Annotated in this window: 100 protein-coding genes, 1 tRNA gene, 1 pseudogene and 1 riboswitch; of the genes and pseudogenes, 48 read left to right on the top strand and 54 right to left on the bottom strand. The window is 68.4% G+C overall.

The features are described 5' to 3' along the window. Both PMES_RS16715 and PMES_RS10900 read right to left on the bottom strand, forming a co-directional pair. Window positions 1-83 (bottom strand): GTP-binding protein (locus PMES_RS16715; RefSeq protein WP_236549664.1); only part of this gene is annotated, 83 nt, incomplete at its 3' end. A 166-nt stretch (window positions 84-249) separates the two neighbouring features. After that, window positions 250-1,191, bottom strand: a complete 942-nt coding sequence (locus PMES_RS10900) for a hypothetical protein (RefSeq protein WP_159965712.1) — start codon at window positions 1,189-1,191, stop codon at window positions 250-252. A 213-nt stretch (window positions 1,192-1,404) separates the two neighbouring features. Between PMES_RS10900 and PMES_RS10895 the strand changes: the two genes are divergently transcribed. Further along, window positions 1,405-2,274: a 4-helix bundle domain-containing protein gene (locus tag PMES_RS10895; RefSeq protein ID WP_159965711.1), complete on the top strand. Its 870-nt coding sequence runs from the start codon at window positions 1,405-1,407 to the stop codon at window positions 2,272-2,274. Between the two features lie 68 nt (window positions 2,275-2,342). Here the strand turns inward: PMES_RS10895 and PMES_RS10890 are convergent, their stop codons facing one another. Further along, on the bottom strand, window positions 2,343-4,667 hold the full coding sequence (locus PMES_RS10890) for a DNA topoisomerase IV subunit A (RefSeq protein WP_201288990.1): 2,325 nt from the start codon (window positions 4,665-4,667) through the stop codon (window positions 2,343-2,345). 123 nt (window positions 4,668-4,790) lie between these two features. Between PMES_RS10890 and PMES_RS10885 the strand changes: the two genes are divergently transcribed. The 6 genes from PMES_RS10885 (at window position 4,791) to PMES_RS10860 (ending at window position 8,864) form a co-directional block, all read left to right on the top strand. Next, window positions 4,791-5,279: an SH3 domain-containing protein gene (locus tag PMES_RS10885; protein ID WP_159965710.1), complete on the top strand. Its 489-nt coding sequence runs from the start codon at window positions 4,791-4,793 to the stop codon at window positions 5,277-5,279. A gap of 18 nt (window positions 5,280-5,297) precedes the next feature. After that, entirely contained in the window at window positions 5,298-6,128 is an 831-nt protein-coding gene (locus PMES_RS10880; RefSeq protein ID WP_159965709.1) for an SDR family NAD(P)-dependent oxidoreductase, read from the top strand. A gap of 143 nt (window positions 6,129-6,271) precedes the next feature. Continuing rightward, on the top strand, window positions 6,272-6,478 hold the full coding sequence (locus PMES_RS10875; RefSeq protein ID WP_159965708.1) for a twin transmembrane helix small protein: 207 nt from the start codon (window positions 6,272-6,274) through the stop codon (window positions 6,476-6,478). A 2-nt stretch (window positions 6,479-6,480) separates the two neighbouring features. After that, a complete protein-coding gene (locus PMES_RS10870) occupies window positions 6,481-7,053 on the top strand; it encodes a cob(I)yrinic acid a,c-diamide adenosyltransferase (protein WP_159965707.1) in 573 nt (190 codons plus the stop codon). Window positions 7,054-7,176: 123 nt separating this feature from the next. Then, window positions 7,177-7,938, top strand: a complete 762-nt coding sequence (locus PMES_RS10865) for an electron transfer flavoprotein subunit beta/FixA family protein (protein ID WP_159965706.1) — start codon at window positions 7,177-7,179, stop codon at window positions 7,936-7,938. Then, window positions 7,938-8,864 carry an electron transfer flavoprotein subunit alpha/FixB family protein gene (locus PMES_RS10860; protein ID WP_159965705.1) on the top strand — a complete coding sequence of 309 codons (927 nt, stop codon included), beginning with the start codon at window positions 7,938-7,940 and terminating at the stop codon, window positions 8,862-8,864. The genes PMES_RS10865 and PMES_RS10860 overlap by 1 nt, the downstream gene beginning before the upstream one ends. 57 nt (window positions 8,865-8,921) lie before the next feature. Here the strand turns inward: PMES_RS10860 and PMES_RS10855 are convergent, their stop codons facing one another. Beyond that, window positions 8,922-9,788, bottom strand: a complete 867-nt coding sequence (locus tag PMES_RS10855; RefSeq protein WP_159965704.1) for a DUF6473 family protein — start codon at window positions 9,786-9,788, stop codon at window positions 8,922-8,924. A gap of 154 nt (window positions 9,789-9,942) precedes the next feature. Between PMES_RS10855 and PMES_RS10850 the strand changes: the two genes are divergently transcribed. After that, window positions 9,943-10,818, top strand: a complete 876-nt coding sequence (locus tag PMES_RS10850; RefSeq protein WP_159965703.1) for a 3-hydroxybutyryl-CoA dehydrogenase — start codon at window positions 9,943-9,945, stop codon at window positions 10,816-10,818. A 42-nt stretch (window positions 10,819-10,860) separates the two neighbouring features. On the opposite strand, the gene PMES_RS10845 is transcribed toward PMES_RS10850, so the two are convergent. Genes PMES_RS10845 through PMES_RS10820 form a run of 6 tightly spaced genes read right to left on the bottom strand, consistent with a single transcriptional unit; the run spans window position 10,861 to window position 15,327 of the window. Beyond that, window positions 10,861-11,139 (bottom strand): HPr family phosphocarrier protein, encoded by a 279-nt coding sequence (locus tag PMES_RS10845; protein ID WP_159965702.1) that lies wholly within the window; start codon window positions 11,137-11,139, stop codon window positions 10,861-10,863. Next, window positions 11,132-11,542 carry a PTS sugar transporter subunit IIA gene (locus PMES_RS10840; protein ID WP_159965701.1) on the bottom strand — a complete coding sequence of 137 codons (411 nt, stop codon included), beginning with the start codon at window positions 11,540-11,542 and terminating at the stop codon, window positions 11,132-11,134. The genes PMES_RS10845 and PMES_RS10840 overlap by 8 nt, the downstream gene beginning before the upstream one ends. Further along, window positions 11,539-12,462, bottom strand: a complete 924-nt coding sequence (rapZ, locus tag PMES_RS10835; protein WP_159965700.1) for an RNase adapter RapZ — start codon at window positions 12,460-12,462, stop codon at window positions 11,539-11,541. The genes PMES_RS10840 and rapZ overlap by 4 nt, the downstream gene beginning before the upstream one ends. 8 nt (window positions 12,463-12,470) lie before the next feature. Next, window positions 12,471-12,911 carry an HPr kinase/phosphorylase gene (locus PMES_RS10830; protein ID WP_159965699.1) on the bottom strand — a complete coding sequence of 147 codons (441 nt, stop codon included), beginning with the start codon at window positions 12,909-12,911 and terminating at the stop codon, window positions 12,471-12,473. Beyond that, window positions 12,908-14,620 carry a sensor histidine kinase gene (locus PMES_RS10825; protein WP_159965698.1) on the bottom strand — a complete coding sequence of 571 codons (1,713 nt, stop codon included), beginning with the start codon at window positions 14,618-14,620 and terminating at the stop codon, window positions 12,908-12,910. Before PMES_RS10825 ends, PMES_RS10830 begins: the two co-directional genes overlap by 4 nt. A 5-nt stretch (window positions 14,621-14,625) precedes the next feature. After that, window positions 14,626-15,327, bottom strand: a complete 702-nt coding sequence (locus PMES_RS10820; protein WP_159965697.1) for a response regulator transcription factor — start codon at window positions 15,325-15,327, stop codon at window positions 14,626-14,628. Between the two features lie 428 nt (window positions 15,328-15,755). Between PMES_RS10820 and PMES_RS10815 the strand changes: the two genes are divergently transcribed. Continuing rightward, window positions 15,756-17,354, top strand: coding sequence for a phosphoenolpyruvate carboxykinase (locus tag PMES_RS10815; protein WP_159965696.1), 1,599 nt, complete (start codon window positions 15,756-15,758; stop codon window positions 17,352-17,354). Window positions 17,355-17,400: 46 nt separating this feature from the next. Here the strand turns inward: PMES_RS10815 and PMES_RS10810 are convergent, their stop codons facing one another. Then, on the bottom strand, window positions 17,401-18,153 hold the full coding sequence (locus tag PMES_RS10810; protein ID WP_159965695.1) for a sulfite exporter TauE/SafE family protein: 753 nt from the start codon (window positions 18,151-18,153) through the stop codon (window positions 17,401-17,403). Between the two features lie 148 nt (window positions 18,154-18,301). Between PMES_RS10810 and PMES_RS10805 the strand changes: the two genes are divergently transcribed. Continuing rightward, window positions 18,302-19,993 carry an acyl-CoA dehydrogenase family protein gene (locus PMES_RS10805; protein WP_159965694.1) on the top strand — a complete coding sequence of 564 codons (1,692 nt, stop codon included), beginning with the start codon at window positions 18,302-18,304 and terminating at the stop codon, window positions 19,991-19,993. 15 nt (window positions 19,994-20,008) lie between these two features. On the opposite strand, the gene recO is transcribed toward PMES_RS10805, so the two are convergent. The 13 genes from recO to folK form a co-directional block, all read right to left on the bottom strand. Continuing rightward, window positions 20,009-20,731 carry a DNA repair protein RecO gene (recO, locus tag PMES_RS10800; protein WP_159965721.1) on the bottom strand — a complete coding sequence of 241 codons (723 nt, stop codon included), beginning with the start codon at window positions 20,729-20,731 and terminating at the stop codon, window positions 20,009-20,011. 52 nt (window positions 20,732-20,783) lie between these two features. After that, complete coding sequence (locus PMES_RS10795) at window positions 20,784-21,116, bottom strand: DUF1491 family protein (protein WP_159965693.1); 333 nt, start codon at window positions 21,114-21,116, stop codon at window positions 20,784-20,786. A gap of 24 nt (window positions 21,117-21,140) precedes the next feature. Next, a complete protein-coding gene (gene era, locus PMES_RS10790) occupies window positions 21,141-22,049 on the bottom strand; it encodes a GTPase Era (protein WP_159965692.1) in 909 nt (302 codons plus the stop codon). Continuing rightward, window positions 22,046-22,729, bottom strand: a complete 684-nt coding sequence (rnc, locus tag PMES_RS10785; RefSeq protein ID WP_159965691.1) for a ribonuclease III — start codon at window positions 22,727-22,729, stop codon at window positions 22,046-22,048. Before rnc ends, era begins: the two co-directional genes overlap by 4 nt. Next, window positions 22,726-23,514, bottom strand: coding sequence for a signal peptidase I (gene lepB, locus PMES_RS10780; protein ID WP_159965690.1), 789 nt, complete (start codon window positions 23,512-23,514; stop codon window positions 22,726-22,728). The genes rnc and lepB overlap by 4 nt, the downstream gene beginning before the upstream one ends. A gap of 100 nt (window positions 23,515-23,614) precedes the next feature. Next, the gene (locus tag PMES_RS10775; protein ID WP_159965689.1) at window positions 23,615-24,079 is read right to left on the bottom strand and encodes a nucleoside deaminase; all 465 of its coding nucleotides are present in this window, start codon (window positions 24,077-24,079) and stop codon (window positions 23,615-23,617) included. A gap of 114 nt (window positions 24,080-24,193) precedes the next feature. After that, complete coding sequence (gene acpS, locus PMES_RS10770; protein ID WP_159965688.1) at window positions 24,194-24,592, bottom strand: holo-ACP synthase; 399 nt, start codon at window positions 24,590-24,592, stop codon at window positions 24,194-24,196. Window positions 24,593-24,706: 114 nt separating this feature from the next. Continuing rightward, window positions 24,707-25,147 (bottom strand): PA2169 family four-helix-bundle protein, encoded by a 441-nt coding sequence (locus tag PMES_RS10765; protein WP_159965687.1) that lies wholly within the window; start codon window positions 25,145-25,147, stop codon window positions 24,707-24,709. A 114-nt stretch (window positions 25,148-25,261) separates the two neighbouring features. Further along, window positions 25,262-26,038 carry a pyridoxine 5'-phosphate synthase gene (locus tag PMES_RS10760; RefSeq protein ID WP_159965686.1) on the bottom strand — a complete coding sequence of 259 codons (777 nt, stop codon included), beginning with the start codon at window positions 26,036-26,038 and terminating at the stop codon, window positions 25,262-25,264. Next, window positions 26,025-26,678: a DUF2062 domain-containing protein gene (locus tag PMES_RS10755; protein WP_159965685.1), complete on the bottom strand. Its 654-nt coding sequence runs from the start codon at window positions 26,676-26,678 to the stop codon at window positions 26,025-26,027. Before PMES_RS10755 ends, PMES_RS10760 begins: the two co-directional genes overlap by 14 nt. 56 nt (window positions 26,679-26,734) lie before the next feature. Continuing rightward, window positions 26,735-28,855, bottom strand: a complete 2,121-nt coding sequence (locus tag PMES_RS10750) for a RelA/SpoT family protein (RefSeq protein ID WP_159965684.1) — start codon at window positions 28,853-28,855, stop codon at window positions 26,735-26,737. 58 nt (window positions 28,856-28,913) lie between these two features. Next, on the bottom strand, window positions 28,914-29,267 hold the full coding sequence (rpoZ, locus tag PMES_RS10745) for a DNA-directed RNA polymerase subunit omega (RefSeq protein WP_159965683.1): 354 nt from the start codon (window positions 29,265-29,267) through the stop codon (window positions 28,914-28,916). An 87-nt stretch (window positions 29,268-29,354) separates the two neighbouring features. Then, entirely contained in the window at window positions 29,355-29,969 is a 615-nt protein-coding gene (gene folK, locus PMES_RS10740; protein ID WP_236549778.1) for a 2-amino-4-hydroxy-6-hydroxymethyldihydropteridine diphosphokinase, read from the bottom strand. Window positions 29,970-30,059: 90 nt separating this feature from the next. On the opposite strand from folK, the gene PMES_RS10735 reads away from it, so the two are divergent. From PMES_RS10735 to PMES_RS10715, 5 genes are all read left to right on the top strand, one after another. Continuing rightward, on the top strand, window positions 30,060-30,626 hold the full coding sequence (locus PMES_RS10735) for a LabA-like NYN domain-containing protein (RefSeq protein WP_159965681.1): 567 nt from the start codon (window positions 30,060-30,062) through the stop codon (window positions 30,624-30,626). Between the two features lie 173 nt (window positions 30,627-30,799). After that, window positions 30,800-31,750 carry a 4-hydroxy-3-methylbut-2-enyl diphosphate reductase gene (gene ispH / locus PMES_RS10730; protein WP_159965680.1) on the top strand — a complete coding sequence of 317 codons (951 nt, stop codon included), beginning with the start codon at window positions 30,800-30,802 and terminating at the stop codon, window positions 31,748-31,750. Between the two features lie 89 nt (window positions 31,751-31,839). Continuing rightward, window positions 31,840-32,283 (top strand): DUF3429 domain-containing protein, encoded by a 444-nt coding sequence (locus PMES_RS10725; RefSeq protein WP_159965679.1) that lies wholly within the window; start codon window positions 31,840-31,842, stop codon window positions 32,281-32,283. Between the two features lie 73 nt (window positions 32,284-32,356). Further along, window positions 32,357-32,842 carry a ribonuclease HI gene (gene rnhA, locus PMES_RS10720; RefSeq protein ID WP_159965678.1) on the top strand — a complete coding sequence of 162 codons (486 nt, stop codon included), beginning with the start codon at window positions 32,357-32,359 and terminating at the stop codon, window positions 32,840-32,842. Continuing rightward, the gene (locus PMES_RS10715) at window positions 32,839-33,462 is read left to right on the top strand and encodes a trimeric intracellular cation channel family protein (RefSeq protein WP_159965677.1); all 624 of its coding nucleotides are present in this window, start codon (window positions 32,839-32,841) and stop codon (window positions 33,460-33,462) included. The genes rnhA and PMES_RS10715 overlap by 4 nt, the downstream gene beginning before the upstream one ends. Before the next feature lie 92 nt (window positions 33,463-33,554). On the opposite strand, the gene fmt is transcribed toward PMES_RS10715, so the two are convergent. Genes fmt through def (PMES_RS10700) form a run of 3 tightly spaced genes read right to left on the bottom strand, consistent with a single transcriptional unit; the run spans window position 33,555 to window position 35,515 of the window. Beyond that, window positions 33,555-34,463, bottom strand: coding sequence for a methionyl-tRNA formyltransferase (gene fmt, locus PMES_RS10710; protein WP_159965676.1), 909 nt, complete (start codon window positions 34,461-34,463; stop codon window positions 33,555-33,557). Between the two features lie 36 nt (window positions 34,464-34,499). Beyond that, window positions 34,500-34,997, bottom strand: coding sequence for a peptide deformylase (gene def / locus PMES_RS10705; protein ID WP_159965675.1), 498 nt, complete (start codon window positions 34,995-34,997; stop codon window positions 34,500-34,502). Further along, window positions 34,994-35,515 (bottom strand): peptide deformylase, encoded by a 522-nt coding sequence (def, locus tag PMES_RS10700; protein WP_159965674.1) that lies wholly within the window; start codon window positions 35,513-35,515, stop codon window positions 34,994-34,996. Before def (PMES_RS10700) ends, def (PMES_RS10705) begins: the two co-directional genes overlap by 4 nt. A 125-nt stretch (window positions 35,516-35,640) precedes the next feature. Here def (PMES_RS10700) and PMES_RS10695 point away from each other — a divergent pair, with 125 nt between their 5' ends. Further along, window positions 35,641-36,813, top strand: coding sequence for a MalY/PatB family protein (locus tag PMES_RS10695; protein ID WP_159965673.1), 1,173 nt, complete (start codon window positions 35,641-35,643; stop codon window positions 36,811-36,813). 309 nt (window positions 36,814-37,122) lie between these two features. Continuing rightward, window positions 37,123-38,373 (top strand): DEAD/DEAH box helicase, encoded by a 1,251-nt coding sequence (locus PMES_RS10690; protein WP_159965672.1) that lies wholly within the window; start codon window positions 37,123-37,125, stop codon window positions 38,371-38,373. A 9-nt stretch (window positions 38,374-38,382) separates the two neighbouring features. Here the strand turns inward: PMES_RS10690 and cobM are convergent, their stop codons facing one another. The 7 genes from cobM to PMES_RS10655 all read right to left on the bottom strand — a co-directional run bounded on the left by cobM (window position 38,383) and on the right by PMES_RS10655 (window position 45,049). Then, window positions 38,383-39,189: a precorrin-4 C(11)-methyltransferase gene (cobM, locus tag PMES_RS10685; protein WP_159965671.1), complete on the bottom strand. Its 807-nt coding sequence runs from the start codon at window positions 39,187-39,189 to the stop codon at window positions 38,383-38,385. 52 nt (window positions 39,190-39,241) lie between these two features. Beyond that, window positions 39,242-41,053 carry a precorrin-3B C(17)-methyltransferase gene (gene cobJ / locus PMES_RS10680; protein WP_201288991.1) on the bottom strand — a complete coding sequence of 604 codons (1,812 nt, stop codon included), beginning with the start codon at window positions 41,051-41,053 and terminating at the stop codon, window positions 39,242-39,244. A gap of 11 nt (window positions 41,054-41,064) precedes the next feature. Beyond that, window positions 41,065-41,766: a precorrin-2 C(20)-methyltransferase gene (cobI, locus tag PMES_RS10675; protein WP_159965720.1), complete on the bottom strand. Its 702-nt coding sequence runs from the start codon at window positions 41,764-41,766 to the stop codon at window positions 41,065-41,067. Then, on the bottom strand, window positions 41,766-42,965 hold the full coding sequence (gene cbiE / locus PMES_RS10670; protein WP_159965669.1) for a precorrin-6y C5,15-methyltransferase (decarboxylating) subunit CbiE: 1,200 nt from the start codon (window positions 42,963-42,965) through the stop codon (window positions 41,766-41,768). Before cbiE ends, cobI begins: the two co-directional genes overlap by 1 nt. Beyond that, a complete protein-coding gene (locus PMES_RS10665; protein ID WP_159965719.1) occupies window positions 42,962-43,606 on the bottom strand; it encodes a precorrin-8X methylmutase in 645 nt (214 codons plus the stop codon). The genes cbiE and PMES_RS10665 overlap by 4 nt, the downstream gene beginning before the upstream one ends. A gap of 76 nt (window positions 43,607-43,682) precedes the next feature. Beyond that, window positions 43,683-44,804 (bottom strand): sirohydrochlorin chelatase, encoded by a 1,122-nt coding sequence (locus tag PMES_RS10660; protein WP_159965668.1) that lies wholly within the window; start codon window positions 44,802-44,804, stop codon window positions 43,683-43,685. Further along, the gene (locus PMES_RS10655) at window positions 44,801-45,049 is read right to left on the bottom strand and encodes a DUF6732 family protein (RefSeq protein WP_236549777.1); all 249 of its coding nucleotides are present in this window, start codon (window positions 45,047-45,049) and stop codon (window positions 44,801-44,803) included. The genes PMES_RS10660 and PMES_RS10655 overlap by 4 nt, the downstream gene beginning before the upstream one ends. Window positions 45,050-45,355: 306 nt before the next feature. Here PMES_RS10655 and PMES_RS10650 point away from each other — a divergent pair, with 306 nt between their 5' ends. Next, window positions 45,356-46,345, top strand: a complete 990-nt coding sequence (locus PMES_RS10650; RefSeq protein ID WP_159965666.1) for a glutathione S-transferase family protein — start codon at window positions 45,356-45,358, stop codon at window positions 46,343-46,345. A 28-nt stretch (window positions 46,346-46,373) separates the two neighbouring features. On the opposite strand, the gene PMES_RS10645 is transcribed toward PMES_RS10650, so the two are convergent. Then, complete coding sequence (locus PMES_RS10645) at window positions 46,374-46,736, bottom strand: DNA-binding transcriptional response regulator (protein WP_159965665.1); 363 nt, start codon at window positions 46,734-46,736, stop codon at window positions 46,374-46,376. Window positions 46,737-46,961: 225 nt separating this feature from the next. On the opposite strand from PMES_RS10645, the gene PMES_RS10640 reads away from it, so the two are divergent. The 5 genes from PMES_RS10640 (at window position 46,962) to PMES_RS10620 (ending at window position 51,499) form a co-directional block, all read left to right on the top strand. Next, window positions 46,962-47,387, top strand: coding sequence for a DUF1636 family protein (locus PMES_RS10640; protein WP_159965664.1), 426 nt, complete (start codon window positions 46,962-46,964; stop codon window positions 47,385-47,387). After that, window positions 47,384-48,361: a threonine-phosphate decarboxylase CobD gene (gene cobD / locus PMES_RS10635; protein WP_159965663.1), complete on the top strand. Its 978-nt coding sequence runs from the start codon at window positions 47,384-47,386 to the stop codon at window positions 48,359-48,361. The genes PMES_RS10640 and cobD overlap by 4 nt, the downstream gene beginning before the upstream one ends. Further along, window positions 48,358-49,266, top strand: a complete 909-nt coding sequence (gene cbiB / locus PMES_RS10630; protein ID WP_159965662.1) for an adenosylcobinamide-phosphate synthase CbiB — start codon at window positions 48,358-48,360, stop codon at window positions 49,264-49,266. The genes cobD and cbiB overlap by 4 nt, the downstream gene beginning before the upstream one ends. Before the next feature lie 49 nt (window positions 49,267-49,315). Continuing rightward, window positions 49,316-50,518: a lytic murein transglycosylase gene (locus PMES_RS10625; RefSeq protein ID WP_159965661.1), complete on the top strand. Its 1,203-nt coding sequence runs from the start codon at window positions 49,316-49,318 to the stop codon at window positions 50,516-50,518. A 231-nt stretch (window positions 50,519-50,749) separates the two neighbouring features. Further along, window positions 50,750-51,499: a PRC-barrel domain-containing protein gene (locus PMES_RS10620; protein WP_159965660.1), complete on the top strand. Its 750-nt coding sequence runs from the start codon at window positions 50,750-50,752 to the stop codon at window positions 51,497-51,499. 87 nt (window positions 51,500-51,586) lie between these two features. Here the strand turns inward: PMES_RS10620 and smc are convergent, their stop codons facing one another. Next, window positions 51,587-55,102, bottom strand: a complete 3,516-nt coding sequence (gene smc / locus PMES_RS10615) for a chromosome segregation protein SMC (RefSeq protein ID WP_159965659.1) — start codon at window positions 55,100-55,102, stop codon at window positions 51,587-51,589. A 245-nt stretch (window positions 55,103-55,347) separates the two neighbouring features. Further along, window positions 55,348-55,569, top strand: a riboswitch (cobalamin riboswitch). Window positions 55,570-55,602: 33 nt separating this feature from the next. On the opposite strand from smc, the gene PMES_RS10610 reads away from it, so the two are divergent. Beyond that, on the top strand, window positions 55,603-55,791 hold the full coding sequence (locus PMES_RS10610) for a CbtB domain-containing protein (protein ID WP_159965658.1): 189 nt from the start codon (window positions 55,603-55,605) through the stop codon (window positions 55,789-55,791). A gap of 4 nt (window positions 55,792-55,795) precedes the next feature. Beyond that, complete coding sequence (locus tag PMES_RS10605) at window positions 55,796-56,482, top strand: CbtA family protein (protein WP_159965657.1); 687 nt, start codon at window positions 55,796-55,798, stop codon at window positions 56,480-56,482. A 28-nt stretch (window positions 56,483-56,510) separates the two neighbouring features. On the opposite strand, the gene PMES_RS10600 is transcribed toward PMES_RS10605, so the two are convergent. Beyond that, entirely contained in the window at window positions 56,511-56,855 is a 345-nt protein-coding gene (locus PMES_RS10600; protein WP_159965656.1) for a DUF1636 family protein, read from the bottom strand. 50 nt (window positions 56,856-56,905) lie between these two features. Between PMES_RS10600 and cobW the strand changes: the two genes are divergently transcribed. From cobW to cobO, 4 genes are all read left to right on the top strand, one after another. After that, window positions 56,906-58,012, top strand: a complete 1,107-nt coding sequence (gene cobW, locus PMES_RS10595) for a cobalamin biosynthesis protein CobW (protein ID WP_159965655.1) — start codon at window positions 56,906-56,908, stop codon at window positions 58,010-58,012. Further along, window positions 58,009-58,503 (top strand): GNAT family N-acetyltransferase, encoded by a 495-nt coding sequence (locus PMES_RS10590; protein ID WP_159965654.1) that lies wholly within the window; start codon window positions 58,009-58,011, stop codon window positions 58,501-58,503. Before cobW ends, PMES_RS10590 begins: the two co-directional genes overlap by 4 nt. Before the next feature lie 46 nt (window positions 58,504-58,549). Further along, complete coding sequence (gene cobN / locus PMES_RS10585) at window positions 58,550-62,257, top strand: cobaltochelatase subunit CobN (RefSeq protein WP_159965653.1); 3,708 nt, start codon at window positions 58,550-58,552, stop codon at window positions 62,255-62,257. Between the two features lie 92 nt (window positions 62,258-62,349). Next, window positions 62,350-62,970 (top strand): cob(I)yrinic acid a,c-diamide adenosyltransferase, encoded by a 621-nt coding sequence (cobO, locus tag PMES_RS10580; RefSeq protein ID WP_159965652.1) that lies wholly within the window; start codon window positions 62,350-62,352, stop codon window positions 62,968-62,970. Window positions 62,971-62,983: 13 nt separating this feature from the next. On the opposite strand, the gene trhA is transcribed toward cobO, so the two are convergent. After that, window positions 62,984-63,628 carry a PAQR family membrane homeostasis protein TrhA gene (gene trhA / locus PMES_RS10575; RefSeq protein WP_159965651.1) on the bottom strand — a complete coding sequence of 215 codons (645 nt, stop codon included), beginning with the start codon at window positions 63,626-63,628 and terminating at the stop codon, window positions 62,984-62,986. Between the two features lie 244 nt (window positions 63,629-63,872). On the opposite strand from trhA, the gene PMES_RS10570 reads away from it, so the two are divergent. Then, entirely contained in the window at window positions 63,873-64,397 is a 525-nt protein-coding gene (locus tag PMES_RS10570) for an NADPH-dependent FMN reductase (RefSeq protein ID WP_159965650.1), read from the top strand. Further along, complete coding sequence (locus PMES_RS10565) at window positions 64,394-65,218, top strand: HTD2 family dehydratase (RefSeq protein WP_328809155.1); 825 nt, start codon at window positions 64,394-64,396, stop codon at window positions 65,216-65,218. The genes PMES_RS10570 and PMES_RS10565 overlap by 4 nt, the downstream gene beginning before the upstream one ends. On the opposite strand, the gene PMES_RS10560 is transcribed toward PMES_RS10565, so the two are convergent. Next, window positions 65,215-66,264: an NAD(P)/FAD-dependent oxidoreductase gene (locus PMES_RS10560; protein WP_159965649.1), complete on the bottom strand. Its 1,050-nt coding sequence runs from the start codon at window positions 66,262-66,264 to the stop codon at window positions 65,215-65,217. The genes PMES_RS10565 and PMES_RS10560 overlap by 4 nt on opposite strands. Before the next feature lie 125 nt (window positions 66,265-66,389). On the opposite strand from PMES_RS10560, the gene mnmC2 reads away from it, so the two are divergent. Both mnmC2 and PMES_RS10550 read left to right on the top strand, forming a co-directional pair. After that, window positions 66,390-67,058, top strand: a complete 669-nt coding sequence (gene mnmC2 / locus PMES_RS10555; RefSeq protein ID WP_159965717.1) for a tRNA (5-methylaminomethyl-2-thiouridine)(34)-methyltransferase MnmC2 — start codon at window positions 66,390-66,392, stop codon at window positions 67,056-67,058. Further along, on the top strand, window positions 67,055-67,930 hold the full coding sequence (locus PMES_RS10550) for a DMT family transporter (protein WP_159965648.1): 876 nt from the start codon (window positions 67,055-67,057) through the stop codon (window positions 67,928-67,930). The genes mnmC2 and PMES_RS10550 overlap by 4 nt, the downstream gene beginning before the upstream one ends. A 20-nt stretch (window positions 67,931-67,950) precedes the next feature. Here the strand turns inward: PMES_RS10550 and PMES_RS10545 are convergent, their stop codons facing one another. Next, window positions 67,951-68,994 carry a LacI family DNA-binding transcriptional regulator gene (locus PMES_RS10545; protein WP_236549776.1) on the bottom strand — a complete coding sequence of 348 codons (1,044 nt, stop codon included), beginning with the start codon at window positions 68,992-68,994 and terminating at the stop codon, window positions 67,951-67,953. A 70-nt stretch (window positions 68,995-69,064) separates the two neighbouring features. Beyond that, window positions 69,065-69,562, bottom strand: coding sequence for an NUDIX hydrolase (locus PMES_RS10540; RefSeq protein WP_159965646.1), 498 nt, complete (start codon window positions 69,560-69,562; stop codon window positions 69,065-69,067). 9 nt (window positions 69,563-69,571) lie between these two features. On the opposite strand from PMES_RS10540, the gene PMES_RS10535 reads away from it, so the two are divergent. Next, complete coding sequence (locus PMES_RS10535; RefSeq protein ID WP_159965645.1) at window positions 69,572-70,840, top strand: DNA polymerase IV; 1,269 nt, start codon at window positions 69,572-69,574, stop codon at window positions 70,838-70,840. A gap of 11 nt (window positions 70,841-70,851) precedes the next feature. Here PMES_RS10535 and PMES_RS10530 read toward each other — a convergent pair whose 3' ends face one another. After that, the gene (locus PMES_RS10530) at window positions 70,852-71,712 is read right to left on the bottom strand and encodes an N-formylglutamate amidohydrolase (RefSeq protein ID WP_159965644.1); all 861 of its coding nucleotides are present in this window, start codon (window positions 71,710-71,712) and stop codon (window positions 70,852-70,854) included. A gap of 164 nt (window positions 71,713-71,876) precedes the next feature. On the opposite strand from PMES_RS10530, the gene PMES_RS10525 reads away from it, so the two are divergent. After that, window positions 71,877-71,951 (top strand) — tRNA-Val (locus tag PMES_RS10525). An 80-nt stretch (window positions 71,952-72,031) separates the two neighbouring features. Beyond that, a complete protein-coding gene (gene ykgO, locus PMES_RS10520) occupies window positions 72,032-72,157 on the top strand; it encodes a type B 50S ribosomal protein L36 (RefSeq protein ID WP_005850168.1) in 126 nt (41 codons plus the stop codon). Between the two features lie 306 nt (window positions 72,158-72,463). On the opposite strand, the gene PMES_RS10515 is transcribed toward ykgO, so the two are convergent. Both PMES_RS10515 and PMES_RS10510 read right to left on the bottom strand, forming a co-directional pair. Next, window positions 72,464-73,192: a winged helix-turn-helix domain-containing protein gene (locus PMES_RS10515; RefSeq protein ID WP_159965643.1), complete on the bottom strand. Its 729-nt coding sequence runs from the start codon at window positions 73,190-73,192 to the stop codon at window positions 72,464-72,466. After that, window positions 73,140-73,433, bottom strand: coding sequence for a hypothetical protein (locus PMES_RS10510; protein WP_438943239.1), 294 nt, complete (start codon window positions 73,431-73,433; stop codon window positions 73,140-73,142). Before PMES_RS10510 ends, PMES_RS10515 begins: the two co-directional genes overlap by 53 nt. A gap of 384 nt (window positions 73,434-73,817) precedes the next feature. Here PMES_RS10510 and PMES_RS10505 point away from each other — a divergent pair, with 384 nt between their 5' ends. The 5 genes from PMES_RS10505 to PMES_RS10485 all read left to right on the top strand — a co-directional run bounded on the left by PMES_RS10505 (window position 73,818) and on the right by PMES_RS10485 (window position 78,900). Next, complete coding sequence (locus PMES_RS10505) at window positions 73,818-74,267, top strand: hypothetical protein (RefSeq protein ID WP_159965642.1); 450 nt, start codon at window positions 73,818-73,820, stop codon at window positions 74,265-74,267. 141 nt (window positions 74,268-74,408) lie between these two features. Further along, the gene (gene rnhB, locus PMES_RS10500; protein ID WP_159965641.1) at window positions 74,409-75,050 is read left to right on the top strand and encodes a ribonuclease HII; all 642 of its coding nucleotides are present in this window, start codon (window positions 74,409-74,411) and stop codon (window positions 75,048-75,050) included. 93 nt (window positions 75,051-75,143) lie between these two features. Then, on the top strand, window positions 75,144-76,241 hold the full coding sequence (locus tag PMES_RS10495) for a site-specific DNA-methyltransferase (RefSeq protein WP_159965715.1): 1,098 nt from the start codon (window positions 75,144-75,146) through the stop codon (window positions 76,239-76,241). Between the two features lie 282 nt (window positions 76,242-76,523). Beyond that, window positions 76,524-77,555, top strand: a complete 1,032-nt coding sequence (locus PMES_RS10490) for an NADP-dependent oxidoreductase (protein WP_159965640.1) — start codon at window positions 76,524-76,526, stop codon at window positions 77,553-77,555. Between the two features lie 64 nt (window positions 77,556-77,619). Then, entirely contained in the window at window positions 77,620-78,900 is a 1,281-nt protein-coding gene (locus tag PMES_RS10485) for an alpha/beta hydrolase family protein (protein WP_159965639.1), read from the top strand. A 1-nt stretch (window position 78,901) separates the two neighbouring features. Here the strand turns inward: PMES_RS10485 and PMES_RS10480 are convergent, their stop codons facing one another. Beyond that, the gene (locus tag PMES_RS10480; protein ID WP_236549775.1) at window positions 78,902-80,017 is read right to left on the bottom strand and encodes an alkane 1-monooxygenase; all 1,116 of its coding nucleotides are present in this window, start codon (window positions 80,015-80,017) and stop codon (window positions 78,902-78,904) included. Between the two features lie 37 nt (window positions 80,018-80,054). Then, window positions 80,055-81,170, bottom strand: a complete 1,116-nt coding sequence (locus PMES_RS10475; protein WP_159965637.1) for an A/G-specific adenine glycosylase — start codon at window positions 81,168-81,170, stop codon at window positions 80,055-80,057. A 167-nt stretch (window positions 81,171-81,337) separates the two neighbouring features. On the opposite strand from PMES_RS10475, the gene PMES_RS10470 reads away from it, so the two are divergent. The 3 genes from PMES_RS10470 to PMES_RS10460 are packed head-to-tail and all read left to right on the top strand — an operon-like array spanning window position 81,338 to window position 83,706. Beyond that, the gene (locus tag PMES_RS10470) at window positions 81,338-81,871 is read left to right on the top strand and encodes a DUF721 domain-containing protein (RefSeq protein ID WP_159965714.1); all 534 of its coding nucleotides are present in this window, start codon (window positions 81,338-81,340) and stop codon (window positions 81,869-81,871) included. Further along, window positions 81,872-82,543 carry a DsbA family protein gene (locus PMES_RS10465; protein ID WP_159965636.1) on the top strand — a complete coding sequence of 224 codons (672 nt, stop codon included), beginning with the start codon at window positions 81,872-81,874 and terminating at the stop codon, window positions 82,541-82,543. A gap of 5 nt (window positions 82,544-82,548) precedes the next feature. Further along, window positions 82,549-83,706, top strand: a complete 1,158-nt coding sequence (locus PMES_RS10460; protein ID WP_159965635.1) for a CaiB/BaiF CoA transferase family protein — start codon at window positions 82,549-82,551, stop codon at window positions 83,704-83,706. Between the two features lie 10 nt (window positions 83,707-83,716). Here PMES_RS10460 and lpxK read toward each other — a convergent pair whose 3' ends face one another. From lpxK to PMES_RS10430, 6 genes are all read right to left on the bottom strand, one after another. Continuing rightward, a complete protein-coding gene (gene lpxK, locus PMES_RS10455; protein WP_159965713.1) occupies window positions 83,717-84,718 on the bottom strand; it encodes a tetraacyldisaccharide 4'-kinase in 1,002 nt (333 codons plus the stop codon). 2 nt (window positions 84,719-84,720) lie between these two features. Further along, window positions 84,721-85,980: a 3-deoxy-D-manno-octulosonic acid transferase gene (locus PMES_RS10450; RefSeq protein WP_159965634.1), complete on the bottom strand. Its 1,260-nt coding sequence runs from the start codon at window positions 85,978-85,980 to the stop codon at window positions 84,721-84,723. A gap of 18 nt (window positions 85,981-85,998) precedes the next feature. Next, window positions 85,999-86,244, bottom strand: coding sequence for a DUF4170 domain-containing protein (locus PMES_RS10445; protein ID WP_159965633.1), 246 nt, complete (start codon window positions 86,242-86,244; stop codon window positions 85,999-86,001). Between the two features lie 139 nt (window positions 86,245-86,383). Then, complete coding sequence (locus PMES_RS10440; protein WP_159965632.1) at window positions 86,384-87,154, bottom strand: inositol monophosphatase family protein; 771 nt, start codon at window positions 87,152-87,154, stop codon at window positions 86,384-86,386. After that, window positions 87,141-88,487 (bottom strand): TldD/PmbA family protein, encoded by a 1,347-nt coding sequence (locus tag PMES_RS10435; protein ID WP_159965631.1) that lies wholly within the window; start codon window positions 88,485-88,487, stop codon window positions 87,141-87,143. Before PMES_RS10435 ends, PMES_RS10440 begins: the two co-directional genes overlap by 14 nt. Before the next feature lie 65 nt (window positions 88,488-88,552). Continuing rightward, entirely contained in the window at window positions 88,553-90,082 is a 1,530-nt protein-coding gene (locus tag PMES_RS10430; RefSeq protein WP_159965630.1) for a DUF2125 domain-containing protein, read from the bottom strand. A gap of 259 nt (window positions 90,083-90,341) precedes the next feature. Here PMES_RS10430 and PMES_RS10425 point away from each other — a divergent pair, with 259 nt between their 5' ends. Beyond that, window positions 90,342-91,100 (top strand): SDR family oxidoreductase, encoded by a 759-nt coding sequence (locus PMES_RS10425; protein ID WP_159965629.1) that lies wholly within the window; start codon window positions 90,342-90,344, stop codon window positions 91,098-91,100. Further along, the gene (locus PMES_RS10420; RefSeq protein WP_159965628.1) at window positions 91,097-91,720 is read left to right on the top strand and encodes an enoyl-CoA hydratase/isomerase family protein; all 624 of its coding nucleotides are present in this window, start codon (window positions 91,097-91,099) and stop codon (window positions 91,718-91,720) included. Before PMES_RS10425 ends, PMES_RS10420 begins: the two co-directional genes overlap by 4 nt. A gap of 2 nt (window positions 91,721-91,722) precedes the next feature. Here PMES_RS10420 and PMES_RS10415 read toward each other — a convergent pair. Beyond that, window positions 91,723-91,908: pseudogene (locus tag PMES_RS10415) on the bottom strand (HNH endonuclease); the annotation flags it as partial. A gap of 58 nt (window positions 91,909-91,966) precedes the next feature. Here PMES_RS10415 and PMES_RS10410 point away from each other — a divergent pair. Next, window positions 91,967-92,353, top strand: coding sequence for a helix-turn-helix transcriptional regulator (locus tag PMES_RS10410; protein WP_159965627.1), 387 nt, complete (start codon window positions 91,967-91,969; stop codon window positions 92,351-92,353). Between the two features lie 198 nt (window positions 92,354-92,551). Then, window positions 92,552-93,475 carry a BstA C-terminal domain-containing protein gene (locus tag PMES_RS10405; protein WP_159965626.1) on the top strand — a complete coding sequence of 308 codons (924 nt, stop codon included), beginning with the start codon at window positions 92,552-92,554 and terminating at the stop codon, window positions 93,473-93,475. Window positions 93,476-93,495: 20 nt separating this feature from the next. Here the strand turns inward: PMES_RS10405 and PMES_RS10400 are convergent, their stop codons facing one another. Continuing rightward, complete coding sequence (locus PMES_RS10400; RefSeq protein ID WP_159965625.1) at window positions 93,496-94,458, bottom strand: IS1595 family transposase; 963 nt, start codon at window positions 94,456-94,458, stop codon at window positions 93,496-93,498. Between the last annotated feature and the right edge of the window lie 110 nt (window positions 94,459-94,568).

The following is a 94,568-nucleotide window of genomic DNA, read 5'->3' as shown; positions in this document are numbered from 1 at the left end:
AGCGTCGTCTTGCCGTGGTCAACATGGCCGATCGTGCCAATGTTAACATGCGGTTTGTTGCGTTCGAATTTTGCCTTCGCCATGGCCGGTCACGCCTCGTTCTGTTCGGGGGCCCGCAGGCCCGTCACTTTCAACGGGCGCTCTCTACCCATGCGGGCGCGCGAAATCAAGAGGCTGCTGCGCTGTCGCGCGGGCCCGGATCGCATGCGCCGGGCCCGGCCCTTGCCGAAGCTCGTCTCGGGGCGCGGCCTATTGTGCGCTCTCCTGGATGATCGCCGGACCTTGCGGCGTGGCGGCGGTGTCGCCGCTCTCCTGCGTGTCCGCGGACGTGTCAGCGGATGCATCCGCGGGCGGGCTCAGCGGCGTCTGCTCGATCGGCGGCGTCGGTGTGGGGGCCGGTTCAGGAGCAGGCGCGGGGGCCGGTGCGGGCTGCGGCGCGGGCGCGGTTGGACGGGACGCGCTGCCGGGCGCGGCCATCATGGGCACCTCGGCGTTGCCGCTGACATTTGCCGGCACGGGCATGGCCACCGGATCGACGATGGGGCGGCTGCTGTGCGAGCGGCTCGACTGCTGACGCGGCGCTGCCGGTGCGGTCACGGGATTCGGCGCGGCCACCCTGCCCGCCGCGACCGCGGCGCGGTCGAAGGGCGTGCGCGGCGTATCGTCGGGAACGAACCAGTCGGGATTGCGCCGCAGCCATGTCTCGAGCGCCTTCGCTCCCTCCTCCGCGAGATTGGAGAGCTGCTCCTCCTTGCCGCGCACATTGCCCGAGCCCACGACCGGGGCGATGTTCTTGAGCCCCTCGAAGACAGTGAAGCGACGCGGCTCCGCGTTGAGCTTCTGTTGCGTGGCGTTGTCGTAGACAGTCACGTCGAAGATCAGGACGGATTTCGGCGTGTAGACCACCGGGAGACCGGGCTGCGCCAGCACGTAGCCGCCGATCGACACACCCAGGTGATAAAGCCCGTTCCCGTCATAGCGGTCCAGCCGGCGCTCGATCGCGGTCGACAGGGCCGCCGTCAACTCGGCCGCGCTCGCCTCGCGCGAGAAGGGCCCCTTCTGGACGCTCTTGGCCATGACCACGTTATGCCCGAGCCTGAAATCGCCCAAGGGGCTGCGCGCATCCTGATCGGCGGTACAGGCAGCGGCGAGAAGGATGGCGCCGAGCGCGGCGGAACGCATGAATGACATGTTTGGGAACCCTCGTGTTTCACCCTCCGCACTAGCTCAGGGCCGGGCGGAATTCAATCGCGCTTGCTTGCCGGACACCTGTCTGGCGACGCGGCAACTCTCATCGACCGTCGAGCGCCGGAATACCAAAGTGTTTTTGTAAGGAATCGGTTGACCGTGGTTTGGGGCCCCATTACCAACTGAAAAAGTAAGGTTTAATGAGGATATCTCCCGATGATTTCTGGCATATTCACCGCCGCGTGGCGCACAGGCCTGTGTGGCAATCCGGCGGCGGCGCTCACGGCGATCACGCTTGTCGCCGGGCTTGCGACCCCGGCGCATTCGGAAGTGACGGCGCCCGAGAAAAGCGTCTCCGCCGCACCGCGGGCGGCGAGCAGCGGCAGCGCGGAAAACACGGGCGCGGACATGGCCCGAGAGACAGCAGAAGCAGGGACGCCAACCGAGGCGGGTCCGATGGAGACAGACCGCTACCTTCGGGATCTCGGACTGATCGACGGTCATCTGCGCGCCGGCGTCGCCCTGTTCGCGGCCGGCAAGCAGGATGGCGCGGCGACGCATATGAAGCACCCGGAGGATGAGATCTACGCGGCGCTCGTTCCCGGCCTGGAGGCACGCGGCGCGCCCGAGTTCGGCGACCGTCTCACGGAGCTTGCCGATCTCGTCGAAGACGGGGCCCCTGCCGAGCAGGTCGAGGCGGCCCATGCGCAGATCGCCGGCCAGATCGACGCCGCCCGCGTCGCCGCCGACGCCGCGCCGCGGGAGACGCTCCTGGCCCTCGCAGCCATGCTGCGCATAGCGGCGGAGGAATACGGCGCCGGTATCGATGCGGCCGGCAAGGTCACCGACCTGCACGAGTACCAGGATGCCTGGGGCTTCGTGGCCGCCGCCCGCGCGCAGGCAGAGCGACTGGCCGAGGAGACGCAAGGCCCGGCCGCGGATGCCGCGCGCGGCGCCCTCAAGGCGATCGAAGCTGCCGGGTCAGCGTTCGGCACTCTCACCCCGGAGCAGCCGATCGAGGGTGACGCGGCACCGCTTCTGTCCGCCGCGGGCCGGATCGAGGCAGCCGCGCAGAAGGCGGGGTGAACGCAAGCACGGCGCCGGGGGCATCCCGGCGCCGCGCTGTTCCGGCAGGGGCGCGCGCCGCCCCCCGATCAGTTGAAGCGGTTGTCGCGGGGAAAGCCGCGCGGCGCCATTCGGCCGGAGCCCGCGCGGCGCGCGATCCATTCATCCAGGTCGGTCTGGGTCCGGGTGCGTCCTGCGGGATCCTTCCAGCTCAGCCCGTCCTGCAGCGTGAATGTCGTCAGATCGCTCAAGCCCCCATCCTTGTAGCGCTGCAACCGCACGCCCTTGCCGCGGCCCATCTCCGGCAGCTCCTCGATCGGGAAGACGAGCACCTTGCGGTTCTCCCCCACCACGGCGACATGGTCCCCGGCGACCGGGCGGCAGATCGAGGCCCGCACCTCGCCGCGCACGTTCAGCACCTGTTTGCCGGCCCGTGTCTGCGCCAGCGTTTCCACCTCGGGGATCACGAACCCGTCTCCCGCGCTCGATGCGACGAGGAGCCGCCGGTCGGGCGCATGGATGAAGAGGTCGACGATCTCGGCCTCGTTGGGAAGATCGACGATCAGCCGCACCGGCTCGCCCATGCCCCGCCCGCCCGGCAGGTTGCTGGCCTGCAGTGTGTAGAACCGTCCGTTCGAGCCGAAGAGCAGCAGCTTGTCGGTCGTTTCGGCGTGGAACATGAAACGCGCCGCGTCGCCATCCTTGAACTTCAGCTCCTTGTCGAGCGCGACATGACCCGACAGCGCGCGAATCCAGCCCATCTGCGAGCAGACGACGGTGATCGGCTCGCGGTCGATCATCGCCTCAAGCGGCACCTCCTCCACCTGCGCCGCCTCGGCGAAACGTGACAGGCGGTGCCCGCGAGCATATTGCCGGCCGAACTGCTTCTTCGTCTCGCGCAGCTGCTCGGCGATCCGTCCCCATTGCAGCGCGGTGTCATCCAGCAACGCATGCAGACCCGCACGTTCGGCATCGAGCGCGTCACGCTCGGCCTTCAACTCGATCTCCTCGAGCCGGCGCAGGCTGCGCAGGCGCATGTTGAGGATCGCCTCGGCCTGGACCTCCGATAGCGGACCGGCCCCCTTGGCGGGCGGGACGTAATCGGCCTCGCTCATCGCGCGCGGGATGTCGCGGTCCCATGTCTCGCGCATCAAGGCGTCCTTCGGACCCTCGTCGTAGCGGATGATGTCGATCACCCGGTCGAGGTTGAGGAAGGCGATGATGAACCCCTCGAGCACCTCGAGCCGGTGGTCGATCTTCTCGAGCCTGTGACGGGTGCGGCGCAGGAGCACTTCCCGGCGGTGATCGAGAAAGGCGCGCAGCACTTCCTTTAGCGAGCAGACCTTGGGCGTGCGCCCGTCGATCAGCACGTTCATGTTGAGCGCGAACTTCACCTCCAGATCGGACGCTTTGAACAACATGTTCATCAGCATGTCCGGATCGACATTCTTCGACTTGGGCTCGATCACCAGCCTGATGTCATCGGCGCTCTCGTCGCGCACATCGCCCAGGATCGGCAATTTCTTGAGCTGGATGAGCTCGGCGATCTTCTCGATCAGGCGCGACTTCTGCACCTGGTAGGGGATTTCCGTGACGATGATCTGCCACAGGCCCCGGCCGAGATCCTCTCGCTCCCAACGCGCCCGCAAACGGAAGGAGCCGCGCCCTGTCCTGTAGGTCTCGACCATGCTCTCCTGCGGCTCGACGATCACCCCGCCGGTGGGAAAATCGGGCCCTTTCACGTGGTTCAGCAGTGTCTCGTCGCGGGCATCGGGCGATTTGATCAGGTGCAGGCAGGCATCGACCAGCTCGGCGATGTTATGGGGCGGGATATTCGTCGCCATGCCCACGGCGATGCCCGATGAGCCGTTCGCCAACAGGTTCGGGAAAGCCGCCGGAAGCACCACCGGTTCGGTCAGGGTTCCGTCGTAGTTTTCGCGGAAATCGACGGCGTCCTCGGACAATCCCTCGAGCAGCGCCTCGGCCGCGATGGTCATCCGCGCCTCGGTGTAGCGCGAGGCGGCCGGGTTGTCGCCGTCGATGTTGCCGAAGTTGCCCTGCCCGTCCACCAGGGGGTAGCGGACCGCGAAATCCTGCGCGAGGCGGGCCATCGCGTCATAGATCGCGGCATCGCCATGCGGGTGATAGTTGCCCATCACGTCGCCGCTGATCTTCGCGGATTTGCGAAAACCCCCGTTGGAGCCGAGCCGCAGCTCGCGCATCGCATAGAGGATGCGCCGGTGCACCGGCTTGAGCCCGTCGCGCGCATCGGGCAGCGCCCGGTGCATGATCGTGCTCAGCGCATAGGTCAGGTAGCGCTCGCCGATGGCACGGCGCAGCGGCTCGATCAGGTCGCCCTGCATGCCCGATTGAGGCCGCGGACCGGACGGGATTTTATCGTTATCATCACTCATCTACCGGGGGATAGCGGCGCCGCACGCGCCGGTAAAGCGCGCCTCGTGCAAAAAACAATGAACTTTTCACCCCCGATGCAAGTTCATGGCTCAAGGGTTACATAAAACGACGCGAGGTTCGAGATGGTACGGCTGACGCTTCTTCTGCTCATGGGAATTGGAACGACGATGGCGATCGCCGGCCGCGACCTTCCGCAAACCGAGGGCAACGGCGTCGAAGTCGCGCGTATGGATACCGGCGATACCGGCCTGCTCCAAGCGGCTCCGCAGCAAGCCCATCGCCTGTCGCTCGACGACGAGGCCGGCGCGATCGAGCTGGCCCTTGCCGCCTCCATGACAAGGCAATCGCAGAGTGCCGCCCCGGCAACCGTGACACGCGCCGTCGCCCCGGCGCCCGCGGCAGAGCCCAGCCAGCCACTCTGGACCGTGACCGCCGACGCGGTGAACCTGCGCGCCGGACCCTCCACCGCCAATCCCGTCGTGGGCCAGGCCAATTCCGGCGCCCGTGCCCAGGTGCTCGAGCAGACCGACAATGGCTGGTATCGCATCCGCCTGAGCGAATCCAATCTCGACGCCTATATCTACGGCCGGTTCCTCGACAGCAGCAGCTGATCGGCGCCCCCGCCCGGCATGACGCGTTCGATCCTGATCACGGGCTGCTCCTCGGGGATCGGCCGCGATGCGGCGGTGACGTTGAAGGTGCGCGGATGGCGCGTCTTCGCCGGTTTGCGCCGCGCCGAGGATGCCCGCGCGCTCGAGGCGGAACACGGGCTTGAGACCGTCCTCATCGATCTCGCCGATCCCCGCAGCATCGAGACCGGCTTCGACGACGTGCTCTTGCGCAGCGGCGGCACGCTGGACGCCCTTTTCAACAACGCCGCCTATGCCATTCCAGGTGCGATCGAGGATATGCCCGTCGATGCGCTGAGGGCGATCTTCGAGACCAATTTCTTCGGCTGGCACGACCTGACCCGGCGCGCCATCCCGGTGATGCGCCGCCAGGGACATGGGCGCATCGTGATGAACAGTTCGGTGCTCGGGATGGTCGCCGCCCCGTGGCGCGGCGCCTACAACGCCAGCAAGTTCGCGCTTGAAGGGCTGACCGATACGTTGCGCGTCGAGATGCGCGATACCCCGGTCCATGTCGTGACGATCGCGCCCGGACCGATCCGCACCCCGTTCCGGCGCAACTCGGTCCCCCATTTCGAGCGCTGGATCGACTGGCGCGCCTCGCCCCGCGCGGCGCAGTATGAAAGCGCACTGCTGCCGCGCCTCTACGCGCCCCCCCGGCGGAACCGGTTCGAACTCATGCCCGCCGCCGTGACGCGGCATCTGCTGCACGCGCTCGAGGCACCGCACCCGCGCCCGCGCTACCACGTGACCGTGCCGACCCACGCGATGGGGGCGCTGCGCCGCATCCTGCCGGTGCGCGCGCTCGACGCGATCCTGAGCCGCGGCTAGGGGCGGCCGGGGCGGCGCCATGCGATGCCATGCGATGACGCGGCGCGGGAATGCGCGACATCTTCGCCCGCGACCGCGCGTCCCCTTCGCAATCGCGCGCCGCGCGCCTATCCTCTGGCGTGACAGTGGAAAAAGGACCGCCCATGTTCCAAGACCCCCTCTTCATCCTGGTCGCGATTGCCGTCTTGGCCGTGCTGGCCATCCTGCTCTTCGGGATCGGCGGCTTCGCCAAGGGCGGCGATTTCAACCGCAAGCATGCCAACAAGGTGATGCGTTACCGGATCTACGCGCAGGCCGTCGCCATCGTCGCGATCCTGCTCTTCGTCTATTTCCGCCGCGTGGGAGGTTGACCATGGTTGTCCTGAACAAGATCTACACCCGTGGCGGCGACGCCGGAGACACCGCGCTCGGCAATGGCGCCCGCGTTGCCAAGCATGATGCCCGCGTCGAAGCCTATGGCACCGTGGACGAGACCAATTCGCTGGTCGGCATCGCGCGCCTCCACGCCTCCGGCGAGATGGATGCGGCCCTTGCCGCGATCCAGAACGATCTCTTCGATCTCGGGGCCGACCTGTGCCGCCCTGACATCGCGTCCGACGCCGAGGCCGAATATCCGCCGCTCAGGATCGCCCAGTCCCAGGTCGATCGCCTCGAGCGCGAGATCGACGCGATGAACGGCGCGCTTGCTCCCTTGCGCAGCTTCATCCTGCCGGGCGGCAGCGCGCTGTCGGCCCATCTGCACCAGTGCCGCACCGTGTCGCGCCGCGCCGAGCGCCTGACCGTGGCCCTCGCCGCCGGTCAGGATGTGAACCCCGCGGCGATCCGCTATCTCAACCGGCTCAGCGATTGGTGTTTCGTGGCCGCGCGCGCCGCCAACAACGGCGGCGCCGACGATGTCCTGTGGGTGCCCGGCAATAACCGCTAGGTGGAACGGCGCCTTGCCGATTGGCGAAAACGTGGCGTTTGCGTGCTGCGCCGCGGCTTTTTTTCTCTGTTGCAAGGCGCGTCCACGCGCTACGCCTATGCTCGAACAAAGGGAGTTGCGCCAATGAAGGTTCTAGTGCCGGTCAAGCGCGTGATCGACTACAATGTGAAGGTTCGCGTCAAGTCAGACGGGTCCGGGGTCGATCTCGCCAATGTCAAAATGTCGATGAACCCGTTCGACGAGATCGCGGTCGAGGAGGCGATCCGGCTGCGCGAGAAGGGTGCCGCAGAGGAAGTCATCGTTGTCTCGATCGGGGTGAAGCAGGCGCAGGAAACCCTGCGCACCGCCCTCGCGATGGGCGCCGACCGTGCCATCCTCATCGTGGCCGCCGACGACGTGCATACCGATATCGAGCCGCTCGCCGTTGCCAAGCTTCTCAAGGCCGTGGCGGATGCCGAGGCACCCGGCCTCGTGATCTGCGGCAAGCAGGCGATCGACAACGACATGAACGCCACCGGCCAGATGCTGGGCGCCCTGCTCGGATGGAGCCAGGCCACCTTCGCGAGTGCCGTCGAGATCGAGGGCGAGCACGCCACCGTGACGCGCGAGGTCGATGGTGGCCTGCAGACGATCAAGGTGAAGATGCCGGCCATCGTGACCGCCGATCTGCGTCTCAACGAGCCGCGCTACGCGTCCCTGCCCAACATCATGAAGGCCAAGAAGAAGCCGCTCGAGGAGAAGACGCCCGAGGATTACGGCGTCGATGTGAGCCCGCGCCTCGAGGTGGTCGGAACCTCGGAGCCCGAGGCGCGCAAGGCGGGCGTTCTCGTGGGTTCGGTGGACGAGCTCGTCGACAAGCTGAAAAATGAAGCGGGGGTGATCTGATGGCCGTTCTTCTACTTGCCGAAGTGACCGATGGCACGCTGAGCATGGATGCGACCGCCAAGGCGGTCAGCGCCTGTGCCGACCTGGGTGACGTAACCCTGCTTTGCACCGGCGCGTCTTGCGCCGACGCAGCCGAGCAGGCGGCGACCATCGAAGGTGTTGCCAAGGTGCTCTGCGCCGAGGACCCGCTCTACGGCCACCGCCTTGCCGAGCCTGTCGCCGCGCTGATGGTCGATCTGGCGGGGGATTACGTGCATATCGTCGCGCCCGCCACCACCGATGCCAAGAACATCCTGCCCCGTGTCGCGGCCCTGCTCGACGTGATGGTGATCTCTGATGTCTCCCGCGTCGTCGACGCGCAGACCTTCGAGCGTCCCGTCTATGCGGGCAACGCGGTGCAGACTGTCAAATCCTCCGACCGGATCAAGGTTCTGACGGTGCGCACGTCGACCTTCGACGCGGCCGGCACCGGCAACAGCGCCCCCGTCGAGAAGATCGGCGCCGCGTCCGATCCCGCCCTGTCGCAATGGGTCGAGGACAAGGTCGCCGAATCGGACCGGCCCGACCTCACCTCGGCGGGAATCGTCGTCTCCGGCGGCCGCGGCATCGGCTCCGAGGAGAACTTCGCGATCGTCGAGAAGCTGGCCGACAAGCTCGGCGCCGCCGTCGGCGCAAGCCGGGCTGCGGTGGATTCGGGCTATGCCCCGAACGATTGGCAGGTCGGACAGACGGGCAAGGTCGTCGCCCCCGCGCTCTACATCGCCCTCGGCATCTCGGGTGCGATCCAGCATCTCGCCGGCATGAAGGACAGCAAGGTCATCGTCGCCATCAACAAGGACGAGGAGGCGCCGATCTTCCAGGTGGCCGATTACGGTCTCGTTGGCGATCTCTTCGAGCTGGTGCCCGAACTGACCGAGAAGCTCTGATCCCATCGGGACGGTTGCATCGCGAAGGCCCGCCGAAGACGGCGGGCCTTTTGCATGTCAGCCGATCCGCCTGTGACATTCCCCGCTTGCGGCCCGCCGGGCCCTGATCGCATCGGCAATGGCATCCGCGGCGCGCATATGCGTCCTGGGGCCCGGAACCTGCAGGGCGACCTGCTGCTCGCCGGGGCCGAAGACCTTGTCACCGAGGGCCGCCGCCCGCTCCTGCGGCGTCTCGACCACTTCCACGAGACCGATCAGCCGTCCTTCCACCGCGTCGAGCATTGCGCGCGTCACGAAGAGCGGCGCGCCGCCCCAGACCGTGCTTTCCGAGCCACCGGGCCCGCGATCGGCGATCCATACGAGCACTGCCTTGCGGCCGACCCTGTCCGTCAGCAGGCGCATCTTCGCGATCCAGAGCCGCTGCAGCTCGCTCAGCACCAGTTCGAACCGGCTCGGGGATGTCTCGATCAGGCAATCGAGCATATGCCGCGTGAAATGGAAATGCGTGAAGTCGATCTCCGGATAGAGAGCGCGCAACATCGCGCTTGCCTTCACGAACCTGTCGTTGCGCCGGGGATGCACGGTGTAGAACCTGTTCGTCAGGTTATGTGCACCGAGCACCTGGATGACCGTCACGGCCGAATGCGCACATGTCTCGATGACCGTGGCATCGCCGAGGAACACGTCGATCCCGGCATTGACGTAGCCGAAATTCACACAGCGCAGATCCATGTCCTGCTCGAGGATGTCCGGAAACGGTTGCGCAACATAACGCCCGTAGGTCTCCGTTCCTCCGATGCAGGACAGATATTCCCCGCCAAGCTGCCGCCGCGGCCCGCGAAAGGACAATGGTGACGTGCCATATCGGCAGGTCGGAAAATCGGAGGCCCTGGTGCCCCCGGCGATCATTCCCGTACGCTTCACATCCTGTACCCCCTGTACCCCACCATGCCAGTCTCGTCGCAAACCCTTCCCATTCCCCTAATGCACGAGGGCGGGATGCCGTCTTTGCGCCTTGCATCGCGCCGCGCGCGGCCCTTACAGTCCGCCCGACGACGAGTTCGGGAAGGGGCATCGCATGAGTATCGAGACGGTGGGCGTGATCGGCGCGGGACAGATGGGCAACGGCATCGCCCATGTCTTCGCGCTTTCGGGATACGAGGTCCTTCTCACGGATGTGAGCCAGGAGACGCTCGACCGCGCGCGCGGCCTGATCGATGGCAATCTCGAGCGGCAGGTCCTTCGCGAGAAGATCAGCGCCGAGACCAAAAGCGAGGCGATGCGCCGGATCAGGACGACCCTGAAACTGTCCGATCTGGGCGCGACGGATCTCGTGATCGAGGCGGCGACTGAGCGCGAGACCATCAAGTCCGCGATCTTCGAGGACCTGCAGCCGCATCTCAAGCCCGACACGATCCTGACATCGAACACTTCGTCGATTTCGATCACGCGGCTCGCCAGCCGCACCGACCGTCCCGAGAAGTTCATGGGCTTTCACTTCATGAACCCGGTGCCGGTGATGCAGCTGGTGGAACTGATCCGGGGCATTGCGACGGACCAGGAAACCTTCGAGCAGCTGCTCGCCGTCGTCGGCAGGCTCGGCAAGACGGCGGCGACCGCCGAGGATTTCCCCGCCTTCATCGTCAACCGCATCCTGATGCCGATGATCAACGAGGCGGTCTACACTCTTTATGAAGGGGTCGGGAACGTCTCCTCCATCGACAGCGCGATGAAGCTGGGGACGAATCATCCCATGGGGCCGCTCGAGCTGGCCGACTTCATCGGGCTCGACACCTGCCTCGCGATCATGAATGTGCTGCATGACGGGCTCGCCGATACCAAGTATCGCCCCTGCCCCCTGCTCACCAAGTATGTCGAGGCCGGCTGGCTCGGTCGCAAGACGGGCCGTGGATTCTACGACTACCGCGGCGATACGCCGAAACCCACCCGCTGATCCGGGGGGGGCTGCCGGGATCGCCGCGCCGGCCTGCCCGCCCTACATGTCCTCGCCGAAGCGGTCCGCGACGAGCGCCTCGATCGCATCGGCGAGCGAGCGCGCCTCGGGTCCCGAAGTCGCCACGTCGATGCTGGTGCCGCGATGCGCCGCCAGCATCAACAGCCCCATGATGCTGTCCCCCGACACGGTCTGACCGTCCCGGGAGATCCGCGCGCGCGCGTCATGACGTTCGACGACCTCGACGAGCCGCGCGGATGCACGGGCATGCAGCCCCTTCTCGTTCACGATCTGCAGGGTTCTCTCGATCGTTTCAGACACGGTCTTCGACCTCGCCCCTGTGCATCTGGAATGTATCGATATACTTGCGCCCCGAGGCCAGCGCCGAGCGCACCGCCTCCGCCACCGGCAGATTGCGGGATTTCGCCAGTTTGATCAGCATCGGCAGGTTCGTTCCATAGATGATCTGTCGATCCCGCGGGCTGCAGGCCATGAGGCTCAGGTTCGACGGGGAGCCGCCGAACATGTCCGTGGCGACGACGACGCCGTCGCCGGTATCGACACCGTCGGCCGCGGCGCAGATCTCCGACTGCTTGTCGGCCCGATTGTGGTCGGGTTCGATGGAGATGGCCTTGATCCCGGCCTGCTTTCCGACCACGTGCTCGACCGCTCGCAGGAACTCCTGCGCCAATCCGCCATGGGCCACGATGACAATGCCGATCACGGCGCAAATCCTCTGTCCGGGCCCGCATTCAAGGTCGCGCGCCGTTCAAGCTCCCTGTGACGAGTTGATACCCGCCACCCTTTCTGCACAAGGGCCCGGGACAGCTTCTCCGCCACGGCAACCGACCTGTGTTGCCCTCCGGTACACCCAAAGGCAATGGCGAAATGCGTCTTCCCCTCCGCACGGTAAGCCGGAAGAAGGGTCAGGGTCAGTGTTTCGATCTGCGCGAAGACCGCCTCGAACCGCGGATCCTCCGCGATATACCGCGCCACCTCCTCGTCGCGCCCGTCCCGCTGGCGCAGGCTTGGCTCCCAATGCGGATTGCGCAGGAACCTCATGTCGAACACCATGTCCACGCCGCGCGGAAGACCCCGCTTGTAGGAGAAGGACTGGACCGACAGGGTCAGGCCCTCCGTCCCCTTCATGTCGAACCATTGGCCGATCTCGGCGCGCAGGTCGTGGGGGTTCATGTCGGACGTGTCGATGAGGATGTTCGCCCGCGCGCGAATCGGAACGAGGTGGTCGATCTCCTGCGCGATGCCATAGGCCGGCATTCCGTCGGGGGCGAGCGGATGGCGGCGCCGCGTCTCCGAGTAGCGCCGCTCGAGCACCCCCGGCTGCGCATCGAGATAGAGCAGCTCGACATTGATGTCCGGCGCGGCCATCAGCCGGTCGACCGTGTGGACCATGGCGTCGGTGCTGAAATCACGGTTGCGCGCATCGATGCCGAGCGCGAGGGGCCGGTCATGCGGCCGCCCGTCCAGCAGCCTGTCCGTCAGGGACAGTGGCATGTTGTCGATGGCCTCGAAGCCCAGATCTTCCAGCGCGTTGATCGCGGTCGAGCGCCCGGCGCCGGAAGGACCCGTAACGAGCACGAGCCGCGCACCTGCGGCGGGACGCGGGGCGGATGGTTCAGGCATCGCGGTCGTCATCGGCTTCGGTCCAAACCCTTCTTGAGCAATTGCAACAGTGCGGGACCCAGATGATCGTTTTCCCCGCCGGGTATCAAGGTGACCAAGTGACCCAAGAGGTTCAGATCACGCAGTTGTGGTAGGCGCTCGCGGGCCGCCTGCGCGAGGTCGACAGCGCAGATGACGGAGGCCGCGGTCGCCGCATCGGCTTTCAGCAGGCCGATGCCCCGCGCCTCGATCAGGCCGTGGATCGGCGCGGGCGCCCGGGCCAGAAGCTCGTCGCCGCGCCGCGTGACGCAGGTCCGGTCATCGGCGACCAGCTCGGCCCCGTAGGCCATCAACTGCAGGGCCAGGCGCGACTTCCCGCTTCCCGATGGCCCGAGGATCAGCACGGCCCGCCCGTCCCAGGCGACACAGCTGGCATGCAGCGTCGCCTCGGACCTATCGGACGGGCTCACACCGGCAGGCCGACCACGAAACGGGCACCGAGCGGCTCGGAGGTCGGATCCGCATCCGTCGGCTGGATATTCTCGGCCCAGATGACCCCACCATGCGCCTCGACGATCTGCTTGGAAATCGCAAGGCCCAGCCCCGAATTGTTCCCGAACTGCCCTTCGGGGCGCTCCGAGTAGAAGCGGTTGAAGACCTTTGCGAGCGCCTGCTCGGGAATGCCGGGGCCGGTATCCTCGACCACCACAAGCACGCGGTTCTCCCGGCGGCGCACCCAGACACGGATCGCATCGCCCTCTTCGCAAAAGGAGATCGCATTCGTGATGAGGTTGACGAAGACCTGCGCCAGCCGGCTCTCCAGGCCGTCGATCACGATCGGTGCGGAAGGCAGGTCGCAGATGAACTCGATGCCCTTGGCCTGTGCCTCACCGCCAAGATAATCTCCCAGATTGTCGATCATCTTGAGAAGGTTGAAGCTTTCCTCGTCTTCCTTGACCAGTTCGCTGTCGAGGCGTGATGCATTCGAGATGTCGCTGACGAGGCGGTCGAGGCGACGCACATCGTGATCGATCACGTCGAGAAGCTTCTCACGCTGCTCTTCTTTCTTGATGAAGCGCAGGCTGCCGACAGCGGAACGGAGCGAGGCGAGCGGATTCTTGATCTCATGGGCGACATCGGCGGCGAACTGTTCGTTCGCATCGATCCGGTCGTAGAGTGCCGCGACCATTCCGCGGAGGGCACCTGACAGCCGGCCGATCTCGTCGGGACGCGCGGTCAGGTCCGGGATCCTCACCCGGCCGGGCTTGACGGCCTTGGCGTTCTTGTCGCGGCCGATCTCGGCCGCCGCGGCCAGATCGCTCAGCGGGTTGGCGATCGTGGAGGCCAGAACGAGGCTCAGGCCAATGGAGACCAGGATCGCGATCACGAACATCTGCAGGACCTGTTCGCGCTCGGCGCGCACCAGCCGATCGATCTCGCCTGCCCCGCTGGTCAGGGCAACCACGCCGATCACGTCGCCATTGCGCAGAACGGGCGTCGCCACCGCGAAGATCGTGCTGCCATTGGTGATCAGCCCCGTTTCCACATGGGTGGCCCCGGACAAGGTTCGGCGCACGAGCTCACGCGCCAGGCGCTCGGCCTCGACATTCGGATCCCCGGGCAGCTCGGTCATCAGCAGCGCGGCGGCAGAGGTCCATGCGCGGTTCAGGAAATCGGTGATCGCCGTGCTGCCCCCGGCGGCGCCCGGGCTGACGAGGCCGGGCTGGGTCCGGCCCTCGGTCGAGCCGGCGATCTCCATGTCGGGGGTGAAGACGAAGACGCGTGTGCCGAGGGAGGGGTTGATCCCGCGCAAGGTCGCGAGCGGATCGAAGCCGTCCTCGCCGAGCGTGCCATTGCCGGCGGCCAGCTGTGCCTCGAAGACATCGGCGATCAGCTCGGCCTCGGTGACGAGACCGGCCTCGCGCTGGAAGACCAGGCTATCGCGGAACGGGTTGAGATAGAGCACCCCCGCGACCAGCACCAGGATCGCGAGCAGGTTGAAGGTGATGATCTTGCGGGCCAGCGGCGAGCGGTTGATCGCGATCAATCCGTGCTTCTGGCGCCGTTGACGCAGCTCGCGCTCGGCGGTGGCATCCGCGCCGACCCAATCCTCGCCGAGCAGCACGCCGTTCTCGTGCAGGCCACGCTCGTTCGTATCGATATCGGATGCCATTGCCATTCGGCTTACTCTTCGTTGTAGCGGTAGCCGATGCCGTAGAGGGTCTCGATCGCCGAGAATTCGGGATCGACGCTGCGCATCTTCTTGCGCAGGCGCTTGATGTGGCTGTCGATCGTCCGGTCATCGACATAGACCTGATCGTCATAGGCGACATCCATCAGCTGGTCGCGGCTCTTGACGAAGCCGGGCCGCTGGGCCAGCGCCTGCAGCAGCAGGAACTCGGTCACGGTCAGGGAGACATCCTTGCCCTTCCACGCGACGGCATGGCGGGCGGGATCCATCTTCAGCTCGCCGCGCTGCATCACCTGGCTGGCCTCGACCTCGGTGACCTCCTCGCCCGACAGGACCTCCTGACGGCGCAGCAGGGCGCGGATCCGCTCGACGAGCAGGCGCTGCGAGAAGGGTTTCTTGACGTAGTCGTCGGCCCCCATGCGCAGTCCCAGAACCTCGTCGATCTCGTCATCCTTGGATGTCAGGAAGATCACCGGCATCGCCGTCTTCTGGCGCACCCGTTGCAAAAGGTCCATTCCGTCCATCCGCGGCATCTTGATATCGAAGACGGCCATGTCGGGAAGCTTCTTGCTGAAGGCGTCCAGTGCGGCCTGCCCGTCATTGTAGGTCTCGACCTCGAAGCCTTCGGCCTCCAGCGTCATGGAAACGGATGTCAGGATATTCCTGTCATCGTCGACCAGTGCGATCCTAGACATGTCTCGATAGTCCTTGTGCTGCTCGCGAATGTGCCAAACGGTATTATTGTAAGTTTTCCCGCCACAATCCGTAGATGGCGAGCCGGAATCAACAAATAACGCGAATCGCGCCCTTCGACTGCCACAATCTGGACAGTTGATCCTTGAGAATGACTTAATTGCCGCAGTCCCCCGTCGATCGGCGCCGTCGGGCGCCCCGCCGAGTCGCCCTCGGCGCGGCGCCGACAACCGGCCCGAACGCAGCGCGCCGGCCATGCCCGGAAACTTGATTGCGCTAAAGCCAACTTGCTATCGCTAACAGCGACGTCTTGACCTGTTCTCCGGCAATTCGCCCATGCTACTTCACGTGCAACAACAGTCCTTGCCGCGGCGTCAGGCGCGGTTCTCATCCTGGACCGTCGGCAATATCGGCATAGGAGCAGCCTCTCATGACATCAGGTCGCGTCAACCCCAAACACCGTCTCGAAGATCAGGGCATCGATGGCCTGGGAGCGGTCGCCTACAATCTCATCGAGCCGCAGCTCATCGAGGCGGCCCTTGCGCGGGGCGAAGGCAAGCTCGGCCAGGGCGGCACCTTCCTCGTCTCGACCGGCAAGCACACCGGACGGTCACCCAAGGACAAGTTCGTCGTGCGCAGCCCCGAGCTGGAAGATACCATCTGGTGGGAGAACAACGCGCCGATGGAGCCCTCCTCCTTCGATGTGCTCAAGGCGGACATGATCGCCCATATGAAGGGCCGCGACTACTTCGTGCAGGATCTCTACGGCGGCGCCGATCCGGCTCACCGGCTCGATGTCCGCGTCATAACCGAGCTTGCCTGGCACGCACTCTTCATCAGGCACCTGCTGCGCCGTCCCGAGGCCGAGGCGCTCGCCAGCTTCGTGCCCGATTTCACGATCATCAACTGCCCCAGCTTCAAGGCCGATCCCGAGAAGCATGGCTGTCGCTCCGAGACGGTGATCGCGATCAGCATGGCCGAGAAGACGATCCTGATCGGCGGCACGGAATATGCCGGCGAGAACAAGAAATCCGTTTTCACCCTGCTCAACTACCTGCTGCCCGAGAAGGGCATCATGCCGATGCATTGCTCGGCCAACCACGCCCCCGGCAACCCGGTCGACACGGCCGTCTTCTTCGGCCTGTCGGGCACCGGCAAGACGACTCTCTCCGCCGATCCGAGCCGCGTTCTGATCGGCGATGACGAGCATGGCTGGTCGGATCGCGGGACCTTCAACTTCGAAGGCGGCTGCTATGCCAAGACGATCAACCTGAGCGCCGAGGCGGAGCCCGAAATCCACGCGACGACCAAGCGCTTCGCGACCGTGATCGAGAACATGGTCTATGACGAGGAAACGCGCGAGCTTGATTTCGAGGATGACAGCCTGACCGCGAACATGCGCTGCGCCTACCCGCTGCACTACATCTCCAACGCGTCGGAAACCGCGCTGGGCGGCCATCCCAAGAATGTCATCATGCTCACCTGCGACGCCTTTGGCGTGCTGCCGCCGATCGCGCGGCTGACCCCGGCGCAGGCGATGTATCACTTCCTGTCGGGCTTCACCTCCAAGGTCGCGGGCACCGAGCGCGGCGTGACCGAGCCCGAGCCCACCTTCTCGACCTGTTTCGGTGCCCCCTTCATGCCGCGCCGGCCCGAGGTCTACGGCGAACTGCTCAAGGGCAAGATCGCCAAGCATGGCGCGACCTGCTGGCTGGTGAACACCGGCTGGACCGGCGGCGCCTATGGCACCGGCAGCCGCATGCCGATCAAGGCGACGCGCGCGCTTCTGACGGCGGCACTCGACGGCTCGCTCGACAAGGCGCCGTTCCGCAAGGACAGGAATTTCGGCTTCGAGGTTCCGACCACGGTGCAGGGCGTTCCCGACATCCTGCTCGATCCGCGCCGGACCTGGGATGACGGCGAGGCCTATGACCGCCAAGCGGCCAAGCTGGTCAAGATGTTCTCCGAGAACTTCGCCCAGTACGAGGCGCATATCGACGAGGATGTGCGGGCCGTCGCGCTCGGCTGAGCCCGTATCGCGGCGCGCGCCCCGCCGGGGCGCGCGCCGCACCCATTCAGCCCATGAGGCCCCTGCGAATGAGGTTCGCACCGGCCACGACCAGGACGACCAAGGTCAGACGCTTGAAGCGCGCCTGATCGAGCCGGTCGCAGAAGGCCATCCCCAGGGCCATGCCGGCCAGCGCCGGAACCAGCAGCCCGGCGGAGAGCGGCAGGGTTTGCGCGTTCAGCACGCCAGAGCGCAGATGCGCGGCGAGCAGCATGACCGAACCCATCCCGTAGACGACGCCCTGAACCCTGATCTGCTGCGCCTTGGGAGTGTCGAGCGCGGTGAGATACATCACCGTCGGCGGCCCCCAGACCCCGGACATGCCGCCCATGAAACCGGCGAAGGCACCGATCCCGAGCTCGGCACGGCGCCGCGCATGGGCGGGAATGCGCGGCGACCAGCCGGCAAGCTGCGCGATGGCGAAGCCGGTCACCGGCACCCCGAGGATCAGGTAGAGCAGCCATGCCGGCAGAAGGGTCAGCAACTGCGCGCTGCCCATGATGAACAGCATCACGATCACGATGTAGCGCCAGTGATCGACGAAAGCGGCCCGCGCCGCGCCAAGCCCGCCGCGCAGCGCCTGCCAGATGTTGCTCACGAGCGTGGGCAGGATGATGGCGGCCAGGGCCAGCTCGGGCGCCAGCACCGATCCCAGGCCGGAGATCATCAGCATCGGCATGGCGAAGCCCACGGCCCCCTTGACGAATCCGGCGGCGAGGGTGATCGCAATGACGACGATCCAGAGAGATGTATCATCCATACGACCCCTATACGCCGCGCCGGAAAGAACAGCGACCGCAATTTTTCGTGTCATTTTCGTACGAAAGCGTGCTCTATTTTGAAATCTTCTTGCGCAACGGCGCGCGGCGATCTAAGTCTTTCGCAACTGCAGAAAAGAGGAGCCGCCGATGCCGCATGAAGGACAAGCCCCGACCCATGCCTCCACGGCCGCGCTGGATGCGGCCACGCTGCTGGCGCTGAGCGCCGATGCGCTGATCCCCGCGGAGGCACTCGTCGATGCCGCGACGCGGCACCTGCGCGAGATGGTTTCGCGCGAGGGGCGGATCGACGCCGCCGCGCTCGAGGCCGAACAGACCGCCGTTCATGGCCTGGCATGGCTCGCGACATACACGCAGGCCCTGCGCCAGCTTCAGGAATGGGCCGCGCGCCTGTCCGCGCAGGACCGGTTCGGCGAGATCGAACAGCTCATCCTGTCGATCGGGTTCGGAGAATATCTCGCCCAGATCCGCGGCGGCCTTCCGATGAGCCAGACCGAAATCCTGCGTCCGGCCGATATCGGCCTCGGCCCGGACCGCGTCGCCGCCTTCGAAAGCGAGAGCGTGCTGCGGCTGATCGAGGCGGGGAACACGCCGCGTGCCCGCGCGCGTCTCGTCGCGCTGATGGAGGAGCAATCGGCGGAGCTGATCGCCGGGGCCAGCGGCCTCGACGAGGAGCTCGAGATGATCCGCGCGCAGTTCCGCCGTTTCTCGGCCGAAAAGGTCGAGCCGCATGCGCATGACTGGCACCTCGAGGATGAGCTGATCCCGATGGAGATCATCGCGGAAATGGCCGAGATGGGTGTCTTCGGCCTGACGATCCCTGAGGAATTCGGCGGCTTCGGATTGAGCAAGGCGGCGATGTGCGTGGTCTCCGAGGAACTCAGCCGGGGCTACATCGGCGTCGGCAGCCTCGGCACACGCTCCGAGATCGCCGCCGAGCTGATCCTGTGCGGCGGCACCCGGGCGCAAAAGGAGAAATGGCTGCCCGGCCTCGCATCGGGCGAGATCCTTCCGACGGCGGTCTTCACCGAGCCCAATACCGGCTCCGACCTCGGCAGCCTGCGCACGCGGGCGACGAGGAATGGCGAGGATTACACGGTCACCGGCAACAAGACCTGGATCACCCATGCCGCGCGCACCCATGTGATGACCCTGCTGGCCCGTACCGATCCCGAAACGACCGATTACCGCGGCCTGTCGATGTTCCTCGCCGAGAAGACCCCTGGCACCGATGCCGAGCCCTTCCCCACTCCCGGCATGTCGGGCGGCGAGATCGAGGTGCTCGGCTACCGCGGCATGAAGGAATACGAGCTTGCCTTCGACGGCTTCGAGATCAAGGGCGAGAACCTTTTGGGCGGCGAGGAGGGCAAGGGCTTCAAGCAGCTCATGCAGACCTTCGAGAGTGCCCGGATCCAGACCGCCGCACGGGCCATCGGCGTTGCGCAATCGGCGCTCGATGTCTCCATGCGCTATGCACGTGATCGCAAGCAGTTCGGGAAATCCCTGATCGAGTTCCCGCGCGTCGGCGGCAAGCTGGCGATGATGGCGGTCGAGATCACCATCGCGCGGCAGCTGACCTATTTCTCAGCCGCCGAAAAGGACGAGGGACGGCGCTGCGATCTTGAGGCGGGCATGGCCAAGCTGCTGGCCGCGCGCGTTGCGTGGTCGAGCGCCGATAACGGGGTGCAGATCCATGGCGGCAACGGCTTCGCACTGGAATATGGCATCAGCCGCATCCTGTGCGACGCGCGTATCCTGTCGATCTTCGAGGGTGCCGCCGAGATCCAGGCGCAGGTGATCGCCCGCAGGCTTCTGGGCTGAAGAGCTCGCGGGGCATCAAAAACGCCGGCGCATCCGTTCGACGAGACGGGTGCGCGCACCCGGTATCGGCCGGTCGCCCAGGGCCGGCGCCAGCCGCGTGTCGAGGAAATGCCCGGTGAGCCGCAAACCGTCGAGCAGCTCGCCCGCCGTCGCGGGCCCTTGCCCGAGCAGGCAGGGCGGCAGCGGCAAGAGACGGTCGGCCCAATCGCCCGCAGCCTCGCGCGAGACCGCGCGCCCGGTGCGCGGCGAGACGAAGGCCAGATTCTCGCGGTCGCCACTCAAAGTGCAGCGGCTCAGATCGAGACCGAAGCCAAGCTCCTCCAGGAGCGCCATCTCGAAGACGAGATAGGCCAGCGGCCAGACATCCTCGTCACCGAGCATGTCCAGCAGCGCGACGCTGCGCGTGTAAAGACCGGGATGCGGCTCGCGCTCGGGCAGGGCGAATGCCAGAAGCGAAGTGACCGCCGACAGCCCGGCAAGCGCGAGGGGATCGGCGAAATGGGCGGACCGGCTGCGGACCGGCTCGATGGTGAAGGCGCCGAGGTGATCCTCGAGCCGCGCTCGCCAGGAGAAGGAAAGCTGACCGCCGGGCTGCAGAAGGGGCGCCATCCGCCGGCCGCCCCCCCCGCGCACCACCCCGGCATGCCGTCCATGGCTGCGGGTGAAGGCCTCCACGATGGCCGAGGATTCGCCATGCTTGCGCACCGACAGGAGCACCCCCTCCTCCTGCCACGCGATCACCGGGCAGGTTCCGCCGCGATGACCGAACGGCTGGCGGGCATGGCCGGGATCATTCCGACAGGCCCTCCTCGTCCAGAAGATGCCGCCCCGCGCGGTCCTCGACCTCGATCACCCACAGATCGGGATCGAAGCGCCGCTGAGCCGCGATGCTGGCCTCGACGGCGGCATCCTCACCTTCCGTCAGAACGATCCACCGCCGCATGTCGCGGCTCATGTCGAAGCCGCGCTGGAACAGGCGGGCCATGCCGTCGAGCGTCGACAGCTTGACCAGCACCGCGCCCGCCGTCGCATCCCCGCGATGCAGCACGAAGGCCGGAATGTCGCGCAGCGCCAGGCGGCGCAGGTAGGCATGGACCCAGAACTCGGCGCTCAGGCGGCCCATCGCGCGGCCCCGTCGCGGCGCGGGTTACTCGCCGTCACGAAAATCGAGCCCCATTTCCGAGAAACGCTCCGCTTCGTCGAGCCATCCGGGCCGCACCTTGACCTGCAGGAAGAGATGCACCTTGCGGCCGAGAAACTCCTCAAGCTCCACCCGTGCCGCCTGCCCCACGGCCTTGGCCGTCTCGCCCTTGCGTCCCAGAACGATGCCCTTGTGGCCGTCCCGGATCACGTAGATGACCTGGTCGATCCGGGCCGAGCCATCCTTGCGCTCCTCCCAGGCTTCCGTCTCGACCGTCAGCTGGTAGGGCAGCTCCTGATGCAGGCGCAGCGTCAGCTTCTCGCGGGTGATCTCGGCGGCAATCATGCGCATCGGCAGATCGGCGATCTGGTCCTCCGGATAGAGCCAGGGCCCTTGCGGCACGTGCTGCGCCAGCCAGCGGCGCAGATCGTCCACGCCATGGCCCTTCTCGGCCGAGATCATGAATGTCTCGGTGAACGCGTAGGCTTCGTTCAGCGCCTTGGTCAGGCCCAGCAGGGCCGGCGCCGAGACCCGGTCGATCTTGTTGATGGCAAGGGCCACCCTCGCGCCGCCGGCACGCTCGCGCAATCCGTCGAGGATCGCCTCCACGCCTTCGGTGATGCCGCGATGCGCCTCGACCAGCAGCACCACGATATCGGCATCGGCCGCCCCGCTCCAGGCCGCCGCGACCATGGCCCGGTCGAGCCTGCGCCGGGGACGGAAGAGACCGGGCGTGTCGACGAAGACGAGCTGCGCGTCGCCCTCCATCGCCACGCCGCGGATCCGGGCCCGGGTCGTCTGCACCTTGTGCGTGACGATCGAGACCTTGGCCCCCACCATCCTGTTGAGAAGGGTCGACTTGCCCGCATTCGGCTCGCCGATGAGGGCGATGAAGCCCGCGCGTGTCTGGGTCATTCTTTCTCCATCCTCTCGAGGAGGGCACGGGCGGCGGCCTGCTCGGCCACCCGCTTGCTCGGGGCGGTGGCCCGTTCCGAGGCGCCGTTCTGAAGCCGCGCCTCCATGGTGAAGACGGGCGCATGGTCGGGGCCGTCACGGGCGATCTCGACATAGGAGGGCGGGCTGAACCGTCTGGCCTGCGCCCATTCCTGCAACGCGGTCTTGGCATCGCGCGCGTCCTCGTCGAGCTCAGCGATCCGGTTGCGCCAATGCGACAGGACCACCTGCCGGGCCGCCTCGTAGCCCCCGTCGAGATAGATCGCGGCGATCACCGCCTCCATCGCATCGCCGAGCAGCGCCTCCTTGCGTCGCCCGCCCGACATCATCTCGGATCGCCCGAGACGCAGCACCGTGCCAAGTTCGATCTCGCGCGCGACCTCGGCGCATGTCTCCTTGCGCACCAGGGCGTTAAAGCGCGGGGCAAGCCGGCCCTCGGCGGCCCGCTCGTCGGCATCGAGCACCGCCTCGGCGATCACGAGCCCGAGCACCCTGTCGCCGAGAAACTCGAGCCGCTGGTTGTCGGGCCGGGTGCTGCTGGAGATCGAGCTGTGCGTGAGCGCCCGGATCAGCAGGCCGGACGCTGCGAAGCGATGGCCGAGCCGTTCCTCGAAGGCCTTCTGTTCGGCCGAGAGTTTCACACGATCTTCTCGAAGAAACGGTCCGCGCGCCAGGTCCAGAAGAACAGCATCGAGCGTCCCGCCGAGGAGAAGATCACGCGGTCCGCGCGGCCGATCAGGTTCTCGTAGGGCACGAAGCCGACCCCCATCGCGTTCTGGCTGACGCGGCTGTCGGTGGAATTGTCGCGGTTGTCGCCCATGAAGAAGTAATGTCCCTCAGGCACCGTGTAGACCGGCGTGTCGTCGAGCCGGCTTTCGCGGATGTTGAGGATGTCATGGCGCACCCCGTTGGGCAGGACCTCGGTGAAACGCGACTTGCGGCATTCGCCGCCGAGCGGGACGCCGCCATTCTCGCATTGCGGCAGGTTGCCCACGGGGCCCTGTTTCTCGAAGGCCTCGATGAAGACGCCGTTGGGCTCCTGCGGGGCCATCGTGCCGTTGATATAGAGAACGCCGCCCTTGACCTGCACGCTGTCGCCGGGAAGCCCGATCAGCCGCTTGATGAAGTCCGACTTGGTCACCGGGTGACGAAAGACCACCACGTCGCCGCGCTCGGGCTCGGAGCCCAGCCAGCGCCCGTCGATGAAGCTGCACATCGCGAAGGGGCACGAATATTGCGAATAACCGTAGGCCATCTTGTTGACGAAGAGGAAGTCGCCGACCAGCAGCGTGTCCTTCATGCTCCCCGACGGGATCCAGAAGGGCTGGAACAGCAAGGTGCGAAAGATGCCCGCAATCAGAAGTGCATAAACCACCGTCTTGATGGTCTCGAGAATTCCATCGCGTTTCTCGGCCGTCTCAGCCATGAAGTGCCCGCCGTGTCATTGCCGCCCACCCTACCGGGGCCAATGCTTCATGGTTTGACAGGCAAGGGGTGTCAAGTTTGCCGCCCCGCCCCGGATGCGGTCATTCGTCTCCGTCGGCATAAAGATCGAGCACCTTTTCGGCATCGACGCCGCCGGCATAGTCGAACCCCTGCCCCGACGCCTCGCGGAACGCATCGATGGTGATCGAGGGAAACTGGAAGTATCGCGCCGCGACGCGCGGCTTGTCCGCCGCAAAGACGAGGCGGTCGATCCCGCTGAAACGCATCGCCGCGAGGCACATCTCGCAAGGCTGCAGGGTCGAGACCAGCGTCGCGCCAGACAGGTCGCTGCGGCCCAGCGCGCGGCAGGCCGCGCCGATCGCCACGATCTCGGCATGGCGTGTCGGATCATGATGGAGATGGACCTCGTTCACCCCGACGGCGACAACGCGGTCCTCCAGCACGATCGCGGCGGCGATCCCGGCGCGCGGCCCCGCCCCCGCGGCATCGCGCGCCGACCGGATGGCATCGGCGAGGGCACCGCGTTCGGCTGGTGTCGGGGTCATGGCGGCGTCCTCGCTATGCGGCGGCCCGCGCGGCGGGCCATCGGCAGGGCAACGCGGCCGGCCGGCGCACGTTCCCTCGCCGCGCGTTCGCCCCGGCACCTGGCTGCTGGCGGCTCAGTCCGGGCGCGCCTCGATCACCACGAAAGCCTGCGCCCAGGGGTGATCGTCGGTCAGCGTGACATGGATGATCGCCCTATGCCCGTCCGGGGTCATCTCGGCGAGACGCTGCGCGGCCCATCCCGTGACATGCATGACGGGCTGCCCGGTCGGAAGATTGCTCACGGCCATGTCCTTCCAGGCGATACCCATGCGCAGCCCCGTTCCCAGCGCCTTGGAGCACGCCTCCTTGGCCGCCCAGCGCTTGGCATAGGTGCCGGCGACATCGGCGCGGGCCTCCGCCCTGGCCTGTTCGCGCTCGGTGAAGACACGGTTGCGGAAGCGGTCGCCGAAGCGCTCCAGCGTTCCGGCGATCCGCTCGATATTCGCAAGGTCGGTACCGATGCCGAGGATCATGACGAACCGTTAGCCTTCCCATAGCGGCCCCGCAAGACCGGCGCCGTCATGCGAAAGGGGCGCCCCGGCGGGACGCCCCTCACACCGACCCCCGAGGGGCCGATCGTCGTTCCATCAGGCCGCGTGACGGGCCTTCTCGGCACGGGCCTGCTCGATCGCGCGCTCGACCGACTGACGCTGCTCGGTCAGGAAGCCGTATTGCGGATGACCGGCGCATTCGCGGATCGCGTCATCATAGAGCTCCTTGAGCTGCTGCTCGCCGTTGATGATCTCGTCATAGACGCCTTCATCATTGCCGGTCAGCGAATCCTTGAGCTTCATCCAGCCGCGATGCGCGCCGGCAAGGGCGGAGCCCTTCTCGTCGACTTCGACGCCTTCGGCACCCAGCGTCTGGTGCAGCTTGGTGTGGAACTGCTCGCGCTCGGAAATCATGCGGTCGAAGAAGCCCACATAGCTCACTTCGCCCGACGCGTCGTTGCGTGCTTCGCGGTAGCCGTCACGGCTGTCGATGAGGCGGGTGTGGAGCTTCTTGAGGGTGTCGGTGTGATTGCTCATGGATATTCTCCGGTGTCTGTTACTGTTGCCCCCTCAACGCGGCCCTGAACAATTCGATCCATGGAATTCTCATTGTCCTTGCACCCCGGATTTCGGCCGGTGGTTTCCTGCCGATCAGCCTTGCGGCAGACGTGCGGCATCCATCAGCCGCCGCATTTCCCCGATCGCCGGGGTCAGGCCGCGGAAGATCGCCTCGCCGATGAGGAAATGCCCGATATTGAGCTCGGCAAGCTCGGGAAAGGCGGCCACCGGGGCGACCGTGTCATAGGTCAGCCCGTGCCCGGCATGAACCTCGAGCCCCAGGTCATGCGCCAGGCGGGACATTTCGCGCAGCCGTTCCAGCTCGGCATCGCGCCGCTCGAAACGCCCCTCGGCATGCGCGTCGCAATAAGCACCGGTATGAAGCTCGACCACCTGGGCCCCGATGCGCCGGGCCGCCTCGACCTGGGCCCGGTCGGCGGCGATGAAGATCGACACGCGGCAGCCGGCCTCGGCGAGCGGGGCTATGAAATGCGCGAGCCGATTCTCCTCGCGGGCGACCTCGAGTCCGCCTTCCGTCGTGCGCTCCTCGCGCCGCTCGGGCACGAGACAGACCGCATGCGGGCGGTGGCGTAGGGCGATCGCCTGCATCTCGGGCGTCGCCGCCATTTCCAGGTTGAGCGGCAGGGACAGCTCGGACATGAGGGCGTCGATATCCGCGTCCGAGATATGGCGCCGGTCCTCGCGCAGATGCGCCGTGATCCCGTCGGCCCCGGCCTCCTGCGCCAGCCGCGCGGCGCGAACGGGATCGGGCACGGCCCCGCCGCGCGCGTTGCGCACCGTCGCGACGTGGTCGATGTTCACGCCCAGCCGCAGCCGCGCTCCGCCCGCATCCGCCTCACGTCCCGCCATTGCCACCATCCTTCTTCATGTTGCGCGCCGCCGCCCGGCGCTTGGCAAGCTTGTTCTCGAGCGCCCGCGCCCGCGATTTCTGGTAGGCGGAGATCACCGGGCGTGATGCGGCATAGGCGATCACCGCGCAGACCACGCCCGGGATCAGCCCGCCCACGAGATAGGGGAGGAAGACCTGCCCCATGAAATCGTCGAGGCGGTACCACCGCACCGGTGCCCCGCTGAACACCGCCTTCGCATTGCTCCACAGCTCGATCGAAACACGGCTGAAGGCGCCGATCGTCTCGTGCAGCGGCTGTCCGTTCTCCACCCCCAACAGGGCCGCGCCAAGCTCGACCGACGTGCCGGCGATGATGGGAAAGGTCAGCGGATTGCCAAAGAAGGTCGCGAGGAGCGCCGCGAGGATGTTGCCGCCCATGATCCAGGCGAGACCGCTGGCCAGCAGGAAATGCAGTCCGAAGAAGGGCGTGAAGCTGACGAAGACCCCCGCCGCGATGCCGCGGCTGATCTTGTAGGCCGGGTCCGGCAGTCGCCGCAGCCTGTAGCCCATGTAGCGGATCGCACGCCACCACCCGCCCCGCGGATAGAGCGCCCGGCCGAAAGCTGCGACATGGGAGCGTGGCCTGCGCCGCTTGAACACCCCGGAGCCTCCTTGCTCAGCACGCCCCGGGCGAGGCCGCGGCCTCGGGGCGCTGGTTACGGCTCGCGCGAGGGATCGCGGAACCTTGTGATCGTCGCCACGTCGCTATCGGCCTCGAGGACCAGCCTGACGGCGTGCATATGTTCGACATCGCGCAGATCCACGTCGATCAGCAAGCGATAGAAGTCCTGTTTCCGGTCGCAAAAATGCAGATCCGAGATATTGGCCTTCTGCTCCCCGATCAATGTGCATATCCGGCCCAGAACACCAGCGTCGTTCGACAATGTCACATCGAAGGTGACGGTATTGACCGCCGGATGGGTGCCCGAATGCCAGTGCAGGTCGATCCAGCGATCGGGCTGATCCTCGAAGGGCACGAGCGCGGGGCAGTCGATGGCATGGATGCGCACCCCCTGCCCGCGGTAGGTGATGCCGACGATCCGCTCGCCCGGCACCGGCTGGCAGCAGGCCCCGCGCTGGAAGGTCTGGTCGCGCTCGAGGCCCACGATGGCGGCGCTGGCATCGATCTCGTCGGCGCGGCGGTTGGCCAGTTCGGGATAGAGCGTCTGGAGCATCTGCCGCGTGGTGATCTCGGCCGACCCGATGCGCGCCAGGAGCTCGTCGGAGCCCGGCAGTCCCAGTTGCCGCGCCGCCGTGGTCAGGGCCTTGTCGCCCACCCGCTTGCCGATCCCGTCGAAGGCCACGCGTGCCAGCTCCAGCCCCAGGCGGATGAAGCGGGCGCGGTCCTCCTCGCGCAAGGACCGCCGGATCGCGGCCTTTGCCCGCCCCGTGGCCACGATGTCGATCCAGGTCACCTGCGGGCGCTGCCCCTCGGCGGTCATGATCTCGACGGACTGGCCGTTCTTGAGCCGTGTCCAGAGCGGCACGCGGATATGATCGACCTTGGCGCCCACGCAGCTGTCGCCGATCCTTGTATGGATCGCATAGGCGAAGTCGAGCGGCGTCGCCCCGCGCGGCAGCTTCACGACCTCGCCCTTGGGCGTGAAGCAGAAGACCTGGTCCTGGTACATCTCGAGCTTCACGGCCTCGAGAAATTCGTCGTGATCCTCGGAGGCGTCGAAACGCTCGGTCAGCGAGGCGATCCATTTCGCGGGATCGACGGCAAAAGGGTTCTCGACACGCTCACCGTCGCGATAGGACCAATGCGCGGCCACGCCGGCCTCGGCGACCTCATGCATCTGGCGGGTGCGGACCTGCACCTCGACGCGCTTGCCGTCGCGTCCCGACACGGTGGTGTGGATCGAGCGGTAGCCGTTCGATTTGGGCTGGCTGATGTAATCCTTGAAGCGCCCCGGAACGGCGCGCCATCTTTGGTGGATCACCCCGAGCGTGCCGTAGCAGTCGGCCTCGTTCTCGCAGATCACCCGGAAGCCGTAGATGTCGGACAGGCGGGAGAAGCCGATATCCTTCTCCTCCATCTTGCGCCAGATCGAGAAGGGCTTCTTGGCCCGGCCGAACACCGTCGCCTCGATATTGGCACGCACCAGCTCGAAGCGGATGTCGGTGGTGATCTTGTCGATCACGTCGCCGGTCTCGCGCTGCAACGTGATGAAGCGCCGGATGATGGAGGTGCGCGCCTCGGGATTGAGCACCTGGAAGGCCAAGTCCTCGAGCTCCTCGCGCATCCATTGCATCCCCATGCGGCCCGCAAGGGGCGCATAGATGTCCATCGTCTCGCGCGCCTTCTTGACCTGCTTGTCGGGACGCATCGACTTGATGGTGCGCATGTTATGCAAGCGGTCGGAAAGCTTGACCAGGATCACCCGCAGATCCTTGCTCATCGCCATGAAGAGCTTGCGGAAATTCTCGGCCTGCTTGGTCTCGGTGGAGGTCAGCTCGAGATTGGTCAGCTTGGTGACGCCATCGACCAGCTCGGCGATCTCGGGGCCGAACCGTCCGGCGATCGCCCCGTAGGTCGACTTGGTGTCCTCGATCGTGTCGTGAAGGAGCGCGGTGACGATGGTCGCATCGTCGAGCTGCTGCTCGGCGAGCAGCATCGCCACGGCGACCGGATGCGTGAAATAGGGCTCGCCGGAATGGCGGAACTGACCCTCGTGCATCTCGCGCCCGTAGGTGAACGCGTCCCCGATCAGGCTGGAATTCGTCCTGGGATTGTAGCTGCGCACCTTCGCGATCAGCTCGTCTGCGCCGTCCATCAGTGCTGCGAATCCCGAATCCTGGGTGCGGGGCCGGCGGGCCGGCCCCGGCATGCCCCTATTGCTGGCCCTGCGCTTCCATCAGCGCGCGCAGGAGCTTCTCCTCGGACATGTCGTCCTCGGCGGGCTTGTCGTTCTCGGCGCCCATCAGGAGGGCCATCGAGTCCTCTTCGGGCTCGTCGACCTCGATCTGTGTCTGGTGGCTCTCGATCATCCGCTCGCGCAGCGCGTCGGCCTGCTGCGTCTCCTCGGCGATCTCGCGCAGGCTGACGACGGGGTTCTTGTCGTTGTCGCGGTCGACGGTCGGCGCGTCGCCGGAGGTGATCTCCCGCGCGCGGTGAGCGGCAAGCATCACCAGCTCGAACCGGTTGGGAACCTTGTCTACGCAGTCTTCAACGGTCACGCGGGCCATGGGTGCACTCCGGGTCGGGGATGAGAAAGCCCTGTTCTACGCCTTGCGAAATACCTTGACAACCCGCAATTCGAAGTGCCCGCGCGATCACCGCCCCGCCAGCGGTCCGCCGGCAAGGCGCTCGACCCCGGCACGCGCCTCGGCGGGAAGCGCATCGCGCATCTCGGTGACGCTCGATCCGGTTACCGGATGCCGCCAGTCGGGCGCGACATCGGCCCAGGGGATCAGGACGAACCCCCGCTCGTGGAGCCTCGGATGCGGCAGGATCAGCTCGCCGGGCGCTTCCACCGCCTGTCGCTCGGGCGGCATGTCGCGCCATGCGGCGTAGCCGGCGAGATCGGGACAGATCATCCCGTCCATGTCGAGCAGGTCCAGATCGAGCGTCCTTGGCGCCCAGCGACGCAGCCGCACCCGCCCGGCCGCCGCCTCGGCGCGGTGCATTGACGCAAGGCAATCGCGTGGCCCCATGGTCACGGTGAAGCGCGCCACCGCGTTGAGGAAATCGGGACCCGACCCGGCGGGAACCGCTATGCTTTTGTAAACGTAACTGGAATTCACGAGATCGAAACCTTCACCGCGCAGCATCTCTACAGCGGCACGAAGATTACCCCCCAGGCTGATTCCTCCGGAGGTTGCATTACTGCCAAAAGCCACAGTGACCCAGCGTAACACAACTCGAGATAAAGGGCGTTGTGTTACCATGGCATCGTTCTAAATGTTGCTAGCCGAACTTCGTTCATACGATCTACGCCCACTTATCGGCATGTTGCCGTGATTAAAGGAAACTGATCCATGTTCTATCGTGACGAGCGGCTCGCGCTGTTCATCGATGGATCGAACCTCTATGCGGCGGCAAAGTCGCTGGGTTTCGACATCGACTACAAACTTCTTCGCCAGGAGTTCGTGCGACGCGGCAAACTCCTGCGTGCCTTCTATTATACCGCTCTGCTCGAGAATGACGAATACTCCCCCATCAGGCCCCTGGTGGACTGGCTGCACTACAACGGCTTCACCATGGTGACCAAGCCGGCGAAGGAATATACAGACAGCCAGGGCCGCCGTAAGGTCAAGGGCAACATGGATATAGAGCTGGCCGTCGATGCGATGGAACTGGCGCCCCGGGTCGATCACATCGTTCTGTTCTCCGGCGACGGCGATTTCCGCCCCCTCGTGGAAGCCCTGCAGCGTGCCGGCGTGCGCGTCTCGGTCGTCTCCACCGTCCGCTCGCAACCGCCCATGATCGCCGACGAGCTCCGCCGTCAGGCCGACAACTTCATCGAGCTCGACGAGCTCAAGGAAGTGATCGGGCGTCCCCCGCGTGAAGAGACCCGCAATCTGCGCGAGGCTGTCGGCGAGTAACCCCGCCGGCCTCGCGCCGCTTGCCCTTCCCTGCAACGGGTATTCCGGACCTGCGCACGGGCGCGCATCGCCCAGGTGGGCCGCATGGTGGTGCCATCTGCTTGGCGCAGGCGAGCGGGCGCTGGATCTTCCGCCCGACAATCCCTAGATCCGGCCCAGCAGGAGGGCCATCTATGCGCAAACCCGATCTCAAACTCTATCTCGCCGCGCCGCGCGGCTTTTGCGCCGGCGTCGACCGTGCCATCAAGATCGTCGAACTGGCGCTCGAAAAATGGGGCAAGCCGGTCTATGTCCGGCACGAAATCGTCCATAACAAGTTCGTCGTCGATACCCTGCGCGCGCAGGGTGCCGTCTTCGTCGAGGAGCTCGACGAGGCCCCCTCCGACCGGCCCGTGATCTTCTCCGCCCATGGCGTACCGAAAGCGGTCCCCGCGGAGGCGCGGCGGCGCGAGATGGTCTATGTCGATGCCACCTGCCCGCTTGTGAGCAAGGTCCATATCGAGGCGGAACGCCATCACGCCAACGGATTGCAGATGATCATGATCGGCCATGCGGGCCATCCCGAGACGCTCGGTACCATGGGCCAGCTCCCCGAGGGCGAAGTCCTCCTCGTCGAGACCGCCGAGGATGTCGCGGGCCTGACGCCGCGCGATCCCGAACGTCTCGCTTTCATCACCCAGACGACGCTGAGCGTCGATGACACGGCCGGCATCGTCGCCGCGCTCAAGGCACGGTTCCCCGCGATCATCGGACCGCACAAGGAAGACATCTGCTATGCCACGACGAACCGCCAGGCCGCGGTCAAGCAGATCGCGCCGCTGATCGACGCCCTGCTTGTCATCGGCGCGCCGAACTCCTCCAATTCGCGCCGCCTCGTGGAAGTGGGCCGCTCGGCGGGATGCCCCTATGCTCAGCTGGTCCAGCGCGCGGTCGACATCGACTGGCGCGCACTTGATGGAGTACGGCGAATCGGGATTACCGCCGGCGCATCGGCGCCCGAGATGCTCATCGAGGAGGTCGTCGACGCCTTTCGCGAGCGGTTCGAGGTGGATGTCGAACTGGTCGAGACGGCCGTTGAGAATGTAGAGTTCAAGGTGCCGAGGGTCCTGCGCGAGCCGGCCTGATCCCGGGCTCCCGCCGGCATCCGCGATCCTGACCGCGTTCCGAAGGCTCAGCCTGCGCCCCCGGGGCGCGTCCATCACAGGAGACCGCCATGCCGCCCAATGTTCCGACGCTCCTCACCATGGCCGGCCTGCTGCCCTTCTTGTGGGGCGCCGCCACGATGGCCAGCCCGGCTCTCGCCGAACTGGGCGCGCGTCTCCTCGGCCCCCGCTTCATCGGACCCTATGTGCAGCTCTCCTACGGCACGGTGATCCTCAGCTTCATGTCCGGCATCCTGTGGGGTTTCGCCACCCGGGCACAGGGCCGCGTCGCCGCGACGGGCTACGCCCTGTCTGTCCTTCCGGCGCTCTGGACCTTCTTCCTGGTGGGCGGCGGGCCGGTCTCTGCCGCGATCTACCTGATGACGGGCTTCATCGCCGTGCTCGGCCTCGACTGGCTTTACTGGCGCCAGGGCCTGGCACCCGCCTGGTGGATGGCGCTCAGGATCCCGGTCACCGTGGCGGTTCTGCTCTGTTTGCTGCCGATCATCCTCTAGGCCCGGATACCCCCCTGTGCTCCGGTGCCCCGAAAGCGTAAGGAGCCCGCACCACGCCAGGAGACACTGATCGATGACGGACCTCTTCGCCTATACCGATGGCGCCTGCTCGGGCAATCCGGGCCCCGGCGGCTGGGGCGCCCTGCTGATCGCGCGCGACGATGACGGCGCCGTGGTCAAGGAGCGCGAGCTCAATGGCGGCGAGAAGTTGACGACGAACAACCGGATGGAGCTGCTTGCCGCGATCAGCGCGCTCGAGAGCCTCGCGCGCGCCAGCGCCATCACCATCGTCACCGACAGCCAATACGTGAAGAACGGGGTCACCTCCTGGATCCATGGCTGGAAGCGCAACGGCTGGAAGACGAGCCAGAAGAAGCCGGTGAAGAACGAGGATCTGTGGAAACGTCTCGATATCGCGCAGGGACGCCACCAGGTGCGCTGGGAATGGGTCAAGGGCCATGCGGGCCACCCCGAGAACGAGCGCGCCGACGCGCTGGCGCGGGCCGGCATGGCGCCGCACAAGACCGCGGGCGCCCCGCGAAAGAGCGAACGGGGATGAGCGCCGCGCCGCTTCTCGATTACGCCGCGGTCTGGGTCTTCGCGCTGACCGGCGCGCTGACGGCCAGCCGCGCGCAGCTCGACATCGTCGGGTTCATCTTCCTCGCCGGGCTCACCGCTCTCGGGGGCGGAACCATGCGCGATCTGCTGCTCGACCGCGACACCGTCTTCTGGATCGGGCAGCCGGGATACCTGGCCGTCGCCTGCACCGCCGCCCTGCTGATCTTCTTCACGGCCCATCTGGTCGAGAGCCGCCTGCGCTGGGTCGTCTGGCTCGACGCGGCCGCGCTCGGGGTCGCGGTGCCCGCCGGTATGGCCGCCGCCCTCGCCGACGGGCAGCCCTCCGGCATCGTGATCGTGATGGGCGTGGTCACCGGAACCCTCGGCGGCCTGATGCGCGATGTCGTCGCCAACGAGGTTCCCTTGGTCCTCACGCAGGGCGAGCTCTACGCGACGGCCGCATGCGCCGGTGCCGGTGCCGGCCTGATCGCGGCGGCGCTCGGGGCGGGACCGACCGCCGCGCTCGCCACCGCCGGCGTTGTCACCACCGCCCTGCGCGCGGGAAGTCTCGCCTTTGGCTGGGGCCTTCCGATCTACCGTCACCGCCCGCCGCGCAGCTGAGCGGCGCGCGCCCCTGGCCATTCATCTTCGTAAAAATACCTGAACTGTGCCGGAGGCGCGGGCGCACGGATGCCCCTTCCGGGCGCTGCGGCTCAACCGATCCGTTCAGGCAGGTCGAGCCCGCGCAGAACGTCCCGCGCCGGCATGGCCCGCCGCCCCTGCCTCTGGGCCTGGGTGATCTCGACCGCCCCCGTCCCGCAAGCGACCGTGAACGCGCCAAGGACCGTTCCCGGCTCCCTCCCTTCCGCCCCCCCCGGCGCCACGCGGCTGCCGAGCAGCTTCACGCGCTCCCCCGCGATTTCGCACCATGCGCCGGGGAAGGGGGAAAGCCCCCTGATCTGCCGGTCGACCTCCAGGGCGGGACGCGACCAGTCGATCCGCGCCTCGGCCTTGTCGATCTTGCTGGCATAGCTCACGCCATCCTCGGGCTGCGGCCGCGGAGGGAGGGCATCCAGCTGTCCGAGCGTTTCGACCACCGCCCGCGCACCCAGATCCGAAAGCCTGTCATGGAGCGTTCCGGCCGTATCGCCGGGACCGATCTCGACCTCTCGGCAGAGCCTGACCGGCCCGGTATCGAGGCCGGCTTCCATCTGCATGATGCACACGCCCGTCCGCGCATCCCCGGCCATCACCGCCCGTTGGATCGGCGCGGCACCGCGCCAGCGTGGCAGGAGCGATGCGTGGATATTCAGGCAGCCATGGCGGGGCGCATCCAGAACCGCCCGCGGCAGGATCAGCCCATAGGCCACGACCACGGCGATATCGGCGCCGAGCGCGGCAAACGCCTCCTGCTCGGGTGCGGCGCGCAGCGAGGCCGGATGGCGCACCGGCAGGCCGAGCGCCTGCGCGCGGGCCTGCACCGGGCTCGGCCGGTCCTTCTTGCCGCGCCCGGCGGGGCGTGGCGGCTGGCTGTAGACGCAGAGGATCTCATGCCCGGCATCGCACAGCGCATCGAGCGCCGGCACCGAGAAATCGGGCGTTCCCATGAAGATGATTCGCATATCCGCTCCTGTCCTATGCGCGCGCCGCCGCGCGGCTCAGCCCTTCGACTTGCGGGCGCGGCGAAGCAGAATATCCCTGCGGGTCCGGCTGAGACGGTCGAAATACATCCGCCCCTCAAGATGGTCGAGCTGGTGCTGCACGCTGGTCGCCCAGAGACCGACGAAATCGCGCTCCTCGCGCAGCCCGTCGGCATTGGTGAAGGCAATGGTGACGGCGCGGGGGCGCGCGACCAGCGCCGAGACACCCTCGAGATTGGGACTCGCCTCCTCGTGCGGGCGCAGCGTCACGCTGGCATGAAGCAGTTCGGGATCGGCCATCCGCACCACCTGCCCGCGCGTCTCGGAGGCATCGACGACCGCAAGGCGCAGCATCACGCCGATCTGCGGGCCCGCAAGCCCCACGCCGGGCACCGCCTCCATGGTATCGATCATGTCCTGCCAATGCGCGCGGATTTCGTCCGTGATCTCGCCCACCGGCGCGGCGGCCCGCCGCAGGCGCGGATCGGGCCATGGCAGGATCGGCCGGATGCTCATCCGCGCGCCATCTCGCGCTTCAGCTTGACCATCTTGCGGGTGATCATCTGGCGGCGCAGAGGCTTGAGGTAGTCGATGAAGAGCTTGCCGTCGAGATGGTCGATCTCGTGCTGCACGCAGGTCGCCCAGAGCCCCTCGAAACGCTGGCGCATCGGGCTGCCGTCGGGATCGCTCCAGCTGACCTCGACCTCGGCGGGCCGCTCGACCTCGGCATATTGCTCGGGGATCGACAGGCAGCCCTCCTCGTAGACGCTGCGCGCCTCGGAGGACCATTCGATCACCGGGTTCACGAGGGCCATGGGCCGGGGGGCCTCGCCCTCCTCCTTGACGCAATCCATGACGAGCACTCGCCGCATCACGCCGATCTGCGGCGCCGCAAGCCCGATGCCGGGCGCGTCATACATCGTCTCGAGCATGTCATCGGCGAGGCCCCGCAGCTCCGCGTCGAAGGCGGTGACGGGATCGGCCGGCTTCTTGAGACGCGGGTCGGGATGGATCAGGATCGAGCGCAATGTCATGAGGCTGCATGTATGCGAGCCTGCGCGCCCGCGCAATCTCCTTGCACCCAGACCGCGCCGCGTTAGCCTCGCCGCGATACCGGATCCGCGCGGATCCCCCGAAAGACACAGCCAGGGAGCGGGACATGGATTTCGACGAGATCATCGACAGGCGCGGCACCCATTGCTCGAAATGGGACATGATGGAGCCGCTCTACGGTGTCTCGCCGCAAGATGGCATCGCGATGTGGGTCGCGGACATGGACTTCCGCCCCCCCAGGGTCGTGACCGAAGCCCTAGAGGCGATGACGGCGCATGGCATCTATGGCTATTACGGCGACGAGGGCAGCTATCTCGAGGCGATCCGCTGGTGGCTCGGCACCCGTCACGGCTGGACCCCCGAGGCGCGCGACATCTTCTCGGCGAACGGGCTGGTGAACGGCACGGCGATGTGCGTCGACACCTACACCGCCCCGGGCGACGGGGTCGTGCTCTTCTCGCCGGTCTATCACGCCTTCTACAGGGTCATCACGGCCGCCGGCCGGCGGGTCGTCGAATGCCCGCTCGCGCTCGAGAACGGGCGCCATGTCTTCGATTTCGACGCTTACGACGCGCAGATGGATGGCAGCGAGACGATGCTGATCCTGTGCTCGCCCCACAATCCGGGCGGACGCGTCTGGAGCACCGAGGAGTTGCGCGCCGTCGCCGCCTTCGCCGAGCGTCACGGGCTCGTCCTCGTCTCGGACGAGATCCATCAGGACATCGTCATGCCCGGGCACCAGCATATGCCGATGCCCCTTGCCGCGCCCGAGGCCGCCGGGCGGACGATCGTGCTCAACGCGGCAACCAAGAGCTTCAACATCGCCGGCGCCCATATCGGCAATGTCATCATCTCCGATCCCGAGCTGCGCCGCGCCTTCGCCGCACGCATGACCGCCCTTGGCCAGTCACCCAACAGTTTCGGGCTGCACATGGTCACCGCGGCCTACTCGCCGCAAGGGGCGGAATGGATCGATGCTCTGAACACGTATCTCGACGGGAACCGGCGCACCTTCGAGGAGGCGATGGCCGCCATCCCCGGCGTGGCGCCGGTTCCCATCGAGGCGACCTACCTGTGCTGGATCGACATGCGCGGCACCGGGATGGACCAGGCCGAGCTGGCCGCGCGCATCGGCGAGCGGGCGCGCATCGCGGCGAGCGCGGGGCCGAGCTTCGGCACCGGCGGCGAAGGGTTCGCGCGGTTCAACATCGCCATGCCCCGCGCGCGCGTCGAGGAGGCCGCGGCACGGCTCACGGAGGCGTTCTCGGACCTGCAATGATCCGCCGGACGGGGACCCGCGATCCGCGCCGCGACTTGACTTGCGGGGCAATCGCGACGATATGGCATCCCAAGACGTCGTCCCCTGCCGCGTGAGCAGACGGCCCGAGGGGCCTTGAGCAGGACGGCGCACCGTTTCCCAGATCACGCGGGGAGGCAGGCGCCTTGGCGGCAGGTGGGCAATCCGGCTCCCGGTCAGTTTATCGCGCATCCTCTGATCCGCCCCGGCAACAGTGCCGGTTCCCTTTCGTGCGGCGCGCCCGCACCTTAATGCCGGTGCCCCCGCGCCGCGCAAACCCAAGGATTTCCAATGGACTTCGACATGCTGGGCCTGTCGCCCAAACTCGTCGCCAGGCTCGCCGAGCAAGGCATCACCGAACCCACCCCGATTCAGAAGCAGGCCATTCCCCACGCGATGAACGGCCGCGACGTCATGGGTCTTGCGCAGACCGGAACCGGCAAGACCGCCGCCTTCGGCCTGCCGCTGATCCACGCGCTGACCACCGAAGGGACCAAGCCCGCGCCCAAGACCGCGCGCGGCCTGATCCTTGCGCCGACGCGCGAGCTTGCCAACCAGATCGCCGAGAACCTGCGCTCCTATACCGGCGGCTCGCACCTGTCGGTCGCGATCGTCGTGGGCGGCGTGTCCATCAACCGCCAGATCAACCGCCTCGAGCGCGGCGTCGACCTGCTCGTCGCCACGCCCGGTCGCCTGATCGACCTGCTCGACCGCCGTGCCGTGCGCCTCGACGAGACGCGCTTCCTCGTACTCGACGAAGCGGACCAGATGCTGGACATGGGCTTCATCCACGCGCTGCGCAAGATCGCGCCCCTGCTCGCCCCCGAGCGCCAGACGATGCTCTTTTCGGCAACCATGCCCAAGTTGATGAACGAGATCGCGCAGGCCTATCTCGACAATCCGGTGCGCGTCGAGGTCTCGCCTCCGGGCAAGGTCGCCGACAAGGTCACGCAGGAGGTGCATTTCCTTCCCAAGGAAGGCAAGCAGGGCAAGCTCGTCGAGCTGCTTCAGCGGCACCGCGAGGAGCGCGCGCTTGTCTTCGCCCGCACCAAACACGGCGCCGAGCGGCTGATGAAGCAGCTCGACCGGGCCGGCTTCGCCGCCGCCTCGATCCATGGCAACAAGAGCCAGAACCAGCGCGACCGTGCGATCACGGATTTCAAGAGCGCCAAGATCCGCGTGCTCGTGGCCACCGATGTCGCCGCGCGCGGCATCGACATTCCGGGCGTCGAGTATGTCTACAATTTCGACCTGCCGAACGTGCCCGAGAACTACGTGCACCGCATCGGGCGGACGGCGCGGGCCGGACGTGCCGGCGAGGCGATCGCCTTCTGCGCGCCCGACGAGATGGGCGATCTTCGCGGCATCGAGAAGGTGATGAAACTGTCGATCCCGGTGGCCAGTGGCGCCCCCTGGGCCGAAGCCGAGGCACCCGCAAAATCGGGCCGCGGCGGGGCCGGCAACCGTCGGCGCCGCTCCTCGGGCGGCGCAGGTGGGGGCGGCGGTGGCCGGCGCTCCGGCGGCGGACGCCGGGCCGCCTGAGCCAGCTTTTCAGCTGCCGGCGGCATCCTTCGCCGGCAGCTCCCGCGCGGGGCGCTGCGCCTTCGGGCGCAGCACATGCGGCGCGGCCGCGTCGTAAAGGGCCGAGTCGCGAAAACCCTCATTCTCCCCGAGCGCCGGCCCCACGAGGATCAGCGCGGTCCGGGTGATCTTCTGCGCACGCACCTTCTCCCGGATGTCGGCGATCGTTCCGCGCAGCAGCATCTGATCGGGCCAGCCCACCCTGTAGGCCACGACGACCGGGCATTGCGCGCCATAATGCGGCGTCAGCACCCGCTCGATCTCGCGCAAGGCGCGCACGCCGAGATGAATTGCCAATGTGGCGCCGGTCGCGGCAAAGTTCTCGAGCGTTTCGCGCGGCGGCATGGACGTCGATTTCATCGAGACCCGCGTCAGCACGATCGATTGCGCGATCTCCGGTATTGTCAGCTCCTGACCCAGCGCCGCGGCCGCCGCGGCATAGGCCGGCACCCCGGGCACGATCTCGTAGGGGATGCCATCGGCGCGCAGCTTCCTGATCTGTTCGGCGATCGCGCCGTAGAGGGATGGATCGCCGGAATGAACCCGCGCCACGTCCTCCCCCCGCTCCCGCGCGGCAAGGATCTCGGCATGGGTCTCCTCCAGCGTCATCGAAGCCGTGTCGCGCACCAGCGCCCCTTGCGGGGCCTGCGCGACCACCGCCTCCGGCACCAGCGAGCCGGCATAGAGACAGACCGGACAGCGCGCGATCACCCTTTGCGCCTTCAGCGTCAGCAGTTCCGGATCCCCCGGACCCGCTCCAACGAACCAGACCTTCATCGCGCCGTCCCCTTCATCTTCGTCCAAATACCTAAAGGAAATCTGATCGCGCTCAGCGCCCCGACAGATCGCCGTCGATCCGGCGGGCATAACCGCGCGGCGTATACATCCGGGGTCCTTCGCCAAGCTGGGCGAGCCGCGTCTGCGACGAGCCCACGAGCACCACCGTCAGCATGTCCACCTCGTCCACATCGAGCGCGTCGAGCCGGCGATAGACCAGCGCCTCCTCCGGCCGGCCAAGGGAGCTGGCAAGCAGGACCGGGGTGTCCGCCGGCCTGTGGCGCAGCAGGATGTCGCGCGCCTCCGCCAAGAGCGTGCGGCGCCGTTTCGACACGGGGTTGTAAAAGGCGATGACGAAATCGCCCTGCGCCGCCGCCTCCAGCCGCCGCACGATATCCTCGCGCGGGGTCAGCAGATCGCTGAGGGAAATGGCGCAGAAATCGTGGCCGAGCGGCGCGCCGGCCTGCGCCGCCGCCGCCTGAAGCGCCGAGACGCCGGGCGAGCAGACGATTTCCGCCCGCCGCGCAGCCGGGCCGACACCGCCCTCCGCCTCGGCGCGGTCGAGCAGCTCGAAGACCAGCGCCCCCATCGCGTAGATCCCCGCATCCCCGGAACAGACGAGGGCGACCGAATGCCCCTGCCCCGCCAGCTCGAGCGCGTGACGGCAACGCGCCTCCTCGCCGCCCAGTGGAAAATCGTGCCGCTCCTTGCCGGCGGCAAGCGGGCCCAGGAGATCAATGTAGAGCCCGTAGCCCACGAGGATATCGGCCTGCGCCACCAGCCTCGAGACCTCGGGCGTGCGCCACGCCGCCTGCCCCGGACCGATCCCCACGACACTGAGCCTTCCGCGTGGCCGGCCGCCGGGCTCGGTGATCGGCTCGGGCGCGAGCGCCAGCGCCGCCGTTGCCATGGCGCTGCGTCTCTTGGGCATGACGAGCTCCCCTGAGCCGCCCGCGCCGGCCAGCGCCGCGCCCTCGCAGACCCCGTGACAGCCGACCTCGTCGAACACCACCTGCGAGGGCGTCGCGAGGCGTCCGGCCTCCGCCTCGAGCGCATCCGCGGTGAAGAAACGCAAAGGCGCTCCGAGATGGGCCGCAAGCGCATGCATCGCCGGCTCGTCCTCTTTCAGATCGAGCGTGTGCACGGCGGCGATCGCGCCGGGGGCAATATCCGCCTCGGCCAGAAGCTCGTCGACCAGCCCGATCAGCTCCTCGGGCGGACAGTTGCGCGAGCAGCCGACACCGAGCGCCGCGCGCTGCGGGCGGTAGACCAGCCTCGGTAGGGTGGCAGGCGGAAGGCTGGCTGCCATGGTGCAGCACAGCTCGGCCGCGTCACCCTCCGGGACATCCTTCAGCCAGGTGGCCGTTCCGGCCGCAGCGCCGGTGATCCGCGCGCCGCCTCCCAGGAGCGCCGCCATCACCGGCCGCGCGCCGGCGGGCGTTCCGGGATCGTCGAGCGACCAGCCCGGCGGCGGCGCATCGAGCGCGGTGCCCAGCGCGATGTCGCCCGCCGTCGTGACCGCCGGCACACCGCCCAGCCCCTCGGCGAGGCGGCGCGCGATCCGGTTCGCGCCGCGATGACCGCCGAGCAGCGGCACGATCACCGCGCCGTCATCGCTGACCGAGACGACCGGCGGCTCGCTGCGCTTGTCGCCCAGGAGCGGCGCCACCGCGCGGATCAGGATGCCACTGGCACAGACCCCGACGATCGGCACCCCCGCAGCGAAGAGATCGCGCGCATGGGCGAGGGCATCCGGGAAATGCGCATCGGCCGTGCCCGTGCGTCCCTCCCGGCCGTGAAGCTCGGCGCCGAGCATCTCCGCCGCGGCGCGCGCGACCTTCTCGCCGGATTGCGAGAGCATCATCACAACAGGTTTCACAGCCAAGGATCGGCTCCTTTCGCAAGCAGGATCATCGAGAAATAAGGCGCCGGATCGGGCGCATCGCGCAGCGGCATCACCCGTTCCTGCGGCAGGCTGGCACGCTCGACATAGACGGCCCGCTCCAGCAGGCCGAGCCCATCGACCACATCCCTGATCTTGGCGAGATGGCGGCCGACCTTCATGATCGCGACCGTCTCGGCGCCCTCGATCCGGCTCTCGAGCTCGGCGCGCGGAAGCGGTCCCGGCAGGATGGTTATGCGCTCGTTGCGCGCGGCGAGCGGCAAACGCGCAAGGGCGGCGCAGGCATTGAGGGAGGTGACGCCCGGCACGATCTCGCAGGTGAAGCGCGGCGCGAGGCGGGCATGCAGATACATGAAGGAGCCGTAGAAGAACGGATCCCCCTCGCACAGGCAGGCCACGTCGTCCCCCGCATCGAGGGCGGCGGCGATCCGGTGCGCGCCGGCGTCGTAGGCGGCCTGCGCAGGGGCGCGCTCGGGCGTCATCGGCACTTCCATCGCGATCTCCCGCGCGCCCGGCGCGATCAGCCCGGCCGCGATTGACCGGGCAAGGCTTTCACGGCCGGCAAGGGCCGGGTAGGCGATGACCGGACAGGACGCGATCAGCCGCGCCGCTTTCAGCGTGATGAGCTCGGGATCGCCGGGGCCGAGCCCGATCCCGTAGAGCGTGCCCGCCATCAGGTCTCGAAGCTCCATTGCATCACCGGCATCGCCGCGCGCCAGCCGCGATAGGGGCCGACCGGCTCGGCGCGCGCGATCTGCAACTGCACCAGGTCGCCCCCGTGGCGTGCATGCAGCTCGCTCATCAGGGACTGGCTTTCCAGGGTCACGGCATTGGCCACCAGCCGCCCGGAGGGGCGCAGGGCCCCGAGCGCCATGTCCACCACGCCCGAGGACAGGCCACCGCCGATGAAGACGGCATCGGGCGGCGCAAGACCCGCGCAGGCCTCCGGCGCGCTGCCCCCACGCAGTTCCAACCGGGGCGTGCCGAGGGCCTCGGCGTTGCGTGCTGCCATCATCCGGCGGTCCTCGCGCGGCTCTATCCCGATGGCGCGCGCCTCGCGTGCCGCGCGCATCCACTCGATCGAGACCGACCCGCAGCCGCAGCCCAGGTCCCACAGCAGCGCGCCGCGCATCGGCTTGAGCCGGGCCAGCGTCAGGGCACGCATCTCGCGCTTGGTCATCGTGCCGTCATGCTCGAACGCGTCGTCCGGAAGGCCGGGGATCCGGGCATGCCAGCGGGTGCCGGGCGCCGCGACGCATTCGACGGCAAGGGTGTTGAAGGGCGGAACCTGCGCGTCCCAGTCGGCCGCGCGCCCCTCGATGCGGGCCTCGTTCGGCCCGTCCATCGCCGAGAGCACGGTCAGGCGGCTCTCTTCCATGCCGGCCGCCCGCAGGAAACCGGCGATCACGCCGGGCGTCGCCGCCCCCGTGGTCAGGATCAGCAACCGCGCACCGGGTTGAATGAAGGGGATCACCTGCGCCTCGGGCCTGCCATGAACGGTCAGGGTCTCCACATCCGGCAGGCTCCATCCCATGCGGGCGGCCGCGAGCTGGAAGGCCGAGATCTGCGGATGGAAAACGATCTCGCCGGCGGGAAGCGCGCGGGCGATCCGCGCGCCGACCGAATACCAGAGCGGATCGCCGGTCGCGAGCACCGCCACGCGGCGGCCGCGCAAGGACCCGAGCCGTTCGATCAGCGCGTCGAAGGGCGAGGGCCAGGCGACCCGCTCGGCGGTGACCGCCTCCGACAGGCGGTGATGGCGGTCACCGCCGACGATCACATCCGCCGCCTCGAGCACGGCGCGCGCCGCCGGGCGCAGCCCCGCCATCCCGTCCTCGCCGATGCCGATCACGTGCAGCCACGGACCGCTCACCGATCCGGCTCCGTGACCGCAAGACCGGAGGCCAGGGCGTTCACCGCCGCCGACGCCATCGCCGAGCCGCCGCGCCGGCCGCGCAAGGTCACGAATTGCGCGCCGCGCGGATCGGCGGCCAGTTCCGCCTTGCTCTCGGCTGCGCCCACGAAGCCCACGGGAAAGCCCAGGATCACCGCCGGGGCAGGCCAGCCCTTCTCGATGCCCTCGAGCAGGTGGAAAAGGGCGGTGGGCGCGTTGCCGATGGCCACGACCGCGCCTTCGAGGTTCGGCGCCCAGAGCTCGGTCGCGGCGGCCGAGCGGGTCGTCCCGAGGTGGGCGGCCATGTCCGGAACACGGGGCGCGTTGAGGGTGCAGATCACCGCGTTCCCGGCAGGCAGGTTGCGCGCGATCACGCCGGAGGCCACCGCCTCGCAATCGCACAGGATCGGCGCGCCGGCACGCAGTGCCGCCATGCCCGCCTGCACCGCGCCGGGTGAATGGGCGATCCTGTCGGCGATCTCGACCATGCCGCAGGCATGGATGAGCCTGACCACCAGCGCCTCCGTTGCCCCGTCGAACCGCTCCAGCCGCGCCTCGGCCCTGACGGTCGCAAAGCTCCGGGCGTAGATCGCCGCCGGGTCCTTCTCGTAGGGCCGCATCATGACAGGCCGGCGCTCCCGCACATGCAGGGAGCCTCCGGCGGAGGTATTTTGGCGAAGCTGAAGGCCATGGCGTTCACTTTCGGACCTTGCGCGCGCTCAGCGGGCCATGCGGGTGGTCGGCATGGGGATAGGGGGCATGGTGATGGTCGTGGTCATGAGCATGATCGTGGTGATGGTCATGCCCGTGGTGATGGTGGTGATGACCGGCTTCCTGCATCTGGAGCCGGCACTCACCGGTGCAGAAATCCTCGCAAAGGGTGCAATCGGCCACGTTGGAGCCCGGTGCCGCGGCGCCCTGCCCCTCGACATGGTGATGGTGGCTTTCCTGCACCGCGCCCATCTCCGCCTCGAAGCCGAGAACCTGGGTGCGATACTTGCACATGGCGCAATTGGGCGGCGGGATCTCCCCGACCTGTTCGGTGATGCGTTCGGCGAAGGTCTCGATCACCTTCGGATGATCGTTCAGGTAGCCCGCCTTGACCCAGCGGATCTCGGGATGTGCCTCCGCGACGCGATCGGTGAAGCCATAGATCCGGTCGATCAGGATGCCTGTGAACAGGAAATACGGAAAGACGACGACGCGGCGGTAGCCGAGCTTCGCGACATGCTCGAGGCAGGGTTCAACCAGGGGAAAGGTGACGCCGGAATATCCGGTCTCGACCCATCCGAAGCCGAGCCCTTCGGCAAGCATGCGCGCGACCTTCGCGACGTTTCCGTTGGCATCGGGGTCGGAGGCGCCGCGCCCGATCACCACGAGGCATGTCTCGTGCAGCGGGACGGCACCATCCTGCGCGTCGGCGGCGGCGACGGCATCGCGCACCCGGTCGGCGGCGGCGGCGATCATCTTCGGGTCGACGCCGAGCTCACGCCCGTAGCTGATCTCGATCCCATTGGCGGCGGCGTAGGTGTTGAGAACGGTCGGGATGTCATTCTTGGAATGCATTGCGGCGAAGAGCATTCCGGGCACCGCGAGGATCCGGTCGCAACCGGCATCGCGCAACCTGTCGAGCCCGTCGCGGATCACCGGGTTGGCGAATTCCAGATAGCCGTAATCACACAGCCAGTCCGGCGGCAGATGCCCGGGAAGACGCTTGGCAAGGACCGCGAACTCGTCGACCGCAGCCTGGCTGCGCGAGCCGTGACCGCAGATCATCACGCCCGTCTTTCCCCGGGCTTGCCCCTGCGCGCCGCTCATGCCGGTGCCTCGTCGCCGCCCGCCGGTGCCTCGTCGCCGCCCGCCGACGGCTCCTGCGCGGTGTCCTTGTTTTCCGAGCGAGAGCGCCGCCCCTTCAGATGCGCCCAGGCCGAGAGCCCGATGGCGATGCCGGCCGCGGCGCCGGCAACCCAGTGATCATGCCCGGCGAGGTCGGCCAGATGACCCGAATGGCCCAGGAGCGGCGTCGGCAGGGCGAGAGCGGCGAGAAGTATCGAAAGGCGCATGTGCATCCTCCATCCGGCAGGGCGGGCGCCGCAAAGGAGGCGGCACCGCGGCGCGGTGCCAGACGATGCCATGCTGCGCCCCCCTAGCTGGGTCGGGTGCAGCGCGGCCACCTTTCCGGCCCCGCGAGGGGGCGTCGTCGCGCCGGGTATAGGCGCGCACAGGCACGGGCGCAAACCGTTAAGCGTCTCCGGAGGCGGCGAAACCGACATGTGCGCGGATGCAGGCAAGGCGCGCGCGCGCGCCGCTTGGCCCCTTGCGCGCCGCGCGCTACGTGCAAGCGGGCAGGGAAATCCAGGGAGACGGACATGGGCAAACTGATCGACGGCATCTGGAGCGACAGCTGGTACGACACGGCCAAGACCGGCGGCAGCTTCGTGCGCTCGGAGGCGAGCTTTCGTAACTGGATCACTCCGGACGGCGCCGCCGGACCAAGTGGCCAGGCAGGCTACAAGGCCGAGGCGGACCGGTATCACCTTTATGTCAGCTACGCGTGTCCCTGGGCGAACCGGGCGCTGTTCCTGCGCAAGCTCAAGTCGCTCGAACCGCTGATCGGCGTCTCTGCCGTCCATCCGCACATGCTGTCCGATGGCTGGACCTTCGAGGATGATTTTCCCGGCGCGACCGGGGACCGGCTGTACGGCCTGCCCTTCGCGCGTGATGTCTATCTCAAGGCGATGCCGGACATGACCGGCCGCGTCACGGTGCCGATCCTGTGGGACCGGCAGACCGAAACGATCGTCTCCAACGAATCCTCCGAGATCATCAGGATGCTCAACACCGCCTTCGACGGGCTGACGGGCAACACCGACGACTACTGGCCCGAGGAGCAGCGCGAGGAGATCGAGCCGATCAACGCGCGGGTCTACGACACCGTCAACAACGGCGTCTACAAGGCCGGCTTCGCCACCACCCAAAAGGCCTATGACGACGCGGTCCACGCGCTTTTCGACAGTCTCGACTGGCTGGAGGGTCTGCTGGCGGAGCGGCGCTACCTTGCCGGCGCGCGCGTCACCGAGGCCGACTGGCGCCTTTTCTCGACCCTGGTGCGCTTCGATCTCGTCTATCACCTGCATTTCAAGTGCAACCGGCGGCGGATCATCGACTACCCCAACCTGTGGGCCTATACGCGCGAGCTCTACCAGTGGCGCACCCCTGATGGGGGACGGATCGCGGACACGGTGCATTTCGACCATATCGTCGAGCATTACCATTACAGCCACGAGACGATTAACCCGCACAGGATCATCCCGATCAACCCGGTCCTCGACTGGGAGGAGCCGCACGGGCGGGGATGAGAGCGCGCCGAAAACCGGCCCGCCGATGTCAGTCGGCGGCGCCGTAATGGGTGACGATCGCGGCCAGGTCCTCGGGTGCGGTATGGGCGTTCACCGACATGGCCACGTTCGGGATCATTCCGAAGACCGATCCGTCCGAGAAGAAGCGGCGCGATGTGATCGGGATGATCTTCGCCTCAGGGCGGCGATAGGCCGCGAAATCGGCGACCGCCAGCGCATCGCCCTCCCCCAGCGCCAGGCTGAGGATGACAACGCCGATCTCCGCCTCGCGCAGGCACGCGGTCGCGCCATCGGCGTCCTGCGCGCAAAGCACCCGGCACCCGGCTCGCTCGAGCTGCCTGCTCCAGAGCCAGGAAAGATTCGCATCGCTTTCGACGAGAAGCACGAGCATCGGCGGTCTCCGAAGGCCACCCGAGCTGCGCGATGCCCTCTTCGACGACCTGTTCCCTTGAAGGATTGATTTTAGCCAATTTCCCCGCATCCGTCCATCGAGCCCTGCTACATGGTTAACGCACCCCCCTCGCGGGCCGGGCTTGCACTGCGGACCCAGTTGCGCGATCACCCCGCCCTGAATGCCCGCGACCCGCAAGGGCAAGCCATTCCCGAGGAAGCATCCATGAGCACCTGGATCACCATTTGCGACACCTGCAGGCGGGAGGGACGTCCCGAGGACGAGGCAGGCCCGCGCGACGGCGCGCGTCTTGCCGAACTGGTCGAGGCGGCCGCCGGCGCCTCCCGGATGCAGGGCGAGGATCTCAGGACGCGCCGCGTCTCCTGCCTGATGGGATGCACCCACGGGTGCAATGTCGCCGTGCAGGCCGATGGCAAGCTGAGCTATACATTGGGCCGGTTCGAAGCCCGGACGCAGGATGCCGAGGCGATCGTCGCCTATGCCGCGCTGCATGCCCGGAGCGATGCGGGGCAGGTTCCCTACAGGACATGGCCGCAGGGGGTGAAGGGCCATTTCATCACGCGCCATCCGCCCCTGCCCCGCGAGGGCGAGGGCACCGATCAGGACGGCACGGAAGGCGCCGCGGGATGAGCGCCGGCGGCGCGCGCGACCATGGCGGCGGCGTCGATGCGGCCGCCGCGCATCATGGCGGGACGCGCGGCGACTGGCTCGACCTGTCGACCGGGATCAACAGGGTGCCCTACCCGCTCGGCCAATTCGATCCGGACGATTGGTGCGCGCTGCCCGACACGGGCGCGCATCGGCGCCTCGAGGATGCCGCGCGCCGCTTCTGGCAGGTGCCCCGCGAGGCGGACGTGCTCGCCGCGCCGGGCGCCTCCGCGCTGATCGCGCGCCTGCCCGCGCTCGCGCCTCCCGCACGCGTTGCCATTCCCGGCCCGACCTATAATGAACATGCCGCCGCCTTCGCCGCGCAGGGCTGGGAGGTGGTCGAGGCCGCACCCGGCGAGCCCGCCGCGCTCGGTGCTGCGGCGCAGGTCCTCGTCCACCCCAACAATCCCGACGGCCGGATGGCCGATGCGGATGCCCTGCGCGCGCCGCTGCGCATCACGGATGAGAGTTTCTGCGACCTCGTGCCCGAGCGGTCCCTGATCGCGGATGCGAGGCGCCCCGGCGGCGTGGTGCTCAAGAGCTTCGGGAAGTTCTGGGGGCTTGCAGGGATCCGTCTCGGCTTTGCCATCGGCGATCCAGCCCTCATCGCACCCTTGCGCGCGGCCCTCGGCCCATGGCCGGTTTCGGGTCCGGCGCTGCGCATCGGCACCGCCGCGCTCGGGGATGCGGACTGGGCCCGGCGGACCCGCGCGCGCCTGCGCGGCGACGCGCTCTGGCTCGACGCGCGCCTTGCCGAACGGGGCGCCGCGCTGGTGGGCGGCACCGATCTCTTCCGCCTCTACCGCCATCCGAATGCGCGCGCCTGGCACGCGGCGCTCGCAGGGCGGCAGATCTGGAGCCGGGTCTTTCCCTATGCGCCGGACTGGCTGCGCCTGGGATTGCCGGCACCGGACGAGCGCGCGCGTCTCGCGGCGGCGCTCGAGACCCTGGAATGAGCCATGCGGCGGTTCTTCTGGGGGCGCTGCTGCTCGACGCGCTCCTCGGCGAGCCGCGCTGGCTGTGGTCTCGGTTGCCGCATCCGGCGGTGCTCATGGGCCGCGCGATCGATCTTGCCGATCGGCGGTTCAATCGCGGCGGCATGCGGCGCGCGAAGGGCGCGTTGCTCCTCGCGCTGGGCGCGGCGGGGGCCCTTGCCGCCGGCCGGGTGATCGGGGCCCTCGGCTGGCCGGCCGAGATGATCGTCGCGGCGATCCTCCTGGCGCAGCGCAGCCTCGCCGATCACGTTGGCGCAGTGGCCTCGGCCCTCTCGCGCGGGCTGCCGGAGGGGCGGCGGGCCGTGTCGATGATCGTTGGCCGGGAGACCAGCACGCTCAACGAGGCGGGCGTGTCGCGCGCGGCGATCGAATCGGGAGCGGAGAACCTCGCTGACGGGGTGATCGCGCCGGCGCTGTGGTTCGCGCTGGGCGGATTGCCGGGAATGCTGCTCTACAAGCTGGTGAATACCGCCGACAGCATGATCGGCCACCTGACACCGCGCCATGCCCGGTTCGGCTGGGCGGCGGCGCGGCTCGACGATGTGATGAACTGGCCGGCCGCGCGCCTGACCGCGCTGCTGATCGCGGTGTCCCATGGGCGGCCGGGCCTCTGGCCGGCGATCCGCCGCGAAGCGCCGCGCCACCGATCACCCAATGCCGGCTGGCCCGAGGCCGCCATGGCGCATGTGCTGGACGTGGCGCTGTCGGGGCCGCGGACCTATGGCGGAGAGCTGCGGGACGAGCCCTTCGTGCATCCCTCCGGCCGCCGCGATCCGGGCCGGGGCGAGATCACCCGCTCGGTCGCCGCGCTCTGGCGGTCCTGGGCGCTCTTCGCGCTCGCCGTCACGCTGGTGTCATTTGCCTGACGGGGGCGGTCTGCTACCAGCAGGGCGACCGATCAGAAAAGGAGCCCCCATGCGCCCTACCGTTCCGACAATCGCCAAGGCTGCCATTGGCGCCGCCGTCGCCTCCCTCGCGGGACTGTCCCCGGCCAGTGCCCAGGACGCACCCTGCGGCGGGGATTTCCGCAGCTTCGTGGCCGAGCTGGAGCGCGAGGCGGTCTCGCGCGGCCATGCCCCGGAGGTTGCCGCGCGTTTCTTCTCGGGCGTGCAGCGCGACCAGCGCACCATCGACGCGGACCGGCGGCAGGGCGTCTTCCAGATCCCCTTCATCGATTTCGCGCGCCGCCTGATCAGCGCGGGCCGGATCGAGCAGGGCCGCCAGATGGCGACGCGCCATGACGCGATCTTCGACAGGATCGAGCGCGATTACGGCGTCAGCCGGGGCGTGCTCCTGGCCTTCTGGGCCTTCGAGACGGATTACGGCGCGGTGCAGGGCGATTTCAACACCGTCAATTCACTCGTCACGCTGGCCCATGATTGCCGCCGCCCGGAACTCTTCCGCCCGCAGGTCTTTGCCGCGATCGAGCTGGCACAGCGCGGCGGCCTCGATCCCGCGCGCACCCAAGGCGCCTGGGCCGGCGAGATCGGGATGGTGCAGATGCTGCCGGAGGACATCCTGCGCAACGGCACCGACGGCGATGGCGACGGGCGCGTCGAGCTCAAGACATCGGTGCCCGACGCGCTGGTCTCCGGCGCGCGGATGCTCTCGCAGATGGGCTGGCGTCCGAACGAGCCGTGGATCACCGAGGTCGCCGTTCCCGGTGACCTCGACCTGTCGCTCAGCGGGCTCGAGACGGTGATGAGCGGCGCCGAATGGGCCGCGCGCGGCATTCGGGCGCGCAGCGGCGAAATCCGCGAGGATCTTCCCGCCTCGCTCGTATTGCCCCAGGGCGCGGGCGGGCCGGCCTTCCTCGCCTATCCCAACTTCAACGTCTACTTCGAGTGGAACCAGTCCTTCGTCTACGTGATGACGGCGGCTTATTTCGCGACGCGCCTCGAGGGGGCCCCGATCTTCGATGCCGGCAGCCCGGCACCCGGTCTGGGCAAGGACGACATGCTGCGCCTTCAACGAGAGCTCGCCGGGCGCGGCCACGATGTCGGCGAGATCGACGGGATCCTCGGTGCGGGCACGCGCGGCGCCGTGCGGGCCGAGCAGGAGCGCCTCGGGCTGCCGGCCGATGGCTGGCCCACGGCGGCGCTTCTCAACCGGCTCTGAGATCGCGCGCCTGTCCCTTTGGGCAGGCGCGGCGCCATTTCAAGGGAACGGCGGCGAAGGCAGGCCGCAAAGATGCCCCGTCCCCCGCCATGCGCCATAATCCGCGGGCCGGGGGTGATGGTTTGGGCGGCGTCTGGCCGATCCGCCAAGGTCGCGATCCATGGCGAAACCACGGCGGCGATACGGTGTTGGCCCTTCAGCAAAGCCACGAACGGCACGAAAGGATACGTCATGAAAAAGATGATCTCCACCACCGCTGCAATCGCCCTGCTCGCCGCCAGCCCGGTGATCGCCCAGGTCTCCACGCAGACCGAAAGCCAGACCGAGCTCGACGCACAGGCCAGCGATCTTGCCGGCGAAGCCAACACCGCCACCGACAACACCGCCAGCGGAACCGCCGCCGACGGCTCCACCGATCTGGGCGTCAGCGTCCAGGATCGCGGCATGGGTGGCTCCACCACCCTCGACACCGATGTCGACGCGATGACCGGGGCCGATGGCGACCGCGAGGGAACCACGATCGGCACTGACAGCAACGTCCAGATCGACAGTGAAGCCGGTGCCGGCCAGTCGAATGTCGGTACGGGCGCGGCCGTCGAGCTGGAGGAGAACGCGATCTCCACCGTCGAGAACGGCGCTGGCACCTCCGGGGCCGCCGGAACCGATGCGCAGATCGATGCCGAGGGTTATTCCATGGCCGACCTGTCGATGGTCGATCCCGAGAAGCTGATCGGGGCCGAGGTCTACAACACCGAATCGGACCGCGTCGGCAAGGTCGAGAACGTGCTCACCTCCGAGAATGGCGAGATCGAAGGTCTGGTGATCAGCGTTGGCGGCTTCCTCGGCATCGGCGACAAGCCGGTGAAGCTCTCCTCGGGGGATTTCGAACTGCGCCAGAACGCGGACGCCGACATCCGCATCAGCACGCAGATGACCGAGGACCAGCTCAAGGCGATGGACCGCTTCGAGGAAGCCTCCTGATACGCCGCGAGGCGGGCTCTGCCCCCTCTTCGGAATGATGAACGGCCCGTGGAGCGACCCACGGGCCGTTTTCATGATGCCGCGCTTTCAGGCGACAAGCTCCGCCGCATCGCTCAGATCGACGCTGACCAGCTGGCTCACGCCCTGCTCGCCCATCGTCACCCCGAACAGACGGTCCATCCGGGCCATGGTGACCGCGTGATGGGTGATGACGAGAAAGCGCGTCTCCGTCCGGCGCACCATCTCGTCGAGCATATCGCAAAACCGCGTGACATTGGCATCGTCGAGCGGGGCATCCACCTCGTCGAGCACGCAGATCGGCGCGGGATTGGCCAGGAAGACCGCGAAGATCAGGGCCATGGCGGTCAATGTCTGCTCGCCGCCCGACAAAAGGCTCAGCGTGCTGAGCTTCTTGCCCGGAGGCTGGCACATGATCTCGAGCCCCGCGTCGAGCGGGTCGTCCGATTCGACCAGCTCCAGCCGGGCCTCGCCGCCGCCGAAGAGATGGCGGAAGAGCATCGAGAAATTCTGATTCACCTCCTCGAAAGCGGCCAGGAGACGCTCGCGTCCCTCCTTGTTGAGCCCCGAGATACCGGTGCGCAGCGCCGCGATCGCCGCCTCGAGGTCGCCGCGCTCGCCGCTCAGGGCCGAATGCTCCTCCTCGACCTCGGCCGCATCTGCCTCGGCGCGCAGGTTGACCGCCCCGAGCGCCTCGCGCTTGCCGCGCAGCTCGGCGATCCGCGCCTCGATCCATGCCGGCTCCGGCACCTCCTGCGCCGCCATTTCCAGCGTGGCCAGCAGGGCGTCCGGCGCCACGTCGAGTTCCTCCTCGATGCGGTCCGCCGCCCGCTGCGCGTCACGCGCCGCCGCGTCGTGGCGCGCCTCGGCGGCGGCGCGTGCCTCGCGCAGTGTGCCCGCGGCACGCTCGGCCGCGCGCTCCTCCTCGACCGCCGCGCGCGCCGCGGCATCGCCCTCCGCGAGGGACTGCTGCGCGGCCGCACGGCGCCGGTCCGCCTCATCCAGCTCGGCGCGCAGCGCGTCGCTTCGTGCCGCCAGCGCCGCGGGACGCGCACGCTCGCGCTCGAGCGCGGTGGCCGCGGCGGTCCGCCGGCCCTCGATCTCGGCGACATGCCCGTCTGAGCGCGCGGCCCGCTCGCGCCAACGATCAAGCTCGCCATCCAGCGCGAGGAGGCGCGCCGCCCGGTCGGCGGCATCGCGGCGGAGCTCACCGGCCGCGCTGCGCCGCGCGATCATCGTCAGGCGCGCCGCCTCGACCGAGGCGCGCAGCCTGTCGCCCGCCGTGCGCGCCGCATCGAGATCCTCGAGCCCCCGCACCGCCTCCTGCGCCTCGCGAAGCCCTCCCTGGGCCTCGAGGGCCGCATCCTCGTGGCGGCGCAGGGTCAGTCCCTGGGCCTCGAGGCGGCTTTCGGCCCGGTCGCGCTCCGCCTCCGCGCGGCTGAGCGCCCGGCTCGCCGCGCTGAGTTCGGCCTCGGCCTCGCGCCGGGCGGTGCGCGCCGCGCCATCGTGTCCGCTGGCCTGCGCGTGGCGCGTCTTCTGCTCTTCATGCGCGCCGATCGCCGCCGCCGTGCGCTCGGCGAGCGCCTCGATCTCCCGCGACAGCTCGGTCATCCGGTTGCGCTGCCTGAGCCGCTGCGCCGCCGCCCCGCCGCCCGCGCCATCGGGCATGCACAGCCCGTCCCAGCGCCACAGATCGCCCTCGCGGCTGACCAGCCGCTGACCTGTCGCAAGCTCCCCTTGCAAGGCCGGACCGGCCTCGCGCGCCACGATGCCGATCGCGGCAAGGCGCCTTGCGAGAAGCGGAGGCGCATCGACATGTTCGAGAAGCGGCACGGCATCGCCCGGAAGGGCGTCACGGGGATTGCCCGGAGAAGCGTCATGCGGGTTGCCCGAGGCCGCATCCCGGAGCTTGCCGGGCGGCAACTCCGCCCAGCCGGCGCCGCCGCGCGCGCGGGCCTGCGCGTCGATCACCGGGGCGTGCAGGTCCTCGGCGAGGGCCGCGCCGAGAGCCGCTTCGTAGCCTGGCTCGGCGCGCACCTGGTCGAGCAGCTGCCCCGCGCCCGTCGTCTCGCGCGCGGCGAGGCGTTCAAGCGCCTGCATCTCGGCGCGCAGCGCGGCAAGCTCGCCTTCGAGCGCGGCGCGCGCGGCACGGGCCTCCGCCTCGCCGCGCTGCGCGTTTTGCAGGGCATCATCAGCCGCGCGCAACGCGGCCTCGGCCGTCTCGGCGCGCTGCACCGCGCCCGACTGCGCCTCGCGCGCCTCCTCGAGCAGGCGGGCCGCGTCCTCGCTCGCAGCCTGCGTGCCCGGCATCGCCTCGCGCGCCGTGCTCGCCGCATCCCGCGCCCGGCCAAGGCGGCGCTCGGCCTCCGAAAGGGCGCGCTGCGCGGTCTGGTGCGCGGCGGCGAGGCGGGCGGTATCCTCCGTGGCCTGCGACAGCTCCGCCTCGCGCGCGGTGAGTGCCTCCGCCGCCAGGCGGGCCTGCGTCTCGAGCCCGGCGAGGCGATCCTCGTGGCCCTCATCCGCCGCCCGCAGCTCCTGACCCTCCTTCTGCAGCGACGCGATGCTCTGTGCCGCGTCCCCCGCCACCGACACCGCCCGCTCGGCATCACGGTCCATCTGGTCGATCTGCGCCTTGAGCGTCTCGATTGTCTTGAGGGCCTCGTCGTGATCGGCAAGGACCGCGCGCCGCTCGGCGGCACGCTTGCCCGCGATCGCGGAGGCGATCGCCTCCTCCTCGCGCAGCGCCGGCAGGGCGGCCTCTGCCCTCCCGCGGGCCGCCCCGGCGCCGCGCGCGCCGCGTTCGGCCACCGAGGCCGCGTCGGACCGCGCCTCGAACTCTTCCGCCGCCGCTTGCGCCGCGGCTCCCGCCGAAACCCATGCGCGGTAGAGAAGCATCCCCTCGGCCCGGCGCAGCTCGTCGTTGATCTTGCGGTAGCGGCCAACCTGCTTGGCCTGCCGCGCGAGTTGGGCGAGGCGCGCGGCGAGCTGTTCGATCACGTCATCGACCCTGAGCAGGTTCGCCTCGGCCGCCTTGAGCTTCAACTCCGCCTCGTGCCGGCGCTGATAGAGGCCCGAGATCCCCGCCGCCTCCTCGAGCACCCGGCGCCGTGCCTTGGGCTTGGCCCCGATCAGCTCGGCGATCTGCCCCTGCCGCACGAGGGCGGGGGACTGCGCGCCGGTCGAGGCATCGGCAAAGAGCATCTGCACGTCGCGCGCCCGCGCGTCGCGGTCGTTCACCTTGTAGCTCGACCCCGAATCGCGCGTGATCCGGCGCGTCACCTCGAGCTGGTCGACCGTGTTGAACATGGCCGGTGCGAGGCGCTGCGCATTGTCGAGCACCAGCGTGACCTCGGCGAAGCTGCGGGCGGGGCGGCGCGTGGTGCCCGCGAAGATCACGTCGTCCATTCCCGCGCCGCGCATCGCCCTGGCGCGGCTTTCGCCCATCACCCAGCGCAGCGCCTCGAGCAGGTTGGACTTGCCGCAACCATTGGGACCCACGACCCCGGTCAGCCCCCGCGAAATGCTCAGATCGGTGGGATCGACGAAACTCTTGAAGCCGTTGAGGCGCAATTTCGAGAAACGCATGATGGTTGGCCTTTCGAATACGTTCCTGCCGGTGCCGCCGCCCGCGCAAAAGGCAGCCTTGCCGACGGGACTGTCCCGGGGCGCGCCGTGGTGACATGCGGCCGGCCCGGCCGCGGATCGCGGGCGGGCGCCGCAGGGTCTTGGTCGGCCCCCTGGCCCCGTCCGATCCCGTCATGTCCCCGTCCGGCCCGCTTCGGGACCGGCATATGGAACGGAAACGCGCTTGACGCAAGCCGCCCCGCGGCGCAAGGTCGCCGGGCATGGTTCCCTGTCCATGGCGCAAAGCGCCCGGGATGAAAAGGGAATGCGGTGCGGGCAGATCCAGACCGGAGGCCCAATTCCGCAGCCGCCCCCGCGACTGTCAGCGGCGAGCGTGCGCCGACGATGCCACTGGCCCCCGGGCCGGGAAGGCCGGTGCCACGCTGCGACCCGCGAGCCAGGAGACCTGCCATGCGCCAGTGCAGCCAGCCGTCGGGGATGACGGCCAAGGAGACGACAACATGACCGAACTGACCCGCCGCATGACCCTCGCCGCGCCCCTCTCCGGACGGGCCCTTCGCCATATGGCGATCCTGTCCCTGGCCGTGATCGGCCTCGGGATCGTCGGGGTTGCGGGCAACCTGCAGGCCGCGAGCCTGCATGACGCGGCCCACGATGTGCGCCACGCGACCGGCTTCCCCTGCCACTGACGCGATGTTCCGCAACATTCTGGCCGGCGCGCTGATCTCCGGCACCGTCGCGGGGCTTCTCGCGGTGGCGCTGCATTTCGCCTTCCTGCAACCGCTCCTCCTGCATGCCGAGCTCTACGAGACCGGCGTGCTGGAGCATTTCGCCGATCTGTCGAGCCCGGGACCGGAGGCCGGACCCGGTTTTTCCATCACGCCGCTGCGCGATGCGATGACGGCGCTGTTCATGGTGCTGATCTATTGCGGCTACGGCGCGCTTCTGGGTGCGGCGATGGCGCTTGCGGCCGAGTATGGCGCGGGGCCGCGGGGCGCCGGTGCGGGCGCGCTATGGGGCCTGTCGGGCTTTGTCGCGGTCCAGCTGGCACCAGCCTTCGGCCTGCCGCCCGAGGTGCCGGGTGTCGCATCGGCGGCGATGGAGACGCGGCAACTCTGGTGGAGCGCCACGGTGGCCCTGAGCGCCGCCGGGCTGGCGCTGATCGGGCTGGCGGGGAGGATTGGCATGAAGGCCGCCGGCGCCGCGCTCGTTCTCCTGCCGCATCTGTGGGGGGCACCGGTGCCGCAGGGCTTCATCGGCCCCGTGCCGCCCGAGCTCTCCAGTCTCTTCGCCGCGCGGGCCCTCGCCATCGGCCTTGCCGCCTGGGTCTTGCTGGGCACGCTTCTGGGCCGCGCGGCCTCGATGGCGCGGGACGGGTGAGCCGGTGCCCCGGCCCGCGCCCATTCGATCAGCCCGCCCCGGCGGTTCTGAGCGCCGGCACCCGCGTGACGAGGCGAAAGCGCAATCGCCCGAGCGGGCGCGCATCCGCGATCCAGCCGCGCGGCGCCGCCTCGTAGGCCTCGGCGAAGGCCGACAGGTCTTCGAGATCGCCCGTTCCAAGGCCCGAGAACACGTATGTCGCCCGCCCCGCCCCTTGCGCGGCAAGCGTCACCGGCGCCGCGCAGACCGACAGGCAGGCGGCCTGCACCACCTCGACACCGGGGCGCAGATCGGCCAGAGCTTGCGCAAGCGCCTCGGCGTCCCCGGCGCAACCGCGGCACACCACCAGCTGCCATCCGGCCGGCTTCGACATGACAAGGGCCTTTCATCGGTCCGATCACACACCTCCTACCGGAGTTCGACATGAGCGCAAAGATCCCCGCAACCATCGTCACCGGCTTCCTCGGCGCCGGCAAGACCACCCTCATCAGGCACATGCTGGCCAATGCCGAAGGACGGCGCATCGCGCTCGTGATCAACGAGTTCGGCGACCTGGGCGTGGATGGCGAGATCCTCAAGGGCTGCGGCGAGGAGAGCTGCTCGGAGGAGGACATCGTCGAGCTGAGCAATGGCTGCATCTGCTGCACCGTGGCCGAGGATTTCATTCCGACATTGAAGGCCCTGCTCGCGCGTGAGAACCGGCCCGATCACATCGTGATCGAGACATCCGGCCTGGCCTTGCCGCAGCCGTTGGTGCGGGCCTTCGGATGGCCCGAGATCGCGGGCCAAGTCACCGTGGACGGGGTCGTGACCGTGGTCGATGGCAAGGCCGCCGCCGACGGACAGTTCGCCCATGACCTTGCCGCGATCGAGGCCCAGCGCCGCGCCGATGACACGCTCGATCACGAAACGCCCCTGTCGGAGCTTTTCGAGGATCAGCTGGCCTGCGCCGACATGATCGTCGTCAACAAGAGCGACCTTCTGAGCGTCGAGGAGGCCGACCGCCTCGCCGCCGAGCTTCGTGAAGGCAGCCGCGACGGCGTGCAGATCGTCCGTGCCAGCCAGGGCGCGCTGCCCATCGAGGTGCTCCTGGGCCGCGGCGCCGCCGCCGAGCGGGACATGGCCGCCCGCGGCGAGCTGCACCACACCCACGGGGAGGGTCATGGGCATGACCATCACCACGAAGACCATGAGCATGACCACGATCATGGGCACGGGCATGAGCACGGGCACGATCACGGGCACGACGCTTTCGAGAGCTTCGTCGTCTCGCGCGGCGAGATCGCCGATCCGGCCGATTTCCTCGCGCGGGTCGGCCAGACCATCAAGGATCACGGCATCCTGCGCCTCAAGGGGTTCGCCGCCGTGGCCGGCAAGCCGATGCGCCTGACCATCCAGGCCGTCGGCCCGCGCACCGACAGCCATTACGACCGTCCCTTCGGGTCCGATGCCACGCGCGAGACGCGGCTCGTGGTGATCGGTGCGTCCGGCCTCGACCGTGCGGCGATCGAGACGGCCCTGCGCGCATGAGCCCTTCCATCACGCCCGGCGATCCCCGCAGTCCCGAGATCGCGGCGCTGCTGGCCGAAAGCCGGGCGCTGATGGATGCGCTCTTTCCCGTTGAGGACAACCACTATCTCGGCCCGGAGGCGCTGGCCGGGCCGGAGATCGTCTTCCTCGTGGCACGCGGGGCCGATGGCACGGTGCTGGGCACGGGCGCGTTGGCCCCGCTCGCGCCGCAAGGGTTGCCGGAGGCCGATCCGCGCATGCAAGGCGCCGAGATCAAGGCGATGTTCACCGCGCCCGAGGCACGTGGAAGCGGCGTGGGCGCGGCGCTTCTGGCCCGGCTCGAGGCCGAGGCGCTGGCGCGGGGGCATCGCTGGCTGGGCCTTGAAACCGGCGATGCGCTGGGCCCGGCGATCCGCCTCTACGAGCGCGCCGGCTTCATCCCCTGCCCGCCCTTCGGCACCTATGTCGCCGGCCCGTCCAGTGTCTTCATGCACAAGAGGCTGACCCGCTGAGGCGACGCGATCGCCGGCGCAACCTAGATTTCCCAGGAGAGCCCATATGCACCTTCTCGCCGCGACACCGGGCGCCATCGACGATGGCACGGACCCCGTCGATCCGGGACAGAGCCCCGCCGACCTGGTGGTGATCTCCGCCGCCGATACCGAGCTTGCGGCGCTGAGCGCCGCGCGCGCCGAGATGGAGACGCCGCCGACGCTGCGCCTGACGAGCCTGCTGCACCTGCGCCATCCGATGTCAGTCGATCTGCACCTTGCCGATTGCGCATCCAGATCGCGCATGGTCGTGGCCCGGATCCTGGGCGGCGCGGGCTACTGGCGCTACGGGCTCGAGCAATACGCCGCCCATCTGCATGCCGCCGGCATCCCCTTCGCCGCCCTGCCCGGCGACGACCGCCCCGATCCCGACCTGCGCGGCCTCTCCACGGTCAGCGATGCCGATTACGACGCGCTCTGGGGCTACCTGATCGAGGGGGGCGAGGCCAACAGCGCCAATTTCCTGCGCCATGCGCGTGCCATGCTGGACGGCACCGCACGTCCCGAGGGCGCGCGCCCGCTCCTGCGCGCCGGGCTCTACTGGCCCGGATCGCCATCCGTGGGCCTGGACGATCTGCGGTCGCACTGGCACGAGGGTGCCCCCGTGGTGCCGGTCGTCTTCTACCGCGCGCTCGTGCAGGGCGCCGGGCTCAACCCGATCAACCGCATGGTCCGGGCGCTGCTGCGCCGCGGTCTGAACCCGATGCCCGTCTTCGTGGCCTCTCTCAAGGATCCGGTCTCGGCGGCCACGCTCACCGCGCTCTTCGAGCAATCACCCCCTTCGGTGATCCTCAACATGACGAGTTTCAGCGCCGGAAGCCCTTATCCCGGCGAAGGCGCCGGCAATCCGCTCGCCGCGCCCGAAGCGGCGGGAGCGCCGGTCCTGCAGGTCGTGCTCGCCGCCTCCTCCGAGGCCGACTGGGAGGAGCGCGCCTCGGGCCTGTCGGCGCGCGACATCGCGATGAACGTGGCTCTGCCGGAAATCGACGGGCGCATCCTGTCCCGTGCGATCAGCTTCAAGGGCGAGGCCTTCTACGACGAGGCGACGCAATGCCCCATTGCCGCCTACAGGGCGCGCGGCGACCGGATCGACTTCGTGGCCCGCCTCGCGGAAGGCTGGGCACGGCTGCGCGCCAGCACGCCCGAGCGGCGGCGCGTCGCGCTGGTGCTGGCCAACTATCCCAACAAGGACGGACGCCTGGCCAACGGGGTCGGGCTCGACACGCCTGCCGCCACGGTCGGGGTGCTCAAACGGCTCAAGGAGGCGGGGCATACGCTGCACGGCATCCCCGAAACGTCCGATGCCCTGATGCAGGCGATCCTGTCGGGGCCGACCAACTGGCTGACCGACCGGGCCGAGCGCCGCGGCGGCGTCACCCTGCCGCTCGCCACCTACAAGGCGGCCTATGGCACGCTTTCCTGGGAGTTGCGCTCCAGGATCGAGGAGCGCTGGGGGCAGCCGCACGAGGACGTGTTCTTCGAGGGGGATGACGAGACGGGGCGGTTCAAGCTGTCGGTTCTCGAATACGGCAACGTGGTGATCGGCGTGCAGCCCGCGCGCGGCTACAACATCGATCCGACCGAGACCTACCATTCCCCCGACCTCGTGCCGCCGCACAACTATCTGGCCTTCTATTTCTGGCTGCGCCACGCATTCGGCGCCGATGCGATCGTCCACATGGGCAAGCACGGCAATCTCGAATGGCTCCCCGGCAAGGCCCTGGCCCTGTCGCAGGACTGCCTGCCCGAGGCGGTGCTGGGCCCGATGCCCCATATCTACCCCTTCATCGTCAACGATCCCGGCGAGGGGACGCAGGCCAAGAGGCGGACGCAGGCAGTCATCATCGACCATCTCACGCCGCCGCTGACGCGCGCCGAAAGCTACGGGCCCTTGCGCGATCTCGAAGGGCTCGTGGACGAGTATTACGAGGCGGCCGGCATCGATCCGCGCCGCATCGCCCATCTGCGCGGCGAGATCCTCGACCTGGCCGCGCGCAGCGGGCTGGACGTGGATGCGGGAATGAAGGGCAGCGACGCCGAGGGCGATCTGGCCAAGCTCGACGCCTATCTGTGCGAGCTGAAGGAGGCGCAGATCCGCGACGGCCTCCATATCTTCGGACAGAGCCCCGAAGGGGTGCAGGAGCGCGATCTGCTGCAAGCCCTGCTGCGGGTGCCGCGCGGTAACGGGACGGGCAGCGATGCGTCGCTGCCGCGGGCGCTGGCCGCCGATCTGGAGCTTGGCTTCGATCCGCTCGATTGCGACATGGCCGCGCCCTGGGATGGCCCGCGACCGGGCGCGCTCGCATCCGGGGATACCTGGCGCAGCCACGGCGATACCGTCGAGCGGCTCGAAGCCCTCGCCGCGCGGCTGCTCGACGATCCGGGCCTCGCGCCGCCCGGCGCGGCCAGCGCCGCCGTTCTGACCGCCGCGCGCGATCACGTCCGCCCCACCTTGCGCGCCTGCGGCCCGGCGGAGGCCGAAGGGCTTCTGACCGCGCTCTCGGGCCGCTTCGTGGCGCCGGCGCCCTCGGGCGCGCCGACGCGCGGCCGGCTCGACGTGCTGCCGACGGGACGCAATTTCTTCTCGGTGGACAGCCGCGCCGTGCCCACCCCGACCGCCTGGGCGCTCGGGTGGAAATCGGCCAACCTGCTGATCGAGCGGCACCTGCAGACCGAGGGGGACTGGCCCCGCGCATTGCTGCTCACCGCCTGGGGCACCGCGAACATGCGCACCGGGGGCGATGACATCGCGCAATGCCTCGCCCTGATGGGGGTCAAGCCGACATGGGACGCGGCCAACCGGCGCGTCACCGGCTTCGAGATCATTCCCCATACCGCGCTCGGCCGGCCACGGGTCGATGTCACCTTGCGGGTCTCGGGCTTCTTTCGCGACGCCTTCCCGCAACTGATCGCCCTCGTGGATTCGGCGGCGCGGGCGGTGATGGCGCTCGACGAGCCCGAAGAGGTCAATCCCGCCGCGGCGCGCGCTGCCGCCGAGGGGCCGGGCGCGCGGGTCTTCGGCTCCAGGCCCGGCGCTTACGGCGCGGGGCTGCAGGCGCTGATCGACGAGCGGCTCTGGTCCGAAAAGGAGGACCTCGCCGAGGCCTACCTCACCTGGGGCAGCTATGCCTACGGCGCGGGCGAAGAGGGCCGTTCCGACCGCGCGGGCTTCGAGGCGCGGCTGCGCGACGCCGAGGCGATCGTGCAGAACCAGGACAACCGCGAGCACGACCTTCTGGACAGTGACGACTACTACCAGTTCGAAGGCGGCGCGGCGGCGGCGGTGGCAACCTTGCAGGGACGCGACCGTCCGATCTATCACAACGACCATTCGCGCCCCGAGCGCCCGGTGATCCGCACCCTCGACGAGGAGATCGCCCGCGTGGTGCGCGCGCGCGTGGTCAATCCCAAGTGGATCGCGGGGGTGAAGCGCCACGGCTACAAGGGCGCGTTCGAGATCGCGGCGACGGTTGATTACCTCTTCGCCTTCGCCGCCACGACCGGCGCCGTGCGCAATGCGCATTTCGACGCGGTGCACGCGGCGTTCCTCGAGGACGAGGAGACGCGGGAGTTCATCAACGAGCATAACGCGCCCGCGCTGCGCGAGATCGCGGAGCGGTTGGGAGAGGCGATCGAGCGGGGCCTGTGGACCCCGCGCTCGAACTCGGCGCGCGGCCTGATCGACGCGCTGGGCGGCGCGGCGGCCAGCCGATGAGCCATCGGCACGCCGCCGCCCCCGGCCCTGCCGCGCATCTTGCCCCGGCGCCGCGTTGCCCCCACCATGCCGCCTGAACAAAGGAGCCCTCGATGACCGACAAACCCGCCCAGGACGACGACCGCCACGCGGCCAAGATGATCAAGAAGAAGGCCGCCCGCGACAAGATCATGGCCACCAAGACCGACGAGAAGGGGCTGGTGATCGTCCATACCGGCAAGGGCAAGGGCAAAAGCTCGGCCGCTTTCGGGATGATCTTCCGCTGCATCGCCCATGACATGCAATGCGCCGTCGTGCAGTTCATCAAGGGCGGGATGAGCACCGGCGAGCGCGACCTCATCCTGTCGCGCTTCACCGACATCTGCGCGTTTCACACGATGGGCGAGGGCTTCACCTGGGAGACGCAGGACCGCAGCCGCGATACCGAGATGGCGCAGGCGGCCTGGGAGAAGGCCAAGGAGTTGATCCGCGATCCGGCCAACCACATGGTCCTGCTCGACGAGATCAACATCGCCCTGCGCTACGACTATATCGATGTCGCCGAGGTCGTGGCCTTCCTGCGCGACGAGAAGCCCGAGATGACCCATGTCGTGCTCACCGGGCGCAACGCCAAGGAACCCCTGATCGAGATCGCCGATCTCGTAACCGAGATGGAACTGGTCAAGCATCCGTTCCGCTCGGGGATCAAGGCACAGATCGGGGTGGAGTTCTGACGCGCCGGCGGGCTCAGATCTCGGTAAGAACCGCGCCGAAGAAGAGCAGCGTCGCGGCGAGCACGAAGACATGCCAGATCGTGTAGTGGAACGGCAGCGCCTCCCACAGGAAAAAGACCACCCCGGCGGTGTAGAGAAGCCCGCCGGCGGTCACCATCGCGAAGGCCGCCGGGCTCAGCGCGCCGAAAACCTCGCCGCCCAGCGCGACGCCCCCCCATCCCATGCCCAGGTAGAGCGTCAGCCCCAGCCAGCGCAGCCGGTCGGGAGAGGCGATCTTGAGCATTGCCCCGGCGAGTGCCGCCAGCCACAGCCCGATGAGAAGCCCCGTCCCGGGCACCTCGCTCAGCGCGACGAGGGGCGTGAAGGTACCGGCGATCTTGATGTAGATGGCCGAATGATCCATCCGCTTGAGGACGGGGCGCCAGTTCGGGGCCGGGAGGGTGTTGTAGAGGGCCGAGCACCCCAGCATGGCGAGAAGGCTCGCCCCGTAGATCGAGATCGCGACCAGCGATGCCGTATCGCCACGCTCCGAGATCACGGCCATGATCAGGATGGGAACGCCGAGCAGCGCCGCGCCGACACCGATAACGTGGATCACCGAATCAGAGCGGCGTTCGGCAAGACTGTATCCCGCCCGGCGAAGACGTGCGGGTTTCATGACAGGCAGATAGGCGCGGGCGGAAGCTGTGCAAGCCCCGCGCACGCCTCCTTCCTCATCTTCGCGGCAAATACCTTCGGGGGGTCCGGGGGCCGAAAGCCCCCGGCGGCGGGCCTTCTTGCCCAAGGCCCCGACCGCGTTTGCACCGCCCCTCGCTTGCGCGTAGCAAGATAACGGTATCGGTTCGCCGGGCCGGGGCCGAACTGGGCCAGGTTGGTCCGAACTGGGCTGGGGAGGAGCGCCAATGTTGCTGTGCATATCGGGATCGCTGCGCCGCGAGGCGACGAACCGCACCCTGCTGGCGGAGGCGGCGCGTCTCTTCGGTGGCCCCTCCCTCGTCGCCGACCTGCGGATGCCGCTCTATGATGCCGACCTGCAGGAGGCCGAGGGCATCCCCGGGCCCGTTTTGCGCCTCGCCGCACAGATCGCGCAGGCCGATGCGGTCGTCATCTCGTCGCCCGAATACAACCAGTCGATCTCGGGCGTGCTGAAAAACGCGCTCGACTGGGTCAGCCGCACCGAGGGCGCCCCCTGGAGGAACAAGCCGCTTGCGATGATGTCGGCCTCCTCGGGCCGCTCTGGCGGGGCACGGGGACTCTCGGCCCTGCGCCTTGCGATGGTGCCATACGGACCGCGTTTCAGCGCGGGGCCGGAGGTGATGCTCGCCGGCTCGAAGACGGTGCTGGCCAGCGGCCGGCTCGAGGATCCGCGCAGCTTGGCCACGCTGACCGCGGCGATGGAGATCCTGCGCCGGGAAGCGGGCCTGTGAGCGCCGCGCGTCAAGCCGGCATGCGGGATGGCATGCAGGTCTCGGAGACGTCCGACGATCTCGATCCCGCGCGCGCCGACGCGCTGCGCGCGGCGCTGAACCTCGATGGGCCGCCCTTTCGTGCCGGGGATCCCCTGCCGCCCTTCTTCCACCAGGTCTATTTCTGGAATCCCCTCCCGCCCGCGCGGCTGGGGCGCGACGGCCATCCGGCACGCCCGCCCGCCCTTGCCGATGCGGGGCTGACGCGGCGAATGTGGGCCGGGGGAAGGCTGGACTTCGCGCACTCTCTCGAATGCGGCCGCCGCGCGCAGCGCCGCACCATTCCCGGTCCGCTCAGCTTCAAGACCGGGCGCAGCGGCCCCCTCGCCTTCCAGACCCTGACGCACGAGATCGTTCAGGACGGCATCATCCGCGTCACCGAACGCCAGGATCTCGTCTTTCGCGCGGAGCCCGGCCCGGATGCGCGCCCGCCCGAGCCGATCCCCGCCCGCCGCGACGAGACGCAGAGCGCCGAGCAAGATTTCTCGAGCACCCTGCTCTTTCGCTATTCGGCCCTGACCTTCAACGGCCACCGCATCCATTACGATGCCGATTACGCCAGGCAGGTGGAGGGCTACGATGGCCTCGTGGTCCACGGGCCGCTGCTCGCGCAGCTTCTGATGCTGATGGCGGACGCGCTCGCGGGGCCGTTGCGGCGGTTCACATTCCGCGCCGCCGCTCCGCTGATTGCCGGCGAAGGGGCGACGCTGTGCCGGGCGGGCCGCGATCTTTGGGTACGGGCGGCAGACGGGCGCGAAATCATGACCGCCAGCCTGGACTAGCCTTCCCGCGGCGGCACCGGAGCGAATCCCGCCGGGATCGTGTCCACCCCCTCGAGCACGAGACGCGTCATCGCGAGGGCCACGCCGGGCGCGATGCCGAAGCCGATCTTGAACCCGCCATTGGCGATGAAATGACCCGGGCGTCCGGGCCAGGGCCCCAGAAGCGGCGCCCGGCTGCGCGCGCGCGGGCGCAGACCGGCCCAGCGTCCGATCACCGGCGCATCGCGCAGCGCCGGAACCGCGGCGCGGGCCTGGGCGATCACCGTGTCGAGCGCCCCGTCGGTGGCGGCCGGATCGCTCCAGTCGCGCTCCGTCGTCGAGCCGATGCCGACAGTCCCGTCGGCATGGGGGATCACGTGCACGCCGCCCGCGAAGATCTGAGCGGCGCCCGCCGGTACCGAGGCATCGAGCAAAGCCGCCTGCCCCTTGATCCCGGTGCCGGCGGGCGGCCCGGCGGGGCCCGATGGTCCCGGAATCCGTGCCAGTCCTGCCGCACCCGTCGCATGGATCACGCAGTCCCCCTCGCGGCCCTCGGGGGTGATCTCGACCCCGTTGCGCGCCAGGGCGGCGGCGAGCGCGGCGCAGGCGCGGCGTGGATGCAGCCGTGCGCTGAGCGTGTCGTGGATCAGCCAGCCGCTCGGAGAGACAGGCGCCCAGCCGCCCGCATCTGAAGCGCGCAGCACCGTCCAGTCCGCCTCGCCCCGCCACAGCGTCCGCGCCCCTTCGGCGCGCGCATGGGCACGCTCGAGGGCCGCGTCATCCTCGATCGGCTGCAACCGTCCGCTGCGCGCATAGCCCGGGGATGTCCCGCCCGCCCGCGCGACCTCTGCCCAGAAACGCTCCGCCATCAGGAGACTGTCGAGCTGGAAGGCCTTCTTGTCGTTCCATGCTTCCGGCACATGCGGCGCGAGCGCCCCGACGATGCCGCCCGATGCACCCGCCCCCGGCCCCCCCGGATCGATCACCGAGACCTGCGCCCCTGCCATGCGCAACGTCCAGGCGATGGACAGCCCGAAGATGCCGGCGCCTCTTATGGTGATCTGCATGAACGCTCCGTCTCCCGTGTCGCGGGGCACGCGGGGCCCGCTTCGGGGGCCATGCGGCCCCTGTTGCCATCGCGCGCCGTCCGGCGCAGTGTCGCGCCGCAGCGAAAGGCCTATGACAGATGTCCATGCCAGACCAGACGGCACAGATCGAGTGGACCGGCGAGGTGCCGCGCTCCACGCTCTTCGATGATCCTTATTACTCGCTCGAGGATGGCGCCGCCGAGACGGCGCATGTCTTTCTCGGCGGCAACGGGCTGCCGGAACGCTTCGCTCCCGGTTTCCGCATCGCCGAGCTCGGCTTCGGAACCGGGCTCAACGTCCTTTGCGCCTGGCAGGCCTGGCGCCGCGCGGGCATCGCCGGCCCCTTGCGCTTCGTCAGCTTCGAGGCCTTCCCGATGGCGGCCGCCGACATGGCGCGCGCCCACCGGGCGCTTGGCATCGACGATGCGCTCGGCGCGCCGCTGCGTGCGGCATGGGCCGCCGGCCGGCGCGAGTTCAGGACCGACGAGCTGCACCTGTCGGTGATCGTCGGGGATGCGGCGGTCACTGTTCCGGCCTGGGACGGCTTGGCCGATGCGTGGTTCCTCGACGGCTTCTCGCCGGCGCGCAATCCCGGCCTGTGGGCCGCGCCGCTTCTGGAGGCGGTGGCCATCCATACCGCCCCCGGCGGCACCGCCGCCACCTACAGCGCTGCGGGCGCGGTGCGCCGCGATCTCGCCGCCGCCGGCTTCGAGGTCTCGCGGGTGCCGGGTTACGGGCGCAAACGGCACATGAGCCGGGCGGTGCTGCGGTGACGGGAAGCGACACCCAGAAGGGTATCTGGCTGATGGTCGCGGTCACCGCGATCTTCGCCGCGCAGGACGGCATCTCGCGCCACCTGGCCAGCCAGTACAACGTGCTGATGATCATCACGGTGCGCTACTGGTTCTTCGCCGCCTTCGTACTGGCCATGGCGGCGCGGCGGCCCGGCGGCTTGGCGCGCACCGCCGCCACGCGCCAACCCCTCGCGCAGGCCTTTCGCGGCGTGCTTCTGGCGGCGGAGGTCTGCGTGATGGTCGTGGGCTTCGTCGCGCTGGGACTGGTGCAGTCCCACGCGATCTTCGCCTCCTACCCGCTGCTGGTGGCCGCGCTTTCGGGCCCGCTCCTGGGCGAGACTGTGGGCTGGCGCCGCTGGGGGGCGATCGCGATCGGCTTTGCCGGCATCCTGGTGATCCTGCGCCCCGGCTTCGCCGTCTTCTCCCCGCAGGCGCTGATCCCCCTGGCGGCGGCCCTGATGTTCGCGCTCTACGGGCTGATGACCCGCTACGTGGCCCGGCAGGACAGCGCGGCCACCAGCTTCTTCTGGACCGGGACGGTCGGCGCGGTGGTGCTCACGCCGCTCGGGCTGATGAACTGGGAGGCGATGGACCCGCGCGACTGGGGCTGGATGGCGCTCTTGTGCGTGACGGCCGCCACCGGCCACTACCTGTTGATCCGCTGCTACGAGGTGGCCGAGGCGAGCGCGGTCCAGCCCTTTGCCTATCTGCAACTGGTCTTCGCCGCACTCATCGGGGTCGGCATCTTCGGCGAGGCGATCGCGCCGAACGTGGCGCTCGGTGCGGGGATCGTGGTGCTTGCCGGCCTTTTCACCCTGTGGCGCGAACGCGCGGCGCGGCGGCGCGGGTGACTGCCGCGCCGCGCCGCGGCCTACGCCTTGTAGCGGCGCAGGGTGTCGCCGTATTGCAGCTTGGGCTCCATCGTCACCCTCTGCCCGCCTTCGGTTATCTCGCCAGAGGCGCGCGCGGCGATGATCCTGGCCGCGGCCCGGCCGATCTCGATCCGCTCCGAATCCATGGTCGCCAGGCGGCGCGGCAGGCCCTCGAGCAGCTCGACGCCGTTGAAGCCGGCAAGGCCCAGCCTGCCGGGCACGTCGATCCCCGTTTCAAGACAGTGGATCAGTCCGCCGGCCCCGATCATGTCGTTCGAGTAGTAGAGGAAATCGAGATCGGGACTGCGGGCGAGGATGTTCGCCGTCATCTCGCGCCCCTTCGCAAGCGCCGAGCCGCCCTCGTAGAATTCCTGGTCCATCACCTCAAGGCCGTGCTTGGCAAGCGCCTCGGTGAAGCCCTCGAAGCGCTTGCGCGCCCGGTAATCGAGCGCCATTTTCGTGCCGAGAAAGCCGATCCGCTCATAGCCCTGCCTGATGATGGCCTCGGCGATGTGGCGACCGGCACGGCGATGGGAGATGCCGACCACGGCGTCGATCGCCTCGCCGTCGACATCCATGATCTCGACCACCGGGATGCCCGCCGCCTTGAGCATCGCGCGGCTCGCCTCCGAATGCTCGAGCCCCGCCACGATCACGCCCGAGGGACGCCAGGACAGCATCTCGTAGAGGACGTTCTCCTCCTTTTCGGGCAGGTAGTTGGTGAAGCCCACCACGGGTTGAAGGTCGGTATCGTCTAGGACCTCGCCGATCCCGGTCATCACCTCGGGAAAGATCATGTTCGACATCGAGGGGATCACGACCGCCACGAGGTTGACCCGGCTCGAGGCGAGGGCCCCGGCGATCTTGTTGGGCACGTAGCCGAGCGATTTTGCCACGGCCAGCACCTTGTCGCGGGTTCCCGCGCTCACGTCGCCGCGGTTGCGCAGCACCCGGCTCACGGTCATTTCGCTGACGCCTGACGCCTCCGAGACATCCCTGAGTGTCAGGGGCCGGCGCGGCGGGATGGTGGGATCATCGGTCAATGGCGGATCTTTCCTATGGCTCGGCGCGAGCTTACCCCCATTCCGCCGGAGGGGCCAAGCCTGCGCGGCATCACGCGGCGCGCTGTGGCCCCGCGCCCTCGGCGCCGCCTTCATGGCCGAGATAATCGGCGAGGCGGTTCTGGAACATGGGGATCGCGCCGGGATGCTGCAGGAAGGTCGCGATCTCCATCAGCCGCAGCTCCTGGCCCTCGCTGCCCAGCCGCAGTGCCCCGGGGCGCAGGCCCGGCAGGCGGGCCACGAAGAACCATACCGAGCCGGGCGCCGTGCCGTAGGGCCGCGCCCAGATCAGATCATCCGCGCCAAGGACGAGGCTCGTCTCCTCGCGGGTCTCGCGCAGCGCGCAATCCTGCGGCGTCTCGGCCCCCTCGCGCCCACCACCCGGAAAATCCCACTGTCCCGGAAAGGGAATGTCGGGGCGGTCGTCGCGCAGCAGCGTGACAAGCGAGGTGCCGCACAGGATCGCGAGCTTGGCCCCCCTGAAATCCTCTGTCGGTCCGGGCCACAAGGCTTTAGACTGATCGCGTCTTCTCCGCCCCTCTTTGTGCATTCCGCCTCCATGCCCAGCCTGTGCCGCGACTGCCTGTCCCATTCCGACGCGACGCCTCCGGGCGCCGCGCCGCGCTGCGCGCTGTGCCGCAGCCCCAGGCTCGTCGTGCATCCCGAACTTTTCGAGCTCGGCATCGCACATATGGACTGCGATGCGTTCTATGCCAGCGTCGAGAAGCGTGATAGCCCCGAATTGCGTCACCTGCCCGTGATCGTGGGCGGCGGACGGCGCGGCGTCGTCACCACGGCCTGCTACATCGCCCGGATCAAGGGTGTCCGCAGCGCCATGCCGATGTTCCAGGCGCTCCGGCTCTGTCCCGAGGCGGTGATCGTGAAGCCGCGATTCGACGCCTATGCCGAGGCGAGCCGCGCGGTCCGCGACATGATGAACGCGCTCACCCCCGTGGTCGAGCCCCTCAGTCTCGACGAGGCATTCATGGATCTGAGCGGCACCGCGCGGCTGCATGGGGCGCCGCCGGCCGTGATGCTCGCGCGGCTCACCGCCAGGATGCAGAGCGAGATCGGCATCACCGGCTCGATCGGGCTCAGCCACAACAAGTTCCTCGCCAAGATCGCCTCCGACCTCGACAAGCCGCGCGGCTTCTCGGTGATCGGCGCGGCGCAGACCGCCGAATTCCTGCGCGAGCGTCCGGTCAGCCTGATCTGGGGCGTGGGCGCCGTTACCCAAGGCGCGCTCGAGCGGGCCGGCATCCGCAGCTTCGCCGACCTGCTGCGCTGGGAAAAGCGCGATCTCGTCGCTCGGTTCGGCGGAATGGGCGAGCGCCTGTGGCACCTTGCGCGCGGGCACGACAGGCGCCGCGTCACCGCGAATGCCCCCACCCGCGGCCTGTCGAACGAGACCACCTTCGATACCGACCTGGGAGATGTCGAGATACTCGACGGCCATCTTTGGCGCTTGGCCGAGAAGGTCTGCGGGCGCGCGAAGGCGCGCGGTCTGGCCGGCGGCGTCGTGACCCTCAAGCTCAAGCGTCACGATCACGCCCTGCTGGCCAGGCGCCTGACGCTGCGCCAACCCACGCAGATCGCCGACAACGTCTACAGGACCGCCCGCGCGCTGCTCGATCAGTCGATGGACGCCGCCCCCTTCCGCCTGCTGGGTGTCGGGCTGGGCGCGCTCGTGCCGGCTGGACGGGCCGATGCGAGCGGAGACCTGCTCGATCCCGGCGCGGCCAGGCGGGCGGAAGCCGAACGCGCCGCCGATGCGATCCGCGCCCGCTTCGGCGCGGGTGCGATCGTCAAGGGACGCGCGCTGCGCTGAAACCGGACCCGCTACTCGGCGGCCAGGGAAATGTCCGACCGGCCGATCTCGGCGATCTGCTCCACCACCTTGGCGAGGATCTGCGTCAGCGGGCCGTAGCCGGCATGCGGCCTGATCCGCCGCTCATCCATGTAGAGGGCCCTGTCGATCTCCACCTGCACCGCGTGGCGCCCCCGCGCGGGCCGCCCGTAATGCTGGGTGATGAACGCTCCCGCGAAGGGTGCGTTGCGCGACACGCACAGGCCCTGCGCGGTGAAGGCGGCCTCGATGCGGTCGACCACATCTCCCGCGGCGGCCGCCCCGAACCGGTCGCCGAGCACCACGTCGGGACGCCGGGTGCCGCGCTCGCCCATGGTCTCGATCGCCTCGTGCGGCATCGAGTGGCAATCGATCAGGATCGCCTCGCCGAAGCGGCTCATGCTTTCGTCCATCAAGGCCCCGAGCTGATCGTGATAGGGCTGCCAGACATCGCGCAGCCGTCTTTGCGCCTCGTTCAGGGTGATCTTGCCGCTGTAGATCGACCGCCCTCCGGCCACCACGCGCGGCACCACGCCGAGCCCGGAGACGACACGCGGATTGTGACCGATGGGGCGGACCGTCTCGATCAGGGCGGGGTCGAGCTCGTCGTGCGCCCGGTTGAGATCGAGATAGGCCCGCGGGGTTGAGGCCGCCAGGAGGGGCGCGCCGGCCGAGGGGGCCGATTCGAAGAGCTGATCGACGAAGGCATCTTCCGAGGAGCGAATCGCGTGCGCGTCCAGGACACTGCGCCGGAGGAAGGACGCCGGGTAATCCCGGCCCGAATGCGGAGACGCGAAGATCACGCTCGTGCTGCGCACTTGCGGCATCGTCAACTGGTACGGGGACCTGACCATACGGGTGCACTCCTTCACGGCCAAACTATAGGCGATGAAGATGGGGCGCCGAAAGGCCTTGAACAGGTTGCCGCTTCCAATTATAGACCCGGCACCGGCGCGGAAACGATCCCGCGTCTCGCTCTCCCGAGCGGGCCTGAAAGGGCGGCAAGCGTCGGTAAAGTGGGTGATTAGCTCAGCGGTAGAGCACTTCGTTGACATCGAAGGGGTCACTGGTTCGATCCCAGTATCGCCCACCACCGAGGCCCGAATGAACCGCCGGCTCGCCGGCATGTTGAAACAGGCGCCACCCGCGCCGCACAGGATAGGGAGAGGGCCGATGAAAGTCCGCAACTCGCTCCGCTCGCTGAAGAACCGGCATCGCGATTGCCGTGTCGTGCGCCGCAAGGGCCGCGTCTACGTCATCAACAAGACGCAGCGCCGCTTCAAGGCTCGTCAGGGCTGATCGCTCCGGCAGCAGGTTTCCAACGCGGAAACTCGTGGTAAATCCTCGCCTCGGCGGGGATTTTTGCGTTTCGGATCCCGGCGCTGGATACCCCTTGGCCCCGCATCGCGGCGGTCGATCCTGCACCCGCCGCCGGGCTACTCTTCACATTCGCTTCAAATACCTCCGCCGGAGGCGCAGGCCAGCCAAGCGCGCGCCCGCCGGCCGATCGCGCCCCCGCCCGACACCTTGCGCCATGCCGCCGTTTCACCCTAGGCCGTCCCTTCGAGTGCGGCCGGCGGGCCGGCGCCGAATCCCCGGCGGCGGTCAGACCATGCGGATCACGTCCTTGTCGATCGACAGCATGTAGCCCTTGCGGGCGATGGTCTTGACCAGAAGCTCGCTGACGATCTGGTTGCCGAGCGCATCGCGCAGCCGCTTGATCCGGGTGGCGCCTGCCGCCTCGTCGCAATCATCCGGCCGCCTCCCCGAGATCATCGCCTCGATCTGCGCACCCGAGAGCACATCCTCGTCCATCCGCGCTTCGGCCAGGATGCCGAGCGTCTCGATCGCCGCCTCGGTCAGCTTGAATTCCATGTTGTTGAGATAGACGGTTCGCTGCTCGCGGCTGATCAGGAGCGAGGAGACCTGGATGCCCGCCCGTTCGATCTCGCTCATCCGGCGGTTCACCGTGACAAGTGCCACGAGGAACACGAGGCAGGCGACGAGCAGCGCCGTCGCGAAGACCAGGAGCACGAAGATGATCGAGCGATAGCTCGCAAGCACGTCCGAGAAAGACGTCCCCGACTGGGCCAGTATCTCGAGCAGCCGTATGTCCTCGCCCGAGGTCAGGCTCGCATTTTCGACGAAGAGGGCTTCGACGCGCGCGTTGAAGGCGTTCGCGTCCGGCAGGTTCACGAAGAGCAGAAGCGCCGCGCCCAGCAGGATCGTCACGATCGCCCCGATGCCCAGCGTCACGATGCGCATCGACGAGCGCCGCGCGTCAGTAGCGGAGAAAATAGTCGCCAGCACTTGTCCTGCGCTCCTCAAGTCCATCCGCGTCGAAGATCGCCATGACCTTGAGCAATGTCCAGCCTTCACCATCGATCCGCTCGGCGATGAGCCGCGGCGCGGCCTCAGGCGTGCAAGCCTCCTCCGGCAGGGCGATGACGCCGTAATGCAGTCTCAGCGGATCGTCGGTCTTGGCCTTGTAGTCGGCATAGCATTCGGCGCGGGCGGCGGCCGCGACGCCGATCAGCGCCAAGGCGAGCAGGAAGGGGGCGAGCATTCTGAGCATGGTGCGTTCCCGAAGGGTCAAGGGGCGGCGCGGCGCGCTTCCTCGTCGGAAAGAGCGGCGCGTTCGGGTCCAACATGCCGCCGGCCGGCGCTGTCATGCAATGACAAGCATGGCGGGCGGCGAGGTTCCGCGCTCACGAAACGGTAAGATCGGGCTGTTATCGGATAACCGCGCGCTGTCATTGCCTGTCATCGCGCCCCGGTGACAGGCTCGCCACAGTTCGGCTCCGATCCGCCGGGACACGCAGATTGAACGGGACCGCCCGCCATGTTTTCGACAAGACTTCGCCTGCATCCCCCCTTCAGGACCACCGGCCACAGGCGGGCCGGGCCATGTTCGGGGCCGCCCGACACGACCCGATGCCAGACAGAGGAAGGACATTCCATGCACCGACAGACCCTCCCCGCCGCGGCGGTTGCCCTGGCACTCGGTCTTCTTCCGGTGAAGGGCGATGCCGGCAGTCTCGATCTCGGCGGCATCTTCACATCGCTGATGATGGTGGGAACCATGGGCGCGGCCGTCGAGAGGCGGGTGATCGCGCAGCAGCTTTCGGGCCCGGCCATGCTCAGGCAGGCCGCGCTGAACGGCACGCCGGACCGCAATGGCCGCCATGTCGTGCCGAAGCGGGACGGGCAACTGCCGCCGGCCTGCATGCGCGAGGTTCCTTTCGACGGCACTGCGGCGCAGGTCTTCTCGAAATCCTGCCTCGAGCGGGAGATGGTCGACGCTGACCGGTTGCCGCGCCATTGCACGGCCCGCGTACCGGGCACGGGCCGCGAGCGCACCGTCTATCATGTCGATTGCCTCTCGAAGGCTGGCTGGCGCGCGCTCTGAGGCGCCCCGCCGATCGCGAATTCGCCGGCCTGTGCTTCACGCATATCTCCAACAGCGCCGGTGAAAGGGGCGGGGGCCGTCATGGCTCCCGCCTCGTGAGACCCCTTGGCAGGGGCGCGCAAACACTTCAGTAGGAGCACCATGCCGCCTGCCCCGCCACCCGATTTCATTCGAGAACGCGCCCTGCACCACGCCGGGCGCACCCGCATCTGCGGCATCGACGAGGTCGGCCGCGGCCCGCTGGCCGGTCCCGTCGTCGCCGCGGCTGTGATCCTCGATCCCGCGGCGATCCCTGATGGGATCCGCGACAGCAAGCGCCTCACCCGGCTGCGGCGGCGCGCGCTCGCAGCCCGGATCGCCGAATGCGCGGAGGTGGGCATCGGCAGCGCCAGCGTCGAGGAGATCGACGAGATCAACATCCTCCAGGCCACATTGCTCGCGATGCGCCGCGCGGTCGCGGCCCTTCCGGCCCCGCCCGATCACGCGCTGATCGATGGCAACAGGCATCCCGGCGGCCTGCCCTGCCCGGCCGACACGCTGGTTCGCGGCGACGCGCTGAGCCTGAGCATCGCCGCCGCTTCGATCGCGGCGAAGGTCTGGCGCGATGACCTGATGGCGGAACTCGCGGTGAAATTTCCCGGCTACGGATGGGAACGCAACGCCGGATACGGCACCTTGGCCCATCACGGGGGGCTGCAATTGCTCGGCGTCACCCCCCACCATAGACGCAGCTTCAGGCCGGTCCACAACATCTTGTATCAAGGGAATTCTTCAAGGCCTTGATTCACAAAGGGAATTGACCCTGATTCGCGCATGATTCATCTTCTTATCCACAAGATGAAAGCGTCGCCCAACGGCGCAATGAACGAGGCCGAGATGACGACGAAGATCGCGACGGGGGCAGCCGAGCTGCCGCTTAACCAAATCGTGCCCGGTGACTGTATCGAGGTCATGAACAGTCTGCCGGAGGCGTCGGTTGACCTGATCTTCGCCGACCCGCCCTACAACCTGCAACTGAAGGGCGACCTGCATCGCCCCGACAACAGCCGCGTGGATGCCGTCGACGATGCCTGGGACCAGTTCTCGAGCTTCGCCGCCTATGACAGGTTCACCCGCGACTGGCTCGCCGCCGCGCGCCGGCTCCTCAAGCCGCATGGCGCGATCTGGGTGATCGGCAGCTATCACAACGTCTTTCGCCTCGGGGCCGAATTGCAGAACCAGGGCTTCTGGATTCTCAATGACGTCGTCTGGCGCAAGTCCAACCCGATGCCGAACTTCCGCGGCAAGCGGCTGACGAATGCGCATGAGACGCTGATCTGGGCCTCCAAGCAGGAGGCCAGCAAGTACACCTTCAACTACGACGCGCTGAAGGCGCTGAACGAAGGGGTGCAGATGCGCTCCGACTGGGTGCTGCCGATCTGCTCGGGCCATGAGCGGCTGAAGGACGAGGCCGGCGACAAGGCGCATCCGACCCAGAAGCCCGAATCGCTCCTGCACCGTGTCCTGCTCGGCACCACCAATCCCGGCGATGTCGTTCTCGATCCCTTTTTCGGCACCGGCACCACCGGCGCCGTGGCCAAGATGCTGGGTCGCGACTTCATAGGCATCGAGCGTGAGAAATCCTACCGCGATGCCGCGCGCGCGCGCCTCGACAAGGTGCGCAAATACGACCGCGCCACCCTCGAGGTGACGCAGTCCAAGCGTGCCCTTCCACGCATCCCCTTCGGCCAGCTGATCGAACGCGGGCTGCTGCGGCCCGGCGAGATGCTGGTCAACGCGCGTGGACAGATGGCCAAGGTGCGCGTGGACGGCACGCTCATCGCCGATGACATCCGCGGCTCCATCCACCAGGTCGGCGCGGCGCTCGACGGCGCGCCCAGCTGCAACGGCTGGACCTATTGGAGCTTTCGCCGGGAGGGGCAGATGGTGCCCATCGACCTGCTGCGCCAGCAACTGCGCGCCGAACTGGGCTGAGCCCGTCCGCATGTCGGGAGCCGCCGGGATCCGGACGGGCTCGACGCTCCCCCCCGGTGGGTCGCGGCGGGGCACCGGAGCATGTCCCCGGCAAAGGCGCGGCGGGTCGCGGCGGGGCCGGTCGGAGGCGGGTCGGGTGCATGCCGAGCGCGGGCTCCGGGACAGGTCCGCCGCACGGTGCCCGGCTGCGCCACGCGCTTTTTCGCCGCCCTGCCCCAGCTTCTGCCGTGACGGCAGCCGCTCGCCCGCCTAGATAGAGGTCAGGCCCAAGGAGAACGCATCATGTCACAGACCGTCCGCTCGATGACCCTCGCCAGCCGCCCGACAGGGCAGCCCACCGCGCAGAATTTCGCCCTGACCGAGACCGCGATGCCCGAGCCCGCCGAAGGCGAAGTGCTGGTGCGCGTCATCTGGCTCTCGCTCGATCCCTACATGCGCGGCCGGATGGATGACGCGAAATCCTACGCCCCCCCGGTCGAGATCGGCGGAATCATGGAGGGCGGTGCCGTCGGCGAGGTCATCGCATCGCGCCACGCGGGCTTCTCCGAGGGCGACATCGCGCTCGGCGCCTTCGGCTGGACCAGCCACGCCGCCCTGCCCGGCGACGCGCTGCGCAAGGTCGATCCCGCCATCGCACCGATCCAGACCGCGCTCGGCGTGCTGGGCATGCCCGGGATCACCGCCTGGGTCGGCGTCAACCGCATCATCGGCATCCAGCAAGGCGAGACCGCCCTGATCTCTGCGGCGACCGGCGCGGTCGGCACGCTGGCCGGGCAGCTCGCGCAGATCAAGGGTGCCAGGGCGATCGGCGTCGCGGGTGGTGAGGAAAAGTGCGCCTATGCCACCTCCGAGCTGGGCTACGCCGCCTGCCTCGATCACAAGGCGCTCGATGCGGCCGGCCTGAAGGAAGCATTGGCCGCCGCGGCGCCCGGCGGCGTCGACGGTTATTTCGAGAATGTCGGGGGCAAGACCCTCGAGGCGGCCCTGTCGGGAATGAACGATCACGGCCGCATCGCGCTATGCGGCATGATCGCCTGGTATTCGGGGCGCGGGCTGGACGAGGCGATGTCCCTGCCGGCGGCCTGGCGCGCCATCCTGGTCAAGCGCCTCAAGGTCGAGGGCTTCATCATCTTCGATCACATGCATCTCTATCCCGAATTCCTCGCCGAGGTCGCACCGATGGTGAAGGACGGGCGCATCCGCTACCGCGAGAGCATCGCAGAAGGGCTGGAGGCGGCGCCGGATGCCTTCATCTCGATGCTGGAGGGCGGCAATTTCGGCAAGCAACTTGTGCGTGTCGGCGACGATCCCTGATCGCTTGCAAAGGTCCTCCCGGGTCGTAAGGGTGCTGACAGGCAACCTTCAGGGAGGACCACCCATGCAACGTATCGCAACAGCCGCGCTGGCGCTGCTCGCCGCGGCGCCGGCCATCGCGCAGACCCCCATCGACAGCATCCGCCCCGATGCGCCCGAGCTCGCCCCCTATGGCGATCACGCGGTCGGGGTCAGGACCCTCACCCTGACGCGCGAGGGGGTTCCCGACATCGTCAACGCGACCCCCGAGGCGCAGCCGAGCTACGACCGCGCGCTGACGGTCGAGCTGTGGTATCCGGCAGCCGACGGCACCCGGCCCGGCACCGACTACGAGACGGTGCTGCGCGATGGCGAGACGGAGGTGACGCTGACGGGCCGCGCCGCACGCGATGCCGATCCCGCCGCCGAGGGAAGCTACCCGCTGGTGATCGTCTCCCATGGCTATCCGGGCAATCGCTTCCTGATGAGCCACCTGGCCGAGAACATCGCCTCCAAGGGCTATGTCGTGGCCTCGATCGACCATCGCGATTCGACCTATTCGGACATGGCGGCCTTTGGCTCGACCCTTGTGAACCGACCCCGCGACCAGGCCTTCGTGCTCGATGAGCTGGCAAGCGCGACGGACGATGTCGGGCAGATCACCGATGCCGAGCGCACCGGGGTCATCGGCTATTCGATGGGCGGCTACGGGGCGCTGATCTTCGCGGGCGCCGGCGTCGCGCAGGCCGCGCTCGAGGGCCGCTACGCGCCGCCCGCCGGACTTCTGGAGATCAACGCGGCCGGCAGCGAAAGCCACGAGGCCCTGCCCGACGAGCGGGTCAAGGCGGTGATCGCCATCGGCCCCTGGGGGCGCAACCGAGACTTCTGGGATGCCGAGGGGCTGGGCGCGATCACCACGCCCCTGATGCTGGTGGCGGGCAGTGTCGACGATGTTTCCGAATATCCCTTCATCCGCACCATCTTCGAGGAGACGACGGGTACCGAGCGGCACCTGCTGACCTTCGAGAACGCCAACCACAACGCCGCCGCCCCCTTCCCCGCCCCGCGCGAGGCCTGGGCGCAGTCCGAGAAGCTCGGCTGGCCGCCCTTCGAGCATTACGCCGACGCGGTCTGGGACACTGTGCGGATGAACAACATCCTGCAGCATTTCTCCACCGCCTTCCTCGACCTGCACCTGAAGGGCGAGGAGGACAAGAAGACCTTCCTCTCGCTTACACCCAATGCCGCCGACGGGGTCTGGGCGATGGAGGAGGACGACACGCCGAAGCCCGAGCACACCTACTGGGCCGGGTTCGCCAACCGCACGGCGGCCGGCCTGCGCTTCGAGACGAGGCGCGCCGAGTGAGCTAGCGCGGGGCGGGATTGGCGCCGGTGTTGTAGGGGCGCCAATCCTCCACCTCCGGGTAATGGGCCGCGCGCCAGGCCCGCACGCGCGGGTTCATCCGCCGGCGCCAGAGCGGCGGGATCATCGCCAGCGTCGTCATCACCGGATAGCCGAAGGGAAGCTGCGGCGCCGTTTCGGGTCCATGCGCCTGGAGCAGCGGAAAGCGCCGGTCGGGCCGGCTGTGATGGTCCGAATGACGCTGCAGATTGATCAGCAGCCAGTTCGACGCCTTGTGCGTGGCGTTCCACGAATGGCGCGGCAGGACATGCTCGTAACGCCCGCCGCCCAAGTGCTTGCGCGTCAGCCCGTAATGCTCGACGTAATTGACCAGCTCGAGCTGCCAGATCGCCACGAGCGCCTGGAAGACGAAGAAGCCAAGGCCTGTCCATCCCCCCAGCACGATGGCAAGCGCCATGAAACCCAGTTGCAGCGCCAGGTAGCGCCAGAAGGGATTGCGCGGATGATGCGCCGGCAATCCGCGCCGCGCCAGCAGCGCCGCCTCCGCCGCGAAGGCCGAGCGCCAGCAGGCGATCACGACCCGCGGAAAGAAGCGGTGGAAGCCCTCGTTGTAGCGCGCCGTCACCGGATCGCGCGGCGTTCCGACATAACGGTGATGCACCAGCAGATGCTCGGAGCGGAAATGCGAATAGAGCACCATTCCCATCAGAAGATCGCCCAGCCAGCGTTCGATTCGGTTGCGCTGATGCATCAGCTCATGGGCATAGGTGATGCCGATCGTGCCGCTGATCACCCCCGCCCCGAAGGCGAGACCCAGCCTCTCCCATCCGCCGAGATGCGGCGCGCGGGCGGTATAGGCGATGAGGCCGAAGATCACGAAGGCCTGTACCACCGGCCAGACGAGCGTGATCGCGCGGTGCCAGCGCAGCGCGCTGTCCGGCGTGAGCGGGTCCGCGTTGCCGCGCTCATGGCCGATCAGCGCATCCAGCACCGAGAAGAGATACCAGGTGCAGAGCGGCACGAGCAGGACGAGCCATCCGCCGAACACCGCCCCCGCCCATGCCAGCGGCACGAGCCCGAGGGACATCCAGAACGGTGCGGCATTGGCCAGTCGGTGCATGTGCTGCTCCCCTTGTCTCATGCCGCGAGCATAGCGCCTAGCGGAAGCCGGGCTCAATCGCATCGAGCGCGGGGAGCGCAAGGTCATGCGCCTTTCGCATCACCGTCGGCAGATCGCTGCGGCGAAAGGCGCCAGGTTCGAGAAAACGGCCGCGGGTGGGAAGGCTGCCTTGCGGCAGCCGCGCGATCTGCACGCACAGATGCAGGTGGAAATGGGTGAAGGTGTGGCGCAGCCCGGCATCGAGCATCCGCCAGTCGGCCGCAACGGGCGGCACGGGAGGCACGGACGGCGGCGCATCGGCGCCCCCCTCCCCGGCGGGCAGCCAGTCGCTTCCGGGCCAGCCGAGCATCCCGCCCAAAAGCCCGGAGGGCGGGCGCTCCTCGAGAAGCCAGGCGCCATCGGCGCGCCGCCCGACGAAGATCACCCCCTCGCGCACGGGCTTGGGCTTCTTGGCAAGCTTGCGCGGCAGCTCCGCCGCGCGCCCCTCCGCGCGCGCCATGCACAGGTCCATCAGCGGGCAAATCCCGCAGGCCGGCCGGCGCGGTGTGCAGATCGTCGCGCCCAGGTCCATCACCGCCTGCGCGTGATCGCCGGGACGCAGCTTCGGGGTGAGGGCAGCGGCGCGGTCGGTCAGCGCGGGCTTGGCCCCGGGAAGCGGCTGCTCCACGGCAAAGAGCCGCGCCATGACCCGCTCGACATTGCCATCCACGACCGTCAGGGGCAGATCGAAGGCGATCGCCCCGAGCGATGCGGCGGTGTAGCGTCCGATCCCCGGCAGGGCGAGAAGCGCGTCGTGATCGGCCGGGAACCGCCCGCCATGCAGATCGCGCACCGCCCGCGCGCATTTGAGCAGGTTGCGCGCCCGTGCATAATAGCCGAGCCCCGCCCATTCGCCCATCACCTGCGCGTCCGGGGCCGCGGCGAGGGCCAGCACATCGGGCCAGAGCGCGGTGAACCGCTCGAAATAGCCGCGCACGGCCGCCACCGTTGTCTGCTGCAGCATCACCTCGCTGAGCCAGACGCGGTAGGGATCGGGGCGCTGCCCCGTGGCGCGTGCCGCGGGACCCACCCGCCAGGGCATCTGCCGCGCATGCGCGTCATACCAGTGCAGGAGCGCCGCGCCCGCCTCCGCCTCGATCCGTGCCACATTCATCCGCGCTTTTCCTGCAACCGCCGCGCCCCCGCAGCAGGTAGCCACCCGCGCCGCGATCCACAAGAAGACCCGCCGCGCCCTCCCCCGGTGAACGCGGTCGCATCATGGTGATCGCCGCGGCGCTGTTGCCTCTGGCACTTGCCGGCGAGGGCCATAGAATGGCGATCATGAACAAGGGCCCGAATTCCAAAGCCAAGCGTCCCAGCCGGGGCTTTCGCAGCGCCGCCGGCCTGCTGCAGACACGTATCCGGCAAGCCGGGGAGAGCCGGGGATTCGCGGTCACGCGCCTGCTGACCCACTGGGCCGAGATCGTGGGGCCGGAATTCGCCGGCGTCGCCCGTCCTGTCGACGTGCGCTATGGCCGCAAGGGATTCGGCGCGACGCTCACCGTCCTGACGACCGGCGCGCAGGCGCAGATGCTCGAGATGTCGAAGGCGCGGATCCTGGAGCGGGTGAACGCCTGCTACGGCTACAACGCGATCAGCCGCATCTTCATCACCCAGACCGCGCCCACCGGCTTCGCCGATGGCGCGGTGCAGTTCGGCCATGCGCCGGCGCCGGATGCGCCCCGCCGCGATCCCGAACTGCGCGCCCGCGCCGCCGAAACCGCTTCGGCGGTCAGCGATCCGGGGCTCAAGGCGGCCCTTGAAGCCCTTGGCGAAAACATCCTTACTGCGCGCAACACCACGAAAGGATCCTGAATGACCCGTCTTGCCCTTCTCGCCGCGACGACCGCCCTGATCATGGGCGCCGCCGGCCTCTCCCCCCAGACGCTCGGCTCCGCCGCGCAAGCCCAGGATGCAAAGGCCGTGCAGGACGGCGCGATCGACACGGCCGAGGAGGCGGCCACCGAGGTGATCGAGATGTCGATGGGCAATCCCGATGCCGAGGTGACGGTCATCGAATACGCCTCCTTCACCTGCCCGCATTGCAAGAACTTCCATGCCGGCCCGCTCAAGGAGTTGAAATCCGAGTATATCGACCCCGGCAAGATCAACTTCATCTACCGCGAGATCTATTTCGACCGCTACGGCCTGTGGGCCGGGATGCTGGCGCGCTGCGGCGGTCCGGCCCGTTACTTCGGCCTCGCCGACCTGCTCTATGAGCAGCAGTCGGAATGGACCAAGGGCGAGCCGGCGCAGGTCGCCGACAATCTGCGGCGGCTCGGCAAGACCGCCGGGCTGGAGGAAGACCGGATCGAGGCCTGCATGAGCGATGCCGACAAGGCCCAGGCGATGGTGGCCCGCTTCGAGGAGACCTCGAAGGCCGACGACATCAACTCCACCCCATCCTTCGTGATCAACGGCAAGAAATACAGCAACATGAACTACGAGGACTTCTCCGAGATCCTCGACGCCGAACTGGCGGAGTGAGCGCCGTGCAGGCGCCGCTCGCGGGTCTGAAGGTCGTCGAGCTGGCGCGCATCCTGGCCGGTCCCTGGGCCGGCCAGACATTGGCCGATCTGGGGGCCGAGGTCATCAAGGTCGAAAGCCCCGAGGGCGACGACACCCGCAAATGGGGGCCGCCCTTCATCGAGCGCGACGGTGATCGCTCGGCCTCCTATTTCCATGGCTGCAATCGCGGCAAGCGCTCGGTGGCCTGCGATTTCCGCACCCATGAGGGACAGGCCCTCGTGCGCGATCTCGTGGCCGACGCGGACGTGCTGATCGAGAACTTCAAGGTCGGCGGGCTGGCGAAATACGGGCTCGACCATGCCGCGCTCTCGGCGCTCAACCCCCGCCTCGTCTATTGCTCGATCACCGGCTTCGGGCAGACCGGCCCCTACGCGCACCGGGCGGGCTACGACTACATCATCCAGGGCATGTCGGGACTGATGAGCGTGACCGGCGCGCCCGAGGGCCAGCCGCAGAAGGTCGGCGTCGCCGTCACCGACATCTTCACCGGGGTCTACGCCACCACCGCGATCCTCGCGGCACTGCGCGAGCGGGACCGGACGGGCATCGGCACCCATATCGACATGGCGCTGCTCGACGTGGCCGTCGCGATCAACGCGAACCAGGCGATGAACTACCTCGTGACCGGCACGCCTCCGGGCCGCATCGGCAACGCGCATCAGAACCTTACCCCCTACCAGGTCTTCGACTGCAAGGATGGCTGGCTGATCATCGCGGTCGGCAATGACGGTCAGTTCAAGCGTTTCTGCGCCCTGCTCGGCCTGCCGGAGATGGCGGACGAACCGTTGTTTCACGTGAACTCGGCCCGCATCGAGAACCGCGCGGAGATGACGCGCCGGCTGACCGAGGCCACCTTGCGGCACAGCAAGGCCGAGCTTCTGGCCGCCTGCGAGGCGCAAGGCGTGCCAGCAGGGCCGATCAACGACATGGCGGAGGTTTTCGACGATCCGCAGGTGCGCGATCGCGGCCTCTTGCAGCATGTGGACGGCATTCCCACGGTGCGCGCACCCTTCCGCTTCTCAGGCCAGGGCACCCTGCCGGAACGCGCCTCGCCCAAGCTCGATGCGGATGGGCCGGCCCTGCGCGCCGCGCCGGGGCGCAAGGATCGCGGCGCCTGCTGACGCGGCGCGCTCAGAGGCCCAGCGCCGAGAGCGCCGCGTCCAGCGGTGCCGGATCGGCGAGCTTCAGCCTGACCGGCAGGGCAAGGACCTTGCCGCGGAACTCGGGCGGCAGGCGCACCGCGTCCTTCTCCGTGGTCACGAGCTGCGCGCCGAGGGCTGCCGCCTCCGCCTCCATCCGGCTCATCAATGCGCGGCTGAGCGGCTGGTGATCGTCGAGCGCACGGGTGCCGCGCAGATCGGCCCCGAGGTCGCGCAAGGTCTCGAACATCTTCTCCGGGCGGCCGATGCCGGCAAAGGCATAGACCGGCATGCCCTCCCACTCCATTCCCGTCCGCAGCGCCTCCAGGGCGCCGCGCAGGCGCACCACACCCGCACCCTCCGCATGGTCGCCCAGCGCCGCGTCGAACTGCGCCTGCGCCTGCGGCGGCCCGATCGAAAGCAGCAGGTCGGCACGCGCCATTCCCGCCGCGACCGGCTCGCGCAGCGGCCCGCCGGGCAGGACCCGGCCATTGCCGAACCCCGCCGCCGCATCGACCACCACCACGGCGAGGTCCTTGTGCAGGGCCGGATCCTGGAAGCCATCATCCATGAGGATCACCTGCGCTCCCGCGGCTTCGGCCGCGCGGGCACAGGCGGCCCGGTCCCGCCCGACCCAGCAGGGCGCGAAGGCGGAGATCAGCAGGGGCTCATCGCCGGTGCGCGCGGCGTCATGGCGCAGGGGATCGACACGGAGCGGGCCGCTTTCGCTGCCGCCATAGCCGCGCGAGATCACATGCGGCGCCCGTCCCCGCGCAGTCAGGCGTTCGATCAGGGCGATCACGGTGGGGGTCTTGCCGGTGCCGCCCACGTTGATGTTCCCGGCGCAGATCACCGGAATACCGGCCCGGCGACGCGGCGCCCGCGCCACCCGGCGCGCCGTCGCCGCCGCGTAGAGCGCCGAGAGCGGAGCCGCCGCGCGGGCCGCCCAACCCGGATCGGCCGCCGGGCGCTGCCAGAAGGCAGGAGGCCGCAGGCTCATTGGCTTACCTCGTCGAGCATCGCCTCGATCAGCTCATGGGCGCGGTTGAACGCATCCGCCCCATCGGTCGTGACCATCCAGGCGGCATGGGCGAGGCGCGCGACCTTCTCGGGCGAGAGCAACCGCTCCACCACCCGGCCCAGGTCCTCCCCGTCGCGCACGCGCCACGCCGCGCGTCCTTGGTGCAGGGCCGCGTAGCTGTCGGCATGGGCCGCGGTCGCCGGCCCGTGCAGGACCGCCGAGCCGAGCGCGGCGGGGGCGCCGGGATCGCGTCCGGCGGCCGGGGGCGAGAGCGTGCCGCCCAGAAAGCTGATCGGGGCAAGACGATACCAAAGGCCATCCTCGCCCGCCGTATCGGCCACGTAGATCGCCGTGTCGTCCCGCGGCTCCTCGTCCGCCGAGCGCAGCGCGCAGCGCCAGCCCTGCGCGGCGAGGCGGTCGCGCAGCATCGCGCCCTCTTCGGGCGCCTCGGGCACCACGATCAACAGAAGCCGGTGCGACAGGTGACTGGCGATCCGGTGGGCGGTGGCGACCGCGGCGAGCTCCTCCGCGCGCAAGCCCGCGGCGAGCCAGACGGGGCGGCTCAGAAGCAACCCGGCCAGATGCTCGCGCTCACCCTCGTTGCAGCGCAGCGGCGCCTGCAGCGGACGCAACCGGCCCACCCGTTCGACCGCCCGGCCAAGCTGGCTCTCGAGGCCGGCGGGCGGGGGCGTGCTGGCCAGCAGGAAACGAAAGCGCGCGAGCTGCCGCGCGCCCCCCTTGCGAAATCGCCCCGGCAAAGCGCGCAGGTCGAGATCGATGCCCCCCATCGGGACCCCACGGTCGAGGGCCGCTCCGGCGAGGGCCGGACGCATGTCCATGCCCACCCAGATCGCCATGTCCGGGCGCCAATGGGAAAGAAAACGCTGCGCGATGGCCGGGGTGTCGATCGGCGCGGCGACCACCCGCTCGCCGGGGACCTCGCCGCACGCCGCGCGCAGCGCGGAAGGCTCGTCGCAACTCAGCAGGCATGACAGGTCGCGATGCTCCTGGCGCAGTGCCGCCAGCAGGGAGCGGATCCCCCGCGGATCGACCCCCGGCGCCAGATGCACCCACAATAGCGTTCCCCCCGGACGCTCCGCGCGGCTTCGGCCGAGGCTCTCGTCCAGGTCACCCGGGATCGCATCCGCGCCGGGCGCGGCCAGCTTGCGCCGCGCCGCGATCGCCGCGCGCTCCGCGCCGGCACGGCGAAGGAGTTGCGCGAAGGACAGGCTCATGCCCGCCGGCGCCGGACCTCAGACACCGATTTCCTCGGTCGGTGACGCGGCCGTCTCCTCGTCGCGCAGGCGATGGATATGGGCGATGAAATACCGCATGTGGGCGTTGTCCACGGTCCGCTGCGCCTCACGCTTCCAGGCGCCGTAGGCACTGGCGTAATCGGGAAACATGCCGACGACATGGATGTCGTCGACGGATTTGAAGACGTTTTCCGACGGATCGACGAGTTCCCCGCCGAAGACGAGGTGCAGACGCTGGGTCATTATGCTCTCCGGTTGCGTTTCGCGCGCAGACTACGCCCCGGTGCAGGCGCGTCAAGCGGTGCGGACCGGCGGACCCCTGCGCCGTTCGGGATCACGCGCGCCGGGGCGGCCGCGGGGCCCATGCCCCGGGGCGAGACGCTCAGGCCAGCTCGCCGCGCAGCCGCTCGTGCAGGGACCACGGGGCGGCCAGCATCCCGTCGGTGCGCCGCCCGGGCGAGTTGAAGCGCTGCGGCGCGCCGTGCCTGTCGGTGACGAGCCCCCCCGCCTCCGCCACGATCAGGGCGCCCGCCGCCACGTCCCATTCCCAGGCCGGGCGCAGCGTCACCATCGCATCGTAGCGCCCCTCGGCCACGAGGGCGAGGCGGTAGGCCATGGGCGGGCAGTAATCCCTGTCGATCCCCGGCACCGCGCCGCGCCAGCTCCTGGAGGAGAGGGTCGGACCGGAGGCCAGGATGCGCGCGGCATGCGGATCGCCGGCTTCCGACACGCCGATCGGCCTGCCGTTGAGCATCGCGCCCTGCCCGCGGGCCGCCGAGTAGAGCTTGTCCTCGATCGGCAGGTAGATGACGGCGGCGGTGATCTGCCCGCCTTCGCAAACGGCAAGCGAATGGCACCATTCGGTCTGTCCGGCCACGAAGGCCCGGGTGCCGTCGATCGGGTCAAGGATGAAACAATGCTCCGCCGCGAGCCGCTCGGCGCTGTCGGCGCTCTCCTCGCTCAGCCAGCCATAGCTCGGTCGCGCCCCGATCAGCGTCTTGCGCAGATGGGTATCGACCGCGAGATCGGCCTCGCTGACGGGGCTCTTGTCGGCCTTGCCCCAGACCTGCGGATCGGAGCGCCAGTGCTTGCGGGCGATCTCCGCCGCGGCGAGCACCGCGTCTATGAGAAGGGGGAGGTCAGTCGCCGGCAAGGGTCAGCCCCTCGACCAGGAGCGAGGGCACGCGGCGGCTCAGATGCGGGCGGGCGTCATTGGCCGGCACGATGCTGCGCAGCATCTGCGGCAGGGAGCCGGCCAGGGTGATCTCGTTCACCGGATAGGCGATCTCGCCATTCTCGATCCAGAAGCCCGACGCGCCGCGCGAATAGTCGCCCGTGTTGGGGTTGATCGAGCTGCCGAGCATCGAGGTGACGAGCAGCCCCGTCCCGATCTCCCGCATCATCGCCTCGCGGCTGAGCGTGCCTTGCGTCAAGGAGATGTTGCCTGTCACGGGGGCCGGCGGGCCGGATGTGCCGCGCGCCGCGTTCGCCGTGCTGCGCATCCCCAGCTTGCGGGCCGTGGCCAGATCGAGCGTCCAGCCGCACAGAACGCCGTCCTCGACGATGGCCCGCCGCGTGGTGGGCAGCCCCTCGGCGTCGAAGGGCCGCGATCCCGCACAGCGCGGACGCCGCGGATCTTCGATGATCGAGAGCCCCTCCGGCAAAACCTGCGTGCCGAGCGCGCCGCGCAACCAGGAGGCGCCGCGTGCCACGGCCGCGCCATTGGCCGCCTGCAGCAAATGCCCGATCAGCCCGGTCGAGATCCGCTCGTCATAGATCACCGGATAGGCGCCGGTCCTGGGACGGCGCGCGCCGTTGCGGGCCACCGTGCGTTCGCCGGCGCGCCGCCCGATCGTCTCGGGGTCGGGCATGTCGGCGGCGTAGATGCGGGTCTCGCCGTCGTAATCGCGCTCCATTCCGCTGCCGCTGCCGGTGATCGCGACGCAGGAGAGCGCGGTATCGGTCCGGGCGTAGCCGCCGCTGAAGCCATTGCTCGCCGCGACATGGATCGCCCGGCGCCCGTAGCCGGCGCTCGCCGATTGCACCTGCGAGACACCCTCGACCCCCAGCGCGGCGGCCTCGGCCCGGCAGGCGAGCGCCTCGAGCGTCGCGGGATCGGGTTCGGCGGCAGGATCGGCCAGGTCGAGCGCCGCCAGGTCCCATTCGCGCGCCAGCTGGTCGGGATCGGCGAGGCCGAGCGTGTCGTCGGCGGGGGCCTCGCGGGCCATCGCCACCGCGCGCGCGGCCATCGTGGCGAGGGTCTCGGGCTTGATGTCGGAGGCCGAGACGCAGGCCTGCCTCTGGCCGATCAGGACCCGCAGACCGATATCGACACCCTCCGAGCGCTCGGCATGTTCGAGACGGCCATTGAGCACGTCGATGGAGATCGAGGTGCCGTCCACGGCGATCGCGTCGGCCGCGTCGGCCCCCGCCTTCCTGGCCTGCGCGAGCAGGTCTGAGGCGAGTTGTTCAAGACGGTCGGACATTGCGATGGCTCCTGCGGGTCAGCTCTGGACCTAAGCGTGGGTGTGCGAGGGTGCAAGGGCGCGGCTCAGCGCAGGCGCTGGCCATTGGCGGTGATGGTGCCGTCGGGGCCGAACTCGATGCGGCTGCGCACGGTGTCGGGCGCCTCGGCGGGGGATGCGAACATGCCGAGCATCATCTGGGCCCCCATCGCCTGTCCCGGCGGGATCACCCCGATCCTGGCAAGGTTCTCGATCAGTCCCGTGCTGCCTTTCAACCAGAGCTGCACGGCACCGGTCGGGGCGGGAAAACCGGGATAACTGTGCCTGTCCTCGGGATCGAAGGTCAGCGTCCCGGTCCCGCTCAGCTCGGCCCCCGCGACCGACAGCGCCAGGTCGCGCAGCTCCAGCGTCCGCGGCTCGAGCGGCGGCACCCCTTCGGCAAGCGCCGCCGGGTCGGTCAGATCGCCGGTCACCTGCGCCGTTCCGTCCATCTCCAGCAGGAGCCTTGCCGGATCGCGCGGCAGGACCCCCGACGGGTCGAGGACCGTCCAGATCGGCTCTGACAGCGTCAGGCCGGCCAGATCGAGCAGAAGCGCGAAGGGAGAGGCCGCGTCGGAGGCGGCCACGGGCAGCTCGGCGCGTGCGCGCAGCCGGTCGAACGCGGCGCCGATCGGCGCCAGTCCCAATCGCTCGGACAGGAACTCGAAGGCGAGCCCGTCGGAGCGCAGGGCATAGCGCATCGTCCCGTCCTCGACCGCCGAATCGAAACCGCCGCCGCGGCTGTTTCCGGCGATGCGGCTCTCGCTGCCGCCGCCCGAATAGGTCAGCTCGAAGCGTCCGCCCTCATGGGCGATCGCGGCGCGGGCCGTGGCCTCTCCGCTCAGCAGCGCCGCGGCGACATCGCCGCCCGGACCCGAGCCGTCGCTGCGGGCGGCGAGGGTCACGTCGTCATAGCTGGCGGTGAGGGCCGCGCGCCCGCCGCCGCCCTCGGGATCGACCGCGGAAAGCGTGAGCGCGGCCCGCGCGGCCCGCAGATCGGAGGTGATGCCGGGCGCGGAACCGTCGCCGGCGACGCCGTAAAGGCCGCTGACATCCTCGAACGTGAACGCAAGGTCGATCGGAGCGCGCGCGTCGGCCGGGCCGGGAACCGATGTCACGCGCAGCGCATCGGCTTCGATGTCGTAGCGCACGCGCGCCGGGTCGCCCCGCGCGGTCATCTCGAGCCCCTCGCTCACCAGCGTCAGGTCGACCCGCATCCCCGCCGGATCTCCCGGCGCGGGCAGGAAGCTGATATCGTAGCGCGGCGAGACCTCGATCGCGACGCTGCCATCGGGATTGGGTGCGAGCCGGACCATGTCGATACGGGTGCGCATCACCCCGTCGGGCAGGATCGCCTCCGCCGTCAGCTCGCGCAGCTGCAGGGCGCCGCCCTCGCGGTCCTGCCGGTCCGCCAAGAGGGTCTGTCCCGAGGCCGCGCCAAGCGACTTCCAGCTCTCCCACAGCGCGTCAGGCGTGATCTGCGCCGCGGCCGGGCCCGCGCTCCATGCGAGCACTGCGAAGGCATGGACGACGACCGGGGCCCCGAGAGCGTTCCGGCGAATGATGTTGCGAAGCACGTTCTACCCCTCTTGGCGGTCACTGCCCATACAATTGGAGGGCGCGCCGCCGGGGTCAAGCGCAAGGCAAGGCCCGGGCGGGCGCCCGTGCCATGCCCGTGCCATGCCCGTGCCATGCCTCTGCGGCCCGCTCGGGTCCGGCGCGGGTCACGCGCCGCGCCGGGGCGGCGCATTCGGGCGCGATATTCCCGCTCGCTTCGCGCTGGATCATCGCGTCCGCGGCAGATAGCCTTCAGGCGGAATGCCATAGGAGGATTTCATGGGAGCCTTGACTGGAAAGACGGCGGTCATCACCGGGGCGAGCCGCGGGATCGGGGCGCAGACGGCCCGCGTTTTCGCCGAGGCCGGCGCGAAGGTGGCCCTTCTGGCGCGCAGCGGCGACGCGATCGCCGAGCTGGCGGGCGAGCTTGGCCCCGATACGGCCATCGCGATCCCCTGCGACGTGTCGCGCTTCTGGGAGGTGCAGGCCGCGTTCGAGGCAGCACGCGCGGCCTTCGGCGGGCTCGATGTCGTGATCAACAATGCCGGGGTCATCGAGCCGATCGCCCACCTGTCGGAGGTCGATCCCGATGCCTGGAGCCAGTCGATCGACATCAACCTCAAGGGTGTGTTTCACGGGATGCGCGCCGCCCTTCCGGTGATGCGCGCGCAGCGCTCGGGCACCATCGTGACCGTTTCCTCCGGCGCGGCGCACAATCCCGTCGAGGCCTGGTCGCAATATTGCGCGGCCAAGGCGGGCGCGGCGATGCTGACGCGTGCGGCGCATCTGGAAAACAGCGGTCGCGGCCTGCGCATCATGGGCCTGTCGCCCGGAACCGTCGCCACCGAGATGCAGCGCGAGATCAAGCATAGCGGCATCAACCCCGTGAGCCAGCTCGACTGGTCGGCGCATATCCCGGCGGAATGGCCGGCAAGGGCGCTCCTGTGGATGTGCGGCCCGGAGGCCGACGCGCATCTGGGCGATGAGATCTCGCTGCGCGAGGAAGAGATCAGGACCAAGATCGGCCTGTCGCGGTGATCGACTGCCACGAGGCGCAGGGGATCGTCACGATCCGCCTCGCCCGGCCCGACAAGGCCAACGCGCTGACCGCGCCCATGCTCGAGGCGTTGATCGGGCATGTCGCGGGGGCGCGCGGCGCACGCGCGGTGATCGTGACGGGCACGGGCGCTGTCTTCTCCGCCGGCGCCGATCTTGCGCAGGCGCGCGCGGGACTTGCGACATCGCCCCTGTGGGAGACGCTCTCGGGCGCCATCGCCTCCCTGCCCTGCCCGAGCATCGCCGCCCTGAACGGCACGGCCGCCGGAGGCGCGCTGGGTATGGTGCTGGCCTGCGATCTGCGCATCGCCGTGCCGGGAAGCGAGATATTCTACCCGGTGATGAAACGCGGCTTCCTGCCACAGCCATCGGACCCCGCCCGCCTCACCGCGCTGGTCGGACCGGCGCGTGCCGCCCTGATCCTGCTGGCCGGGGCGCGGATCGGCACCGAGGAGGCGCTGCGCATCGGACTGATCGAACGCATCGCGGCATCCGATACACTGCTGCAGACGGCGCAGGCGCTTTGCGCGGATGCCTGCGGCGCATCGCCCGGCCATGCCGCGGCGATCAAGGCGATGCTTCGCGGCGGCGCGGCCCCATGAGATCAGCGGCGCGAACGGCGCCCCCTGCGGCTCCCCGCGCGGCGCGAATGAAAGCCCGGAGGCCGGCTCGCCACCCAGGCGATGAAGGTCGCGAGGCGCGGATGCGCGCGCAGGGCCTCGATGGTGTTGAAGGAGCGGGCCAGTTCCGTCTCGCCCAGGCTGACATGGATCTCGTCATGGCAGATCTGCGGCCTTAGGTAGCAAACGCACCAAGCATACAACGGTTGTAACCGCTATCCTGATGGCATGAAACAACTTCGCCTAGGCCGCGTGTCAGAGGACACCATCCGCAACGCCCTGCTTTATATCCGAGCGGAGTGCCTGCGCGACGGTGCGCCTGGATTGGCTGAGGTGGACGAGCTACTGCGCCTGCGCGGGCATGAAGTGGCCCATGTGCCGGTGAAGACGGAACGCCTGTTCAAGAGGGGCAAGCTGCGGATCGCTGTGCTGGCGGCTCTACGCGACGGACCGAAGACAGGGCCGCAGATAGCGGCGCACATCGCGGAAGCCGAGGGCCTGCCCTACAGGACGGTCTACAAGCGGCTGTACCAGTGCCTGCACACGCTCAAGGAATCTGAGACGGTTAGTCGCGAGAAGGACCGGATGCGGCGGTATGTGTGGAAGATCCGTTAACAGCCAAAGTGGCCCATGAGATATTCTTTCGCGGGCGTCGTCGTATCTGCTATGATGGTTCTGGGGAGGCTGGAACCAACCCCAGAACCGACGAAAGTTTGCATGAACTCTCTTTTGCAAGGATCATCCTAAAAGATTTTTTCGGGATTGTGCAGGCTTTCACGTCACCACCTTAAGTGATTGATATGAAAGCATAATATGAAAGAAAATAACTCGCCGGTCACCGGCTACCAATACCCACTCGACCTCGAAATCGTGGTGGAAAAGGAAATCGACGGCGTCGGGATGGGGGTCCTGAACGATGGAACCCCCTTCCTCAACATGCGCGGACTCGCCCGGATGTGTGGTGTGGACCATGCCGTCATCGTAAGGATCACTGACCAATGGGCCGCTGAGCCGTTGAAGCCTCGCGAAAGAAGGATCAAAGAGATTGTTCGGGAGCAGGGTTATGACGATTCTCTGTCGTTTTACGCCGTAGTCAAAGACGGCACCATCAACCATGCGATCCCTGCCCACGTGTGCATGGCGATCCTTGAATACTACGCCTTTGAAGCAAAGCAGGGAACTCGCGACCACGCGCTTTCAAGCTACAGAACTCTTGCCAAGAAGGGCCTAAGCGATTTTGTTTACGCCCACGTCGGCTACAACCCTACCAATGCGGTCGATATCTCTTGGCGGCAGTTCCATGACAGGGTGACGCTAACCGCGGATTCTGTTCCCTTTGGGTATTTCAGTATTTTCCGCGAGATCGCTGGGATCATTGTTCCGATGATCAAGGCAGGGATATCGGTTGGACCGCATATCGTCCCTGACATCAGCGTAGGGCAACGGTGGGGCGCAAAGTGGAAAAAAGAGAATCTCGAAGCGGTCTACGGGATGAGGGAAAAGTACGAGCATAACTATCCGGATTATTTTCCGCAGGCTCTTTCAAATCCCCAACACCCTTGGTGCTATCCTGACGATGCACTTGCTGAGTTCAGGGCATGGTTCAAGCAAGAGTATCTTGCCGAACACTTTCCCACGTACCTGAACGGGCAAGTCAAAGGCGGTAAGATCAAAGCTCCCATCGGCGCAAAAATGCTGGCGGCTGCGAATCCGAAGATCGGGCTGTCGAAGAACTGAACACACATGGCAACGGGCGATCACACCGCCCGTTGCCAATAGCCTTTCCAAGACCGGCTGACCGGGGCGTCCATTGAGTTCGACACCATGATGTGCGCCAGCGTACCGTTGTCGGTGCGGCGGTTGTCCTCAAGCCATGCGGCGTGGTTCGCGTACTGGTGAAGGTACTGCGGGCTGACGTGGTGGTGCTGGCCCTGCACCATGCGGCGCAGACGCGAGAAGAAGCTTTCTACCATATTCGTGTGCTTGCCGTGGTCGCTGTAGATTTCCGAGTGGTTCACACGGTCCACCATCCAGCCGGCGTGGAGCATGTCCCAGTGGGACGCTTCGTCGGCTGACATGGTGGCGATGCGGCTGACGTTCTCGATTGAGAATGCCACGCCTTCGCCTTCGTGCTTGGCAACGAACGGAAGGGTGCGACCGGCGCGCTCGCGCAGCGCGACGACAACGCGGCGCTGTCCGGTCTGGTGACGCTTCAAGCGGCGGTCAACGCGGTTGGCTTTGACGTTCTCGGGGCGGATATGGCCGCCGAAGTACGCGCCGTCAATTTCAACGTGACCGTCAAGGACAACGCCCGTCTGAACTTCCTGCGCCATTGCTTCGCGCAGCTTGTGAGCCAGGACGAACGCCGTCTTGTACTGGCAGTCCAGATCGCGGCTCAGTTGGATCATGCTGACGCCCTTGGAGGCGTTCACGATGATGCAGATCGCGGCCAGCAGATCCACGAAATCCATCTTGCGGCTGGCGAAGATCGTGCCGCTAGTGACGCTGAACTGGTGGGCGCAAGCCTTGCACTTGAACTTGCGGCGCGTGGTGATCTTGTACGTTTCGTCATGCGAACAACGGGGGCAGATCGCCTCGCCATCGGTCTCGGCCCAACGCATCTTGCAGAAGGTCTCGTAGGCCGCATCCTCGCCCGCCTTGTAGATCTGACGAAGCGAGAGGGTGCGAGACGCTGCTGAAAGTAGAAAGTGCTGTGCCATTTGTACCGTATCCGATGCCTATGCATCGTAAGCATCCGGCGTAGGCCGTGGTCATGCGGCGCGTTGGCGCTCCGATGGCTGCCAATTCCATGGGAGAAGGTCCGGCACGC

Origin of the sequence: Profundibacterium mesophilum KAUST100406-0324 (genome assembly GCF_009835145.1) — a bacterium.
Classification (GTDB): Bacteria; Pseudomonadota; Alphaproteobacteria; order Rhodobacterales; family Rhodobacteraceae; genus Profundibacterium; species Profundibacterium mesophilum.
Note: the sequence above shows the minus strand (reverse complement) of the source record. Positions and strands in the feature narration are given on the sequence as shown.

What these genes read in the sequence shown, in the direction of transcription:
- def (WP_159965674.1), bottom strand. Translation starts at nt 35,515, where the DNA reads ATGACATTGCGCTCGATCCTGATCCATCCCGACCCGCGTCTCAAGAAG.
- mnmC2 (WP_159965717.1), top strand. Translation starts at nt 66,390, where the DNA reads ATGCCAGACCAGACGGCACAGATCGAGTGGACCGGCGAGGTGCCGCGC.
- PMES_RS10435 (WP_159965631.1), bottom strand. Translation starts at nt 88,487, where the DNA reads ATGTCCGACCGTCTTGAACAACTCGCCTCAGACCTGCTCGCGCAGGCC.
- PMES_RS10560 (WP_159965649.1), bottom strand. Translation starts at nt 66,264, where the DNA reads ATGCAGATCACCATAAGAGGCGCCGGCATCTTCGGGCTGTCCATCGCC.
- PMES_RS10725 (WP_159965679.1), top strand. Translation starts at nt 31,840, where the DNA reads ATGCCGCCCAATGTTCCGACGCTCCTCACCATGGCCGGCCTGCTGCCC.
- PMES_RS10470 (WP_159965714.1), top strand. Translation starts at nt 81,338, where the DNA reads ATGAACAAGGGCCCGAATTCCAAAGCCAAGCGTCCCAGCCGGGGCTTT.
- PMES_RS10465 (WP_159965636.1), top strand. Translation starts at nt 81,872, where the DNA reads ATGACCCGTCTTGCCCTTCTCGCCGCGACGACCGCCCTGATCATGGGC.
- PMES_RS10620 (WP_159965660.1), top strand. Translation starts at nt 50,750, where the DNA reads ATGAAAAAGATGATCTCCACCACCGCTGCAATCGCCCTGCTCGCCGCC.
- era (WP_159965692.1), bottom strand. Translation starts at nt 22,049, where the DNA reads ATGACCCAGACACGCGCGGGCTTCATCGCCCTCATCGGCGAGCCGAAT.
- PMES_RS10870 (WP_159965707.1), top strand. Translation starts at nt 6,481, where the DNA reads ATGGTTGTCCTGAACAAGATCTACACCCGTGGCGGCGACGCCGGAGAC.
- PMES_RS10540 (WP_159965646.1), bottom strand. Translation starts at nt 69,562, where the DNA reads ATGCACAAAGAGGGGCGGAGAAGACGCGATCAGTCTAAAGCCTTGTGG.
- PMES_RS10885 (WP_159965710.1), top strand. Translation starts at nt 4,791, where the DNA reads ATGGTACGGCTGACGCTTCTTCTGCTCATGGGAATTGGAACGACGATG.
- PMES_RS10660 (WP_159965668.1), bottom strand. Translation starts at nt 44,804, where the DNA reads ATGAGCGGCGCGCAGGGGCAAGCCCGGGGAAAGACGGGCGTGATGATC.
- acpS (WP_159965688.1), bottom strand. Translation starts at nt 24,592, where the DNA reads ATGATCCTCGGCATCGGTACCGACCTTGCGAATATCGAGCGGATCGCC.
- PMES_RS10775 (WP_159965689.1), bottom strand. Translation starts at nt 24,079, where the DNA reads ATGACCCCGACACCAGCCGAACGCGGTGCCCTCGCCGATGCCATCCGG.
- PMES_RS10410 (WP_159965627.1), top strand. Translation starts at nt 91,967, where the DNA reads ATGAAACAACTTCGCCTAGGCCGCGTGTCAGAGGACACCATCCGCAAC.
- ykgO (WP_005850168.1), top strand. Translation starts at nt 72,032, where the DNA reads ATGAAAGTCCGCAACTCGCTCCGCTCGCTGAAGAACCGGCATCGCGAT.
- folK (WP_236549778.1), bottom strand. Translation starts at nt 29,969, where the DNA reads ATGGTAACACAACGCCCTTTATCTCGAGTTGTGTTACGCTGGGTCACT.
- PMES_RS10495 (WP_159965715.1), top strand. Translation starts at nt 75,144, where the DNA reads ATGACGACGAAGATCGCGACGGGGGCAGCCGAGCTGCCGCTTAACCAA.
- PMES_RS10515 (WP_159965643.1), bottom strand. Translation starts at nt 73,192, where the DNA reads ATGGACTTGAGGAGCGCAGGACAAGTGCTGGCGACTATTTTCTCCGCT.
- fmt (WP_159965676.1), bottom strand. Translation starts at nt 34,463, where the DNA reads ATGCGAATCATCTTCATGGGAACGCCCGATTTCTCGGTGCCGGCGCTC.
- PMES_RS10805 (WP_159965694.1), top strand. Translation starts at nt 18,302, where the DNA reads ATGCCGCATGAAGGACAAGCCCCGACCCATGCCTCCACGGCCGCGCTG.
- cbiB (WP_159965662.1), top strand. Translation starts at nt 48,358, where the DNA reads ATGAGCCATGCGGCGGTTCTTCTGGGGGCGCTGCTGCTCGACGCGCTC.
- PMES_RS10810 (WP_159965695.1), bottom strand. Translation starts at nt 18,153, where the DNA reads ATGGATGATACATCTCTCTGGATCGTCGTCATTGCGATCACCCTCGCC.
- PMES_RS10765 (WP_159965687.1), bottom strand. Translation starts at nt 25,147, where the DNA reads ATGAGCAATCACACCGACACCCTCAAGAAGCTCCACACCCGCCTCATC.
- PMES_RS10530 (WP_159965644.1), bottom strand. Translation starts at nt 71,712, where the DNA reads ATGGTCAGGTCCCCGTACCAGTTGACGATGCCGCAAGTGCGCAGCACG.
- PMES_RS10425 (WP_159965629.1), top strand. Translation starts at nt 90,342, where the DNA reads ATGGGAGCCTTGACTGGAAAGACGGCGGTCATCACCGGGGCGAGCCGC.
- def (WP_159965675.1), bottom strand. Translation starts at nt 34,997, where the DNA reads ATGAGCATCCGGCCGATCCTGCCATGGCCCGATCCGCGCCTGCGGCGG.
- rnhB (WP_159965641.1), top strand. Translation starts at nt 74,409, where the DNA reads ATGCCGCCTGCCCCGCCACCCGATTTCATTCGAGAACGCGCCCTGCAC.
- PMES_RS10535 (WP_159965645.1), top strand. Translation starts at nt 69,572, where the DNA reads ATGCCCAGCCTGTGCCGCGACTGCCTGTCCCATTCCGACGCGACGCCT.
- cobN (WP_159965653.1), top strand. Translation starts at nt 58,550, where the DNA reads ATGCACCTTCTCGCCGCGACACCGGGCGCCATCGACGATGGCACGGAC.
- PMES_RS10750 (WP_159965684.1), bottom strand. Translation starts at nt 28,855, where the DNA reads ATGGACGGCGCAGACGAGCTGATCGCGAAGGTGCGCAGCTACAATCCC.
- PMES_RS10820 (WP_159965697.1), bottom strand. Translation starts at nt 15,327, where the DNA reads ATGTCTAGGATCGCACTGGTCGACGATGACAGGAATATCCTGACATCC.
- PMES_RS10600 (WP_159965656.1), bottom strand. Translation starts at nt 56,855, where the DNA reads ATGTCGAAGCCGGCCGGATGGCAGCTGGTGGTGTGCCGCGGTTGCGCC.
- rapZ (WP_159965700.1), bottom strand. Translation starts at nt 12,462, where the DNA reads ATGCCTGAACCATCCGCCCCGCGTCCCGCCGCAGGTGCGCGGCTCGTG.
- smc (WP_159965659.1), bottom strand. Translation starts at nt 55,102, where the DNA reads ATGCGTTTCTCGAAATTGCGCCTCAACGGCTTCAAGAGTTTCGTCGAT.
- PMES_RS10570 (WP_159965650.1), top strand. Translation starts at nt 63,873, where the DNA reads ATGTTGCTGTGCATATCGGGATCGCTGCGCCGCGAGGCGACGAACCGC.
- cobM (WP_159965671.1), bottom strand. Translation starts at nt 39,189, where the DNA reads ATGAAGGTCTGGTTCGTTGGAGCGGGTCCGGGGGATCCGGAACTGCTG.
- ispH (WP_159965680.1), top strand. Translation starts at nt 30,800, where the DNA reads ATGCGCAAACCCGATCTCAAACTCTATCTCGCCGCGCCGCGCGGCTTT.
- PMES_RS10655 (WP_236549777.1), bottom strand. Translation starts at nt 45,049, where the DNA reads ATGCGCCTTTCGATACTTCTCGCCGCTCTCGCCCTGCCGACGCCGCTC.
- PMES_RS10760 (WP_159965686.1), bottom strand. Translation starts at nt 26,038, where the DNA reads ATGGCGGGACGTGAGGCGGATGCGGGCGGAGCGCGGCTGCGGCTGGGC.
- PMES_RS10650 (WP_159965666.1), top strand. Translation starts at nt 45,356, where the DNA reads ATGGGCAAACTGATCGACGGCATCTGGAGCGACAGCTGGTACGACACG.
- PMES_RS10665 (WP_159965719.1), bottom strand. Translation starts at nt 43,606, where the DNA reads ATGCGGCCCTACGAGAAGGACCCGGCGGCGATCTACGCCCGGAGCTTT.
- PMES_RS10605 (WP_159965657.1), top strand. Translation starts at nt 55,796, where the DNA reads ATGTTCCGCAACATTCTGGCCGGCGCGCTGATCTCCGGCACCGTCGCG.
- PMES_RS10590 (WP_159965654.1), top strand. Translation starts at nt 58,009, where the DNA reads ATGAGCCCTTCCATCACGCCCGGCGATCCCCGCAGTCCCGAGATCGCG.
- PMES_RS10735 (WP_159965681.1), top strand. Translation starts at nt 30,060, where the DNA reads ATGTTCTATCGTGACGAGCGGCTCGCGCTGTTCATCGATGGATCGAAC.
- PMES_RS10640 (WP_159965664.1), top strand. Translation starts at nt 46,962, where the DNA reads ATGAGCACCTGGATCACCATTTGCGACACCTGCAGGCGGGAGGGACGT.
- rpoZ (WP_159965683.1), bottom strand. Translation starts at nt 29,267, where the DNA reads ATGGCCCGCGTGACCGTTGAAGACTGCGTAGACAAGGTTCCCAACCGG.
- PMES_RS10485 (WP_159965639.1), top strand. Translation starts at nt 77,620, where the DNA reads ATGCAACGTATCGCAACAGCCGCGCTGGCGCTGCTCGCCGCGGCGCCG.
- PMES_RS10405 (WP_159965626.1), top strand. Translation starts at nt 92,552, where the DNA reads ATGAAAGAAAATAACTCGCCGGTCACCGGCTACCAATACCCACTCGAC.
- PMES_RS10450 (WP_159965634.1), bottom strand. Translation starts at nt 85,980, where the DNA reads ATGAGCCTGTCCTTCGCGCAACTCCTTCGCCGTGCCGGCGCGGAGCGC.
- trhA (WP_159965651.1), bottom strand. Translation starts at nt 63,628, where the DNA reads ATGAAACCCGCACGTCTTCGCCGGGCGGGATACAGTCTTGCCGAACGC.
- PMES_RS10490 (WP_159965640.1), top strand. Translation starts at nt 76,524, where the DNA reads ATGTCACAGACCGTCCGCTCGATGACCCTCGCCAGCCGCCCGACAGGG.
- PMES_RS10875 (WP_159965708.1), top strand. Translation starts at nt 6,272, where the DNA reads ATGTTCCAAGACCCCCTCTTCATCCTGGTCGCGATTGCCGTCTTGGCC.
- PMES_RS10825 (WP_159965698.1), bottom strand. Translation starts at nt 14,620, where the DNA reads ATGGCAATGGCATCCGATATCGATACGAACGAGCGTGGCCTGCACGAG.
- PMES_RS10510 (WP_438943239.1), bottom strand. Translation starts at nt 73,433, where the DNA reads ATGCTCAGAATGCTCGCCCCCTTCCTGCTCGCCTTGGCGCTGATCGGC.
- PMES_RS10475 (WP_159965637.1), bottom strand. Translation starts at nt 81,170, where the DNA reads ATGAATGTGGCACGGATCGAGGCGGAGGCGGGCGCGGCGCTCCTGCAC.
- cobI (WP_159965720.1), bottom strand. Translation starts at nt 41,766, where the DNA reads ATGGCGGGCACGCTCTACGGGATCGGGCTCGGCCCCGGCGATCCCGAG.
- PMES_RS10865 (WP_159965706.1), top strand. Translation starts at nt 7,177, where the DNA reads ATGAAGGTTCTAGTGCCGGTCAAGCGCGTGATCGACTACAATGTGAAG.
- cobD (WP_159965663.1), top strand. Translation starts at nt 47,384, where the DNA reads ATGAGCGCCGGCGGCGCGCGCGACCATGGCGGCGGCGTCGATGCGGCC.
- PMES_RS10645 (WP_159965665.1), bottom strand. Translation starts at nt 46,736, where the DNA reads ATGCTCGTGCTTCTCGTCGAAAGCGATGCGAATCTTTCCTGGCTCTGG.
- cobW (WP_159965655.1), top strand. Translation starts at nt 56,906, where the DNA reads ATGAGCGCAAAGATCCCCGCAACCATCGTCACCGGCTTCCTCGGCGCC.
- PMES_RS10690 (WP_159965672.1), top strand. Translation starts at nt 37,123, where the DNA reads ATGGACTTCGACATGCTGGGCCTGTCGCCCAAACTCGTCGCCAGGCTC.
- PMES_RS10505 (WP_159965642.1), top strand. Translation starts at nt 73,818, where the DNA reads ATGCACCGACAGACCCTCCCCGCCGCGGCGGTTGCCCTGGCACTCGGT.
- PMES_RS10480 (WP_236549775.1), bottom strand. Translation starts at nt 80,017, where the DNA reads ATGCACCGACTGGCCAATGCCGCACCGTTCTGGATGTCCCTCGGGCTC.
- cobO (WP_159965652.1), top strand. Translation starts at nt 62,350, where the DNA reads ATGACCGACAAACCCGCCCAGGACGACGACCGCCACGCGGCCAAGATG.
- PMES_RS10815 (WP_159965696.1), top strand. Translation starts at nt 15,756, where the DNA reads ATGACATCAGGTCGCGTCAACCCCAAACACCGTCTCGAAGATCAGGGC.
- PMES_RS10610 (WP_159965658.1), top strand. Translation starts at nt 55,603, where the DNA reads ATGACCGAACTGACCCGCCGCATGACCCTCGCCGCGCCCCTCTCCGGA.
- PMES_RS10900 (WP_159965712.1), bottom strand. Translation starts at nt 1,191, where the DNA reads ATGTCATTCATGCGTTCCGCCGCGCTCGGCGCCATCCTTCTCGCCGCT.
- PMES_RS10895 (WP_159965711.1), top strand. Translation starts at nt 1,405, where the DNA reads ATGATTTCTGGCATATTCACCGCCGCGTGGCGCACAGGCCTGTGTGGC.
- PMES_RS10445 (WP_159965633.1), bottom strand. Translation starts at nt 86,244, where the DNA reads ATGACCCAGCGTCTGCACCTCGTCTTCGGCGGGGAACTCGTCGATCCG.
- PMES_RS10715 (WP_159965677.1), top strand. Translation starts at nt 32,839, where the DNA reads ATGAGCGCCGCGCCGCTTCTCGATTACGCCGCGGTCTGGGTCTTCGCG.
- PMES_RS10795 (WP_159965693.1), bottom strand. Translation starts at nt 21,116, where the DNA reads ATGGGCCGCCTGAGCGCCGAGTTCTGGGTCCATGCCTACCTGCGCCGC.
- PMES_RS10400 (WP_159965625.1), bottom strand. Translation starts at nt 94,458, where the DNA reads ATGGCACAGCACTTTCTACTTTCAGCAGCGTCTCGCACCCTCTCGCTT.
- PMES_RS10880 (WP_159965709.1), top strand. Translation starts at nt 5,298, where the DNA reads ATGACGCGTTCGATCCTGATCACGGGCTGCTCCTCGGGGATCGGCCGC.
- rnhA (WP_159965678.1), top strand. Translation starts at nt 32,357, where the DNA reads ATGACGGACCTCTTCGCCTATACCGATGGCGCCTGCTCGGGCAATCCG.
- cobJ (WP_201288991.1), bottom strand. Translation starts at nt 41,053, where the DNA reads ATGATGCTCTCGCAATCCGGCGAGAAGGTCGCGCGCGCCGCGGCGGAG.
- PMES_RS10890 (WP_201288990.1), bottom strand. Translation starts at nt 4,667, where the DNA reads ATGAGTGATGATAACGATAAAATCCCGTCCGGTCCGCGGCCTCAATCG.
- PMES_RS10850 (WP_159965703.1), top strand. Translation starts at nt 9,943, where the DNA reads ATGAGTATCGAGACGGTGGGCGTGATCGGCGCGGGACAGATGGGCAAC.
- PMES_RS10625 (WP_159965661.1), top strand. Translation starts at nt 49,316, where the DNA reads ATGCGCCCTACCGTTCCGACAATCGCCAAGGCTGCCATTGGCGCCGCC.
- lepB (WP_159965690.1), bottom strand. Translation starts at nt 23,514, where the DNA reads ATGGCTGAGACGGCCGAGAAACGCGATGGAATTCTCGAGACCATCAAG.
- PMES_RS10860 (WP_159965705.1), top strand. Translation starts at nt 7,938, where the DNA reads ATGGCCGTTCTTCTACTTGCCGAAGTGACCGATGGCACGCTGAGCATG.
- PMES_RS10695 (WP_159965673.1), top strand. Translation starts at nt 35,641, where the DNA reads ATGGATTTCGACGAGATCATCGACAGGCGCGGCACCCATTGCTCGAAA.